Raw genomic sequence first — 115,343 nt, 5'->3', positions numbered from 1 at the left:
AAAATACTTAACACCAGAACATAAACTATAGATACAAAAAAAGAGGTAAAAAACCTCTTCTTTTTTAAACAATATGTATTTAACCAATTAGTTTTTAACGAATTTAGATGTACCTTTACCCTCCTCAGTCTCAATTGTAACTAAATATACACCTTGTGACAAACTCGAAACATCGATAGAATTGTTTGTTAAGTTTCCAGAAGCAACTGTTCTACCATTTAAATCTGAAATTGAAAAATAATTGATCGCATTTCCATTTTTTGGTAAAATATTAAGCACATTATTTGCAGGATTTGGATACACCGCAAAATTTTGATTAAAGAAACTATCAGTACTTAAAGGTCTGTCTACAGAAAAAGTATCTATTCCAATAAGATCAGAATTAGCTCCTGAAGGACCACCATTGGTTACAAAATATCTAAAAGCGAATCTTACAGGTGTTAATCCTGACAAACCTGAAACTGTATACGAATATTGCGTCCATACTTTTGGGTAAACAAAACCACCTAATAAAGACGGATTAACTGTAGCACAAACTGTACTAAAAGAACCCACATCTGAAGAACCTGTAGTAGGAACAACATGCGTTCCAGCTGAACTCATTCTCAACTCTAGTCTATCAGGATAATCAGTAGTTCCATCTGTCCCTTTACGTGTATAAAAAGTAACAACATCACCGTTTTGCACTGTAATAGATGGAGTAATTAACCAATTACTTATAGTTCCTACTCCTGAGGTACTTGTATAATTTACCAAAGCAAATGAATTATTTCCTCCTGCTTGTCCTACCGGAACTGTCGTTGTATTGCCACTACCAAACAACGGATTCGTTAAAGGAGTAGTATAAGCTGCAATTGTCCATGTGGAAGTAGTGGTAGGAGAACTTTGATTTGTAGATTGCCAACCCGCAGAAAGCATTGCCGCAGTAGTTCCATCAAAACCAAAAGAAAACTGATTTTGTGAAATTCCAAAAAATGGAATCAATAAAAAAGTAAGTAATGTTTTTTTCATGTAATTATTTTTTATAGTTTAATTTTTAAAGCTAACACTTAAATCTTTCACTCTAAACAAAATACCGTTCAAACGAAAAAAAAATCGACCAAATTAATATTTTAAAAAAAAATTATAATTCAATTTAAATTTAAATATGATTTCATAACTTTGCCAAAATTTAACAGAGGAAAAATTTGACTGATTGCAACCTCTATAAAAAATGCTAAAGCAGATAAACCCTTCTTTAGCTTTTTCCTGCAATCTCAATTTTTCTTCACTAATATTAATTTAATTAATTATAATATGGCTTATTTATTTACGTCAGAATCTGTAAGTGAAGGACATCCAGACAAAGTAGCTGATCAAATCAGCGATGCCCTAATTGATAACTTTTTAGCATTTGACCCTGAGTCAAAAGTTGCGTGTGAAACTTTAGTAACAACTGGCCAAGTTATTTTGGCAGGTGAAGTAAAATCTTCAACCTATTTAGATGTTCAAAGTATTGCAAGAGATGTAATCAAAAAAATTGGTTACACAAAAAGTGAATACATGTTTGAAGCAAATTCATGTGGTGTATTATCCGCAATTCACGAACAATCTGCAGACATTAACCAAGGAGTTGATAGAGCTAGTAAAGAAGAGCAAGGCGCTGGTGACCAAGGAATGATGTTTGGCTATGCAACAAATGAAACTGAGGAGTTTATGCCATTAGCCTTAAAATTATCGCACCAAATTTTACAAGAATTAGCAGCATTAAGAAGAGAAAATAGCGAAATAACTTATTTACGTCCTGATGCAAAATCACAAGTTACTTTAGAATATTCAGACGATAATAAACCTGTTAGAATTGACGCTATAGTTGTATCAACACAGCACGATGATTTTGCTGATGAGCCAACCATGTTAGCAAAAATCAAAAAAGACATCATTGAAATATTAATTCCGAGAGTAATTGCAAAAAATCCACAATATGCTCATTTATTTAATGAGGCTATTAAATACCACATTAACCCAACAGGTAAATTTGTAATTGGTGGCCCTCATGGAGACACAGGTTTAACAGGTAGAAAAATTATTGTTGACACTTATGGAGGTAAAGGCGCACACGGTGGAGGAGCATTTTCTGGAAAAGATCCATCTAAAGTTGACCGATCTGCGGCATACGCAACAAGACATATTGCTAAAAATTTAGTAGCTGCTGGTGTAGCTGATGAAATTTTAGTTCAAGTTTCTTACGCAATTGGCGTTGCAGAGCCTACATCTATTAACGTTAATACTTATGGAACTGCAAAAGTGAATTTAACGGATGGCGAAATTGGTAAAATTGTTGAAAAAATATTTGACATGAGACCTTATTTCATTGAGCAAAGATTAAAATTAAGAAATCCTATTTACAGTGAAACTGCTGCTTATGGCCACATGGGTCGTAAAAATGAAGTGGTTACTAAAACATTCAAATCTCCAGACGGAAAAGAAAAAACAGTAGAGGTTGAATTATTTACTTGGGAAAAATTAGATTATTTAGATAAAGTAAAAAATGCTTTTAGTTTATAAAAAAGGCGTTGAAATTTAGACAAATTTTCAATCAATTAAACAATAGTGAGCTCGATAAATAATCGGGCTCATTTTATTTTTTTTACATTGATACACAAGTAATTAGTTTTTTTATATATTTGTCCTTCATAACTATAAAAAAACCTACTCCCCCATGTTATCAAGAAAATTATTAAGCTTAATAATTTACATTATACCTATGTTCCTATTTTCACAAATAGGCATAAACACCACCAATCCACAAGCAACACTTGAAATTAAAAGTAGCGATCCAAACAATCCAACTATAACTGATGGATTAATTATACCTAGAATAAACTCACTACCAACAAGCATCCCTACCAACAATCAAAACGGGATGTTAGTGTTTTTGAATCAAAACTACAATACATATAACCGTGGATTTTATTTTTGGGACTCAACTTTATCTAGTTGGATACCCTTAACATCAGGCAAAGACCTTTGGTTTAGCAACGGAAACAGCAATACTAATCCAACTGTAAATTTTCTTGGCACTTTAGACGATAATGATTTAGTGTTCAAAAGAAATAATATTTTTTCAGGAATTATTGGTTCATCGAATACTTCATTTGGGCAAAATTCATTTAAAATAAATTCCATAGGAATTCAAAATTCAAGTTTTGGTGTTAACTCATTAAGTAGTAATTCTTCAGGAAACGCTAATACTTCTATTGGATACAATTCGATGAACTCAAATACTTCTGGTTATCAAAACACAAGTATTGGCGCATTTAGTTTACTAACAAATTCATCAGGATACAATAATGTTTCAATAGGCTATAACACATTAAACAAGAACACCAGCGGATACGCCAATACAGCAGTTGGTGTTTACACACTATACTCGAATACAACAGGAATTTCGAATACAGGCACAGGAGCACAATCATTAATTTCCAATACCACTGGTAACTTGAATACTGCAAATGGCGCATATGTTTTAAGTTCAAATACCACTGGCAGTAAAAATACGGGAAGTGGAGCCAATGCTTTATCAAGCAACACTATTGGAAACGACAATACTGCAGAAGGATACAATTCTTTATATTTTAACAAAACCGGTAATAAGAACACTGCTATTGGATCAAATTCTTTATATTCTAATGACACTGGAAATGAGAATACTTCAATAGGATACAATGCTTTAAATAAAAATGTTTCAGGAAATTCGAACACAAGTGTAGGTGCTTTTAGTTTAGAAAACAATACTACTGGAAGTCAAAATTTAGCGATTGGCTCCTTTGCATTAAACAAAAACACCACAGGATCACACAATACGGCTGTAGGTTCGTATATATTAACAAATAACACTTCTGGCTACAACAATACCGCTCAAGGGTCCAACGCATTAAAAACAAATACTACAGGTTTTAACAATACGGCTCAAGGATATTTTTCCTTATATTCAAATAGCAACGGATATCAAAACACAGCAAATGGATATAACGCTATGTACACCAATACAACAGGACATTCCAACAGCGCATTTGGTAGTGGTTCTTTATACACAAATACAACAGGATTTAAGAATACAGCTATTGGTTTTGAAGCCGCTAAAATTAATATATCAGGTAAATACAACACCGCATTAGGTAACAACTCATTAAACGGAAATGTAAATGGAAATTACAATACAGCAATAGGTTTTCAATCCTTATATGATACTGAATTTACAAACTCTGTTGGATTAGGATATAACGCAACTGTTTTTAACGACAATGAAGTTATTATCGGTAACTTTTTAAACACTAGTATTGGTGGATATACCAACTGGAGTAACTTATCTGATGGAAGATACAAAGAAAACATTTCAGAAGATATAAAAGGATTAGATTTTATTTTAAAATTAAGACCTGTATCTTATGAATTAAACTATTTAAAACTTTTAGAGCTTCATAAAAACATACCCTTTGATTCAGAATTAATTGCAAAAGCTCAAAAGACAAGATTAAGCGGATTTATTGCTCAAGAAGTTGAACAAGCTGCAAATGATGTTCAATTTAATTTTAGTGGTGTTGAAAAACCAAAAAACACTAACGACCATTACAGATTAAAATACGGTGATTTTGTTGTACCAATTGTAAAAGCAATTCAAGAACAACAAACAGAAATTGTTTCACTTAAAAAACAATTAGAAGCTGAAAAAATAAGAAACAACAAATTAGAAGAAAGACTAAAATTAATTGAAGACAAACTAAAGTAATAAAAAAATCCCGATTTAAAAATCGGGATTTTTTTATCTAACTTCTTGATTTAAGATTAAATCAATATATAAATTTATTTTATTTTTTAATTCTTTTCTATGAGAAATAAAATCTAAAAATCCATGATCTAATAAAAATTCAGATGTTTGGAATCCTTCTGGTAAATCTTTACCTGTTGTATCTTTAACAACACGTGGTCCAGCAAAACCGATTAGAGCTCCTGGTTCAGCAATATTAATATCGCCCAACATAGCATAAGATGCTGTTGTACCTCCCGTTGTTGGGTCAGTACATAAAGAGATATAAGGAATTTTCGCTTCTGCTAATTGTGCTAATTTAGCAGATGTTTTAGCTAACTGCATCAATGATTGTGCTGCTTCCATCATACGTGCACCACCAGATTTTGAGATCATTACAAATGGAATATTATGTTTAATAGAATAATCAATTCCTCTTGCAATTTTTTCACCCACTACTGCACCCATAGAACCACCAATAAAAGCAAAATCCATACAAGAAACTACTAAATCTTTACCTTTAGACTTTCCTACTGCTGTTCTTACAGCATCTTTTAATTTTGTTTTATCAGTAACCTCTTTTAAACGGTCACTATATTTTTTAGTATCAATAAAATTCAGTGAATCGACAGAAGTTAGATTAGCATCCAATTCAGTAAATTCGTTATCATCAAACAATATTTGAAAATATTCTTTACTTCCAATTCTTACATGATAATCATCTTCTGGACTTACCCATAAATTTCTTTCTAATTCTTCTGAATCAACAATTTTCCCTGTTGGAGACTTATACCACAAGCCCTTAGGCACGTCTTTCTTTTCGTCTGTTGGAGTTTGAATTCCTTTTTCTTTTCTTTTAAACCAAGCCATAATTTTAATGGATAATGGATGATTGACAATACTTAATTATTAATTGTCAATTATCAATTGTTAATTATAATGTATTTACGTTGTTTAAATCAGCAAAAGCTTGTTCTAAACGTGTATTAAAAGTTACTTCTCCTTTTCTAACCCATACTCTTGGGTCATAATGTTTTTTATTTGGACTATCTGCTCCTTCTGGATTTCCAATCTGAGTTTTTAAATAGTCAATTTTATCAACCATATAATCTCTTACACCTTCAGTAAATGCGAACTGTAGGTCTGTATCGATATTCATTTTAATAACACCATAAGAAATCGCTTCTCTAATCTCTTCTAACGTAGAACCTGAACCACCATGGAAAACAAAATCTACAGGATTAGCTTCTGTGTTAAATTTATTTTGCACATACTCTTGAGAGTTTTTCAAAATAACTGGTGTTAATTTTACATTTCCAGGTTTATAAACTCCATGAACATTTCCAAACGCAGCTGCAATAGTAAATCTAGGACTTACTTTCATTAACTCTTCATAGGCGTAAGCAACTTCTTCAGGTTGTGTATATAATTTTGAGCTATCAACATCTGAATTATCTACTCCATCTTCTTCTCCACCCGTAATTCCTAATTCTATCTCCAACGTCATATCCATTTTACTCATACGTTCAAGATAGTTTTTACACAACTCAATATTTTCATGTAATGGCTCTTCAGACAAATCAATCATATGTGATGAATACAATGGTTTTCCTGTTTCTGCAAAATGTTTTTCAGAAGCATCTAATAAACCATCAATCCATGGTAATAAATTTTTTGCACAATGGTCTGTATGTAAAATTACAGTAGCACCATAAGCTTCTGCTAAAGTATGAATATGTTTAGCACCCGCAATAGCTCCTAAAATAGCTGCTCTTTGATTTTCATTTGACAAACCTTTTCCAGCATTAAATTGAGCACCACCATTTGAGAACTGAATAATTACAGGAGCATTCAATTTTGCTGCCGTTTCTAATACACCATTTATTGTACTTGACCCAGTTACATTTACTGCTGGTAAAGCAAATCCTTTTTCTTTTGCATATTTAAAAATTTCTTGAACTTGGCTTCCAGTTGCCACACCAGGTTTAATATTATGACTCATAATTTATGTTGTTTGTTTTACAAAAGTAACAATTTTATTAATTCTAGAAAGGATAATTAATACCAATATTAAATACGCCTTCGCTTAAACTTACATCTTTAAACCATCTCTGATCCATTTCTTTAGCTGGGTTGTATGTTTTAAATCCAAAATCTGTACGGACTACAAAAAAACCGAAATCATATCGAAACCCAAAACCAGAGCCTAAAGCAATATCTTTAAACGATTGAACACCATTAAATTTTAATTTTTCATCATCTACATTATCATATATATTCCAGATATTACCCGCATCAGCGAATAAAGCTCCATTCAATTTTCCAAAAATATTAAATCGGTATTCTAAATTAGCTGATAATTTAAAATTAGCTTCATTAAAATCATTTAAACTATTACTTGCTCCCGGACCTAAACTGTAAGCCAACCACCCTCTATTATCATTACTACCTCCTGCAAAGTAACTTTTAGAAAAAGGAATTGAATTAGAATTTCCATATGGAATGGCAATTCCACCAAAAGTTCTAAAAGCTAAAGAGCTTTTTCTTCTAATATGTAAATGCTTTATGTATTCTAGTTCAAACTTAAAATATTGTGCATATTCAACACCGAACATAGTTTTATTACCATTATCATTATATTTAGCAGGCAATTGATTAGCTATTAATGCTACAAAATTTCCTGCACTTTCAACTTTAGCTCTAATATTGTAAAACTCTACATCATTAAAATCTTTCTTAGAACTTAAATTAAAACTAAAAGCAGAAGAAAAAATTAAATTATTTTCAATCAATCGCTTTCTTCTTTCTCCAATACTGTTTATTGTTCTATAATCTGAACTACCAACAGGAATTGTATTATACGCTCCATTTACTACATCATTCACAAAACTAACTGCCCCTGGATAGGTTAAATTACCATCATTATCTAAATAATTACTATTTGCACCAAAAGTCTGCGCATAACTATTCAAAACATTATAAGAGTATTTATATACATTAAAATAATTAGCCGTATTTAAATTTCTAATAAACTGAAGATTAAACAAATCAAATCTGTATTTCTTTTCTTTTCCTTTTGTTGTGGTCCAATCATAATAAAAATTACTCACATACGATTCTTTATCCAAACCTATATTTGTTTGTTTAGACATACCCATAGTAATTGATGTAGTTGGAAACATATCCTTTTTTATTACTTTTCGGGTATTGATTGGGAAAAATATCCTAGGGAAAGATAATTTTAAATCGGCACCATATTCTCTTACATTAAAAAACAAATCATTTGGATTTGATAATTTACTTGACGACCCTAAATTTCCACGCATAGAAAAATCTAATATTTCGGCGCCTTTAAATACATTTCTAAAAGTAACACCCATATATCCAGAAATTCCGAAATCTTGAATGTTTGAAGTTGTTACATCAGCTTTTATAACAAATTGACGACGCTTTAATGGTGATAAAATAATATTTGCCGTTAAAGTATTACTGTCGTTATTATTTTCAACATATTGGATTCTTGGGAAATAAAAAACTTTAAAATTAGACAATGCTTTTCCTGTCAACACTTTATTTTTATCACTAAAAACTTCTCCTTCTTCTATAAAAATAGCATCAGCTAACGTTTTTGGTCTGTATTTTAATTTTCCAGAACTGTAGATATGTAAATTTTTATAGGTAGTACTATCAATTACCGATGTTTTATCATTAGTTTGTCGATCCGTAAAAATATTAACACGACCTATTTTATATATTTTAAAAGGTTTGCTAATTAAACTATCGCCTTGTTTGATTTTTTTATTATCAATACGAACAATTAAATTTAATTTTTTCTCTTTTCCAATAGAATCCGCATCGTAATTAATATTTGTTTTTTCAAAATAATACAAGCCATTATCCCTAAATTCTTTGGTAATTCTATTTTTTTCATCATCCTCCATTTGGGCAGTAAAAGGCTTTCCTTTTTCAACTAATGAACTCCCAGAAATTGCTTGGTACATAGAATCCACTACAGGTGTTTGAATTTTTCTAAACACACTATCTATAACATAAACATCGCCTGTTTTTACGAAATAAGAAACCTTTGTTTTTCTTTTACTCAACGTATCTATTTTCGCCTCTACTTTTGCATCATAAAATCCTCTATTATAAAAATACAAATTCAATCTTTTTTTAGAGCGCGTAATTTTTGCAGTATCCATAACAACAGGAGCTTCTCCTACTTTTTTTAAGAATTCGCTATATCCTGAAACCAAAAAGGATTTCCCAAGTCTGTCAACTTGTTTTTTAGAGTAGATTTTTTTCATTCTCTCCATTCTATTTGGTTTCTTTTCTAACCAAACTCGATAGGTTGAATCCGAATTTTTTCTACTTAAGTTATACAACTGCAATCTTAGTTTATATCCAAGCAATTTACTGTTGGGTTTTTGATACAATTGAATTTCTAACTCTTCTAAATTAGATTCCTTATCATTAACTATGATTTTATTTTGATGTAATAAATATTGATTCTTATGCATTTTTCTTACCTCAGAACAAGAGTAAAAAAATAAGCTAATAAGAAAAAATAATACTATTTTTGATGACTGATATTTCAAGCGCATAAAATTTATTCAAAAATACAATTTTTTATGGTTAGCAAAAACCAAATTAAACTTATTACAAGTTTACAACAAAAAAAATACCGAAAAATCCATCAACTTTTCATTGCGGAGGGTAGAAAAGTAATTTCTGAATTAATTCATGCCGATTTTGAATTGGTTTCATTATTTGTTACACAAGAGGGTATTTTTGAAAATAAATGGCCTAGCACACTCATTTCAGAATCAGAATTAAAAAAAATTTCTGCCTTAACAACCCCAAATGACTGTTTGGCTGTTTTTAAAATTAAAGAAATAAAATTTTCATCTGAAGACCAATTAATTCTTGCCTTAGACACTATTAGAGACCCTGGAAATATGGGAACAATAATCCGTTTATGCGATTGGTTTGGAATTCAAAAAATAGTTTGTTCTCCTGAAACGGTTGACATTTACAATCCTAAAGTTGTTCAGGCCACCATGGGTTCTTTGGCCCGAGTAGAAGTCATTTACAAACAATTAGAAGATTTTTTAAGCAGTTCTAAAATCCCTGTTTTTGGAACATTTATGGAAGGTGATTCTATTTATAATTTAGAATTACCTTCACATGGAATTATTGTTATGGGAAATGAAGCGAATGGCATAAGTAAATCTGTAGAAAAACTTATAACACAAAAAATCAGCATACCTCGATTTGGAAATTTACAAGTAACGGAAAGCTTAAACGTTGCAACAGCTACAGCAATTATACTTTCAGAATTTAAAAAGCGTCTATATTAATGGAACGTAAAATTAATAAATACTGCCCTTGTTTTCATAGATTGAATATTTCCTGTCCAAGGACTATTTGGATTATTATCGCGAATTAATTCGTCTCCCATTCCGAAAACACCTCTAATTGATGGAGAAAATTTAAAATATTCCAAATATAAATCGATTCCAAAACCAACTTCATAATTAGTTGTCCATTTTTTCACTCTAAAACGATTTGTATAATTATCGTCTTGTGCATTGGCATTACTACCTAAATTAAGTGTTCTTGAAAAACCGCCAACAATGTATGGTTTGATGTTTCCAGTTCGTAAAGCTGAATATTTTAACAATAGTGGAAAATGTAAATTAGACGCCTTAACTTCCCTCAGACGGTCTACACTATCTTCAATATTTGGATACGTTAAATTTCGTTGAGTGGCATAAAAACCTGGTTCAAATCGTACATCAAAATAATCATTAATTCTTAAATTCCCAACTAATCCAACACTAAAACCAGTATTTGATTTCACCTCAATATCTTTACCTACTGTTAAATAATCAAATTTAAAATCATAACTATTAAAGCCCAAAAAATAACCCCAATGCACTCTTTGTTTATCAAAGTTTTCTTGATTTATTAATGGATTTTTTCCAAACAAACCAAATTGAGCAAAGCTTGTTTGGGTACAAATTAATAGTAGTAAAAGATAGTTAAACTTCATTTTTTATTTTTTTGATGCTTTATATATAGTTGCAACTCCCATAGTCTGTGGTAAGTCTACAACATCTATAAACCCAATTTTTCTCAAAATATTGTTTAAAGCTTCGCCAAAAGGAAAATTTTGTGCAGAAGTAGACAAATATTTGTACGCTTTTTGATCTTTTGAAAACAATTTTCCGATGGTAGGCATAACAAAATTAGTGTAAATAAAATACCCTTGCTTGAACGGAAATTTAGTTGGAACCGATGTTTCTAAAATAATAAACTGTCCATTAGGTTTAAGTACTCTCAAAATTTCAGACAAGCCTTTTTCTAAATTTTCAAAATTACGAACACCATAAGCAACAGTAATGGTATCAAAATAATTGTCTGGATAAGGAATATTCTCCCCATCACCCAAAACCATTTGAATTTTGGACTGTAACTTTTGTGCTTCTATTTTTTTCTTACCAATATCAAGCATTCCTTGTGAAATATCTAGTCCAATAATTTCAGTTGCCGAAGTGGAAGCAAATAAAATTGCCAAATCTCCAGTTCCGGTAGCAATATCTAAAATAGTTGTTGGATTTTGACCTTGAACCATTTTCAAAATTTTCTTTTTCCATTTCGCATCAGTTCCAAAGGAAATGACCTTATTTAATCCATCATAATTTTCAGAAATGGTATCAAACATTTGAGCTACTTGCTCTTTCTTTCCTTTTTCAGAATCTTGATACGGCTTAATTATCTCAGACATAATTTATTTTTTGTAGCACAAAAGTAATTTAAAATTACGAATTGAAGAGTAGATTATTTTTTAATGTACGTTAAAAATGTAAAATCGTAATTGTGTTTTTCATCTTTTGAATGAAACTCTTCAAATACCAATTCCCATTTTTGTGTATTAATTTCAGGGAAAAAAGCATCTGCCTCAACAGTAGTATGTACGCGAGTTAAATCGATTTTATCCACTAAATCAATCGCTTGTTGGTAGATCTGACCGCCACCAATAACAAACACTTCTTCCTCTTTAGGACAAAAAGCTATTGCTTCTTGTAAGCTTGAAACTACGACACATCCTTCAGGAACTTCATAATTAGCTTGGCGTGTAATGATTACATGTGTGCGATTAGGCAGGGGTTTCGGAAAACTTTCAAAGGTTTTTCGTCCCATAATAATATAATGTCCCGAAGTTAAACTTTTAAAACGTTTAAAATCATCGGGTAAATGCCAAACCAATTGGTTGTCTTTCCCTAAAGCATTATTTTCTGCTGCGGCAGCGATTATAGTTAGCATAATATTTACTCAAACGTTACATTTAATCTTAAAGGAAGTTTACATATTGTTTTAACTTCTATTCCATATTTAATTCCAGGTTCCCACTTATTTTGTTTACATAAAAGCTCTTCAATTTTTTTATCAACTTTAGAACCAGCACTTTTTAAAAATTCAACATTTGTTAAGCTACCATCCTCTAAAACTACAAATTTAATTAAGACATCAATGTTTAATTTTTTATTTGAAAATTTATTTATCAGTTGGTCTATAAAATCATTTTTAAATTTTTCCATACCACCAATTGGACTAGCTGGTACTTCATTAGAATTAAAAAACCGAATAACGGTAGGAGACTTATGAAGTTCCCCCTTAACTAAATCTCCATTTTCATAAAAAATAATTGTATATGGATATGTTTCATCAACAGGTTTCATTTCTCCATTATACCTCCCTTCTTTAACAGGCACTCTGTATAATTTATTAGCCTTTAATAATTCAATTTCGCCATTAAAATTAATCACCTTATGATTTCCATCTTTATCCCAAAAATCCTTAATATAAAGTTTCGAAACATTATTTTCAATTTTATTTTCACCAATAACTCTTGGCTTTCCATCTTCATAGAATTCCAAATACTCACCAAAAGCTAAATTATTATTATAGGCTGAAGAAGTTCTTTGTTGTCCATTTTTATAAAATGTTTTTCTATTGCCATCTTTAATCATTGTAACATAATCAGTTACTTGATAAATAGCAAAAGTTTCCCCTGTCTTCCTAACTTCCTCTACATTAAAATTGGTAGAATTTTCTATAGATTTTATTGTTCTTTTAATATAGTAATTCTCAGTGTTACTCACATTAAAAGAAGAGTCTAACATTTCAACTTTTACAATTTCTTGAGAATTTGAAAGTAGAAATTGAATAAAAGCAAATACGAAATAAACTATTTTTTTCATGCTTTAAACTGAAACTTCTCCTTTAATGTGTGGATGCGGATCATAATCAACTAAAGTAAAATCCTCGAATTTAAAATCAAAGATATTTTTCACCTCTGGATTCAAAATCATTTTCGGTAATTTTCTTGGCGCTCTACTTAATTGTAAATTCACCTGCTCAATATGATTGTTATAAATATGCGCATCTCCAAAAGTATGAATGAATTCTCCTGCTTCAAATCCGCAAACTTGCGCTACCATCATAGTAAACAGTGCATAAGAAGCAATATTAAATGGAACACCTAAAAAGATATCGGCACTTCTTTGGTACAATTGACACGATAATTTTCCGTCGGCTACATAAAATTGAAAAAACGCATGACATGGAGGTAGAGCTGCTTTTCCATTGGCAACATTTTCTGCAAAGGAAATGGACGTATCAGGCAACACAGAAGGATTCCAAGCCGAAATTAACATTCTTCGACTGTTAGGATTGGTTTTAAGCGTATCAATTAATTCGGCAATTTGATCAATTTCTTCACTGTTCCAATTGCGCCATTGGTGCCCATAAACCGGACCTAAATCGCCATTCTCATCGGCCCATTCATCCCAAATTTTAACCCCATTTTCTTTTAAATAAGCAATATTAGTTTCCCCTTTTAAAAACCATAATAATTCATGAATGATGGATTTTAAATGCAACTTTTTAGTGGTTACCATTGGAAAACCTTCGCTTAAATCGAATCGCATTTGGTAGCCAAAAACACTAATAGTTCCTGTTCCTGTACGGTCGCCTTTTTGGTTTCCGTACTCTAATACATGTTTTACTAAATCGTGATATTGCTTCATATTTTAAATTTAAATAGTATAGTTCCACTTAAAATCAATACAACTCTAACAAGTTGAGCATTAATGACTAAAAGATTCTACATCTTTTGGATTGTGTTTGTGTTTAAACAAAATGGCAAATGCAATGGCAATAACTAAAGCATAAATGGCAAAAGTTAACCAGATGTTGTGCCAATCTTTCAAGAAAACATCTTTATCAAAAACACCATCTGTAATAGTTATATCTTTAGTGATTTTCTTATACACTTCATTACTCGAATCAGTTTCAAGATGTGTTAAAAGACTTTGCTCTGTATTGAATTTGAAAGTGAAAAATTTATCAATTAAATAACCACTTCCTAAACTTCCAATAATTGCTCCAAAACCATTGGTCATCATCATAAACAAACCTTGTGCAGAAGAACGTATTTTAGAATCGGTAGTAGTTTCTACAAATAAAGAACCAGAAATATTGAAGAAATCAAACGCTAATCCGTATACAATATTAGACACAATTATCATCCACAAACTTCCAATTGGATCTCCGTATGCAAAAAATCCAAAACGAATTACCCATGCCATTAAACTAAAAAGCATTACATTTTTAATACCAAATCTTCTTAAGAAAAATGGAATAGCTAAAATGAAAATCGTTTCTGAAATTTGTGAAATTGATAAAACAATATTGGCAGATTTTACAGCAAATGTTTCGGCGTATTTCGGAATATTTTCAAAATCATGAATATAGGTTTCACCATACATATTGGTTAATTGCAAGGCCGCTCCTAAAAACATACTGAAAACAAAAAACATAGCCATTTTGGATTCTTTAAAGAGTTTGAAAGCATCCAAACCAAAAATCTGTGATAATTTTTTATTTTCACTGGTATCTTTTGTTGGTTCTATTTTAGGTAATGTAAAAGAAAACAAACCTAAAACAAAAGCAAAAAATGAAGCAATATAAAATTGATTACATTCTATAGGCATACCTGTAATTGATGCAATTGTTTTTCCTATTCCAATTCCAAAACTAAATGGAGGATTAACATTACTAAATAAATTTGTACACCACATAGCCACAATAAATCCAATAGTTCCAAATACTCTAATTGGAGGATAATCTTTAATTACATTATAATTGTATTTTTTTAATACGGCATACGACAATGAATTAGACAAAGATAATGTTGGCATGTAGAAAATCATCCCTATAAGCAACACCCAAAAAAAAGTTGAAGGACTATCAATTATTGGTAAAAACAATAAAATGATTGCATATAAAATATGATGAATACCGTATAATTTTTCTAAATTTAAATATTTGTCTGCAATAATACCTGAAATAGGAGGCATGATAATAGAACCTAAACCTAAAGTTGAAAATACAATTCCAAATTCGGCTCCAGACCATTGTTTAAATCCGAAACCATAACTAGCAAGTGTAGTAAGCCAAGCACCCCAAACAAATAATTGTAAAAAACTTACAATCGTCAATTTTAATTTAATATTCATAATTTGAATAGTTTTTTGATTAGTCTTGTTTTTAGTTGTAGTTGCGTGTTTAATTTGACTTAGTAATTAACTTTCTCTTTTGTCTATTTCATCTCTAATTAGAGCTGCTTTTTCATAATCTTCATGTTGTACTGCTTCTTCAAGCAAATCATACAATTCTTGTAATGAATACGCTGCATAGCCACCTGAAGATTTATTATCATCAGAAATTCCAAATGTTTCTGGAGTTGACAGAACATCATCATTTTCAGAATCTTCGGGATTGCCTTCGGATGGATTCATATTTAAATAAATACCGGCTTTATCCAATATATTCTTGTAAGTAAAAATAGGAGCATCAAAACGTAATGCCAATGCAATAGCATCTGAAGTTCGCGCATCAATTATTTCTTCAATTCTATCACGTTCACAAATTATACTTGAAAAAAACACTCCATCCACCAATTTATGTATAATCACTTGTTTTACAACAATATCAAATCGGTCAGCAAAGCTTTTAAATAAGTCGTGGGTCAAAGGTCTAGGAGGTTTGATTTCTTTCTCTAACGCAATAGCAATAGATTGCGCTTCAAAAGCACCAATTACGATGGGCAATTTTCGTTCTCCATCTACTTCGTTAAGAATTAATGCATAAGCACCATTTTGTGTTTGGCTATACGATATACCTTTTATGGTTAATTTAACTAAACTCATGTATCTTAAATCATTTTCAAAAAGTCTACTAATGTAGTAAAATTGATAAAAAAAAGGGCTATCTAAACAAAGATATTTCTACCCTAATTTAGATAGCCCTTTGGAGGGCACAATATATAAAAAATTATGCGTTATTTGCCTTGAATTCTTTTAATTTTTCAATCAATTTAGGAACCACATCAAAAGCATCACCAACGATACCATAATCTGCCACTTTAAAGAATGGCGCCTCTGGATCATTATTAATTACCACTTTAACTTTTGAAGAATTGATACCTGCAATATGTTGAATTGCTCCAGAAATTCCCACTGCAATATATAAGTTTGCTGCAACTGGTTTTCCTGTTTGTCCTACGTGCTCACTATGAGGTCTCCAACCAATATCAGACACCGGTTTTGAACAAGCAGTCGCTGCACCTAAAACCGAAGCTAATTCTTCAATCATACCCCAATTTTCAGGACCTTTCATACCACGTCCTGCAGAAACAACTATTTCCGCATCTGCAATAGTTACTTTACCTGTTGTTTTTTCAGCATTAACCACTTTTACGCCAAAATCCGCATCCGATAAAGCAGGTGCAAAATCCTCTTCAACTAAAGAAGTTGGCGCCTCTACTAATCCGAATGAGTTTTTAGACAATCCCAAAACTTTTACATCAGTAGAAATTTCAGTTACATTAAATGCTTTATTAGAAAAAGCATTTCTTTTTACTTGAAACGGAGCTGTACTTTCTGGTAATGCAACAACATTTGAAGCATAACCCGCATTTAAGTTAACTGCTACTAAAGGCGCAACATATAAACTATCCGTAGTGGAAGCCAAAACAACAACTTTTGCTCCTTCTTTTTCTGCTGCTTGTTTAACAACATCTGCATAAGCTTTAGCAGAAAAATTAGTTAATTGAGAATTAGTTACTTTTAACACTTTAGACACACCATAGTTAGCTAAAGCCGCATTTTCTGTTGCATTTATTGAAACTGCAGTAACTGTAGTCCCTAATGCATCAGCAATTTTTTTTGCGTAAGAAGCGATTTCAAAAGCTGTTTTTTTGAATTTTCCTTCGCTTGATTCTGTATATATTAAAACTGACATATCTTTATTCTTAAATTTTGAATTATAACTTAGATTACTTTAGCTTCGTTGTGTAATAAACTTACTAACTCATCAATATTATCTGCATTTACTAATTTAACTGCAGATTTAGCCGCTGGTTTTTCAAATTTAACCGCTTGAGTTGCAGGCGCATCTCCTGTCGGCTCTACTAAATTCAATGCTTTTGTTCTAGCCGTCATAATTCCTCTCATGTTCGGAATTCTTAAATCTTTTTCTTCAACTAAACCTTTTTTCCCAGCAATAATTAAAGGTAATGCCGCAGTAGAAGTTTCTTTTCCTCCATCAATTTCTCTAACTGCAGTTGCTTCAGATCCGTTGATTTCCAAACCAATACAAGCATTAACGAAATTATAACCTAACAAACCTGCTAACATTCCTGGCACCATTCCTCCATTGTAATCAATAGATTCTGTCCCAGCAATAATTAAATCATAACCCCCTTGTTTTACAACATTTGCTAATTGTTTTGCAACAAATAACCCATCAGTAGGATTGGCATTAATTCTAATCGCTTCATCTGCACCAATTGCTAATGCTTTTCTCAAGGTAGCTTCAGCATCTGCACCACCCACATTCACAACTGTTAATTGAGCTCCTGTTTGCTCTTTTAAGATAACCGCTTTAGTTAAACCAAACTCATCATTCGGATTAATAACATACTGCACACCGTTTGTATCAAACTCAGTATCATTATTAACGAAATTAATTTTTGAAGTAGTATCAGGCACATGGCTGATGCAAACTAATATTTTCATTATTCCTAATTTTATATTGATGCCACGAAATTACAAAAAAATGTTTTAAAAAAACTATGCGTGCATAATAAATATGAAATTTTCAGTAAAAATTATTAAAAATTAAACAAACTGCAATTCCAACCTCTTTTAATACTTGGTATTTGAAAAGTTGATAAAGAAAACGATTAAGTAAAAAAAATATAATTTTATTCAAATTCAAACTTCAACTCATTAAAAATTATTATTTTTGCCTTTCACTAAATATGGAATTAATATAACAATGAGAACAATACAGTTTAGAGAAGCAATCTGCGAAGCTATGAGCGAAGAAATGCGTCGAGATGAAGCAGTATATTTAATGGGAGAAGAAGTTGCCGAATATAATGGTGCTTACAAAGCATCAAAAGGAATGTTAGATGAGTTTGGACCTAAAAGAGTTATAGATACACCAATTGCCGAGTTAGGATTTGCTGGAATTGCAGTAGGTTCTGCTATGAATGGTTGTAGACCTATCGTAGAATTCATGACTTTTAACTTTTCATTAGTTGGAATTGACCAAGTGATCAATAATGCAGCTAAAATGAGACAAATGTCAGCCGGACAATTCCCAATGCCAATGGTATTCCGTGGCCCTACAGCTTCTGCAGGACAATTAGCCGCTACACACTCTCAAGCATTTGAGAATTGGTTTGCCAATACTCCTGGATTAAAAGTTGTTGTACCTTCCACTCCTTACGATGCTAAAGGTTTATTAAAATCAGCTATTCGCGATAACGACCCTGTAATTTTCATGGAATCTGAACAAATGTATGGAGATAAAGGTGAAGTTCCTGAAGGAGAATACACCATTCCATTAGGGGTAGCCGACATTAAACGTGAAGGTTCAGATGTTACTGTTGTTTCTTTTGGAAAAATTATTAAAGAAGCTTTGATTGCCGCTGAAGAATTAGCTAAAGAAGGTATTTCTGTCGAAGTAATTGACTTAAGAACGGTTCGTCCAATGGATTATGACGCCATCATCAATTCCGTTAAAAAAACAAACAGATTAGTAGTTTTAGAAGAAGCATGGCCTTTTGCTTCTGTTGCTTCTGAAATCACGTATATGGTTCAAGAAAGAGCTTTTGATTATTTAGATGCTCCTGTTCAAAGAATCACAACTGCTGACACACCTGCTCCTTACTCACCTACTTTATTAAAAGAATGGTTACCTAACAGCAATGATGTGATTAAAGCTGTTAAAAAAGTAATGTATAAATAATTAGAATTATTTTTTATTATATATTTGAATCCCGATATTTTCGGGATTTTTTATTTAAAACAAGTAATCGTGAAAAAAATATTAGCCTTTTACCTATTTCTATTTAGTGTATATTCATTTGCTCAAACAAAAGTTAGTGGTGTTGTTTTAGATGATAAAAACAAACCCATTTCTTATTCTACTATAGCTTTTAAAAATTCTCCCGAAGGAGTAATGACTGATGAAAATGGAAAATTCTATTTAGAATCAAAGAAAACGTATACAATAGTAGTGGTATCTAATTTGGGGTACAGCACAAAAGAAATTACATTAAGCGGAGAACATAACTACGATTTAAAAATTGTTTTAAATACTGATAAAGAAATTGAAGCTGTTACTGTATATTCAGGAAAAACTTCAAAGAAAAACAACCCTGCATTGGATATTTTAAGAAAAATATGGGAGCGCAAAAAGAAAAATGGTCTACGACAATTCGATCAATACAAATATGATAAATATGAAAAAATAGAATTTGACATCAATTCCATCGACAGTACTTTTATGAAAAATAAAATTTTCAGAAAAATGGAATTTGTTTTTAAACATATTGACACTTCCGATGTAACGGGTAAAAATTTCCTTCCAATATTTATAAACGAAACATTAAGTGAAGTTTATGGCGACAATATAAACAAAAGAACCAAAGAAGTTCTCAAAGCAAATAAATACTCCGGATTTGGCAACGCAAATAACGACGGGGTAAATGCATTTTTAAAAGATTTATACGCTGAGTACGACATTTACAATAATTATTTAAAATTCTTCGACAAAGACTTTGTTAGTCCACTTTCAAGAACAGGAATTCAAGTTTATAATTATGTATTAGCCGACAGTTCTTACATTGATAAAAAATGGTGCTACAAAATTGTTTACTATCCAAGAAGAAAAAATGAATTGACATTTAAAGGTGATTTCTGGGTAAACGATACCACCTTTGCCATAAAAAGTATTAATTTAGAAGCTAGCAGAAGTGCTAATATCAACTGGGTTCGCGACATTTATATTGAACAAGAATTTGACGTATTAAACGATTCTGTATTTCTATTAAAACGTGACCATATGATGACTGATTTTGCTTTAACAAAAAAAGAAAAAGCAAATGGTATGTATGGAAAAAGAACTACATTATTTAAAAATCATAACTTTAATGAAAAGAAAGACGACAAATTTTATCGTGAAGAAGTAAACTATTTTGATAAAGAAGCTTATACAAAAAACAATGAATTTTGGGAAGAAAATCGTTTTGAAAGCTTAAATAGTAATGAAAAAGGCATCTACGATATGCTCGACACATTAAAGACAGTTCCTAAATTTAAACGCATTTACAATTTAGTTTCTATCTTAGGAAGTGGATATATTCAAGTAGGCAAATTTGATATTGGTCCAATTTTTTCAACATTTGGCTATAATGATGTTGAAGGGCAACGCATACGAATTGGAGGCAGAACTTATTTTGGTCCTAACGATTATTGGAGAATTCAAGGCTACACAGCCTATGGATTTAAAGATGATAAATTCAAATATGGTATTTTAGGTAAATACATGTTGAATAAGAAAAATCGATTAATATTATCTGCTGGAAACCGAAGAGATGTAGAACAAATTGGTGTTAGTTTAACCACTTCAAACGATGTATTAGGAAGAAGTTTTGCCTCTTCGTCTTTCTTCTCTAGTGGCACCAACAATAAATTAACACAAGTTAATCTGAGCACAATTGGACTGGAAATAGAACCTGTAAAAAATTTAAACTTCCAAACAACTTTTTCTTACAGAACATTAGAATCAGCCTCAAAAGAATTCAAATTGGATTATTTCACAGACAATACTTTTACAACAACAGCAAGCAAAATAAAACAGTCGGAAATCAATTTTATGATAGACTACACGCCTAAACGAAAAATGGTTGGTTATGGTGTAGATCGAATCGAAGTGGATTTAAATTATCCAAGATTTTTTGTGAATTATTCTCAAGGTTTAAAGGGTGTTTTAGACAGCAATTTTAGTTATTCTAAATTACAATTGTATTACAGGCAACCGCTTTTGATTGGTGGTTTCGGACGTTTATTCTCTACTTTAGAAATTGGCAAAACATTCGGTACAGTTCCTCTTGGATTAATGAATGTAATTCCTGGGAACCAATCGTATTTTATCATTGATAACACTTATAACTTGCTAAATTATTATGACTTTGTTGCCGATCAATATACCTCACTTCATTTAGAACACAATTTCAACGGAAAACTTTTTGCTAGAGTTCCCTTGTTACGTAAATTGAATTGGAGAGAAATCATAGGAATTAAAGCCGTTTACGGTTCTGTTTCAGATGAAAACAAAGCTATAAATGCATCGGGTTTAAATTATATTGCTCCAGTTGATGGCTATCTTGAATACCACGCAGGTATTGGCAATATATTTAAAGTAGCGCGTATTGATTGTGCTTGGAGAGGCAGTTATTTTGATGTTCCAGAAGCTCGTAAATTTACGGTTAGAGTAGGATTTGGGTTTTATTTCTAACATAGATCCCAATTGTATGCTAGAAAACATAAAGCAACTTAGTACTATTGAACCAAAATTTCAAAACATCATCGATGAATTTGGTCTACCCGAAATTAAAACGCGTCCACAAGGTTTTGTGGCATTGGTTCAATTAATTTTAGAGCAACAAGTTTCTATTGCTTCTGCTGAAGCTTGCTTTAGAAAAATTGAAAGTAAAATTCAAAAAGTAGAACCTTTACCACTTTTATCACTTTCAGATGAAGAATTGAAGGCTTGTGGGGTTTCTAGACAAAAAATTAACTATTTAAAGAACTTAGCAGAACAAATAATTCTCCAAACTTTTGATCCATTAAATTTAGAACAACTTTCCGAAAAAGAAGCGTTTCAAGAATTAGTCCAACTAAAGGGTATTGGTAAATGGACTGCCGAAGTTTATTTAATGTTTTGTCTCCAAAAAAAGAACATCTTCCCTATTGGAGATATTGCCATACAAAGAGCCATGACCGATATATTTGATTGCAAAACAACAGACGAAATGTTACTAAAAGCCAATCAATGGGAACCCTATCGAACATTAGCTTCTTACTTATTATGGCATTACTATTTAGGCAAAAGAAATAGATTATAAATTATCTTAAAGATTTTATTCTTTAGCATCTGAAGAAAAAAGCAAATTGTTTTCGCCTACAGGTATCATTTCACTTTTATTTTTAAAAAGATAAACATTAAAGCAGTTATAGTTATGATCTATCGATTGTAGCTTATAACTTTCAATAAATTCATCGTACGTTGGCGCTATAAAAACCGAAAGTTCTTCATGAAATGTGTTTTCAAATTTGAATAGACCTACTTTGTTTTTATTTTTTATAAGCAACAAACCTCTTTTATTAGGCAAAAAAGTAAAAGATTGAAAACCAATAGTAGAAACTAATACATTATTTACTATTGAAAATACAAACCACTTTTCGTTTTTCTTTACTAAAGCATAACGCGAATCAAAACTCTCTTCATCTTTCCTAAATAATTGAATAGCATCAAAAAACATTTCCTTTTTTTGATTTGATGTGTTTACTTGAAAACTGTATTTCCCCTTCTGCTTATTTATTTTAATTTTCTTAACCGATCCATTTTCAGCTTGAAACGAAAAAACTTTATTATCATTTTCTTCTAATTGTATTTCCTCAAAAACCTCAGTATCATTAACATCAACGAGGTGACTGACAACCTCATCGTATTCTTCATTTTTAAATTCTTCAAAAAAATATTTCAAACTTGTTTCTTTTGTTGGTACAACAACCCATTTATTAGAAATCAAATAAATAAATCCATTTTTAATAGCGAAGTACTGTACATCTTTATAATCAGATTTGGGTTTATAGAAATCTAAATAGTCAAATACCGCTATTGAATCATAAGTAGGTTTTATTTTCCATTGTTTTGTTAGTACGCTATAAATACCCCATTTTTGATTTTGTTTAATATGACAAAACCCCTCTCGCATTTGATTAAAATCTTGAATGGAATCTAACCATTGATTTTTTGCCTCATCGATTAATTTATAATGAGAATACGGTTCATTTTTTACGAAAAATTTCAATTCTAATCGATTAAAACTTTCATCTTCCACCTTAATAATATCTGCAAAAGTAACTGGTAACACCAATTCTCCGAGCCAATTTGCAAATCCCATTTTTCCATTTTTATATAAAATAAATTCATGGTACCTGCTGTGAACGGGTTTTTCAAAAATTGAATCATATTCTGGTTTTAAAACTTCTTCACCTTTTTGATTGATAACACCAACTTTCTTGTTTTTAAATACTTTCCATCTAAAATTATAATAAGTAAAACTAACTGAATCATAGACTGGCGTAACTTTAACTTTCCCATTTACATCTGCATACCCCCAAAGCTTTCCTTTTCTATACGGAACAAAATAGTCTTGAGCATAAAAATGTAAACCAGTTAAAAGCAATACTAATGAATACAAGAATTTCATAAAAATAATTAGATGATTACAATACAAATAAACAAGTTTTAATGCAATTAAAAAAGATTTTCTAATCCTTTAAATGAACCTTAAAATTTAAATTCGACCACTATTTTCAAGGATAAAATCATAAAATTATTATCAAATCATTACGAAATAAATAAACTTTGTAAATTTCCTATACATAACATTAAATATCAGTTAGAAATACGTATTTTTGCACCCGCAAAATAAATTAAAAAAATGACAGCAGATAAAGTAAGTACATTCGATGTATTAGTTGAGATCCCAAGAGGAAGCAGAAACAAATATGAATATGATTTCGATTTAAAAAGAATGCGTTTTGATAGAATGTTATTCTCTTCTATGATGTATCCTGCAGATTACGGATTTATTCCAGAAACTTTAGCCTTAGATGGTGACCCATTAGATGTTTTAGTTTTAGTAACAAAACCCACTTTTCCTGGATGTGTAATTGAAGTTAAACCTATTGGTGTATTCCACATGGCAGATGACAAAGGTCCAGATGAAAAAGTAATTTGTGTTCCTGTTTCTGATCCAATTTGGAATAAATTAAATGATTTATCAGATATTAATCCACACTTATTGAAAGAGATTGAACACTTTTTTGAAGTTTACAAAGACTTAGAAAACAAAAAAGTTGATGTTCAAGGTTGGGGAGATGTTAAAGAAGCTCAAGAAATCTTAAAACAATGTGTTGATCGTTTCAATGCTATCGAAAACAAACCAGAAGGTTTATTTAGCATAAAATAAACTTTTCAACAAAATATTTAAAAATGGCAATTATCATTAGGATAATTGCCATTTTTTTTTAAATTTGTTAAAATCAACAACTAAAAACAATAAACTTATGAATGAATTAATGATCTACCTGCCAATAGCATTGGCCGTGTTCGGATTACTATTTATGTTTGTTAAAGCCTCATGGGTAAACAAACAAGATGCTGGAGACGAAAAAATGCAACGTATTTCAAAAAGTATTCAAGAAGGCGCAATGGCTTTCTTAAAAGCAGAGTACAGAATATTAGCCATCTTCGTGGTTATTGCTTCAGTAGCTCTGTTTTTTGTTTCACAATTTTCAGGCGCATCGCATTGGATGATTGTAGTGGCTTTTATCTTTGGAGCTATTTTTTCCGCATTAGCTGGAAACATTGGAATGCGAATTGCAACTCAATCAAATGTAAGAACAACACAAGCCGCAAAAACAAGCTTACCTCAAGCCTTAAAAGTTTCCTTTTCAGGTGGAACAGTAATGGGACTAGGTGTAGCCGGTTTAGCTGTTCTTGGATTAAGTATTTTCTTTTTAGTATTTTTAAATCAATTCATGGGTGATACTACAAAATCATTCTATGATAATATGTCGATGGTATTAGAAACCTTAGCTGGATTCTCTCTTGGTGCCGAATCGATTGCTTTATTTGCTCGTGTTGGAGGTGGAATTTACACCAAGGCAGCAGATGTTGGTGCCGATTTAGTAGGTAAAGTTGAAGCCGGAATTCCAGAAGACGATCCAAGAAACCCAGCAACTATTGCAGATAATGTAGGGGATAATGTTGGAGATGTAGCAGGTATGGGAGCCGATTTATTTGGTTCTTATGTAGCAACAGTACTAGCTTCTATGGTTTTAGGAAATTATATCATTAAAGACATGAGTGAAGCAAATGGCGCTCAATTCACAGATGCTTTTGGAAACATGGGACCAATTCTACTTCCATTAGTTATTGCAGGTGTGGGTATTTTAGCTTCAATCGTAGGAACCTTTTTTGTTAAAATCAAAAACAACGAGGCTAAAGAAGCGGAAGTACAAGGTGCTTTAAATTTAGGAAATTATGTTTCTCTAGCATTAACTGTTATCGCTTGTTGGTTTTTAATCAAACAAATGTTGCCAGAAACCATTAAAATGAATTTTTTCGGTGAAGGCATCAAAGAAATTCCTTCTCGTCATGTGTTTTACGCCACTTTAGTTGGATTAGCTGTAGGTTGGTTAATTTCTGCAATAACAGAATATTTTACTGCATTAGGAAAAAAACCTGTTTTAAATATTGTTCAAAATTCATCAACGGGGGCAGCAACTAATATAATTGCTGGTTTAGCTACAGGTATGAAATCTACTTTTGGCTCTGTTATTTTATTTGCTGCTGCCATTTGGGGTGCCTACGCATTAGCCGGATTTTATGGTGTGGCAATAGCTGCTTCTGCTATGATGGCAACAACAGCTATGCAATTAGCCATTGATGCCTTTGGACCAATTGCAGACAATGCTGGAGGTGTGGCAGAAATGAGCGAATTACCAAAAGAAGTTCGTCAACGTACAGATGTGTTGGACTCTGTAGGGAATACAACTGCTGCAGTTGGAAAAGGTTTTGCCATTGCTTCTGCCGCTTTAACTGCTTTAGCTTTATTTGCAGCGTATGTAACTTTCACAGGTATTGAAGGTATTAATATTTTTAAAGCTGACGTATTAGCCGCTTTATTTATTGGAGGTATGATTCCAGTTGTATTCTCAGCATTGGCTATGCAATCTGTTGGAAAAGCAGCAATGGACATGGTAAACGAAGTACGTCGCCAGTTTAGAGAAATCCCAGGTATTATGGAAGGTACTGGCCAACCTGAATATGGAAAATGTGTGGACATTTCAACTAAAGCTGCTTTACGCGAAATGATGTTACCAGGAGCTATTACCATTATTACACCAATTATATTAGGTTTTCTAATGGGAGCAGAAGCCTTAGGTGGTTATATGGCTGGAGTTTGTGTATCGGGTGTTTTATGGGCCATTTTCCAAAACAACGCAGGTGGTGCTTGGGACAACGCAAAGAAATCTTTTGAAGCCGGAGTAATGATTAATGGGGAAATGACATTTAAAGGTTCTGATGCTCACAAAGCCGCAGTAACTGGAGATACTGTTGGTGATCCATTTAAAGATACTTCTGGACCTTCAATGAATATCTTAATCAAACTTACTTGTTTAGTTGGTTTAGTAATTGCTCCTCTATTAGGCGGACACAGTGCTACAACTTCAAACAATCATTGTAAAACTGAACAATGTGCTACAATGTGTAAAAAAGAAAATTGCACTCCTGCCACTTGTACACACGAATGTTGTGCTGCTGAAACCAATAAAGCTGCTTGTTGCAGTGAAAGTTCAAAAATGGTTGGCAAATGCGACATGAGTAAATGCGCAGCCATGACTAAAGAAGAATGTGCAAAAATGTGTGACTCTTTGGGTTGTTCTGCTGAAGAAAAAGAAATGTGTATGTCACATTATGATAAAGATGGAAAATTTATAGGACATAAAGAAGGTGCAGATTGTTGTGCCAAAAAATAAAACAAAAATTCCAATTAAAAAGTCTCAGTTTTTCTGAGGCTTTTTTTTATTTTCAAATTTCCTTACATTTAGCCAAACAAACACAACACATGAAAAACATTTACTTTTTATTGTTACTTAGTTTTAGTTGGGCAATTGGTCAAAATCATCCAATCATTATTCCACAACCTCAGCATTTAAAAGTCGGAAACTCGTTTTTTACACTTTCAAAAAATACCGAAATTGAAACCAATCAAAAGGACAGTTTTGAAGTGACATATTTACAAAACGCTATTTTTAATCAAACCGGACTATCACTTCAGTCTCAAAAAAAATCAAAAGTATCTTCTAAAATAATTTTAAACCTACGTTTAATTGATACTATTTCTACAAAGATAAAAAGTCGATATGAAATTATTATTAAACACAATCAAATAGAAATAAACGCAAATAGTTCCGAAGGAATTTTTTATGCAATTCAAAGTTTATTACAAATTATTCCAAGCGAAAAAAAACAAACCATTTCTATACCTTGTCTTGAACTTCAAGACGAACCAAAATATAAATGGCGTGGCATGCATTTGGATTGTGCTCGTCATTTCTTCCCCAAAGAATTTATAAAAAAATATATTGATTACTTAGCTACCTATAAATTCAATGTCTTTCATTGGCATTTAACCGACGATCAAGGCTGGCGAATTGAAATAAAAAAATACCCAAAATTAACGAGCATTGGCGCTTGGCGAAATGGCTCCATGATAGGTCATTATAGTGAACAAAAATTCGACAACATTCGCTATGGTGGCTATTACACCCAAGAAGAAATTAAAGAAATAGTTGCATATGCTTCGGCACGACACATTACTATTGTTCCGGAAATTGAAATGCCCGGACATGCCGTTGCCGCTTTAGCAGCTTACCCAGAATATTCATGTACAGGTGGCCCATTTGAAGTTGGAAAGACATGGGGTGTTTTAGACGATGTGTTTTGTCCGAAAGACGAAACCTTTACATTTTTAGAAAACATTTTAACGGAAGTAATAGCACTTTTCCCTTCTGAATACATTCATATTGGTGGTGATGAATGTCCAAAAACACGTTGGAAAGCCTGTCCACATTGCCAAAAAAGAATGAAAACCGAAAATTTAAAAGACGAACATGAATTACAAAGTTATTTCATTCAACGTATTGAAAGATTTGTTAATAGTAAAGGAAGAAAAATTATTGGTTGGGATGAAATTTTGGAAGGAGGTTTAGCTCCAAATGCTGCCGTAATGAGTTGGCGTGGAACGGAAGGCGGAATTGCTGCTGCCAAACAAAAGCATTATGTAGTCATGTCTCCAGGATCTCATTGTTATTTTGATCATTATCAAGGCAATCCTAAAAACGAACCTATTGCGTTTGGCGGCTATACTCCTGTTGAAAAAGTATATTCATTCAATCCAACACCAAAAGAATTGTCACCAGAAGAAGCCAAGTACATCATGGGAGCCCAAGCGAATGTTTGGACCGAATATATTGAAACACCAACCCATGTAGAATACATGATTTTCCCAAGAATGCTTGCGTTATCTGAAGTACTCTGGGGTACATCTAACCCCGAAAAATACACCGAATTTCAAAACAGAATGTTCCAACATTTTGATATTTTGGAAAAGAAAGGAATCAATTTCAGTAAAGCTGTTTTTGAAATTACTTCCAAAGTTAAATCCGCTGAAAATGGAAATGGAGTACTGTTCGAATTACATTCCGCAAAAAACACAAACCTCATTAGATATACAACAGACGGTACCAATCCAAATACCAATTCTTTCCAATATTTACATCCAATTGAAATTAAAAATAGTCAAACTATAAAAGCCGCTTCTTTTGAAAATGAAAAACAAAAAAGTGCTGTTGTGGAACAGGTATTTACTTTAAATAAAGCTACAGGAAAAAAAATAAATTTAGTTGATGCGCCACATGAAAATTACAATGTTGGTGGAACATTCACTTTAATTGATGGAATTTCTGCTAATCGAGGCAAATTAGGAAAAGATTGGCTCGGATTTTCTGGAAAAGACTTAAATGCAACAATCGATTTAGGGAAATCAGAGGTTATCAATAAAGTGACAATTAGTGTTTTAGAAAGCCAAGGCAGTTGGATTTATTATCCAAAAAAAATTGGTATTTTACTATCCGAAGATGGGATAAACTACAGAGGTATTAATATTATTTCTGCGGAAGAAATTAAAAAATCAGGCGGTAAAGTCAACATAACATTGAATGCAGAAAAGGCTCAATTTGTAAAAGTCATTGCTTATAATGCCGGAATAATTACAGAGAGATTACCTGGAGCAGGTTCTAATGCTTGGCTATTTGTGGATGAAATTGGTGTGGAATAAAAAATAAATATATGGCAAATCGTAGAAAATTTATAAAAACAGCAGCTCTTGGTTCTGTAGCTTTTGCACTTAGTTCATTTAAAACTAAAATTGAAGAGGTTACTGTGTCATCATTAAACAAAGTAAAGAAACCAATTGTACTTTCCACTTGGAACTTTGGCCTTCAAGCGAATGAAGCCGCTTGGGAAATTTTAAAAAATAACGGGCGAGCGCTTGATGCTGTAGAAGCAGGAGTAAAAATTCCAGAGGCAGATCCTAATGAAAGAAGTGTTGGTTATGGAGGTAGACCCGATCGTGATGGTCGTGTTACATTAGATGCCTGTATTATGGACGAATATGCCAATATTGGTTCAGTGGCTTGTTTAGAACACATCAAACATCCTATTTCTGTAGCTCGTGCCGTAATGGAAAAAACACCCCATGTGATGTTAGCAGGTGATGGTGCTCTACAATTTGCTTTATCACAAGGATTTAAAAAAGAAAACTTACTGGTTGAAGAATCAGAAAAAGAATGGAAAGAATGGCTAAAAACAAGCCAATACAAACCAATTGTCAACATAGAAAATCATGACACTATAGGTATGATTGCTATGGATGTACATGGAAATTTATCAGGGGCTTGCACCACTAGTGGTATGGCATATAAAATGTATGGAAGAATAGGAGACTCCCCTATTATTGGTGCTGGATTATTTGTAGACAATGAAATCGGGGCAGCAACAGCAACAGGACATGGCGAAGAAGTTATTCGAATTGCAGGATGCCATTTGGTTGTAGAATTAATGCGTCATGGCAGAACACCTCAACAAGCCTGTGAAGAAGCTGTTCAACGCATTATAAAACTTACCAAACTTAGAAATAAAAATTTAAAAGATATTCAAGTTGGTTTTATTGCCTTAAATAAAAAAGGGCAATCCGGTTCGTATTGTGTGCAAGGTGGCTTTAATTATGCCGTACATGATGGTTCTGGAAATCGTCTAATTGATGCACCTTTCTATTTAAAATCATGAAAAAATTAGAAATTGCTTGTTTTACGAATGCCTCTATTCAAATCGCTTTTGAAAATGGTGCAGATAGAATTGAACTTTGTGACCAAATGGAAGTTGGAGGCACAACTCCTTCAATTGAAATGGTGAAATTTGCATCAAAATTCAACATCCCAAAATATATTATGATTCGACCAAGAGGTGGAAATTTTATTTATTCAGATGTAGAGTTTCAAATAATGAAAAAATCTATTCTTGAATTTAAAAATCAGAACATTAACGGATTTGTTTTTGGACTTTTAACCGAAGATTTTCAAGTTGATATTGCTAAAAATAAAGAACTTATACAACTGGCTCATCCCCTACCTTGTACCTTTCACCGTGCTTTTGACCAAGTGATTGAAGTTCAACAAGCACTTGAAGATTGCATTTCTTGTGGTTTTGAAAACATTTTAACTTCAGGCACCAAAAAAACGGCTTTAGAAGGCAAAGAATTCATAAAAGATTTGATTCAACAAGCAAATAACCGAATTATCATTATGCCCGGAGGCGGTGTTCGATCATCTAATATTGAAGAATTAAATTCGTTTGTTAATTCAAATTGGTATCATTCTGCAGCAATTACAGATGGATATGAAATTGCAAATACCGAAGAAATTCAAAATTTAAAACAAAAACTTCATGCGTAAACTAGTTGTATTCCTTCTTCTATTTTCCAGTTCATTGTCGCTTTTTGGGCAAGAAACATATCGTGATTTAAGTACCGAGAATTGGCAATTTCACCAAGAAGGAAAATCAGAAAAATATAAAGCTAACGTGCCTGGAACGGTTCATACTGATTTATTACAAAACAACTTAATTCCCGATCCTTTCCTAGAAGATAATGAAGTAAAACTACAATGGATTGAAAATGAAAATTGGGTTTATGAAACAAATTTCGATATAACCAATAAAGAACTGCAACATCAAACCATACAATTGCAATTTAATGGACTAGATACTTATGCAACAGTTTATTTAAACGAAACATTACTTTTAGACGCTAATAACATGTTTCGCATTTGGAACATCGATGTAAAAAACAAATTAAAAAAAGGAAATAATTCCTTAAAAATAATTTTTTACTCCGCGTCAAGAAAAGGAAAAGATTTAGCGCAACAATTGCCCTACACATTACCCGAAAAAGAACGTGTTTTTGTTAGAAAAGCACAATATCATTTTGGATGGGATTGGGGACCCCGATTGGTAACAGCAGGAATCTACAAGAAAATACAATTACATTTTAGCAATCATGGCTATATAGAAAATTGCCACATTCAACAAAAGAAACTAACAAAAGAACAAGCCCATTTACTATTTAAAACTAAAATTTGGTCAAACAAAAAAGGTAATTTTATAGTTCAAATTGAAAATCACAAAAGAGAAATTCGTTTAGAAAAAGGATTTAACACTCTTGAATTCCCTTACGAAATTGAAGAACCAAAATTATGGTGGTGTAATGGTTTGGGAGAACCACACTTATATCACTTTACCATTCAACTTTATGATAAGAAAAAACTACTTTCAGAAAAAAAAGAAACTATTGGTTTACGAAATATAGAGTGGGTTCAAGAAAAAGATAATTCAGGAAAAAGTTTTTATTTAAAATTAAATGGCATCCCTGTTTTTATGAAAGGTGCTAATTACATTCCTCCACATAGTTTTCTTCCTGAAGTATCAACTGAAAATTATACCAATTTAGTCGTTCAAGCCAAAAATGCCAACATGAATATGCTTCGCGTTTGGGGAGGTGGTGTATATGCCGATGATGCCTTTTATAATGCTTGTGATGCGAACGGAATTTTAGTTTGGCAAGATTTCATGTTTGCTTGTGCCATGTATCCAGGGGACACAGCGTTTTTAAACAATGTCAAAGCTGAAATTACTGATAATATAATACGATTACAAAATCATCCTTCAATTGCTATTTGGTGTGGAAATAATGAAAATGATGAAGGCTGGCACAATTGGGGTTGGCAAAAACAATTCAATTACAGTAAAGAAGAAAAAAACCAAATATGGAAGGATTACGAAAAATTATTTCATGAGTTAATTCCAGCTACATTAAATGAAACTTTAGGCGAAAATCAATATTTCTATTGGCCTTCATCACCTTCAATTGGTTGGGGCAAGAAAGAAAGTTTAACTCAAGGCGATTCCCATTATTGGGGGGTATGGTGGGGCAAAGAACCCTTTGAAATGTACACCCAAAAAGTGGGACGATTCATGAGTGAATATGGTTTTCAAGGTATGCCTCCCCTCTCTACATTTAAAAAATTCACCACCAACTTAAATTGGGAAAACCCAAGCATAAAAGTCCATCAAAAACACCCAACAGGTTACGAAACTATAGATGAATATTTAGTTCGAGATTACAAAAAACCTTCTTCTTTTGAAGAGTATGTTTATGTATCGCAATTGCTTCAAGCGGAGGGAATGAAAACAGCAATTGAAGCACACCGCCGCGCCATGCCCTACTGTATGGGAAGTTTATATTGGCAATTGAATGATTGCTGGCCGGTAACTTCATGGAGTTCTATTGATTTTTATGGCAATTGGAAAGCCTTTCATTATCAAGCGAAACGTAGTTTTGAACGACAATTAATTTCGTTTGAAGAAAAAAATAACATCGTTGACATCTTCGGTATAAATGAAGACTTATCGACTTTTTATGGTCAATTAAAAATAGAACTAATCGACTTTTTTGGACGCGTGTATTGGCAATACGAGACCTCTTCATTCATACACCCCAATTCCAGTAACATTCTAAACAGCATTAATTTAACAACACTTCCTCAATTGAATCCCAATCATATGTTTTTGAAGGTTACTTTAGATAATTCTGGACAAAAAAAAGAAGGAATATATTATTTTGTAAAGCCTAAAGACTTACAATTACACCAACCTGATATTAGGTTTGAATACTTATCCAATCATCAAATTAAAATTACTTCTACTACCTTGATTAAAAACTTATGCCTAGAAGCCGAAGATATATTTTTTGAAGACAATTTCTTTGATGTATTACCCAATGAGCCAAAAATTATTCAAGCATCAAAAGAAATAAAAGATTTGAAATGGTATAGTTTAAATACCGTACAATAAAATCGTTTTTTCTGTCAAGCCGAATTTATTACCGATTCAAAGTGAAAATTTTAATATTCTGAAACAAGTTCAGGATGACAAGTTAAATAAAAAAAGCCTTGATTTCTCAAGGCTTACTATTTTTAAAACAATCCATTAATCTCCGCATCAATCTTTTGGATGATATTCCCTAAATCTTCAGGATTGTTAACATAATCAATATTATCTACATCTATGATAACCAATTTCCCTTTGTCGTACGTTTGAATCCAAGCCTCATAACGTTCGTTCAATCGACTTAAATAATCAATTGAAATGGTGTTTTCATAATCACGCCCACGCATGTGAATTTGTTTCACCAAATTAGGAATTGAACTTCTTAGATAAATTAACAAATCAGGCGGTCCCACTAAATCTTCCATCAGATCAAACAACGATTTATAGTTCGTATAATCACGATTCGTCATTAAACCCATGGCATGAAGATTGGGTGCAAAAATAAATGCATCTTCATAAATGGTACGGTCTTGTATCGTTTTTTTACCCGTTTTACGAATATCTAAAATTTGTCTGAAACGACTGTTTAAGAAATAAATTTGTAGGTTGAAGCTCCAACGCTCCATCGAATGATAAAAATCATCTAAATAAGGGTTATCATCTACATCTTCAAAATGAGCTTCCCATTTAAAATGCTTTGATAATAATTTTGTTAACGTCGTTTTTCCCGCACCAATATTCCCTGCTACAGCTATATGCATTTATTCAAATTTTAATTGATAATTACTAATCAGATTTTCGGTAAAAATAGCTAAAATTCCATCTTTAAAACAAAAATTTTTAATGATTTTTTCCTCTATGTGTAACGCCTTTAATTTCTTCTGATTGTAATCATAAAACCATATTTGATTCTCTTTTAAGAGTAACCATTTATCAGATGAATCAAAAGCTATTTGTTCGAAAGCTGGAACTACACCTAAATTCTTTATTTTTCCAAATTTATCAATACTGTAATAAGTAAAAGTATCATCAATCCAATAAAAGGAATTATAATCGGAGTGCGCATAAATGATTTTATTCTGAATTACATTGGAAATCATACGGTGACTATCGGTATTTAAATTATACAATCCAATCTTTTGGGTAAAATTATCGTAAAACCAAAAATCATTTTGAGAAGCGGGTTTAACAAAATCAAACAAAAGAGTTGTTGATGACACCGATTTAATTTGATTAAACTGTTTATCTAAAACCACAACAGCATTGGTATTTTTATAGAACAAAAACACATTTAAACTATTAAAAACATCTACATTAGTCAACTTACCGCCTAAATTTGATGTAAAGTTAGCACTATGATTTTCACACACTTTAAACACATCATTTTGGATAGAAAAATAAGAACATCCTACTACATCTTTACCCCAAAACACATCATAATTTGAAGGCAAAGCATCTTGGCTTAAAAGTTTAATTTCTTGTGCTTTTAAGAAAATTGGGAATAAGAAAACAAGATATTTTATCATAAGACAAAATTATGAAAAACACTTAAAATTCGTGACAAAATAATTACGCAATATTATCTTACTTTTACACATTATTAAAAAAACAAAAAATGAAAAACACATTATTTTTTCTCGTAGTATTTTTCAATTTTGGTTTCTCTCAAACTATAAAGGGAATAATTACTGATAGTATTTCTGGAAATATTCTAAAATATACAAATTTCAGTTTTAAGAACAGTAATGGAGGAACTACTTCAAATGAAGAAGGACAATTTATCATTAATATTAAAAATAAACTTAATGATACATTAAAAATATCCTATTTAGGTTATAAACCTAAATTTATTCCACTTAATCAATTTAATGAAAACAAAGTATATACATTAAATTCTAAACTTGAAATTTCAAATAATGAAATTGACGAGTTAATTATCTCAGAAAAGAGAAAAAAATATTCAGAACTTTTTAAAATTAAGAGTAAAATTGAAGGCGATATAAGAATTTTTGCATTCCCTGGATGTGAATTTGCTTTACGTTTCTTTAATAAAAGGCAAGAAGTTGGTAGAATAAAATCTGTAAAAATTCATTTCAGAAAAAATCCTAATGCAAATAAATTATCAAAATACAGAGTTAAATTTTACACTATAGACAGTATTTCTCGATTTCCTTCTGAATATTTACTTAAAGAAGATATTATTATTAATCCAAAAAACAAAACTTACATTTTTGAGTTAAACGTAGAGGACAAAAAAATACCTTTTTTAAATGAAGGAATATTTGTTTCAGTAGAATTATTAGATTTGAATAGAGAATTTCAAAAAGGAGATAAATCAGGCCCAGGTTTAAGATTCAGTAAAGGCGAAGGCCAACAACTAACTTTTGAAAATTATTATGGAAAAAAATGGAACAGAAGTAAAATGACATCAAATTTAAATAGCAAAATTTTTAAACCTATAAATATACTTATTGATTTAAATGTTTTATACCTTAAAAAATGATTTCAGTTCAATTAACACAAAAATAACAAATTACCATGTAACCTTTTCATAAAATTGTAGTCTAACAAACAAAACTTAATTACAATCTAATGAAAAAAATAGTTTTACTAATGGTTGGGCTTTCAAGTTTAGCCACATTTGCTCAAAAAGATTTTCAAGGTATGGCAGTTTATGAATCGAAAACTAGCACAGCCGAATTCATGAAAAACATGGATAGTAATAAAGATATTACACCCGAAATGAAAGCCCAAATTGCTGAAAGAATGAAAAAAGCATTTGAAAAAACTTTTATTTTGAATTTTGATAAATCTGCCTCTATTTATAAAGAAGAAGAAAAGTTAGATGCTCCAGGGCAAAATGGCGGCATGCGCATGATGTCTTCTATGATGGGTGGTGGTGGCACCTATTACAAAAACGTAAAAGAGAAAACCTATACCGTTGATAAAGAAATATTTGGAAAAGAATTTTTAATTAAAGATTCCCTACCAAAATACAATTGGGTATTGAGTCAAGAAACCAAAAAAATTGGAGATTACAATTGTTTTAAAGCTACAGCTGTTGTTGCGGCAAGCAAATCTGATTTTAGAAACTTTAGAAGAAAAGAAGCCAAAAAAGAAGAAGGAAAAACTGAAACAAAAGACGAAACAACTTCAGAACAAAAAGAAAAGAAGACCAACTTTTTTGACGAAATAGATTTGCCAAAAGAAATAACTGTTACTGCTTGGTATTGCCCTGAAATTCCAATTAATCAAGGACCAGAAGGATATTGGGGTCTACCTGGTTTAATTATGGAAGTTAATGATGGAAAAACCATTATTTTATGTTCTAAATTGGCAATGAACATAAAAGAAAAAACAGAAATAAAAGCTCCTACAGGTGGTGATAAAGTTACTCAAAAAGAGTTTGACGACATCATTATGAAAAAAATGAAAGAAATGAGTGAAATGGGTGGTGGCCCAGGTGGTGGAAGAGGAATGCAATTTAGAATGGGTAGATAATAAATTTAATTTAATACATAAAGTCGCTTTTAACCGAGCGACTTCTATTTTATAAACAATGAAAAAAATAATTTTACTTTTCGCCTTTTTGGTTACTGGAATTATTCAAGCACAATCTGTAAAAGTTGAAGGAACCTTAAAAGACAATCAGAACAATCCGATTGAAACTGCAAACGTTATGGCAATTAATCAAACGACAAAAGCGATGGATGCCTATAACATTACAAGTGATAAAGGAAAATTCTCTTTAAACTTAAAAGCCAATACAGAATACACTATCAAAGCCGGTTATATTGGTTTTGCTCCTTTTGAAAAAACAATTAAAACGGGCAATCAAAACATGACTTTTGACATTTCTTTACAAGAAAACAATGAAATTGAAGCGGTTGAAATCGTAAAAGAAATGCCGGTTAGAATTAGTGGCGATACCATTATTTACAATTCCGATTCATTTACTAATGGTACTGAGAAAAAATTAGAAGATGTACTTAAAAAATTACCTGGAGTTGAAGTAAACAAAGACGGTGAAATTGAAGTGGAAGGTAAAAAAGTGCAAAAAGTAATGGTAGAAGGCAAAGATTTTTTTGATGGCGATACCAAAATTGCAACTAAAAACATTCCTGCTGATGCACTAGATAAAATTCAGGTGTTACGTAATTACAACGAAGTATCTAATTTAAAAGGCTTAGAAAATAATGAAGAAAACATTGCTTTAAATATCAAATTAAAAGAAGGTAAAAAGAATTTTTGGTTTGGAGATATGATGGCTGGCGCTGGGGTTGGCGAAACAGAAGATCGTTATATTTTAAATCCGAAATTGTTCTATTACAGTCCAAAATACAGTATTAACGCCATTGGAAATCTGAATAACATTGGTGAACTCCCCTTAACCATGCAAGATTATTTTAAATTCACAGGTGGATTTAAAAACATGATGAAAAAAAGTGGCTCAACTATGAACATTACTACTAACGATATTGGTATTACAGGTATGAGAAACAATCGCGCACAAAATATCGATGCCAAATTTGGAGCAGCTAACTTTAGTTATAATCCGTCAAAAGCATGGACCATTAGTGGTTTTGGTATTTATTCTTATAACAAGACGGATTTATTAACACAAAACATTTATAATCGTACAGACCGTGTCGGCAACACAACTGTAAATGTAACTGAAAACAAAACCGATCAAGCTAGACAACGTACCGATTTAGGTTTATTTAAATTAAGTTCGAGTTATGTTCCGAACACGAAAGTACACTTTGATTATGATGCTTTATTGAAAGTTTCGAACCAGTTAGAAAATCAAAGTACAATTTCTAGTTTACAAGGCGATATTTATACCGTTAAAAAGCAAAAACCATTATCTGTAAATCAAAATTTAAATTATTATTATACGTTAAATGAAAAACACGTTTTTGCTTTTGAATTGCAAAACTTATTCCAAGAAGAAGATCCGTTTTACAATGCCAATTTAACCATACAACCTTTTAACTTGTCAGGTTATGATAATTCGCAAACTAGAAATGATGTGAATCAAGATCGTTTGGTTAAAACAAATAAAACCGATGCTAAAATTGATTATTACTATATGGTAACACCAAAAAGTAATATTAATTTCACTTTAGGAAATACCTACTCAAATCAAAGCTTTAATTCTAATATTTTCCAAATTTTGGATAATGGAAACACAAATAATTTAACGGCTGCAGAAAACAATAATAATGTAAAATACAATTTCAATGATGTTTTCTTAGGTGTACATTATAAATTTTTATTAGGTAAATTTACGTTCAATCCTGGAGTGAGCTTCCACCAGTTTAACACAAAAGATGAACAGTTAGGCACTTCAAACAAAATGAGTTTTACTCGAGTGCTTCCTGATTTTTATGCGTTATGGCAAATGAAAAAGTCGCAAACGTTGACCTATACTTACAGTATGACCAATAGTTTTACCGACATTAACAAATTAGCTCAAGGTTACGTGTTCTCTAACTACAACAGTTTATTTAGTGGGAATCGATTTTTAGAAAACTCTTTAGCTCACGAACACTCCTTACGATTCTTTAAATATACCATGTTTAATTTTGAAAACATTTTTGCTAATTTAACTTATACACGTCAGGTGGATGCAGTTACCAATAGAATCTTATTAACAGGCTTAAATCAAGTTACTTCCTCCATTAATATACCGTCAAATTATCCTAAAGAAACAATTTCTTTGTTAAGTGGTTATGGCCGTTCATTTTTAAGATATTTTAAAGGTGATGTTAATGCAAGATTAAATTGGTCAAAAAACAACAACATTCGTGTGAATTTTGACAACTCAGAATATATTCAAACTACTGAGTCGTTTATTCAAACCTATGGTGCTAGTTTTTCAACTAATTTGAAAAATTTACCGAATTTAAGTTTAGAATATGAATACACTATTAATGATTTCCAAAACCAAACTTATTATGTAGATAATCCATCGGTTTTATTAGAATACTTTTTCTTAGATGCTTTTTCATTTACCTCTGAATACAGTTTTTATCATAATAGAAACAAGGAAAAAACAATTAACACCGAATATGATTTCTTAACAGCTTCATTAAGCTACCAGAAAAAAGACAGTAAGTTTGAATATAAAATAAACGCCACCAATTTATTAAATACTAAAACGTTAAACGACAGTAGTTTTAATGCTTTGGGTGGGTCAAGTAATTTCTCCAGTTACTATGTGCAACCAAGATATATTATTTTAAGTCTGAAATACAACTTATAAGCGAACAAAAAGTCCCGATAAATCGGGACTTTTTTATTTTTTTAAGGTAATAAATTGATTGATTTTAGATTGAATTTCTTCGTTTGATAATTGGTAATCATACAAGAGTCCGAAAATCTCAACAGAAGCTAATTTCCCAATAAAATACGGATTTTCATTTTTAATAATATGTTCTAAAGCAGCGTTATTTAAATGCATAATTTCCGCTAAATAACCATTTTTAAAGAACGATTTATCAAATTTAAGTCCGTTTAAACCTTCAATAGGTAAACCATTTTTCTTTTTAGAAACTAAATTCTTTGGTAAATGCTTTTTCGAAATTTCTCTAACTATCCATTTATCTGTAATAAAAGGATGTTTTTTATTATGCAGTTTTGTTGTCCATCTGGTTTTATATTCCAAAGGTAAATTGACTGCAAATTTCACTACCTCTTCATGTAAAAATGGAAAACGCACTTCAATAGAAGAAATCATTCCCATTCGATCATTTCGGTGAAACAACGCATGCAAATGTTTTTGAGCCATTTCAAAAGAATCTACATAATATTTTCTTTCTTTATTCGATATAAAACTATAAACTTCATTCCCGGCTTCGTACAACATTTCACTTTTAAATCCGTTAGCAAAACGAATATTAAAAGCATCCAAGTTTGAATCATTTGATGGAAATAAATAATTATTTAATGCGGGATAAATTTTATATAGCTTTTTAATTAAATCATGAGGAAAAAGTAACGCTTTCTTATAACGTTGCGCCATTAATTTAGAATAACCTAAAAAAAGTTCATCAGAACCTTCACCGCAAATTACCGCTTTTACCTCATGTTGTCTTGCCAAACTTGCCACTCTAGAAATAGGAATTCCGTTTGTAAAATAAACCTTTGGAGCGGCATTATACTCTGTTGCTTGTACCCAATAACTAAGAAAATCTTCTGGTTTAAAATCGGTCTTAAACAAGGGTAATTTTAAATGATTCGCTAGGGCTTTTGTGTCTTCATATTCCGAGTGTTTACCATTAATATCAGCGGTAAACAAACTAAAATCGGAAATTTTCTCTTTTGCAAGCGCAGTAATGATTGACGAGTCGATTCCACCACTCACAAAAGCGCCCATAGGAAAATCACTGACTAACATTTCTTCAACCGACTTAGACATCAAGTTATCAAATTGATCAACAATTTGTTTTTTAGAAAGTTTCTTTAAGTCGTTGTGCAAATGTACATCCACATCATTAGCCAGTCGGTAATAAAAATGTTCCGACAAATTAAGTTGAGTATCTATTTTTACGAACGATCCTGGTTGTATATTTTCTACATGATTAAACAAAGAATAAGTAGTACTTCCTTCGGCCGTACTATTCATTGCCATGATTGTTTTATACGAATCGGGTTTTAAATTTAAAGCCTTTGCTAATGTCCTCGATTCTGATGCAAAAGCAAATTGACTTCCGTTTTTATAAAAATACAAGGGTTTTATACCAAAGCGATCCCGAGCTAGGAACAATTCTTTTTTTGCAATATCGTAAAAGGAGAAGGCAAACATTCCTTGTATATCTTGAAGTGTTTTTTCAATTCCAAAATTTACAAGATAATAAAACAACACTTCGGTATCCGAAGACGATTTAAATTGAACAGAAGATAATACTTGCTTTAACTTTTTAAAATTATAAATTTCACCATTAAAGCAAAGCACGTAATTTTCATTAAAAAAAGGTTGATTAGCATTAGAAGAACCATCGATTAATGCTAATCTATGATGAAAAAAAGTAAAGTCTTCATTCATCCAAGTTCCGGTATAATCTGGACCCCTATGAATTTGTAATTCATTAAAATTTTTAATTAATGAATTACGGTTAAAATGGGTTACAATATTATTGTTAAACCCCGAAATTCCGCACATTTTAGATTAAATAGATTTTTTTGGTTTGCTAAAATAAGTATTTTTTTATTCTAAATAATCATTATTTTAACATTAAATACGGAAAAAATTACATTCCAGTTCTAATAGCTTCAACAGGATCTAATTTTGAAGCTGAAATTGCAGGAATAATACCCGCTATAAGTCCAATTAATATTGCTAATCCAGAGCCTAAAATAATGTTAGCCAAACTTAATACGAATTCAAACTCTAGAACATTTGTCAATATAATTGCAATTATCCATACTAAAAACATTCCAATTAACCCACCAAATAAAGATAAGATGATTGCTTCAAACAAAAACTGGAATAAAATAAATTTATTTTTTGCACCTAATGCTTTTTGAATTCCAATTAAATTGGTCCTTTCCTTTACTGAAACAAACATAATGTTGGCAATCCCAAATCCACCAACTAAAAGCGAGAATCCACTCAAAATCCACCCCACCACATTCATTTGCCCGGTAATATTATCTATAAACTCTGTAAATCCTGATAAAACATTGATAAAAAAGTTATCAATATCATTAGGTTTTAATCCTCTATGACTTCTTAACTTTTGAGTCAACTCCGCTTTAAACTCCTCAACATCAATTCCTTTTTCAGGTTTTATTAAAATTGCCGGAGTAAAAGTTTTATTATTATCGCCGTACATTTTTCTCATAAAATTAACTGGAAAAAAAACAGCAACATCGTTACTATCCCCAAATGTATCTTGACCTTGTTTTTTTAAAACACCTATAACTTTAAAACGCTGCCCATACAGTCTAATTTGTTTACCTAAAGGATCATTATTTTGAAACAATCCTTCTGCAACATCATGTCCTATTACAATTACGGGTACACCAGAATTGGATTCTGATTCATTAAACAACCTTCCTTTTTCAACAGTAAACGGTTCAATATCAAAAAATTCAAAAGTTGATGGCTTAACACGAATTGAAGTTACAATATTATCTTCATATTTAATACTTTCATTTCGCGTAAAAAAATTAAATGAAATTTGGTCAACGTCATTCAGGTTCTTTTTCAAATATTGATATTCTTCATAAGTAACATTAGGAAATTGTTCTCTTTTCCATTGTGGAATATCAGATGGTCCAAAAGAATATTTAAATAAATAAACCGTATTCATATCCATCCCACTTAAACTACCCTCAATATTTTTTTTCATTGAATCAACAGCGGCTAAAACTGCTATGATAGAAAAAATACCAATAGTAACTCCAAGCAGAGACAAAAATGTTCTCAACTTATTATTTCGCAAAGCATTTAATGCAAAGCTTAAACTTTCTCCTAATAATCGAAAATATAGAAACATAACCTTATTACTTATGATATATGTATCAAAAAAACAAAAGTTGTTACATTTTATAAATTCTATTTGAATGTTAAAGATAGTATAATTACTTTTGCAACTTCAAAACAACAACACAATGACACAAACAAAAAAAATCAATGCAGCACTGATTTCTGTATTTGATAAAACTGGTTTAGAACCAATTGTTCAAGCACTTCACAAAAACAATGTAACTATTTATTCTACTGGCGGAACCGAAGATTTTATTAAAAACTTAGGAATCCCTGTAGTAGCAGTTGAAGACGTTACTTCTTACCCATCAATTTTAGGCGGACGAGTAAAAACATTACATCCTAAAATTTTTGGTGGAATATTAAACCGTCAAGACCACGAAGGTGATGTTGCTCAAATGACCGAATTTGATATCCCTCAAATTGATTTAGTTATTGTAGATTTATACCCTTTTGAAAAAACAGTGGCTTCTGGAGCTAATGAAGCAGATATTATAGAAAAAATTGATATTGGTGGAATTTCATTAATTCGTGCAGCAGCAAAAAACTTTAAAGACACTGTAATTGTAGCTTCTGTTGAAGAATACAATACATTTTTAAACTTTTATGAAGATGGAAATGGTACAACTTCGATAGAACAAAGAAGATTACTTGCCACAAAAGCATTTCATGTTTCTTCCAACTATGATACTGCCATTTTCAATTATTTCAACGAAGAAGACACTTACTTAAAAATTAGTGAAGCAAATGGTCAAGTATTACGTTATGGTGAAAATCCTCATCAAAAAGGATTTTTCTTTGGTGAGTTTGACAAAATGTTTACCAAACTTCACGGTAAAGAATTGTCATACAACAATTTATTAGATGTTGATGCCGCTGTAAATTTAATTAATGAATTTAAACATGACGAACCAACGTTTGCTATTTTAAAACACAATAACGCTTGCGGATTAGCTTCAAGACCTACCATGAAAGAAGCCTATTTAGAAGCTTTAGCAGGCGATCCCACATCGGCTTTTGGTGGCGTTTTAATTGCCAATAGCACTATTGATGTTGCAACAGCTGAGGAAATCAATAAATTATTTTGCGAAGTTGTGATTGCGCCTTCTTATGAGAATGATGCTATTGACCTACTAGAAGAAAAGAAAAATAGAATAATTTTAGTATTAAACGATGTTGCATTACCTACTAAACAAGTAAGAACGTGTTTAAACGGAATTCTAGTACAAGACAAAGACAATATTTCTGATTCAAAAGACTTATTAAAAACTGTAACAGCAACAGCTCCTTCAGCAGAAGAAATTGAAGATTTATTATTTGCATCTAAAATTTGTAAACACACTAAATCAAACACTATTGTTTTAGCGAAAAACAAACAATTGTGTGCTTCAGGAACAGGTCAAACCTCTAGAGTAGACGCATTAAAACAAGCTATTGAAAAGGCTAAATCGTTTGAATTCGATTTAACGGGTGCTGTTATGGCAAGTGATGCATTTTTCCCTTTCCCAGATTGTGTAGAAATTGCCAATTTAGCTGGAATTACTGCCGTTATTCAACCAGGAGGTTCAATAAAAGACGAATTGAGTATTAATTATTGCAACAGCAATAATGTAGCAATGGTTTTCACAGGTGTTCGTCATTTCAAACACTAAGAAAAGTTACTAAAAAACATAAATTTTCAAGTGCATTAAAACTTTGTTGTTTTAATGCATTTTTTTATGCAAATAATACCAAATAATTTTCCTATTTTTGCCAGTTGAATAGACTTACATAAATTAACCCTTTATAAAAGCATATATGGGATTTTTTGATTTCATGACCGAGGACATTGCGATAGACCTTGGTACCGCAAATACGTTAATCATTCACAACGATAAAGTTGTTATAGATAGCCCCTCAATTGTAGCTAGAGACAGAATCTCTGGTAAAATCATTGCTGTTGGTAAAGAAGCCAACATGATGCAAGGAAAAACACACGAAAACATTAAAACAATTCGACCGTTAAAAGACGGTGTAATTGCTGATTTTGATGCTTCTGAAAAGATGATCAGCATGTTTATCAAAAGCATACCTGCCTTAAAGAAAAAATTATTTACACCAGCACTTCGTATGGTAATTTGTATTCCATCAGGTATTACAGAAGTGGAAATGCGTGCTGTAAAGGAATCTGCTGAACGTGTAAACGGTAAAGAAGTGTACTTAATTCACGAACCTATGGCTGCAGCAATTGGTATTGGAGTGGACATTATGCAACCTAAAGGAAATATGATTGTGGATATAGGTGGTGGAACTACAGAAATTGCAGTAATTGCATTAGGCGGAATCGTATGTGACAAGTCGGTTAAAATTGCTGGTGATGTATTTACTAATGACATCATCTACTACATGAGAACGGCACACAATTTATTTGTAGGTGAAACGACTGCAGAAAAAATCAAAATCCAAATTGGAGCAGCTACTGAAGATTTAGACACTCCTCCAGACGATATGTCGGTTCAAGGTAGAGACTTACTAACAGGGAAACCAAAACAAGTAGATGTATCTTACAGAGAAATTGCGAAAGCATTAGACAAATCTATTCAACGTATCGAAGATGCTATTATGGAGACTTTATCTCAAACCCCTCCAGAATTAGCAGCAGACATTTACAACACTGGTATTTACCTAGCTGGTGGTGGTTCTATGTTAAGAGGACTTGACAAACGTATTTCATTAAAAACAGATTTACCTGTTTATATTGCTGAAGATCCATTAAGAGCCGTTGTTAGAGGTACTGGTATGGCTTTAAAAAACATCAATAAATACAAAAATATTTTAATTAAATAAAAATTAATTAATGCAGCAAATCATTTATTTTCTAATAAAAAACAGCTATAGATTGCTGTTTTTGCTGCTTCTAGGCATCTCATTAATGCTTACTATACAGTCACACTCTTATCACAGAAGTCAGTACATTCATTCTGCAAATGCAGTTTCCGGGTATACTTATGGTCAAATAAATAGCGTGAAAGAATATTTTGGATTAAGAGCAAAAAATGAAGAATTAGCTAAAGAAAATGCGCGCCTAAAAGAATTATTATTTAATAAGAAAGATACCATCCTTGAAGGAAATGCAACACCTCCAGGCTTTTTGTCTGATTTTAAAGTTATTCAAGCCAAAGTTATTAAAAACTCCTACAGCAAACAGGAGAATTATTTAACTTTAGACAGAGGAAACTTAAAAGGAATTAAAGGTGATATGGGTGTAATAAGCGATCGAGGTGTAATCGGAATTATTGACAAAACCACTAAACATTTTGCTACGGTTATTAGTATATTACACACCAACAATCCTATGAATGGTAAAATAAAAAATTCCAATCATTTTGGCTCATTAACTTGGGATGGAAAAAGCACTGGATATGTGCAATTGATTGATGTACCCAAATTAGCCACACTTAAAAAAGGTGATACGATTGTAACGGGCGGACAATCGTTCATTTTCCCAGAGAATATTCCTGTTGGCAAAATTGACAAAATATTTATAGACAAATCAACCAATAAATTTGTAATCAATGTCCGATTGTTTAACGATATGACAAACTTAGGTTACGTTTACATCATTGAGAACAAGAAAAAAAGAGAAAAAGAAATTTTAGAAGCTGCCACTGAAAAAGATGCAGATAAAAGATAATGAATAGTAATTTTATTTTAAATATTATCCGATTTATTACCTTATTGATTATTCAAATTTTTGTTTTGAATCAAATCAATTTTGGAGGTTGGATTAATCCGTATATTTATATTCTATTTATTATTTTATACCCAATAAATTCTAATAAATTTGGTTTCATAACTGCCAGTTTTTTACTCGGTTTAATTATGGATATTTTTTCGGATAGTGGTGGTGTTCATGCAACGGCCACCTTATTATTAGCTTATGTAAGACCCAGTTTTTTACGTTTTGCATTCGGATTAAGTTATGAATACCAAACCATTAGAATTGCAGAAAAACTTTCAGTTGATCGTTTTACTTTTATAATGATTTCAATTTTATTTCATCATTTAATTCTTTTTACTCTAGAATTATACCGATTTGATCTATTTTTTGAAATTATTACACGAACAATTTTAAGTACCATCTTCACGTTTATTATTTGTATCATTAGCATTTACTTAATCAAGCCAAATAGAAAATGAGAAAGACATTATTACCTACCATCATTATTGTAACATCAGTTATTTTATTGATTCGTCTTTTTTATTTACAGGTTATTGATGAAACACTTAAAATAAAATCTGAAAACAATGCTATTAAAATAAATTATGACTTCCCAGAAAGAGGTTATATTTATGATAGAAACGGAAAATTATTAGTTGCCAACCAACCTTCATATGATATCATGGTGGTTCCTAATGAAGTTAAAAATATTGATACATTAGAATTTTGCAAAATACTTCGAATTAATAAATTAGAATTTCTAAAGAAAATTGAAAAAGCAAAAATTTACAGTCCAAGATTACCTTCTGTATTTTTAGCACAATTAAATAAATTAGAATTTGCTGCATTTCAAGAAAAAGTTAGAAAATACAAAGGCTTTTACATTCAAAAACGTGCCCTAAGAGACTACCAAGTGGATTATGGAGCAAATATTTTTGGATTTATAACTCAAGTTGGAGAAAAAACAATTGAAAAAAATCCTTATTATAAAAGCGGTGATTTAATTGGACGCCAAGGTGTGGAAGAAGCTTATGAAGATATTTTAAGAGGTGTAAAAGGCGTTAGATATATTTTAAAAGACAAACACAATAGAGAAATTGGTTCTTACAAAGAAGGTAAATTTGATACTATTGCAAAACAAGGTAGCGATATTACGCTATCAATAGATGGCGATTTACAAAAATATGGTGAAGAATTAATGATTAATAAAAGAGGTGGTATTGTGGCCTTAGAGCCAAAAACCGGTGAAATTTTAGCTTTAGTAACAGCACCGTCCTACAAACCTTCTTTATTAGTAGGAAGAGAACGTTCAAAAAATTACACCCGATTATACAACGACTCCATTGCCAAACCATTATTCGACAGAGGTTTATTAGCCGAATACCCTCCAGGATCACCATTTAAAATCTTGACTGGACTCGTTGGTTTACAAGAAGAAGTTGTTGACACAGAAACCACATTTACTTGCGGACACGGATTTTCTTACGGTAGAGGCGCTTTTATGAGATGCCACTGTCCTGGTGGAATAATTAAATTACATAACGGTATTTATAAATCGTGTAACACCTACTTTGCTCAAGTATACAAACGTACTATTGAAAAATATAGTAAACCAAAAATTGGTGTAGACCAATGGAACAAACACATGAAAAGTTTTGGACTAGGGCAATTTTTAGGATATGATTTACCTCCAGGTCGAAAAGGTCACATTCCGAGTTCAAAATTTTATGATCATTATTATCCAAATGGCGGTTGGCGTTCTTCAACCATCATTTCAAATTCTATTGGACAAGGAGAAGTTTTAATGACACCTATTCAATTAGCTAACATGATGGCTATTGTTGCCAACAAAGGATATTATTACACGCCTCATGTAATTAAAAAAATAAAAGGACATAAAATAGATTCTAAATACACTACCAAACATATTACAACAGTAGAACCGCGCCATTTTGAACCTGTAATTAACGGACTATTTGATGTGTATAACATGGGTACAGCTGCAGGATTAGGCGTTCAAGGTTTAGAAATATGTGGAAAAACAGGTACCGCAGAAAACTTTACAAAATTAAACGGTAAAAGAGTACAATTGACGGACCATTCTATCTTTGTAGCATTTGCTCCAAGACATAATCCAAAAATTGCAATTGCTGTTTTTGTAGAAAATGGATATTGGGGTAACCGTTGGGCCGGACCTATAGCTACTTTAATGATTGAAAAATATATTAATAAAAAAATAACAAGAACGGATTTAGAAAAAAGAATGTTAGAAGGAAATTTAAATTGGGAATATGCAAAATTATACCCAAAGAAAGATTCTGAATTTATACCTAAATTTACTTTAACAAAACAAGACTCCATCCGATTGAAATTAGTGAAAGCTAAACAAAATAAAACTAAAGACACCGTTAAGAAAGTAAAATGAAAAATCAGAGTTTAAGTAGTTCTATTGATTGGATCACCATTCTTTTATATGCTATCTTAGTAATATTTGGATGGATGACTATTTATTCTGTGACAGTTCCAGTTGACCAAGAATATACATTTGAATTTGGTCAACATTATAGTAAACAATTAATGTTTATTTTAATTGCAATTCCTTTAATTTTCACAATCTTATTTGTAGATTCAAAAATATTTGAACGGTTTTCACTAGTTTTTTATGGTTTAGGACTAGTCTTACTACTTGGTCTTTTTGCATTTGGAGTAACCAAAAAAGGACAAACCAATTGGTACCAATTTGGCGGTTTCGGTTTTCAACCTTCAGAGTTTGTAAAAACAGCTGTTGCATTATTATTATCGAAATATTTAAGTGACGCGCAAGTTAACTTAAGTAAAAATAAGTTTCAATATATAGCCTTTGCTATTATAGGTCTACCAGTATTTTTAATATTACTTCAACCAGATGCCGGTAGCGCCATGATATTTTTATCCTTAATTTTTGTATTATACAGAGAAGGATTGCCATCATGGTATTTATGGACGGGAGCTATTGCTATTGCTACGTTCCTATTAGCATTAATTGTAAAACCCGTTTTTCTAATACTATTTATTTTCATTTTCATGAGTATACATTACGTATTTAATAGAAAAATATCGAGAAATCCTTTAGTATACTTCCTTATATTTTTAACAATATCTGCCTTTGCTTTTTCGGTTAGTTATGTATACGACAATGTCTTAGAACCACATCAAAAAGACAGAATTAATGTTCTCTTAGGAAAAGAAGTTAATCTGAAAGCAGAAGGATATAATTTACATCAATCTATGATTGCTATTGGATCGGGAGGTTTATTTGGTAAAGGCTATCTAGAAGGAACTCAAACCAAAGGAGGATTCGTTCCTGAACAGCACACAGATTACATTTTCACTACAGTTGGCGAAGAATGGGGTTTTGCAGGGAACTTGCTGGTTATGACGTTGTTTGTTTGCTTATTCATCAGAATCATTTATTTAGCTGAACGGCAAAAAACCAAATTTAGTAGAGTTTACGGCTATTGTGTAGCCACTTATTTATTTACCCATTTTTTTGTAAATATCGCCATGCTTATACGTCTATTCCCTACAATTGGGGTACCACTACCCTTTTTCTCCTATGGTGGATCAAGTTTATGGGCGTTTACAATTATGCTTTTTATATTTATTAAATTAGATGCAAATAAAGTAAATGAATGGTAATTAAAAACTCCAATTCTTGTAACTTTTATTAGCCTCCATTTTATTTTCTTTAGCATCTTCTAATTTTGGAAAGAAGTTAATTCCCGTTATATTTTCTATTTCATCTACACTCGTTGTAAATTCGTATAATGGCTGCTTTGAATTTTTATGTGGAACTAAAAAGGCGATCATTTTAGATTGATCTTTTGTCATCAAAACTTTATAGAAATACTTAGGTACAGCAACATGTTCTCTACCTATTACTTCTAAATCATCATTTAAAACTCCACCAGTAACAACATACAAGCCATCATATTTACCAGCCCAATACCGCACTTTTTGTTCTAAACGGTTCCATACGCCAGCATTAAACTCATACGTTTGTGGTGACACATTACTAGTATAAAACGTTTCTTCAAATAATTCCTGATTTTGTTTTCTATCTCCTGCTGGACATAAATGTCCTTTTGTATAACCTGATTTTTTGTAATTTCCCCAATGCGCTGATTCAGTAATCACCAAAGGATCTTGATTAAAAAGTGGTCGCTCAAACTCAGAATATTTCCAATCTCCATCTTCCAATTCATATGCAACCCATTCACTTTGCTCATACTCTTCATTATAAGAAAAAATATATCCTTTATGTTTGTAAACAGCATTAGTAGTTGAACTAGGCAAATAATCAAACACTAGATTATTTTTTGAAGAAGCATAATTTTCCTGATTCTCATTGTTTATGATGTTACTATTTGAAACACTTGTATCATTAACCACCTCTTTACATGAAAAAACACTTTGAATAGCGAATAGTAAAAAGAAACAATAAAGATAATTCGTAAATTTGTTTTTCATATTGGAACACTTTTTGCATTTGCAAGTTATAAATATTAATTAAAACATTAAGTAAACATGAAAACAAAATTGATATTAGCCATAGGTTTATTTGGATTACAGATTGGAATATCACAAGAAGTACTAAAAGACAGTATTAATGGTCAGAATCAACTGAAAGAGAAAACTTTAAACGAAGAACAACAAAAGATATTAAAAGAAAAGGAGAAAGCGGAAAAAGAAAGAGAAAAAGCAATAAAAGAAGCTGAAGAACAAAAAAAGAAAGCGGAAAAAGAATTAAAAAAAATAGAAAAAGAAAGAAAAGAAGCTGAAAAGGAAAGAGATAAAGCAGAAAAAGAAAGAAAAAAATTAAATGATGCCAAAAACAAAGTTGTAAAACTTAAAGAAGACATCATTAAAAATAGAGAAAAAATAGAAAAAGAAAGAGAGAAATTAGATAAAGACAAAAAGAAAGGAAAATTAGCTCCGAATGATGAAATAAAAAGACAAGAAAAGATAGAAAAATTACTAAATAAAGCTACTGAACTTCAAACTAAATTAGAAAAAGCAGAAATTAAATTAGCTAAAATGAATTAAAAAAGGCGCTTAAAAGCGCCTTTTTCATTATTATTTCACTGCTGTGATTTCTTTTGTTTTTTTCTTCTTGTTATTTTTAACAATAACTTTTAAATCTTTAATTGTTAAATCATTTAATACATTTAATGATTCATCAACATAAACATCTTTTACCAAGTCTTCATGCCATCTTTCTCTTTTTTGTTTTAATAAATCATCTGTTTTAAACAATTCTTGTTCATAGGGCAATGAATTAAAAACCAAATTATTTTTATATTCTTGTATCGCTTTAAATTTTTTAGTTTCTTTATCTAAATCAGCTATTTCTTTTTTATAAGCATCATATTTTAAATGAACAATATTATCTTCTTTTCTATCATTAATCCATTTCGCATTTTCTTCTATTAATTTAAATTGTTCATTAGAGGCAATTCTACTTTTGCTTTTTGCAATTTGTGTTTCAAATCCAGAAGTTACAACCGAATATTGTGCAGGATCAATTTTATCCCAAGCCATAGCATTCTTTTCATCTTTTTCACCAGTTTCAATAAAAGCAAATCTGTCTGGAACAACTATATCGCTCTTTACACCTTCTAATTGAGTAGAACCTCCATTAATTCTATAAAACTTTTGTGTTGTTGCTTTTAAGGCACCTAAATCACCAAATTTACTAGTTCTAACAAATTGATTTAAATCAAAAACATTTTGAACCGTACCTTTACCATAAGTCTGTTTACTTCCAATAACAATACCACGTTTATAATCTTGAATTGCGGCTGCAAAAATTTCAGAAGCCGATGCAGAATAATTATTTACCATAACCACTAACGGACCTGTCCATTGTACTTGAGGGTCGTTATCAGGTAAAACTTCAGCTTTTCTACCTGCAGCTTTTACTTGAACAACTGGTCCTTTTTCAATAAACAAACCTGTCATTTTAACCACCGTTTCTAATGAACCTCCTCCATTATCTCTTAAATCCATTATAATTCCTTCTACTTTAGCTTCTTTTAATCTTTCAATTTCTAAAGCAACATCTTTGTAAGCATCGCGTTTTTGTTTGTTTTCAAAAGAAATATAGAACTTTGGCAAATAAATAATACCGAATTTTTTCCCGTCTTTTTCTACAACTGCTGATTTAGCAAATGTTTCTTCCGTTTCCACTTCATCTCTAGTAATTGTAATTACTTTAATTGTTCCATCAACTTTCTTCACCGTTAATTTAACAACAGTACCTTTAGGACCTTTAATTTTTTTGATCACATCATCTAAACGCATTCCAGAAATATCAACAGGCTCGTCATTTCCTTGAGCAACTTTCAAAATTACATCACCTGCTTCCAACTGTTTTCCTCTCCAAGCTGGACCACCACTAATCAATTCTACAATTTCTACAGCATCATTTTTCTTAGAAAGACGCGCACCTATTCCTTCAAATTTTCCACTCATGCTTACATCAAACTTATCTTTATCTTCTGGTGAAAAATAAAAAGTATGAGGGTCATATTGCATTACTATTGCATTCAAATACATAGAAAACCAATCTTCACGAGTCAATTCAGCAATAAATGAATAATTATTATCTAAGTTACTTTTCGTTGATTTTCTAGCTTCTTGTTCTAATTTTTCAAATGGTGTAACAGCATAAGTTGCATCTTTAGATTTTTTTTCTTCTTCTAATTTTTCTTTATCTGTTATGGTAGACAATAAAGTTAGTTTCAAAATTTTAGTCCATCTATTTTTTAAATCTGCTTCATTAGTCGCATAAGGAAGCTTTTCATAATCAACATTTAACGTTTCGTCTACATTAAAATTAAAAGGTTGAGCTAAAAGATTGGTGTAGATTTTTTTAGACTCTTCCATTCTTTTCATTAAACGATTGTAGGTTAAATCAAAAAATGACAAATCCTTATCCTTAATCATATTGTCTATTAACGTTTCATATTTTTGAAACTCATTAATATCAGATTGAGTAAAATACCTTTTTGTTGGATCTATCGACTCAATATAAGCAGCATAAGCTTTTTTTGAAAAGTCATCATTAATTTCAACAGGAGCATAGTGTCCTTTTTCCAACACAAAAGACAGCAATTCCAACAACATTTTGTCTTTATCACCATCTTCAGCTTTTTTAGAAGGCATAAAACTCCATAATACAGCCGATAAAGCTGCTACAATTACTATTACTTTATAATTTCTTTTCATAAACTCTACTATCTTTTCCATTAATATTCTCTAAAACTATGCCAAATAAGACACTTATTTAACTAAAATGTTACATCAAAAACAAAATTAGCATATTACATTCCAATAATAAATAAAAAATAATACTTTAGCAATAAATTTAACATTGCATGAAAAAAGAATACAACATATTAGTTACAAATGACGATGGCATTGCTGCTCCAGGCATAAAGGCTTTAACCGAAGTAATGCAAGAAATAGGAAACATAACTATTGTTGCACCTGATAGTCCGCAAAGTGGAATGGGACATGCCATAACAATAAACAGTACATTAGAACTAAGACATCATCCTGATTTTTTACATACCGATAGTGCTTACAGTTGCAGCGGCACTCCTGTAGATTGTGTTAAAATGGCAGTACATGAAATTATGAAAACACGTCCAGACATTTGTGTTTCTGGAATTAATCACGGTTCTAATTCATCAATAAATGTTATATATTCAGGCACCATGAGTGCTGCAGTTGAAGCAGGTATTGAAGGGATACCCTCTATTGGATTTTCACTATGCGACTATAATTGGGATGCTAATTTTGAGATTATAAAACCTTATGTAAAAAAAATTGCTACAGAAGTTCTTTTGAATGGATTGCCTGAAGGTGTGATTTTAAATGTCAATTTCCCAAAAACAGAAGCAATTAAGGGTATAAAAATTTGCCGTCAAGCAAAAGCCTTTTGGGAAGAAGAATTTGACAAACGAATCAACCCAATGGGAAAGGAATACTATTGGTTAACGGGAAAATTTGTGAATCACGACAAAGGTGAAGATACTGATGAATGGGCTTTAGCAAATGGCTATATTTCAATAGTTCCTATACAATTTGATTTAACAGCCTACCATGCAATACAACATTTAAATTCTTGGAATTTATAATTTACGTACCGAATCTCTTTTTCTTAATTCTGTTTTTATAATTTCGGTTTGATAATTTATTAGTTCCTCAGCATCTATTTCTTGTTCAATACGATTAATAAGCAATTCAGCTGCTTTTTGACCAATTTCGGGTGCGTGTTGAGAAACCGTCGACAAACTTGGCGTCATTCTTTTTGACCATAAACCATCGGCAAAACCAATAATTGAAATATCATCAGGTATTTTAAATCCTTTTTTTAGAGCCAACTTCATACAAGCTACAGACACGTGCTCGTTTAATGCAAAAACACCATCTGGTTGTTCATCTAATAAAGCCTCTATTTTAGAATCAAACTCTTCTTGAGATTGCGCAAGAAGTACAAATTTATCTTCCACCAACAAATTATTTATTTTCATCGCATCAAAAAATCCTTTCGCTCTTAAATCACCAACACTTAAATTATCAATAGTAGATAAAATGGCTATTTTTTTACAACCTGTATTAATTAAATACTGAGTAGCATGCAAACCCGATTCATAATCATCCACAATAACTTTATCACATTTTAATTCATTCGAAATACGATCAAATAAAACAATAGGAGTACCTCCTTTTATTACTTCTTTCAAATGCGTTAAATTATTTTCTTTTTGAGTTTCTTTAGCTAATGCCAATACAAATCCATCAATAGCTCCATTATCAAGCATTTCTAGCATTTGCTTTTCCTTAACCAAAGATTCATTAGATGTACAAGTAATTAAATTATAACCTTTCTTGTTTGCATATTTTTCAATTCCAGAAAAAACCTTTGCAAAAAACGGATTCAAAATATTAGGCAAAATAACACCAATAGTATAGGTACGTTTGCTCTTTAAATTTTTGGCAACACTATTAGGCTTGTAATTACGTAACTGAGCAAACTCTTTAATTTTTCTTTTCGTAGCCTCGCTAATTTCAGGACTGTCACTTAATGCTTTAGACACAGTTGAAGTCGAAACACCGAGTTCTTTGGCTAATTCTTTAAGTGTTGCTTTTGATTTCATATACAAGTAATTAATCATCAAAAATAGAAAATTTAAGTTATAAATAAAGAAAAAAAACCAAGCGATAAAAAGAATAAAATTAATCCTTTAAAAATCAATGAAAAAGAATTTTAAAAATGAGTTTGTAATATTAATAATTAATTGTACTTTTGCACTCCCTTAATTGGGAATGGAATGTTTAATTAAAATTATTAGCAAAGTGAACACATTAAGCTACAAGACAATTTCAGCGAACAAAGCTACTGCAGACAAACAGTGGATTGTTGTTGATGCTGAGGGTCATAACTTAGGACGTTTTGCTTCAAAAGTAGCCATGTTACTTAGAGGTAAATACAAGCCTAATTATACACCTCACGTAGATTGTGGAGATAACGTAATTGTTATCAACGCAGAAAAAATCAACTTAACTGGAAACAAATTAGATGACAAAATTTACATGCGTCATACAGGTTATCCAGGAGGACAAAGAACTTTAACTGCTAGAGTTCAACAACAAAAAAATCCAGCTATCATCGTGGAGAAAGCTGTGAAAGGAATGTTACCTAAAAACAAATTAGGTGCGCAATTATTCCGTAATTTAAATGTTTATGTAGGAACAGAGCACAAACATGCTGCTCAAACTCCTAAAACTGTAAATTTAAACGATCTTAAGTAATGGGTACAATTCACAAAATCGGTAGAAGAAAATGTGCAGTTGCACGTGTTTATGTTACAGAAGGATCTGGAAACATTACAGTTAACAAAAGAGAATTCGCAAACTACTTCCCTACTGCTACATTACAGTACAAAGTATTACAACCGTTAACAATGACGAACAACGAAAACAACTTCGATGTTAAAATCAATGTTTATGGTGGTGGAGCAACTGGTCAAGCAGAAGCTGTAAGAATGGCTATTGCTAGAGCAATGTGTGAAGTTGAAGCAGAAAACAGAAGCATCTTAAAACCAGAAGGATTATTAACAAGAGATCCACGTATGGTTGAGCGTAAAAAATTCGGTCAGAAGAAAGCTCGTAAGAGATTCCAATTCTCTAAACGTTAATATTTATTATTTATTAAAATTGTTGTTATTATCTCTGTCAAAAGAGGTTAGTTTAGCATCTAAATGGTTAAGACCGACACAATCGCTACTTAATCATTGCTAAGTCAACAGAACGTAAACTATTACAAAAATGGCAAACAAAGTAGAAGTTAAAGAATTATTAGAGGCTGGAGTTCACTTCGGACACATGACTCGTAAATGGGATCCAAACATGGCTCCTTACATCTATATGGAGCGTAATGGTATCCACATTATCAATCTATATAAAACTGCAGCTAAAATCGAAGAAGCTAATGAAGCTTTAAAGAAAATCGCTGCTTCAGGTAGAAAAGTATTATTCGTTGCTACAAAAAAACAAGCTAAAGATATCGTTGCTGAAAAAGCAGCTGCTTGTAACATGCCTTACATCACTGAAAGATGGCCAGGTGGTATGTTAACAAACTTCGTTACTATTCGTAAAGCAATCAAAAAGATGGCTTCTATCGATAGAATGAAAAAAGATGGTACTTTCAACACATTATCTAAGAAAGAAAAATTACAAATTGAGCGTTTAAGAGCTAAGTTAGAGAAAAACTTAGGATCTATTGCTGATATGACTAGATTACCAGCTGCTTTATTTGTAGTTGATATTAAAGCTGAACATATCGCTGTTAAAGAAGCTAAAAAATTAAACATTCCAGTGTTTGCAATGGTGGATACAAACTCTGACCCACGTCAAGTTGATTTCGTTATCCCTGCTAATGACGACGCTTCTAAATCAATCGATAAAGTTTTATCTTTAGTATCTTCTTCAATCGTTGAAGGTTTATCTGATAGAAAAGCTGAAAAAGATGAGCAACCAGCAGAAGCACCAGCTGTACAAGCTGAAGCTAACGCTAGCGAAGAATAAAAAATATAGTTAATTCCAAAAGTTAAATTCCAAGTTCCAAACATCTTAACAATTTGTTGTTGATTTGATAAATTTGGAATTTGGGATTTAATGATTGGAATTTCTTTTTTTACAACAACAATTATTAACTTATAAAAATATTACAAATGTCAATTACTGCTGCTGACGTTAATAAATTAAGAGGAATTACAGGTGCCGGAATGATGGACTGTAAAAAAGCTTTAGTTGAAGCTGAAGGAGATTTCGAAAAAGCAATCGAAATCTTAAGAAAAAAAGGTCAAAAAGTGGCTGCTAACCGTTCTGACAGAGAATCTTCTGAAGGTGCTGTTATCGCTGCAGTTAATGCTGACAACACGGTAGGTGTAGTTATTTCATTAAACTGTGAGACTGACTTCGTTGGTAAAAACGAAGGTTTCGTAAAATTAGCTACTGATTTAGCTAATCAAGCATTAAACTATGCTGATAAAGATGCTTTCCTAGCTTCTGACTTTGGTGGAATTACTGTTAATGAGAAATTGATGGAACAAACTGGAGTTATTGGTGAGAAAATTGAAATCGGTTCTTTCGAAAGATTAGAAGGTGCTTTTGTAAATTCATACATCCACGCTGGAAACAGAATCGCTACTTTAGTAGCTTTATCTGCTAAAGTTGACGGTGGTGATGAAGCTGCAAGAAACGTTGCAATGCAAGCTGCTGCAATGGCTCCTATCGCATTAGACGAAAACGGTGTTGATGCATCTATCATCGAGAAAGAAATTGAAATCGCTAAAGATCAATTAAGAGCAGAAGGTAAACCAGAAGCTATGTTAGACAACATCGCTAAAGGTAAAATCGCTCGTTTCTTTAAAGATAATACTTTAGTAAATCAAGATTATATTAAAGAACCTTCAATGAATGTTGCTGCTTATGTTAAATCTGTTGATGCTAACTTAACTGTAACTGGATTTAAAAGAGCTGCTTTAGCATAATCTATAAAAATATACTATTTTTGAAGGCTGTCAATAGACAGCCTTTTTTATTTGCTATGGAAACAAAAAATTCAAAATGGTTAGTTCTTTCCCTACTCGCCTTAGTTTGGGGAAGTTCTTTTATACTAATGAAAAAAGGACTCGAAGGTGGACTTACCCCCTACCAACTCGGCGCTTATAGAATACTTTTTACCTCTTTATTTTTACTACTAATTGGGTGGAAAGAACTTCTTCAAATTTCAAAGAAAAAAATACTACCCATAATTGCTGCAGGCGTATTAGGCAATTTATTACCTGTTTTTCTTTTTGCACTTGCTCAAACTCAAATTAGCAGTTCCATAAGTTCAACACTCAATTCTTTTACCCCTTTAAATACTTTAATTATAGGCAGTATTTTCTTTGGTCTTACATTTACCAAAAAACACGTTTTAGGAATATGCATTGGAATAATTGGTTGTCTTATATTAGTATATGCTGGCGCAACAGGAAATCCGTCTAAAAACTACTGGTATGCCGTTTTAGTAGTCATTGCCACTTGGTGTTATGCAAGTAACATTAATCTAGTAAAAAAATATTTATCAGACGTTACACCTTTTGCCATAACCGTTGGCAATTTCACCTTTTTATTAGTTCCTGCTCTTCTTATTTTATATTTCACAGGCTACTCAATTAAAGAACCACAAATGGCTTCTAGCTTTTTACCAATCAGCTCAATCCATCCACTGATTTATGTCGCTATTTTAGGCATTATCGGCACAGGAATAGCCAATATATATTTTTACAAATTAATTCAAATATCATCACCACTATTTGCCTCTAATGTTACTTATTTAATACCTATTGTAGCGACTATTTGGAGTTTTATTGATCATGAAAAAGTTTCACTCGCACAAATTATTGGAACAGGAATCATATTAATAGGCGTTTACATACCCAATAAAAAATAAAAAGGCTGTCTTTAGACAGCCTTTCATTTGTATCAAAAGATTGGATTATTCAAAATCTTTATCAGTAACTCCCTCGTTAATTTTTACTTCTTGAGTAATAAACTCTAAAGGCATACCTACATTTAATGTCATTTTATAAGGGAACTTGATTCCTTTTACATCAACATAATCGTCAAAATTAATGGTTTGAGAAGATTTTTGACCGTTTCTTTCCACTTCTTTCTCTTCCGCAACTTTTAATCCAGATTTTGTATCATAAAAATATTTAGTCTTACCTGATTTTACCACATACGTTTCAATACCATCTAAAGACTCAATACCTTCTAAAGTTACATCTTTTGCTTTTAACAATTCTAACTCAATAAATGGAACCGCACGTGATCTTGAATCAGCATATTTATCTTTTTCCATTTCTCTTCTTTGACCTTGTTGAATTTCAAATCCAGCTTTATCATTGATTTTCAAACCACCCAATTCCATTCCCATTCCAGAAATAACGAATGATAATTTCTTAGCTGTAGAAACTTTTTGGTTCAACATTAACTCTTGCCCTTGGATAGAACCTTTAGCTACTAACATATAAGTTTTAACACCCACTAAAGCTTTTTCACCACCAATTGCATCAACATATTTTTTAACAACAGTTTGTGCTGTAACTCCAGCTGGAATAGGTTTTTTAACTTCAGGTTTAGAAACCGAATTTCCGTATTTATCAAAATAAGAAATTGGCCATCCTTCTTTCTTAGCTGTTGCTTCTAAATTTGGTAATACATCAGCCGCTTTACCCACGATTACAACTCTTGTGTTGTTAGCTAAGAAATACTTGTTAGCTGCATTTTTAACATCTTCAGCAGTTACCGCATTGATATTTTTGATGTAATTTTCATAAAAATCATCAGGTAACATTTGTGTTTTAATATTCAATGCATAACGAGCAATCGTAGCTGGTTTTTCAATTTGCATTACAAAGTTACCAATGTATTTAGCTTTAGCATTATCTAACTCTTCTTTAGAAACCAACTCCGTTCTTATTCTTTTAATTTCATTAAAAAACTCAACAACAGCACTGTCTGTTACTGCATTTCTTACTGAAGCACTCGATCTAAATTTTCCAACATATTTACCTGAATACAAAGAAGAATAAGCTCCATACGTCCACCCGTGTTTTTCACGTAAGTTTAGGAACAATCTTCCTTCACCACCACCACCTAAGATTTGGTTAGCCATTAATGCAGCAAAATAATCTTTATCCGTCATTTTTAATGAAGACAAATTCACTAATGATATTTCAGATTGAACTGCATTTGGCATATCCACAAAATTAATTTGAGAATATTGTAAATCTTTTGGCGTATTATAAGATAATGCAGGTGGCGCAGCTGCTTTCCAATTATCTCCACCAAACAATTTTTCTACTTTTTTCTTTACTTCTTTAAAAGAAACATCACCTACAATTACTAAATAAGCATTTGCAGGAACAAAATAAGTATTATAATTATTAACCACATCTTGAAGACTCACATTTTTTAGCGTTTCTTCCGTAGTAAATTCACCATTATAATGATTTTTACCATAAACCAATACATTCTCCACTCGTCCAGCTATGGCAGGTACATTTTTTTCATTCGATTTTAAACCTTCAATAATTTTAGCTTTTTCAGCATCAAAATCTTCTTGAGAAAATACAGGATTTAAAACACCATCGGCTAATAATTCTAAAATTCTTGATGAATATCTAGACAATCCATTTGCCGAAGCACCTGAAGCGTAGAAATTCATATCTGCACCTAAAAAATCAATTTCTTCATTGAATTTTTCTTTAGAGATTGATTCCGTTGCATTACCAATCATTGCAGATAACAAATCTGAAACACCTTTTTTATCACCTTCTGCGTAAGGAGAATTATCTAAGGTTAAATTATAAGAAACTCTAGGCAATTTATGGTTTTCTACCACCATAACCTTTAAACCATTTTTAAGAGTAAATGATTCAGGCTTCTTAATGTTAATCACTGGTGCAGGACCAGATTTTGGCATAGGTCTATCTTGTGCTTGCATCGTCATTGTTAAAAATAAACTGGCTGCTACGTATATATACTTTTTCATCTTGATTTAATTATTTTTGAGCTTTTTCTTTAGCTGGTTCATAATTCAATAACAATCTTTGATTCGGATTTAAGTATTTTTTAGCTACTTCTCTAATTTCCTCTCTAGTAATTGAACGGTAAATATCAATTTCTGTATTAATTAAGTTGATATCCCCGTATAATAAATAATACGTTGCTAAATTATCAGCAATACCTTCTACACTAGCATTTGCGCTAACGTAGTTGTTCTCAAATTTATTTTGTAATTTTTGGAAATCTTTCTCAGAAATTAAATCATTTTGAAGTTTAACAATTTCAGCATCAATTTCACTAACTAAATTATCAGTAGTTGTTGCCCCCATTGGTAAACCGTAAATAAAATAAGTTCCATAATCTTCTTGACTATAATTGAAAGCAGAAACTTGTAGCGCCATTTTTTTATCATCTACCAATTTTTTATATAAAACTGATGATTTTCCGTCAGATAAATACGTTGAAATCATATCTAAAATACGCGCATCACGTGTTTTCATTGATGGTGTTCTATACGCTGTAACTACCATAGGAATTTGAATATTAGGGTCTTCCCATTTCGCATTAATTTGTTGCGTAATAGGCGCCTCTTCAAATTTTTGTCTCGTTACAGGAGCACCTTTAGGAATAGCACCAAAATATTTTTTAATCCATTCTTTAGCTTGAGCCGAGTCAAATTGACCTGCCACAACTAATACCGCATTATTTGGCACATAGAATTTTTTATTAAACGCTTGGAATTCTTCTAAAGTAGCTGCATCTAAGTGTTCCATTTCTCCGATAGTTGTCCAACGGTAAGGATGCACTTTAAACATATTTGTTTTAACTGCTTTTAATAAATTACCATAAGGTTGGTTATCTACACGCAATCTTTTTTCTTCTTTTACCACCTCATTTTGCGTATCTACCCCAATTTGGTTAATTACAGGGTGCATTAAACGCTCAGATTCCATCCAAATAGCTAATTCCAAATTATTTGATGGAAAAACTTCATAATAATACGTTCTGTCGTCAGTCGTATTCGCATTATTGTTACCCCCATTAGCTGTAACCAATTTAAACCATTCTCCACGACCAATGTTTTTAGTCCCTTCAAATAATAAATGCTCAAAAAAGTGAGCAAAACCAGTTCTGTTTGGTTGTTCATCCTTTGCACCTACGTGATACATCACTGATGTAACTACTACTGGAGCTGAATTGTCTTGATGTAAAACCACATGAAGACCATTCTCTAAATCGTATTCTTCAAATGCCACTTTTTGTGCATTTGCAGTACTTCCTAGCATAGCCATAGTTCCTAAAGCCATTACAATTTTTTTCATAATAAGTTTGTAGTTAAATATAACATTTCAAAAATAAGTCGAAAAAAAAATGATTTTGTTACAATATGCGAGTAAAATTTCACAGAACTACTCAAAATCAAAAAAATAAAGTAAGTGTATTGCAGGATAAATAAAAAGCAGTATATTTGCACACTTAAAAAATTAATTAAAATCATATTGTTATGTACGCAATCGTAGAGATAGCAGGGCAACAATTCAAAGTAAGCAAAGACCAAAAAGTTTTTGTTCACCGTTTAGCTTCAGAAGAAGGAACTAAAGTTACTTTTGACAAAGTATTATTAGTTGACGATAACGGGAACATCACTTTAGGCGCCCCAGCTGTAGAAGGTGCTTCAGTAGAAGCTAAAGTGTTACAACACTTAAAAGGTGACAAAGTAATTGTTTTCAAAAAGAAAAGAAGAAAAGGTTACAAAAAGAAAAACGGTCACAGACAAGCGTTAACTCAAATTTTAATTGAGGGAATTTCAGCAACAGGAGCTAAGAAAAAAGCAACTAAAAAAGCTGACGTTGAAGTAGCAGAAGGTGCTGAAGAAGCAAAACCGAAAGCAAAAGCAACAAAAACTAAAAAAACTGAAGAATAACAATTAAAAATATTACGTCATGGCTCACAAGAAAGGTGTCGGTAGTTCGAAGAATGGTAGAGAATCAGAATCGAAACGTTTAGGCGTTAAGATTTATGGTGGTCAAGCTGCTATTGCTGGAAACATCATTGTTAGACAAAGAGGTTCAAAGCACAACCCAGGACAAAATGTTTACATGGGTAAAGACCATACTTTACATGCTAAAGTTGATGGAGTTGTTCAATTCCAGAAAAAAGGTGACAACAAATCTTATGTATCTGTTGTTCCATTTGAAGCATAATTAAAGTATACTTTAAAAAATAAAAAATCCTGAAGAAACCTTCAGGATTTTTTTTGCATCATACAAAATTATACTTTCTTAAACTTACTCAAATATTCCTGCGATTGCATTTCTAAAACTGCTTTAGCGTTTTTCTTTTTTAACTCATAAAGTTCTTGATCTTCACGTAAATCGTTATAAACACCGTCATACATTTCGGCGCTGGTTTTCTTTTGTAAATCGCGTTGGTAAGCATTTTGTTCGATGAGGGTTTTATAACTGATTTCGGCATCTTCATATTTAAAATCGTACTCGCTTTTACTCGCTAATAGCTTGGCAATAATCGGCGACGTTTCGATAGCCAAAAACAACAACATAATAAAAAACGAAGGCAAAAAAGGCAATTTATTCAACGCATTAATACGCGCCATTAAACCATCAAACCCATCAATAATCGGTTGAGAATCCGCTACTTTTTTATCTAAGTCGGCTTGCAATATTTTACCCTTTGCTTCTTTTTCGGCAATCGTTTTAGCACTACTCACTTTTAAAGAATCTAATTGCTTTATTGCAGCATCATGAGCCGCACGTTTTTCTTTATAAATAGGCCCTTTACCCATTTTCTTCGTTCCTGCAGAACCTTCAGCTTCAGTTATATACGATTGATACAACGCCGCCACTTCTTTTTCTTTAGCTTTAATTTGATTCTTCAAACTATCAATTGACGCTTGGTTTTTATCAACATCAGTTTTAAAATAATCGGCTACTTGTTTTTTGTTGGCAATAGCCATTTCATTCTTTTCCTTCAACAATACCGTATTAATTTCTTTCTCAAAAATCTTAATTTCTAAGGGTTTTGATATTACAATTGCGATAATCATCGCTAGGACAATTCGCGGAGACGCCTGAATGAATTCGTCCATAAAATTACCTTTCTTACGAATGGTAGAAACAATAAATCGGTCTAAATTGAAAATAAGCGAGCCCCAAACGAAGCCAAAAAATACAGCCATGTATACATTATCAAAAACCGTATATAAGGCATAAGCACTGGCGATAAAAGCCATAACAGCAGTAAAGAAAACAGTAGCTCCAATACCGGCATATTTGTTTTGTTCGCCATCGGAGCAAGTGGCAATAAGATCTTTGTCCGCTCCCGAACAAAGAATAAAAAATCTTTTTAACATGACTATTCGTTTTTAATGAACCAAAAGCCTACACTTCTAGTTAGTTGATTTTTTCCGCTACGCTCCAAACAATTCGGCACGCCTCGGGTGATTTGATGATTACAAATTTGTTGCCAAAAATGAATATTTGTTACATTTTTACAAAAAAATATCTGACAATCAATTCATTAAAAACGAAATAGTTGTGAAATTAATTTAATATTGAGGTAATTCTCTAGTTTCTTTTATCAGCATATCGCCTTCAAAAATATAAATATTCCCATTCTCAGGTATTTCTTTATCGGATTGAATTGCCAACACATCTCGCATAAATAACTTGGTATAAGTTGCTCGTATGTGGTTTTGATAATAATCTGTATTAATCACAAACAACGGACTCTCAAACGAGTTTCTTTGACCCAGTGTATCGTCTAAGTGTGCATATCCATTCATAACCAAAAACAATTGGTATCCGTTTTTCTTAGCATACGTTTCATAATGCATCATAGGCTTACAATAGTCTGACGTACATCCATTTTTAAAGACATAAACAATTGATTTGTCGTGTTTACTTAATTCCGTTCTCAGTTGCTTACCCGATATTTTATAGATATAATCGGGAGACAATGCCTTAAACGACTTAAGTTCTACAATTTTGGCTTTATTCTCTACAGAAACTTTATTAAAATCATCGGAATACCCATTTACTTGAATACTACAAGAAGACACCAATACGATTAAGAAGAAAACGATTTTTTTCATTGTTACGATTTTCAACAAATATAGTTAACTTTTTCTTACAATAAAAAAACCCTCACATTTCTGCAAGGGTTTTGTTAGATTATCAGATACGAATTCGACTTATCGAACAGTATGACTTATTAATATCTGTAGTATTCTGGCTTAAATGGACCTTTTACATCAACACCAATGTATGCTGCTTGTTCCTCGTTTAAAACTTCAAGCTCAACACCTAATTTTCTTAAGTGTAAATCGGCAACTTTTTCATCTAAATGTTTAGGCAACATGTACACTTCATTTTTATAAGCTGAAGCGTTTGTCCATAATTCAATTTGAGCTAACGTTTGGTTAGAGAAAGAGTTACTCATTACGAAAGAAGGGTGACCTGTAGCACAACCTAAGTTTACTAAACGTCCTTCTGCTAAAATAATCACTTCTTTACCGTTAACTGTGTAAATATCTACTTGTGGTTTAACCTCAACTTTAGTAGCACCAAAATTTTGGTTTAACCAAGCCATGTCGATTTCATTGTCGAAGTGACCAATATTACAAACGATAGTTTTATCTTTCATTGCTTCGAAATGACGACCAACAACAATGTCTTTATTTCCTGTTGTAGTAATTACGATATCAGCATTTGCAATTACTGTATCTAATTTTTTCACTTCGTATCCGTCCATAGCCGCTTGTAATGCACAAATAGGATCGATTTCAGTAACTGTAACAATTGAACCTGCTCCACGGAATGAAGCCGCTGTACCTTTACCTACGTCTCCGTAACCACAAACTACTACTCTTTTACCTGCTAACATTACATCAGTTGCACGACGAACAGCATCTACTGCAGATTCTTTACAACCGTATTTGTTATCAAATTTAGATTTAGTAACTGAATCGTTTACGTTAATTGCTGGCATGTATAATGTACCATTTTTCATTCTTTCGTATAAACGGTGAACACCTGTAGTTGTTTCTTCAGATAAACCTTTAATTCCTTCAACTAATTCAGTGTATCTATCAAATACCATGTTAGTTAAATCCCCACCATCATCCAAAATCATGTTTAATGGTTGTCTATCTTCACCAAAGAATAATGTTTGTTCAATACACCAATCAAATTCCTCCTCATTCATACCTTTCCAAGCATAAACTGGGATTCCAGCAGCAGCAATAGCAGCAGCAGCGTGATCTTGAGTAGAGAAAATGTTACAAGAAGACCAAGTAACATCTGCACCTAAAGCTACTAATGTTTCAATTAACACAGCAGTTTGAATGGTCATATGTAAACATCCAGCAATACGCGCTCCTTTTAAAGGCTGGCTTGGACCATACTCTTCACGGATAGCCATTAATCCTGGCATTTCAGCTTCTGCTAATGTAATTTCTTTTCTTCCCCATTCTGCTAAAGAAATATCTTTAACTTTGTATGGTACATACGGAATTGTTTTTGTACTCATTATTTTTACTAATTAATTTTATTAAATTTGAGGGTGCAAATTTACAACTTAAGTTTGTATTTTCTAAATATTAACGTAATTTTTATGATTTGTTCATCATTGTAAATATTTGAAATACAATCATCTAATTTTAAACACTATATAAAAGCGGCATGCCATTTCATAGTTCTATTTCTATAAGTCCAACAATAACAGCTTATTTTTGGAAAAATTCTGAAACACTAGAAGATTTATTCGATCAAGTTTTACTAAAAGACAGCTCAATTAAAAGACTGGAAGGCATGCAATCCATTGAACATAAAAAAGGATTTTTAGGTGTGCGAATGTTGGTGCAACATATTGGCTTCACCGATTTTGATTTGGTTTATGATGCGACAGGGAAACCGCATTTAGAAACGAATAACACCATTACAAGTACTAAAATTAAACACATTTCTATTTCTCATTCCCATGAATTTTCAAGTATTTGTGTAAGTACAGATGAAATTATTGGTGTTGATTTAGAAAAAGTGAAAGAAAAAGTATTGCGTATTGCTCCCCGTTTTATGGATGTGACTCATTTAGAGGATTTATCAATTGAAAAGCAAACCAAAAAAGCTACTGTAATTTGGGGTGTTAAAGAAGCTATTTTTAAGATTAAAAATGAAGTTGGCATTAGTTTTCCAGACCATATCTCGGAAGATTCTTTTACTTTAGAAGACAAATCGGGCTCTGCACATTTACATTTCAACTCGATTCACGAATCTTTTTCATTTCAATTTTATGAAATAGAAAGTTTTATATTTGTGTGCGCAAAGCCAAAATAATGACGATTTATCAAAACATAGTAGCAGCCAAAAAAGAGAATAAAAAACTTTTGGCAATTTTAATTGATCCTGATAAAACAGCAATTGAACAAATTTCTGATTTAGTTATTAAAATTAATCAATCCCCAGCTACACATATTTTTATTGGAGGAAGTATAGTTGAGCAAGTTTCAATAGACGCTTTAATTCGTGAACTAAAAAAAGAATGTCAATTACCCATTCTAATTTTCCCTGGCCATCCTTCTCAAATATCACAAGAAGCAGACGGTTTATTATTTTTAAGTTTATTATCAGGTAGAAATCCGGATTACCTTATTGAACATCATATCAATTCTGTAGAACTTTTAAAAAATAGTGTATTAGAAATTATCCCTACTGGCTACATTTTGATTGAGGGCGGAAAAGAAACGGCCGTTCAACGTGTCAGTCAAACCCTTCCAATTGAAAAAGACAATATTGAATTAGCCTTTAAAACCGCCAAAGCTGGAGAATACCTGGGCAAAAAACTCATTTATTTAGAAGCTGGCAGTGGGGCTGCAACACCTGTACCAACGGATATGATTACTTACATTTCTTCTAATCTAAACATCCCATTAATTGTTGGCGGTGGCATCCGAGATTTAAATACGATTGACACCATTTTTGAAGCCGGCGCTGATTTAGTGGTAATTGGAACTGCTTTTGAAAATGATTCTAATTTTTTCACACCTTTATGTTAGAATTTTTAATTGACCAATACAAAAATGTGCCTCTTTGGAAAATTGCAGCAGAAGCAATAGTATTTGTTTTTGGAATTATCAGTGTGATATACGCCAGAAAAGAAAATGTTTTAGCCTACCCAACTGGATTAGTATGTACTGTAATAACCGTATATCTTTTATACATTGCCCATTATTATGGTGAAGTAATTTTAAACACCTATTATTCTGTAATGAGTATTTATGGATGGTACAAATGGTCGAAAAAAACCAACCAACCCGATTTAAAAATTACGCGCACCAATAAAAAAGAAAAAATTATAGGTTTAGGTATTTTTGCTATAACCGCAATTATCACCTATGGTGTATATGTTTTTTTTGATTACCATCTTGAAATTCCCAATTATATTGATATTTTTACATCTGGATTATTCTTTACTGCTATGTGGTATATGGCGCTAAAGAAAATTGAAAATTGGACCTTATTTATCATAGGCGATGCTATTGCAGTTCCTTTATTCTTACATAGAGGATACGGCATGTTAGCCTTGCAATATGTAATATTTACAATTTTGGCACTATTAGCATATTTAGAATGGAGAAAATATTTAGCGAAGCAGATTTAAAATACATTGTTGAACGAGGGAATTCATTAGATAAAATAATGCAGCAATTGCATTATTTTAAAAATGGTATTCCTAAAATTAATTTATATAAATCAGCTACAATTAATGAGGGTATTTGGAAATTGAACGAAAAAGAACAACAACATTATGTTGACTATTTCGATTCCAATAAAACTAAATTTGTTATTGAAAAATTTGTTCCAGCCTCTGGTGCTGCTACAAGAATGTTTCAGTTTTTAAATGAGTTTTTAAATAATTTTAATCCAGACGAAGATACTATTACGAGCTATATCAATAAATTTAACGATCCTAATTTAAATATTTTTATTGTAGGTATTCGCAATTTCCCTTTTCATCCAGAATTAAAAGAAAAAACGAAACAACTTTTTCCTGAATATAACAAATACACTTCTGATCAAAAGGTGTATGCCATTATAAAAACGCTATTAAGTCCGGAAGGCTTACATTTTGCTTCCAAACCTAAAGGCATATTACCCTTTCATGTTAAGAACGGTGAAATTCACACACCTATTGATGAACATGTAACTGAAAGTGAGTTTTATCAAAAAGAGAATCAAAAATCGAAAATTCACTTTACTGTTTCCAAAGAATTTCAAGCGCATTTTGAATCGATTTTAAGTAAATACAACAATATTGACGCTACTTTTTCCTACCAAGATCAAACCAGCGATACCATTGCTGTTGAGGCAAACAATTTACCTTTCAGACTTGAAAATAATGAATTGTTTTTTAGACCGGGTGGTCATGGTGCGCTAATTGACAATTTAAATCAATTAACTTCAGATGTAATTTTTATAAAAAACATTGATAATGTGGCGCAAAACAACATTAAAACGGGTATTGAAAACAAAAAAATATTAGGTGGAATTTTACTGGAATTACAAACGCAAATTTTTATTTATCTAAGTGAATTACAAAACGAAAATATAACTGAAACTACAATTCATGAAATAAAAGATTTTGTTGAACATCGTTTGTCTATGCCTTTGTTAGACGAATTTAAAATGTTTCAGAAAAATTACCAACGCGAGTATTTAATTAAAGTTTTAAACCGACCTATTCGAGTTTGTGGAATGGTAAAAAATGAAGGTGAACCAGGTGGCGGACCGTTTTGGGTAATTGACAGCAAAGGTCGTCAAACCCTGCAAATAGTCGAATCCTCTCAAGTGGATTTACAAAATGAAAAACAACGAGAAATTTTTAAAAATTCTACTCATTTTAATCCAGTTGATTTAGTTTGTGGCATTAAAGACTTTAGAGGAAATAAATTTGATTTAACCAAATTTGTTGATCCTGATACCGCGTTTATTACAGAAAAAACTAAAAACGGAAAACCAATCAAAGCCTTTGAACTACCCGGATTGTGGAATGGCGCCATGGCTAAATGGATTACTATTTTTGTTGAAGTACCACTCACAACTTTCAATCCTGTAAAAACAGTGAATGACTTATTAAAACCGGCACATCAACCCAATCATGAATAAAGAGGTATTGCTTTCAGAACTTAACTTCAAAGCGGTTAGAAGTAGTGGCGCTGGTGGACAAAACGTAAACAAAGTCGCTTCAAAAATGGTATTGATATTTGATGTGTTTTCAACTTTAGGATTAAATGAAGAAGAAAGAACTCGAGTACAAACGAAGTTAAAAAGTAAAATTTCTCAAGAAAACTTATTGATTTTAACTTGTGACGAGGACCGAAGTCAGTTGAAAAACAAAAAAATTATCACCCAACGTTTTTTTGACTTATTAGAAAAAGCACTACAAGTACCAAAAGTTAGAAAAGCAACTACGGTATCAAAATCAGCCAAAGAAAAACGTTTACAAGAAAAAAAGAAAGCTGGTGAGATTAAAGCTAATAGAAGAAAATTGGATTTTTAGCAACCGTAAGAAATCTATTTAATCAAAAATTGAATTTTGTAATTGAAATTGAATTACTATCTTTGCCCCGTCTCAAAGGGGTGCTTGTTTTACAGGCTGAGATTATACCCATAGAACCTGGGCGGGTAATGCTGCCAAGGAAATGAGAAATTTCTTGACTTGCTGAACTTATCTCAGCATCAAAATTCTCAACAACATTTATTAACTAATTATTTTTTAACCAAGAGTAATTACCCCTTTTATTCGTAAAATTTACGAATGATGCAATCATTATTTAAAAAAAGAGCCAAGAGGCTCGAGTCAAAGAAAAAAGTAGTTACGAAACTATCAACTTTTTACTTTTTACTTTTTACTTGTATCTTATTTTCACAAGAACAACCCAAAGATTCTGTAAAATCAATCGAAGAAGTATTAATTTCTGCGGTTAGAGCAACAGACAAAAATCCAGTTACTTTTACAAATGTTGCTAAAGAAGCTATTGCTCCACGAAATTTAGGACAAGACATTCCTGTTTTATTAAACTTTTTACCCTCAGTCGTAACTTCAACAGACGCAGGGGCTGGTGTAGGCTATACTTCCATGCGTGTAAGAGGAAGTGACGGTTCACGCATTAATGTAACATTAAACGGAATACCTTTTAACGACAGTGAAAGTCAAGGTACCTTTTTTGTGAATCTACCCGATTTTGCTTCGTCTTTAGAAAGCGTACAATTGCAAAGAGGAGTAGGAACTTCAACAAGTGGCGCTGGTGCCTTTGGAGCAAGTTTAAATATGCAAACCAAAACAGCTCAAGAAAAAGCCTATGCAGAAATTGCCAACTCAGTAGGAAGTTTTAACACCAGAAAACACACATTAGCTTTCGGAACTGGAATTCACAACAATTTTGAAATGAATGCTCGTATTTCCAACATTCATTCAGATGGATATATTGACAGGGCTTCAAGCGATCTATTCGGGTACTTTTTTAATGCCAATTATATTACTGAAAAAACAATTGTAAAAGCAATTATTTTTGGTGGAAAAGAAAAAACCTATCAAGCTTGGAATGGTTTAGAAGATGAAGACAAATTACGAAATGACAGAACCTACAACACTGTTGGTCAGTATACGGATGAATTTGGCACTATCAAATTCTACGACAATGAAACGGATAATTACAATCAGAATCACTTCCAATTATTATGGAATCAAAAGTACGGATCAAAATGGCAATCTAACATAGCTTTGCATTACACCATTGGTAAAGGTTATTTTGAACAATTTAGAGAAGATGATTCATTTTCCGATTACAACTTACCGGATTACAATGGAAACTCTACTACCGATTTAGTTCGCAAACGTTGGTTAGACAATGATTTCTTTGGCGCGACTTATTCCTTAAATTATTCAACCAAAAACACCGATATAATACTTGGCGGAGCTGCCAATCGTTATTTAGGCAATCACTTTGGTGAAGTGGTTTGGACACAATATTACATTCCATCACAAAACAGGTATTATAACAATTTTGGAAACAAAGATGATGTGAATTTTTACGGAAAAGCATCCCAACAATTTGGCAAATTAAATGTCTTTGCCGATTTACAATACCGTATGGTTTTTTACAAAGCCAACAGTACAAAATTTGACGAGGTTAACGACACCTTCCGTTTCTTTAATCCGAAAGCTGGAGTTACTTATACTTTAAACAATAACAGCTCTATTTATGGATATTTCGGAATCGCGAATAAAGAACCTAGAAGAGATGATTATGAAAATGGTGCGGCAAAACCAGAACGTTTATTTGATTATGAATTAGGATGGAAATATGTAAAATCAAAAATTAAAGTAAATGTAAATGCATTTTTCATGCATTATCAAAATCAGTTAGTAATGACAGGTGCATTAAACGACGTAGGTTCGCCTGTTTTTGCTAATAGTGGAAAAAGTTACCGAGCAGGTATTGAAATCGAATCCACTATAAAACCTTATAAATGGTTAATCGTAGCACCAAATATCACGTTAAGTCAAAACAAAAACCAAGATTTTTATTTTCAAAGAGATGGTGTTTTAACCAATTTAGGAAATACTAATATTGCCTATTCACCCAATGTAATTATTGGAAACAATATAACATTCTTACCTATTCAAAATTTACAATTAAGTATCTTATCTAAATTTGTAGGAGAACAATATATGGGTAATATCGATTCAAAACGTTCAATATTATCGGATTATTTTGTAAATGATTTGAATATTAATTACGAATGGAAAATAAATAAAGGTGTAAAATCAGTTGTTTTCTCAGGATTAATCAACAACATCTTTAACAGAATGTATGAGTCTAACGGGTATTTCTATACCTATGATGATAATTGGAGTAATCCGCCAGCTATAACAACTATTGAAGGCGCAGGATATTATCCACAAGCGGGCATTAATTTCTTAGCAGGTATTACTATGAAATTTTAGTTTTTTTGCATATTTATTTTAATTAAAAAGGTTAGTTGTGATGACTAACCTTTTTTTCATATTTTATTCAAAACTACTTTGCTAAAATTCAATTTTTAGAGTAGAATAAATTAACGCGCAAATAGATGTTTTATCGCATCAAACTAATACAAATGAGAACTTTTAGAACTATCTTGTTATTTTGCGAAGTTTATTTTAATTATAAACTCTTAAAGTTGTTGCATCAATCATCTGAACACGATACGTTTTCATAGGGTATTGTTTCCCTGATGCCAAACCAGTAAACAAACTGTAATTTGCGTCATCGCATGCACAAACAGCATTAATTCCATTAATCGTCATGGTTGAACAATCCGACAAAGACTGATTTGGACAAGCTGCATCATACGCTAAATAATTCCCGCTTCCCGCATTAAATACAATTACACCTCTAATTCCAGCACCAGCCGTATTAATATATACAGCATTTGATGGGTAAATTAAGGCGTTATATTGAGGTAAATTCATATTAACAGTAATGTCAAATGAATAATTAGGCAAATAAGGATTATTATTACTGTTCCCATTATCTTTATCACAAGAGGAAAACATTAAAATGTAAAATAAAATTATATAAAAATTTTTCATAGTGAATTTTTAAAGCTTTTTAAAAATCAAATTTAATTTTTATATTTGACAAACTAAATAAGTTAACAAAAAAATATAAATAAAATTGTATCTTTGTGAAAAGGAATCCCATCGGTATGGGATTTTTTCTATTTTATAAAACAATGTAGTTATGAGCACAGTATCTTATTATACAGCAGAAGGATTAAAAAAATTAAAAGACGAATTAGATCATTTAAAATCTGTTGAACGTCCAAAAGCATCTCAAGCCATTGCAGAAGCAAGAGATAAAGGAGACTTATCTGAAAATGCAGAGTACGATGCAGCAAAAGAAGCACAAGGATTATTAGAAATGAAAATTTCTAAGATGGAAGAACTAGTTGCAAATGCAAGAATTATTGATGAATCTACCTTAGACTTATCAAAGGCCTTAGTATTATCAACAGTAAAAATTAAAAATCAAGCGAATGGAATGGAACTAAAATACACTTTAGTTGCAGAAAGTGAAGCTGATTTAAAATCGGGTAAAATTTCTGTAACCTCTCCTATTGGAAAAGGTTTACTAGGTAAAAAAGTTGGAGAAATTGCAGAAATTAGTGTTCCAAACGGAAAATTAAATTTTGAAATTTTAGAAATAACACGTGACTAATTTAATGCAATGATTAGTCAATTGGTCAATGTGCCAAAAAATAGACTAATTGAAAATTTTAAAAAAATGAGTTCTATTTTTACAAAAATCATAAACGGAGAAATTCCGTGTTACAAAATAACAGAAACCGAAGATTTTATTGCTTTTTTAGATGTAAATCCAAATGCGAAAGGTCATGCTTTATGTGTACCAAAGCAAGAAATTAATAAAATTTTCGACATGGAAGAAGCGCTTTATCTAGGTTTAATGGCCTTTTCAAGAAAAGTTGCCATTGCTTTAGAAAAGACGGTTCCTTGTAAAAGAATTGGAGTTGCCGTTGTTGGACTTGAAGTCCCACACGTACACGTACATTTAATTCCACTTCAAGACATGGACGATATGCGTTTTCAGCGAAAAACGACTTTATCGCCAGAAGAATTTTCTGCTTTAGCTAATGAAATAGCTTCAAATTTATAATTAAAAAAGCCATAATTTAAATTATGGCTTTTTTTATACAGTTGCTTTCTTGAAACTCATTTGCATAGTAGTTCCTTTTCCAATTTCCGAATGTACTACTCTTATTTTTCCTTTGTGATAATCATTTACAATTCGTTTAGTTAAAGAAAGTCCTAATCCCCATCCTCTTTTTTTCGAAGTATAACCTGGTTCAAAAATCTTTTTAAATTTATTTTTTGGAATTCCACTACCTGTATCAATTATGGTAATATAAACAAGTTTTTCTCCTTCTACAATTTCAATAGACAATTCTCCTTTTCCTTTCATAGCATCGATGGCATTTTTAACTAAATTTTCAATAGTCCAACTATGTAAAGTAGGATTAATGTTCACCAAAATATTTTTTTCAGGAGCTTTAAAATCAAATTTAACCTGTTTTGAACTTCTAGATTGAAGATATTCAAAGGACCTTTTTGTTTCATCAACTATATCTTTAACCTCCAATAAAGGTTCAGAACCAATTTTAGAAAATCGATCAGTAATCGTTTGCAAACGAGTAATATCTTTTTCAATTTCTTCAATGGTAGTTGGGTCAATAGCTTCCATTTTTAACAATTCTAGCCAGCCAATCAAAGAAGACAAAGGTGTACCAATTTGATGCGCCGTTTCTTTTGCCATTCCCGCCCATAACTTATTTTGCGTTGCCATTTTAGTAGCCCGATAAAAATTGTACACAACACCTCCAAACAAAAAAGCAACTAACAATAAAGCAACAGGATAATACTTTAATTGATTCAACATTGGTGAATCGCCATAATATAATAATTGGTATTCTTTATCGGAAAGTTGAACTCTAATTGGTGCATTTTGGTTTTTAATTTTCAACAGAAATTCTTTTAGTTTCAAACTATCTTTAACTATATTTTCTTCAATATTTGCCTGATTTAGAATTGCACCGTTTTTATCAGTTAAAATTAATGGAATGGATTGATTATTAGATAAAATAAATAGTGGAAGATCAATATCCGTATTTTCATTTGCATTCATAATGCTTTTTTGAGCTGTAGCCCATAACTCCATTTTATTTCGTTCTTCGTCTTTAAAAATTTGAAAAAAGATATAAGTATTCCAAAGTATTAAGGAAGCGATTAAAAAAGAAGAAATAATGATTACCCAACGGGTCAAATTTCGCTTATCAGAAAATTGCATGAAATCAAATTTGAGTAAAAATAACGCTAATTTTGCTAAAAGTCAAAAGACAAAAGTCAAAAATTGGTTTAAAATTAAATTTACTTTTTAATTATACAATTGGGCATTATAAATTCATTTAATTTTAAAGTATATTTGCTAAAAAAATAACACACATGTTAAGTATTAATCCGAAAGAACTTGCTCCTGCAAAATTACAAGGGTATTTACAAACAGCTATTGCACCTAGACCTATTGCGTTTGCTAGTACCGTAGACGAAAATGGCAATCCCAATCTATCACCATTTAGTTTTTTTAATGTCTTCAGTAGCAATCCTCCTATTTTAGTTTTTTCTCCTGCTAGAAGAGTTCGAGATAATACGATAAAACACACTTTAATTAACGCCCAAAACACAAAAGAAGTAGTTATAAATGTTGTGAATTATGACATGGCACAACAAATGAGTTTATCGAGCACGGAATATCCAGATGGCGTAAACGAATTTGAAAAAGCAGGATTTACGATGTTAGCTTCAGATGTTGTACAACCATTTAGAGTTGCAGAAAGTCCGGTTCAATTTGAATGTAAAATAAATGAAATAATTGCCTTAGGCGATCAAGGTGGCGCCGGAAACTTAATCATTTGCGAAGTTGTGAAAATCCACATTCGCGAAGAAGTTTTAGGTGAAGACGGCATGATTGACCAACACAAAATCGATGTAGTTTCCAGATTAGGAAGCAATTGGTACAGTAGAGCCAACGCTGGTTTATTTGAAGTGGAAAAACCATTAACAACTTTAGGAATTGGTGTGGATCAAATTCCAGCTTTTATAAAAGAAAGCAACCATTTTAATGGCAATGATTTAGGAAAATTAGGGAATATAGAAAAAATTCCAACTGAAGAAGAAATTGCTATCTTTGTAAAAGAAAATTTTGAAGTCAAAGCTGTTTTAAGTGCTGACGACATAGATAAAAAATTCGAAAAAGCAAAAGAATATTTAGACCAAAATAAAGTATTAAACGCCTGGAAATTATTATTAGCAGAAAAATAAAATTAGAGTATTATGGAAGTAATTGGAAAAATCAAAGTAATTAACCCTACACAAGAGGTTAGTGCCTCATTCAAAAAAAGAGAATTAGTTGTAACTACAGAAGAGCAATATCCTCAACATATTTTAATTGAATTTACTCAAGCAAGAGTAGACGACTTAAACAATTATCAAGTTGGAGAACCAGTAAAAGTTTCAATAAATTTAAGAGGTAGAGAATGGGTAAACCCACAAGGAGAAACTAAATATTTCAATTCTATACAAGGATGGAGAATTGAAAAAATGGCTCCAGCTTCTTCTCAAACAAGTGCTCCTTCAGCTAACATGATGCCTCCAATGCCTGCAGCAGATGCATTTGAACCGGCTACTAATTTCAACGAAGAAGAACACGACGATTTACCTTTCTAAAAGTTAGAAATCAGAATTTAGAAGTCAGAAGTTTTATAATTTCTGACTTTTTCTTTTTCTAAATACTAATTTCTAAATTCTAAATTTAAAGAGATGTATTTTCTATCCAAAGAACTTTACTTTCCTCCTATTTCTGAAACCTCACCTGAAGGGATATTAGCTATTGGAGGCGATTTAAGTCCTGAACGTTTAATATTAGCTTACCAAAACGGAATTTTCCCTTGGTTTAATGATGACGAACCTATACTATGGTGGTGTCCAGAAGAACGCATGGTCTTATTTTTTGAAGACTTAAAAATATCAAAAAGCATGCGAAGTATTATAAATCAAAAAAAATTCAATGTCACTTTTAATACCGCTTTTAAAGAAGTCATTACCAATTGCAAAAAAGCAAATAGAAAAGACCAACAAGGCACATGGATTACAGATGAAATGGTAGCGGCTTATTGTAAATTGAACGAATTAGGTATAGCAAAAAGCGTAGAAGTTTGGCAAAACAATGAATTAGTGGGTGGCTTATACGGCATAGATTTAGGTCATGTTTTTTGTGGCGAAAGCATGTTTTCAAAAGTATCAAATGCTAGTAAAGTTGCTTTTATACATTTAGCCAAACAATTAGAGCATGCAAATTACCAATTATTAGATTGTCAAGTTTATAACGAACACTTAGAAAGTTTAGGTTGCGTGGAAATTGATAGAGAAGATTTTTTAAATATATTGAAAAACATCAATTAATTTAACAATAAATTGTTATTTTTACAATGTTTTTTATTAAATTAATAATATTTTACCCCCCTTTTTTAAACTGCAACCTAACTTCCAAAAATACCAATATGACAGATATAATCGTTTTTTCATTAAGTCTTAGCGGTCTATTATTTTTAATTTTTAATACAATTTTGTTTTTTACGAATAAAGAAATTCGGAAAAAAACTGGAAAAATATTTTTAACTTATTTACTTTCTCTTTGTGTTGTAGAAATAACTTGTCATATTATTGGTTTTTTATCTTACGGAAATAATTTTTTTATATCACACTTCTATTTCTACTTTCAATTATTGTATATCTCACTGCTGTACAGAAAATTAATTTTAAATAATTTAATTAAATCAGTTATTCTAGTTATACTCCTAATACAAACAATTATTTTAGGTGTTTTATACAGTACTGACCCTAATTCTTTTTGGGTATTTAACAATTATGAAATAATTTCAATTTCATTAATTTTGATTACCTATGCACTATATTATATTTTTTCAAATTTATCTACTGAGCATCGATATTTCAACTTTTCAATTGGTTTGATTCTTTATTTTGCTTGTAGTGTTGCTATTTTTTCTGTTGGAAATTTAGAATTAGTGCTATGTAAAGATCCTTATATAGATATTTGGATTTTCAATGTTATTTTCTTTATCATTTTTCAATTTTTTATACTGAAAGAGTATCTATTTTTAAGATCAAAAGACAACTGATTTAAATGAGTGCCTTGGTAAAATCTTTATTGCTTTTTATAGTTATTTTGTTTTTTATAAAACCTGAATTTATTTATGCGTTGAATTCTGACACCTTTTCTTCTACAACTTTAAAAACAATTGTAAAACAAGGAGATTCTATTTTTGAAAACAAAAGCACTATTTCCGATCAAACCATTAGAGAAATTAAGAAAAGTCAGATTTTACTACTTATTATCATTACATTTTTTGTGTGTGGTTTCTTATTCTTAATCTATCACTTAAAAAAAATAAGTATTATTAACCAAAAACTTGAAAACTATTCAAAAGAAAATGAATTCCTTATTAGCGAAACAAATCATAGAGTTAATAATAATTTACAACTCATTTCATTATTAATTTCTGAATCGTTACGAAAAAAACAAAATGAAAATAATAAAAATGACTTGATAAGTCTACAATCTAAAATTGACAGTATTGCTTTGCTTCACAGGCATTTATATAAAGACAAAAATGTAAACAAAATAAATTTGAGCAACTATTTAATTGAAGTAAAAAACAACTTTAATCAAATTGAAACTGAACAACAATTAAAATTAGATTTTCAAATTGATACGATAGAAGTTCATTCGGATAACGCAATGTATCTTGGCTTATTAATTACTGAATTGATAATTAACTCTATGAAATACGCTTTTGAAGAAAATCAAGCAAGAACGATTACTATTAGCATACTAAAAATGCAAAACAAGTTTACCTTTAACTATTCCGATAATGGACAGAAAAACAATTCTAAAGAAATACATCCAGTTTTAGTTGAACAATTGTGTCAGCAAATAGGAGTAAATCCTGTTATTATTATTAATAATGGTTTTCATTTAAATTTTACAAAATCAATAGAAAATGCCTAAAATATTAATTGTGGAAGATCAAGTCCTGATTGCTAATTATATCAAAAACATATTAGCTGATAACGAGATAACCGATGTTGAGCTAGCCTTTACAGTTGAAATTGCAACAGACAAGTTAAAAGTATATACACCTGATATTATTTTACTCGATATTAATCTTCACGGCAAAAATACTGGTGTTTTATGGGCAAAAGAATTTGTTAAAAAAGGTCAGATAATATTTATCACTGGACAAACGGAAAAAGAAACCATGCTGAAAGCATTTGAAGTGAACCCAGTTACTTATTTAACCAAACCAGTTAAGGAATCCGATTTAATTGCAGCTATTGAGTTGGCTAAGATAAAAAATAAAGTAAATTATGTTATTGTTAAAAATGGTTTTGACGAAGTTAAGTTGCATTTTGAAGACATCCTTTTTCTAAAAAGTGATAAAAACTATGTCGATATCCAATTGACAAACAAAACAATAACCGTACGTAACACATTGGATAACTTTTGCAAAGAACTAGACAATGATTTGTTTTTCAGAGTGCATCGTTCTTATGTGGTAAATAAATCTAAAATAACCCAAAAAAAATCATCTTCCATAAAGGTCGACGATTTTGAATTGCCAATTTCAAGAAATTTTACATTTGATTTTTAATTTCGTCCACAAATTTTTGCAAATCATCCCAACAAAATAATTAGTATTTATTTTAAAAATATTTTTGTTTCATAAACTTTAAATATTGATGGTATGAAACAAAAACTTTACTATTTACTATCCTTTTTCTGGATAAGTTATTTTTCTATTGGACAAAATGCAACACACTTAAATTTTGATGGCACAAATGATTTTGTACTTTCTACTAATCAAATTACTACCAATACAGAAAATCAATCGTATCAACTATGGTTTAGAATACCAGCATTACCTGCAAATAATGATCGTTTAATACAAAGAGGTAGTGACTCAACAGGAGGTTGGTCAGTTCAAATGGATGTTACTTCAACTGGTAAATTAAGTGCTGGAATTAGCGCTTCTCCTGATACCTTTATAACAGGAACTACTACATTAAACACAAACACTTGGTATTTAGCTACATTTGTCTTTGAAAACAATAACGCATTACGATTATATTTAAATGGAAATTTAGAAGCATCTATAGCAATAGGAAATAGAGTGTTAAGAAATTCCGATAATAAGTTAAGAGTTGGTTCAGGAAATATTGCAAGTGAATTTTTTAGAGGTGACATTGATGATGTAAGAGTTTGGAATATTGCCTTAACACAAACAGAAATAATGAATAGCATGAATTGTGAATTACAAGGGAATGAAACGGGATTAGCATTATATTATAAATTTAATCAAGGTGTAGATCAAGCAAATAATACAACAATTACAAATTCTTTAGATGCTACTACAAATAATAATAACGGAATTTTAACAAATTTCACATTAAACGGGACAACATCAAATTGGTTAGCAGGGTCTCCAATTTTTACTCCTGGAAACCCTATAGTTTCATCTCCAATTATTTACAATCAAGGGACTACAGCTTCTGTATTGACTGCAACAACAGGTTCAAATGGAACTGGATTAATGTGGTATACAACAGCAACAGGAGGAACAGGCTACACAACGGCTCCTACGCCAAACACAGCAACAGCCGGAACAACTTCATACTGGGTTTCTTCAACAAATGCAAATGGTTGTGAGAGTGCAAGAACTCAAATTGTAGTGAATGTAATTGTGGCTAATAATGAATGTTCTAATGCAATCAACTTAACTGTTGGGGCAAGTTCGTTTAATGATTTCCCTGTAAATGTTAATTTAACAACAGCAACTAATTCTGGTACTCCTACACCAACTTGTGGAAATTTCCAAGGAGGAGACGTATGGTATACAGCTACTATTCCAGCATCAGGCAACATAGTAATTGAAACTAACGGAGCTGGAAATTATGATACAGGTTTAGAAATTTATTCTGGTACTTGTGGCACATTCTCTTTAGTAACTTGTGATGATAATACTGGAAATAATGATTATTCAAAAATAATTTTATTAGGACAAACACCTGGAACGGTTTTATATATTAGAGTTTGGGAAAATTTCTGGGGAAATTCAAATGCACAATTCCAAGTAGCAGCTTATGATTATGTAGTTCCTGCTACCCATTTAAAATTTGATGGAACAAATGATTTTGTACTTTCTACTAATCAAATTACTACCAATACAGAAAATCAATCGTATCAACTATGGTTTAGAATACCAGCATTACCTGCAAATAATGATCGTTTAATACAAAGAGGTAGTGACTCAACAGGAGGTTGGTCAGTTCAAATGGATGTTACTTCAACTGGTAAATTAAGTGCTGGAATTAGCGCTTCTCCTGATACCTTTATAACAGGAACTACTACATTAAACACAAACACTTGGTATTTAGCTACATTTGTCTTTGAAAACAATAACGCATTACGATTATATTTAAATGGAAATTTAGAAGCATCTATAGCAATAGGAAATAGAGTGTTAAGAAATTCCGACAATAAGTTAAGAGTAGGATCAGGAAATATTGCTTCTGAATATTTTAATGGAGAAATTGATGAAGTTCGTGTTTGGAATGCTGCATTAACTTCTACCGACATTTTAAACACAATGAATTGCGAATTACAAGGCATTCAAAATAACTTAAAAATTTATTATAAGTTTAATCAAGGTTTTGATAGTATAAATAACAGTACTGTAACTTCTGCAACTGATAATTCTGGGAACACAAACAATGGAACATTAACTAATTTTACTTTAAATGGAGCTACTTCTAACTGGAAAGCTGGATCTGTTATGACAACTGGTACTACTTGTACAACTTTAGGTAATCCTGATTTTGTAAACAATAGTAGTGAATTAAAAATTTACCCTAATCCATCAAATGGTTATTTTACAATTGAAACTGAAGAGGAATTATCAATTACAGTTTATGACTTAATAGGAAAATTAATTTACACAAATAAAGCTAAAATTGGGATCAATCAAATCGATCTAAATAATTTTGAAAATGGCATTTACATACTGAATCATATTGATAATATTGGAAACAATAATTCAATTAAATTAATAAAAAATTAATGAAATACTTAATTATTAAATATAGACTTGAATTTTTTTTAATGCTATTGTATTTATTATTAGCTGGAATTACAGTATATATTTATTATTTATAAAAAAAGAGGGGCAGTTTTAGACTGCCCTCTTTTTATTTATTTAAGTTCTTAATACCAAACAATATCTAAATCCTATTATTTTTCAATTCTATCCTGAAATTTCACATATAAATCTTCTACTTTTTTTCTCGCCCAAGGTGTTTTTCTTAAAAAAGTCAAACTCGATTTTATAGATGGGTTACTTTTAAAACAATTAATTGGAATTAATTCAGCCAACGTATCAAAACCAAAATAAGCCACAAGTTTTTCGACAATATATTGCAGTGTTTTACCGTGAAGTGGATCCATATCGCTATTAAATTAGAAGTTAGAAAGGTTTTGAGTAAATTTAAAATTTAGAAATCATAAACTGGAAACTGAGGCTATTTTCTGAGACTAAAAACTAACCTCTAGTCCAACAATCTTCCACATGATCATTTATCATTCCTGTTGCTTGCATGTGCGCGTAAACAACTGTTGAACCCACAAATTTAAACCCTCGCTTTTTCAAATCTTTACTCAATTGATCGGAAACTTCAGTTGTAGCGGGAACATCTTTTAATGTTTTAGGGCAATTATCAATTGGTGTTCCATTAACAAAACCCCAAATATAGTTGGAAAAACTACCAAATTCTTTCTGTACTTTTATAAAAGCTTGCGCATTAGTTACAGCAGCTTTAATTTTTAATTTATTACGAATTATTCCAGTATCTTCACATAATACTTGAATTTGCGCATCTGTAAATTGGGCTACTTTATGCACATCAAACTTTTTGAATGCTTTTCTAAAATTTTCTCTCTTCGCTAAAACAGTATACCAACTTAAACCCGCCTGAAACGTTTCTAGAATTAGAAACTCAAAAATAGTAGCATCATCATATACAGGTTTACCCCATTCCTTATCATGATAATTTCGATACAAATCATCTTTTTCACACCAAGCACATCTTGTTTTACTCATTGTTATGAATGTATTTTTCAATTAAATAATGACCTAAATAAATTAAAGGTGTTAGTAATATTGCAATTATCAACTTAAAAGCATAACCTGTAAAAGAAAATTCTACATATTGAGATGTTGTCCAAATACCTGGCAAATAAAAAGCAATTCCTCCTACCACAAAAGAATCTATTAATTGCGAAAGTACAGTTGAACCTGTACTTCGCAACCATAACATTTTATCTCCTGTTTTTTCTTTGAAGTAATTAAAAAAAGTAACATCTAAAAATTGAGCCACCAAAAAAGCTGTAATCGACCCGATAATAATTAAACTACTTTGACCAAAGACTTGATTAAAAGCTTCATTACTAACCGGACTTATTCCTTTTGCTTCAGGAATTTTCATTGCAAAATATAGAATTAGAAAACAATAAGATATCAATCCGGCAGTGATTAAGCTTAAACGTTTTACCCCTTGTTTTCCAAAATATTCATTGATTAAATCGGTCACAATAAACACAATAGGCCAAGGCAAAATCCCCATACTCAACACAAATGGTCCAACTTGTATTAATTTCCCACCTATAAGTTCTGCAGTTACAGCGTTTGTAATAAAAATACCTGCAAGAATTACATAAACAATTTCCTTCTTGGTTCTTAGCATATATTAATATTCTTCGTCATAATATTCATCCTCAGTATAGCCAGTAGTATTGCCTTGTTTTTTTGCAAAATTAACTCTTAGATGATTATCATTTAGCGATTTATCAATTAACATTTTAATATTTTCCTCAATCTCTTTTTCTTCTAAAAAACGTTTAGAATCTAATTTCATAAACGCTTTTAAATTTAGACGTTCTTTATCTTCAATAAACGCAATTCCAGAAATATTTTCCGACTGAGAGGCATAAGAATCTTCCTCGATATTTACATTTTTATAAAAGAAATATACAATCTTTTTATCTTTAAAAATTAACTCTCTTTTTCCTAAAAATACAATGGAATCTTTTTTGTCTTCAACATCTTCATAATAATCAATGGCTGCTTTAACAATTGTATCTTGAGTATATTTATCTAAAATATCAAATTGTTTATTATGATATAACATTTGGAAAGCGCTGTATCTAGTTTTAGGGCTTTCAATTAATTTTAGCGCTTCAGATTTATCTAATTTTTTATTTTTAGCTAGCTCTTTATTTGCAAGTGCAACATTTAAATCATCTATTTTTAAATCTTGTGCTTTTTGAAATAATTGATTTACTTCTTTATCGTTTTTATAAGCATACAAAATTGACAAATAACTATCTAAGTCTTCTATTGGCGCTTCGTCATCATAATCATAGTCGTCTTCATCTTTAGATTCTTGTTTACTTTTCCAACTAAGAAGTCTCTTATACTCAAGTTTAGCATTAGTAACTAACATCTTTTTATAAGATTTAATCTTTTTAGCATGAACTTTTTCTGATTCTAATAAAGTTTTCACAAAATCTACTACTGGTTCATGATATTCTTTTATACTATAATACTCTAATACTTGAGGATAAAGAGTATGTGAATTTTCAATATCATATGTAAACATATTAAACAATCCAGAAATCTCATATTTATTATCAGATATTGGTAAATCATAGTCTAATAATTCACCTATTTTCTTATAAGCTTCTTTTGTTTTTTGAGAAGTTAACGCACGTAAAACAGCAAATTGAATTGATGTATTTACATTTTCTTTTTTATAAGCTTGTTCTAAATACGGAATGATTTCTGAGGATTTTATTGAACCTATTTTTTCGTAAATATCAGCAACTAATTCTTGTTCATCACTTTTAAAATTAAAATTGGCTAATATTTCTTTCAGTTTAGGAAAATCTTCTTTTTCTACAGTTAAGTTATCAAACGATTTAATTGCTGAAATTCGAATACTATCGTGTTCACTATTTAAATCTTCTTCAAAGAATTTTAATTTATTTTCAAAAACAGTTCTTGAAGGTACATTTTCATCTACTTTGAAAGAAGTAAATACTTTTTCAACAAAAGGATCATCGTTTTTATAATTTTTATCAACTAATGTTTTCAACATGTACGTTTCGCCCTTTTTAAGCACAACTTTATATTTTATAGCTTGAGTTGACTTAGGTTTTGTTGCTAAAACTTCATAAACAAAATAATCATTTTTAGCATCTGAAGTTATTTTTTCGTTGATTAATTCTAATTTTTCTTTAGAAACTAATCCTAATGTTTTTTCCCAAGTTGAAGAGGCATAATCAATAGGATCAAATTTATTATCTTTTTTATTATCAACTTCTGTAGTTACATTTGGAACATAATTATTATCAATAGCAGCTGCTTCAACAGCAACGGCAATATCTTCAACGCCATCACCTCCAACAACTTCATCGTATTTTTCTGATTCAAAATCAGTTGCTAAATTTTTTCTCAAATTAGCATATAAAGAATCTATTGCTTTATAACTTTCATAACGATGAGAACCATAATAATTTAATTCAACTAAAGTTTTATTTGGTGAGAAAAACTCATAGGATTTATTTTTTGGCAAGAAATGGTTTTTCTTTTTTTCATCATAATCGTATCTGTTCTTTCTGTCAAATTTAAAATCTAAATATTCGTTTTCTTTTTTAGGAACTTCAACAGTAAAATAGGCCGTTGAATCCTTAAAAACTTTGTATTGAACATTAGTAACATGAGGTTGAATAGAGAAAGAATTAAAAAACTGATCTACTTTATTTTTAGAAGCATTTCTAGCACCAAGCAAATAATATTTATTGCCTTTTAAGACAGATTTCAAATAAATTTGCTGTTCTTCAATTGGGGCTTGCGACACAAATTCATATTTTTTAGCATCGAAATGTGTTTTTGTAGAATCTAAATCATGTTGGTTATAATATTCATAATGCATGCGCTTTAATTCAAATTCTGAATCCTCCAAATTTGAATTATCTAATATCGATTTTTCAACAACAAAATAAGTTGCTTTTTCTTGCTCATCATAAGCATATAATTCCACATCATTTAATTGCTTATTTTCTTTTTTATTTCCAACTACAACATTATAGGAAGGAACTTGAACTTGAAATCCTCCTTTATAAGGCAAAATAGTTTCCCAATCTTGTTTGTAATTTTTAAGCTTGATGTTATTATAAACCTCATCTTCATATTTACGAACATAATCGCCTTCCCCACCCATAATCACAGCAATTATTTCTAATGGAGTAATATAATATCTATAGCGTTGCGCTTTACTTGTTTTAGTTTTACTTTTTATATCATAAACTAAATAATTTTTTTCAGAAAATGTTTTCTTTTCTAAAATTTCACCTGGAATATTTTCAAAAAACAAACTATCTAATGTTTTAGGATTAAAGAATTTATCTTTTTTATTTACATAATCTTTAATCAATAATCGTTTTACATTTATAAAACCTCCATTTGCCAAATCTGGAGATTCCATATTTTCTCCACTTTCAAGTACTAGTGGAAACAAAGGCAACGTAATCATACCATCTGATGATGATTTCACTTGTAAATTAGGTTTAACAAAGAACTCCTCGATCTGTTTTTTTAAATTTTTTCCTTTGTCTGTATATTCACTTATGATTGGTTTAACCGTGTAACCTTTTCTTCTTAAAATTTCAATCATTCCATTTTTACCAGGTAAATGCGCTGCTCCAACTGCACTAAATAAGCTACCCGTTTTCATAATAGAATCCATGCTTTTTGCCATAGTTTCATTTCTATCATACAACATAGCCTTCATGTAGGATTTGGGTGAAGAAAGCACATTTAATGTATCGATTAAATCTAAATCTTTTTCACGATAAGCATCTGTTAAAACATCATTATAAGATCTTTTTTTAAGAATTTTTAATAGTACTTGCTTATTCTTATCTACTTCTTTAACATCCATTTCTGCTTCAGCTTTCATGATATTTAAAGTAGTTTTTTTAACATCTTCAAGTCCTAAGGTTTTTTTTCCATACTTTTTTCCCGTTCTATAGATAAACATATCTAAATAGGTCTCCTCCTGATACTCTTGATTCGCTTCATTTGTTCTTGATAGCAAACTAATTAAATTATAATTGGTACTTCTAAACAAAGGATAAAGATTGTCTTTTTTTACAGGCTGTGCATAAAATCTTGAATAGAAAGGACCATACTGATATATTCCTTGATAAAAACTAAACAAATCATATAATTCAGTCCAAGTATTGGGTTCACTTTCATTAGCAATGAAATCAGAAGCCATTAATTTTTCAAAAAAAGCATCAGACAAATGATACGAAACCTTTTCACTAACGTGCATAGTTCCATACATATATGATTTTTTTGTCAAACCATTACCAGAAATTTCCCAGAATAAGCTTTGGTATTTTTTCTCTTGGGCAAAAGCAGAAAGTGTCAAGAATGACAACAAAAATAAAATTCTTTTCAAAACAATGTTTTTTGGTTATTAAACACCAAATATATGCAAATGAAAAGGATTTTAAATAAGTATAAAAGAAATAATTTTCAGACTATTTCCACTTTAAGGATTCCATGATTTGTTTCATGTCATTTTTTATATAATCTGCCGCAGGTAAAATAGAATCAAAATTTGGTTTTGCATAAAAATACATGCTTCCCACTAAGAAATTTTTTGTACTATCAGTAGCATAAAACTGAGCATTAGTTGCCGCATTACCACCTACTTGATAAAACATTCCATAAACTTTTTTTGAAGGATTCACATAAGGTTGCTCAGCAATATCATTTGCTTTAATCACATGTTCATAGGTTAATTTTTGAGCATCTATTAATAGTTTCTCTAAGTTACTATTAACTTTTTTATAGGTTAAATACACCGTTGCTTTCATTTTAGGATAATGCAATTCCAAACCACAATCAGCGGTTTGTTTTACTTTAACAACTGTATTTTTATCAAATGTAAATGGGCAATCGTTTGCAAACGATTCGTATTTGGCTGGCGGATATTCTAACCTTAATTGTCCTTTTGGTTTTGGTTTAGTATCTTCTCCACAGGAAATAACAGCTACAGATATTAGTAAGAAAAAAATATATATTTTCATTTTAAGCGAATTGATTTATGCAAGCAAATATACTAAAAACATTAGTTATCTAAAAAGAAAGAGAATAGTCACAACTAACGACTATTCTCTTTCTTTATCATATGAATTAAGTACCTAACTTCCTAAATCTTCAAAATTTACATCATTTGAAGGCGGATTAGATGGTGCTTTTGACAATTCAGTATCTTTTTTAGTATTTAAAAAGGTAAATTCAGTTACTTGAATTTCAGTAGTATACTTAGTAGTACCATCTTCTGCTTGCCATTGACGCGATTTAATTCTACCTTCAATGTATATTTTATCACCTTTAGATAAATATTTTTCACATAATTCAGCAGCTTTGTTTCGCACAACAATATTATGCCATTCAGTAGAAGTTATTTTTTCACCAGTAGATTTATTAATGTAAACCTCATTTGTTGCAAGCGGAAATCTTCCTATACAATTTGTTGCATCAAAATAATGCATTTTTACTTCGTCTCCTAAATGTCCTATTAGAATAACTTTGTTTAACGTACCGTTCATGGCTTATACTTTTTATCAAATTTAGTGAAAAATTATCTATAACACAATCTTTTCAATAAATTTATGCAAGACTATTGGAAAGGGCAACTTTTTTACTTCTTCCAAAGGGATTGCAGCTGTATTGATTTCATTTACTTTTAAATGATAAAATTTTATAACTAACTGTTGATGCGAAAGCTTATGCACAACATCAAAATGATTTAAATAACTCAATGATTCAATTTGATAGTTTTCATATTTATTTAAAATCATTGGTTCAATTTCTTCTGGTTTTAATTCAGCATCAACCTCCAACAAATCAAATTGATATAAATTTTTCCAAATGTCTTGCTTTTCTCTTTTAGATACTAGAATATTACCCTTTAAATCTTCAACTATAACATAATATAAAAATCGCTTTTTAACAGCAACTTTCTTCAGTTTAATGGGTAATTCATTTACTTTATTTAATCGTAAAGCCTCGCATTTCTCATTAAAAACACACATTTCACAATTTGGATTTTTAGGTATACATTGCAATGCCCCAAATTCCATAATCGCTTGATTAAAATCAGAGGCAAATTTTACATCCATCAACGCTAAAGCGAAATCGAAAAAATAAGACTTAGAAGTTGTTTTAGAAATATCATATTCAATATTAAAAATTCTAGCTAATACTCTAAAAACATTACCATCTACTACTGCTACAGGTTCATTTGAGGAAAAAGAAGCAATTGCAGCAGCTGTATAAGACCCAACGCCCTTTAATTTTAACAACTCTTTGTAAGCTGTAGGGAAAACCCCTTCATAATTTTCCACTATATATTTAGCGGTGTAGTGCAAATTTCTTGCTCTTGAATAATAACCCAATCCTTGCCAAAGTTTTAAAACTTTTTGTTCTTCAGCAAATGCCAAATCAAAAACCGTTGGAAAATTTTCTACAAAGGCCTGATAATAAGGCAAACCTTGATTCACCCTTGTTTGTTGCAAAATAACTTCCGAAAGCCAAATTTTGTATGGATCAGTTGTTCTTCTCCAAGGCAAATTGCGCTTATTTTGGTTGTACCAATGAATTAAAGTTGTTGAAAATTCCATATAAAAAATTAGAATTACAAAAATAATTCATTTATGTAGTTAAATTTTAATCCATTATGCTTGAATTTATGTTTTTTTAATTTGTATATTTGCACTCTCAAAAAAAAACACATAAATATTAATACGAAGAAAAATGACGAAAGCAGACATCGTAGCGAAAATTTCTGAAAAATTAGGACTTGAAAAAGGAGACGTTCAAGCGACAGTAGAATCATTCATGGAAGAAGTTAAAAATTCTTTAGAAACAGGTGATAACGTATACTTAAGAGGTTTTGGAAGCTTTATCATTAAAACGAGAGCTGAGAAAACTGGAAGAAACATCTCTAAAAATACTACAATTAAAATTCCCGCTCACAACATACCTGCTTTTAAACCAGCTAAAGTATTTGTAGAAAGCGTAAAAGAAAAAACTGAAGTTACAGTATAACATTATTATTAATTAAAAAACTACACATTATGCCAAGTGGTAAAAAAAGAAAAAGACATAAGGTAGCAACGCACAAACGTAAAAAAAGAGCAAGAGCTAACCGTCATAAAAAGAAAAAGTAGTTTAAAACTACTTTTCTTTTTTTAAAAGAAAATCGTTCATTGAAAAGACTACCTGTTTAATCAGTAGTCATCGGGTTTTACTACCTGTAAAAAAATGTTTAATCCATTTGTAATTTTATTTAATAGACAATTGGTCTTATAAAAATCATTTACAAATAAAAATATACTGCATGAACAAAGAATTAATCATTAGATCAAGTTCAGATGCTGTAGATTTTGCCTTATTAAAGGATGGAAAACTAATTGAACTACATCAGGAAAAAGAAAAAATTGATGGCAATACGCAATTTCAAGTTGGGGATATTTTTATCGCTAAAATAAGAAAACCTGTTGCCGGACTAAATGCTGCATTTGTAAATTTAGGTCATGAAAAAGATGCTTTTTTACATTATCACGATTTAGGTCCAAATTTAGCTTCTTTGATGAAGTTCATAAAACTTGTAAGCGCAGGTAAATCAAAAGATTATTCACTCAAAAATTTCCCTTTTGAACCAGAAATTGATAAAAATGGTGCTATTTCAGATATATTAAGCGCCAATCAATCGGTTTTAGTTCAAATTGTTAAAGAACCAATCTCTACCAAAGGACCAAGAATAAGTTCTGAGATTTCTTTAGCGGGAAGATATGTTGTATTAGTTCCTTTTTCCGACAGAGTTTCTATATCGCAAAAAATTAACGATAAAGAAGAAAAAGATCGCTTAAAAAAATTAGTACAAACAATCAAGCCAAAGGGATTTGGAGTTATTGTAAGAACAGTAGCTGAAGGCAAAAAAGTAGCAGAAATTGAAAAAGATTTAGAAAACTTGCTCGACCGTTGGTCTGGCATGTGCAAAAGATTACAAACTGCACATCACCCTTCAAAAGTACTTGGAGAATTGACAAAAGCTTCTTCTATATTAAGAGATGTTTTTAACGATACTTTTACTAGCATTCAAGTAGATGATGAAGATTTGTTTTTACAAACGAAGGAGTATTTGCAAGAGATAGCTCCGGATAAAGTGTCTATCGTAAAACACTATCAGTCAAAAGAACTGCCTCTTTTTGAGAAATATCATATTGAAAGACAAATTAAAACTTCTTTTGGAAAAACAGTATCCATGAGCAAAGGAGCTTATTTGATTATTGAACACACAGAAGCATTACACGTTATAGATGTAAACTCTGGAAATCGTTCAAACAAAGCCTTAAGCCAAGAAGATACTGCTCTCGAAGTAAATTTAATTGCTGCAGCAGAAATTGCTCGCCAATTACGTTTAAGAGACATGGGAGGAATTATTGTAGTGGATTTTATTGATATGCAAAATCCAGACAACAGAAAAGTCTTATATGATTTCTTAAGAGAAGAAATGAGTGACGACAAGGCCAAACACAAAATCTTGCCTCCTAGTAAATTTGGATTAGTACAAATTACTAGACAAAGAGTTAGACCTGAAGTTTTAATTAATACCAAGGAAGAAAATCCTACAGAAAATGGAGAAATTGATGCTCCAATATTAATTATAGACAAAATTGCATCTAACCTAGAAAGCATTATTAAAGACCATAAAAAGGTTGTTTTAAACGCACACCCTTTTGTGGCAGCATACCTTACTAAAGGTTTTCCATCATTACGTTCAAAATGGTTTTTTGAACATAAAAAATGGGTGAAAATCATACCACGTGACGCTTACACGTATCTTGAATATCATTTCTTTGATGAAAATGGAAATGAAATTTTATAATAAATTAAACCGTCTCGTTGTTTAACGAGACGGTTTTTTATTCATTTTCTATAACTACTTTTCGCCTTATTTCAACACCACCTTTATCTACAACTGTAATTACATGAACTCCCGTTTTTGCATTCAACGACATTTCATGAAAAGTCTTAGTGGACCCTAAATATTTTTCATCCACATACCAAAAAAGTTCTTCACTCGGATTAGAATGTGCCACTTTTAAAACAACCGGCTGAATTTTCCCCATGAAATCCTTTGTCAAAATAATTTTAGTATGAGCTTTGGGATAAATAAAATCCATATATTTTTCAGCTTGACTTCCTGCACAACCCTCTTTAAAAGGAGGCAACACCATATAATCTGCATTTTTATTTTTATAATACCATTCCATAACCGGCGGTAAAATAAACCAGGATTGCGACACCATATCATTCACATTTTCACATTCGCTAGTTACTCTAAATTGTTTGGTTTTATCCAAATGCACCAACTTGTGATACGGACATGGTTTGGTTTTCTTTGCCGTTTTTGGTATCCACATTTTTTTAGATATACAATATTCCGAAGCAATATGACCGGATTGATCACACACTTCTACCTCATCTAAATCTTTATACGGTTTTTCAAACCAAGTCGATTTAGGTAATAATCGGAATACATCAAACAAAACAGGAGAAGCTGAATCTACTCCCGTTAACATAGGTCTTCCCTCACCTGTAGCATTCCCAACCCACACACTTACCACATAATCTTTCGTTACACCAATAGCCCAAGCATCTCTACTCCCAAAACTAGTTCCGGTTTTCCAGGCAATTTCTAAGGAAGAATCATAAAAGCGCCAAGCTTCATCTGCTTCCGGACGATTCACTTCTTTCATAGCATTAAACGTTTGCCAAATGGCTCCTGCCCCAAAAATTGATTTTTGACTCACTTCAGCACCAAAATCCACTTTTGCATTTACTAAATAATTCAATTGAGCCATTTCGTTTTTTCTGTAGTTTCCTTGATGCTCACAGAAATAAGTATTAGTTCTCGACATATAAGCATACGCTTTAGACAAATCCCACAAATTAGATTCAGCCCCGCCTAAAATCAAAGACAATCCATAATTTGATGGCGCACGATTAATGTTACGCAATTTCAACTTTTGCAATTGCTCATAAAACTTATTCACGGAATAATCTTGCAGCATCAAAACAGAAGGAATATTCAATGAACGCGCCAATGCTCTACTCGCAGGTACAGCTCCATCATAGGTCAAATTAAAATTTTGAGGAGCGTACCCTGAAATCTGTGTTGGCACATCTGCAATTAAAGTTTCAGGTAAAATTTCACCTTCATTCAACATAGAGGCATACAGATAGGGTTTTAAAATACTACCCGTACTTCTTGGTGCTTCAATAATATCTACATCTTTTTGGTGTGCTTTATCAGTTGGTGTATTCCCCACATAAGCCACAACATTATTTGTTTTTACATCCACTACCAAAACTGCCATATTGAATACTTGATTCTGTTTGTAATTTTGGTAATACTGATTTACAATTTCATTGGTTCGCTCTTGAAGATTCAATTGAATTGTAGTTTGGACTTTCTCTCCAGGGTGTTCTTTAGCCGCCTTTTCAACTAAATGAGGAGCAATTTTTGGCAATTCAAAAGGTTTTTGCGGCAAAATTTCTTTTAACGACAATTCAAAAGTTTCTTGATCAAGAACTTTATCTTCATATAATTTTTTCAACAAACGATTTCGTTTCAACAATAATTTTTGTTGATTTTTACCCGGATAAATCAGACTTGGCGCATTGGGTAAAACCGCTAAAGTTGCCGTTTCTGCCCATGACAATTGATGTGGTTTTAGACCAAAATATTTCCATGAAGCCATTTCAATTCCCACCACGTTACTTCCATAAGGTGCGTGCGACGCGTATAATTGCAAAATTTTATCTTTAGAATGACGAAATTCCAATCGAGTAGCTAAAATCATTTCAAATAACTTTTCAAAATAACTTCGCTTCTTATTTTTTCGATGCAAACGAATAACTTGTTGGGTTAAGGTACTTCCTCCCCTTACTACTCTACCGGCTTGTCTGTTTTGTTGGTAGGCATGAAAAATTGAGATGGGATTAAACCCAAAATGATAATAAAAATGCTGGTCTTCAAAAGCAACTATACATTTTTTAAATTTCTCTGGAATAGTATCGTTTTCAGGAAAACGCCATTGCCCGTCTGCAGCAATCTTTGCTCCTAACAATTGTCCGTCGGCACTTTCTACTACAGTTGAATATGGTTCTTCAAACAAAGTAAAAGGCAACGAAAAATAATATAGAATCAGTATAATAGAGAAAACAATTGATTTCTTTTTATTGTTTTTGATTTTAGCTAAGATCGACTGATAGAATGTGATGAATTTATTTTTCATTTTTAAGAATTAATTAACCGACAGCAATAACTGCCGGTTAAAAAATTAATTTATTTCACAATTTGTAGCCATTGACCTTTTGTTCGCACAACGTAATTATTATCATACATCGCTTCACATTGAACCCCTGGCAAATAATATTGACCTAAATAGGTTGCATTTAACAACACCTTAAATGTTCTTGACTCCCCTCTTCGTAATGAGAAATAGAATTGTGTTCGATCATCACGAATATCAATATTATCAGCTACATTATTGCCATAATTACCAAATGCCGTATGACGAGAATTCATAATTTCAAATCCAGATGGCACCAATTGAGTTAAAGCTAAATTTGACATGGATTCTGTTCCTTTATTGGTAATGGTTATTTCAGCAACAACTTCTGTCCCTTGTTTCACTTGTTGTAAGCCTAACGCAACTCCCCCTTTAGTTTTATACTGCACTGTTGCATTTAAGTTTCGTTGCATCACTTTTTCTTGTCCCACAGGTAAAACCCCCGAATTTGTAACTCGTACATAAATAGCCGCTTTTCCATTATTTTTGACCAAAGTAGCATTTTTACCCGTTTTCACTTCTAATTTTCTATCTGTAAACGATTTAGTTGTTGAAATCACATTATTTTTACCTCCAAAAGTATAAGCCACCTGTATGCCATTTCCTTTGTTTTTAATTGCAAATTTTGACATCGCATACAAGGCATAAGCTGTTGATTGCGTGCTCATATATTTAGAAGACGATAAATCTTTAGCTACTTTATTGGCTTGAACAAAAGCTTCTTTCGTTTTATCTACTAAAACATAAGTTTCTAACAACATTGCTCTGTTTCGTTCTTCAGAACCATAATAATAACCATATAAATTTTTATCTAATTGTGCTGATGTTCCATTAACAATTGAAAGTGCTATTTTCTTTTGTCCGATTAAAGCATAAGCAGTTGCTAATCTAAATTTTGATTCATTAGAAATTCCCACCGTTTCACGCAAACGGTTCATAGAAGCCATATCGGCCTGACCCGCTAAAGCCAATGTATACAAACGATACGCCTGTGCAAAATCATTATTCAGAGTGGATTCATAACGCCATCTTTTAGCAATATTTTGCTGATAAGCAATCCATTTTTGTTTGAATCCATGAGGCAATGCATAACCTTTTTTCTCAGCTTCCATCATAAAATGTCCGGCATAAGAAGTTCCCCAATCATCCGCATAATTTGTACCTTGCCAATACGACAAGGAACCATTACCTAACTGAAAATTACTTAATTTTTGAATTGCTGTATTAACATTATTTTGAATTTGCGTTCTTCTATTTGCATCAATATCCACAACATCATTCAAATACAATTGAGGAAAGACAGCAGATGTCGTTTGTTCTACACAACCGTGTGGGTATTGAATCAAATAATTCAATCTTCCGTTGAAATTCACCGTTGGGAAAGCAGAAATTTCTAATCGAGCGCTATTTGAACTAGCAACACCAAAGGTATTCCAATGTAAAGATTTTGAACTGTTTGCCGGAATTACCACATCAATAAAATCGTGCGATGATGGGTTTGGATTTACCACATCTACTTCCACTTTGTAATTTGTTTTCTCTTTCCCTGAAGTTGCTATCAATTCCAAGTTTGCAATTCCAGAATAATCAGCAACCGCCACATCAAAAAACACTACTTTTTCATCTGGATTAGCAAAAGAAATCTGTTGGATTGCTTTACCAACAACTTTTACTCCATTTGAAGATTTTAATTGCACAGTTACATTTTTTATATGTTTTTCCATAGCAAATACAGTAACCGGAATGGTTATACGTTCTCTTGGTGATATTTTTCTTGGGAATGAAACCAATGCCATTAAAGGTTTCTTTACTAAAGTTGTTTTTTCTGCACTTCCATAGGCCGATTCTTTTGCATTGGCCGCCACCACCATAGTACGAACAGAACCAATATAATTTGGCAACACTACAGCATGACTTTTGGTTTCTCCTTTTTTTAGTTTAAAAGGCCCTACATAATATACAACGGGTTTAAAACGATTCGCTTTTTTTGTTTTACCCGCTCCTAAATCTTGATCCCCACCAATACTAAATATTTGATTGATTTTACCTCCATAGGCCCCAATAACCTCATCATAAATGTCCCATGTTTTCACTCCCAACGCTTGTTTCGCATAAAATTTATCCCAAGCATTTGGTGTTCTAAATCGAGTTAAATCCAGCAAACCATCGTCAACAATTGCCAGTGTATACGTCATTTCTTTACCTGATTTTTCACTCACCTTTATTACCGTTTTTTGTTCAGGTTTTAAAGTATTTGGCATTGTTATTTCAGGTTGTAACACCGTATTTTTATCCACAACTTCGATAGGCAAAATCCCATACATTCTTATTGGTGCATCATTTTTAGTAGACGCATGTGGTTTCAATAAAGAAATATGCACATAAACATTGGGTGCCATTTCCTTCGTTATTGGAATTTCAACTTTAGTTTCTCCTTTTTTGGTGTTTGCCCATAAGGTTTGTACCACTTTAGAACCATTTTCAATAGATAATAAGGCTCTCCCTCCTTCACTTGATGGGAATGAGATCATTGCTTTTTCACCCACATTATATTTCGTTTTATCAGAGGCAAAAAGCAACATATTTGCTGAAGAAGGATCACCCCCTTTTGATCTACCCGACCAAACCGGCCAATCAATAATTGAAGTAATACTTGTTGCATGTCCTCCATTCGAATCGATTGCACGAATTAAATACCTACCCCAATCGCCTTCTGGAATTCGGAAAGCTAAATTAGCCTTACCATTTGCATTCGTATTTACAATATATCTTCTATAAGGCATCGTAACCTCAGAAGAATTATAGCTAGACAAATCACTATCCGAAGCATTCCACCACCAACGCCATTCGATTTTATAAACACGTATTTCTAAATTGGAAACCGGCTTTGGTTTTCCATTTGCATCTACAGAAGCAATTTCAAAAGTATTTACTTTATCGGTTTCTAACATTCCATACTTATTGGGCTTTGGCGCTTTAATTCCGATATAGGTATTATAGGTTGATAACGTTGCCGTAGCTACATCAGTACTAAAATCGCCCCCAGGCTCAAAAGCTTTCGTTTGCAATACAACTTTTAATTTCCCTGGTGCTTGAGTTCCAACTCTTGGCACAATTGAAACTTTTATGTTACCCAAATCGTCTACTCTACCTGAAAACACATTTACTTGTTCGGTACTAAAACTTCTAGCATCATCATCAAAATCATAATCGTTCCAACCATTAAAAGTAGTTACTTGTTGCATGTATTTCGCTTGCATTTCCACTTTCAAGTTTTTAGCTACCGCTCCATGCAACCAAGCTACCTGTACTGGAGCCGCATTCGATTTATTGGCAAAAAGCGTTACGTTTGAAAACCCGTTTTTAATTTTCAATCGATTCGGTTTAATGGTTTCAATTTTAAGACTTTTATAAAAATGTACCCCTCCAACGGAAACTTTAGCTTCCCAATTACCAGTTGGATCAGAAGATTTAGTTGGTACTACAAAACTATAATGATTTAAATCGTTATACTGTTGCACCATTTGATAGCGTATTTTCCCTTGAGGATCCGCCACACGTAATCGAATTGGATGTGTTTTTTCTAGTTTACTTTCAGTATCATTTAACATGAAAGACAAATACAGATTATCGCCCGGACGCCACACCCCTCTTTCACCATAAATAAACCCTTTCATTCCTTTTTGCAGCTCTTCACCACTCACCTCAAAATTACTGATAGACAACGAACGACCTTCATCTAATTTCACGTACGTTGTATTATTATCTTTGGTAACAATGGCAAAATAGGCGTACTTTTTAATATCCGCCGTAGCTATACCCTCTTCATTCGTAATTGCTTCACCAATTTTATTTTGTTGAAAAGTATAAAATTCTACTTTAGCGTCTTCAACTGGTTCAGTATTCACAATATTATTTACCGCAACAACATAACTTCCATTATTGCCTCTTTTAGCAATTACCCCTAAATCTGATGCAATAACATTCGTTGCGATTTTAATATCATAGTAAAATGAATTAGAACATGGATCTTCTCTTTCTTCCCAATTATAGTATTCATAATCATATTCGTTATAATAATCATATTGAGAACGCACCTCTTCTTCAGTATCTTCGTTTTCAATTTCTTCCTCTGATGCCGAAGAAGAACACTTGTAAAGAGAATATTTTCTTTTAAATGAAAGTTCTACCCTATAAATTGCTCCAGGATCTGATTTTATAATTTTTGACAAATCAATTGCATAAGCATTCCATTTACCATAATTAATTAAATTATTGGTTTTCAAAACCACTTTTTGCTTGGCTATAGGAGCTGCAACTGATCTTAAATTTTCATCACCATTTAACTCATTATCTTGTAAAAATTGTAGAATGTTATTTTTATAAATTTGATATACTTTAATGTCAACCGCATTTAAATTCACGGCTTCAAAGTTCAATTTTAAATTACTAGAACTCGGCATGATTGTTCCACTTTTTATGAATCGAACACCAGGTTTTGTTTGTTCAAAAGTTACTTTTTGAGTAAAATTTTCTTTCATTTTATACCCATCTTCACTTTGAATCCCTTGAAAAACTTCCAGTTGTAGTTCGCCTTTCAAACTTTGTTCAAAATATACTTTTAACAAATTACCTGCCGTTGCAAATTTCAAATTTCCAGCACCCTCCACTTGGACTAAACCATCAAAATCTTGTTCTCTTGAGAGTGGGTCAGAAAAATTAACAACTAAGACTTGACTGTCCTCTTGTTGTACTTCTGCTGCCACAATTTTAAAATTATTTTTCCCTGGAATAACATAATCCATTGACCCTTTTTGGTCAATTCCTTGATCATTTCCATCCCAACTTATTTCAATTTCTGAATCTTCTACTTTTCGTTGAATACTATCAATTACAAAATTGAAAATATTAGTAGCTTTTGAAGACTTTAAAACTTTTACTTTTAGGTCAGAATCTTTTTGTTTGGCCTTAATTACTTTAGAAATATTATCTAAATCCACGTCGTCACTACAAACAATCGTACCATTTAAATACTGATATTCTTTAGAATAAGATTGTAAATCCGTGGGATTAATTGTAAAATCTTGTTTTTTTGTTTTAATAGTAAAATTAAAATCATCCAATTCTTTTGGGGTATCTTTTAATTCCGACAAATGAAACGTAATTTGATACTCGGTATTTTGTTTTAATTTTTTTTCAGGAATAAAGGCAATTGTATTATTGGACAACGCCACTACTTTACCGTCAACACTTGGACTTATTGTAAATAAATCTTCATCTAATTCTTGATTCGTTTTCCAATTTTGATTTTCAAAGGCAAGCACAACTCGAATATCGCTTTTGGCCGAGACCAGTCCAGAACTAAAGTTGAGAATATACTTTTTAAAAAGTTCGAACTTAGAATTAAAGTCTTCTGCTTTTTTGGTGCACGATACCATTACAACTAACACAACGATTAATTGTAACCAACGTTTTGCTTTCATGTGAGGTTAGGGAAATTAAATTATTAAATAAGATTTTTACTTATAAAGAGACTATCAAAACTAATGCCAAATTTTAACGTTTTTTAAGAAAAAAATTCTTTATTAAAACGGCACATTCATTTTCTAGAACACCCAATTTTACTTCCGTTTTTGGATGCAATTGCGTTCCTAATGTTCGGTATCCCCTTTTAGCGTCTGAAGCCCCAAAAACGATTCTAGAAATCTGACTCCAATACAAGGCTCCTGCACACATTTGACAAGGTTCTAGTGTAACATATAACGTACAATCCTTTAAATATTTCCCACCTAAAAAGTTAGCAGCACTAGTAATCGCTTGCATTTCGGCATGAGCTGTTACATCATTAAGCAATTCTGTTAAATTATGACTTCGTGCAATAACCTGATTGTTTACTACCACAACAGCACCAACAGGAATTTCATCTCTTTCAAAAGCCATTTCTGCTTCTTGCAGCGCTTTTTTCATAAAATATTCATCTGTAAAAATATTTTCCAAAGTTCTTTCGTTTAGTTATCTATCAAAATTAACAAACAATATTGTATTTTTGCCTTTGAAATGAATAATTTACTCGCACATATTCAAAACCCTACTGATTTAAGGAAATTATCTAAAAATCAGCTACCTCAATTGGCTCAAGAATTACGTGAGTTTATTATTGATATTGTTTCCCAAAAAGAAGGGCATTTGGGTGCTAGTCTTGGCGTAATTGAACTCACCATTGCCTTGCATTATATTTTTGACACCCCAAAGGATTTATTAGTTTGGGATGTTGGACATCAAGCCTATCCACATAAAATTTTAACTGAAAGAAAAGACGTTTTCTACAAGTATAGAGAAAAAGAAGGCATTTCTGGTTTTCCAAAAAGAAGTGAAAGCATTTACGACACATTTGGTGTGGGACATTCTTCAACATCTATATCAGCTGCATTGGGTATGGCATTAGCCTCTCACTTACATGGAGAAAAAGAGAAACATCATATTGCCGTAATTGGCGATGCTTCGATTGCCAGCGGAATGGCTTTTGAAGGTTTAAATCATGCTGGTGTAACCAAAGCCAATTTACTAGTAATACTAAACGACAATGCCATGGGGATTGACCCCAGTGTTGGCGCTTTAAAAGACTATTTAACCTCGGTAAAAGAAGGAAAAAATCCGAAAATTAACAACATCATAAAATCGTTAAATTTTGATTATTCAGGTCCAATCGACGGACATGATTTAGAAAAATTAACCACGGAATTAGAACGATTAAAAAAAATAAAGGGGCCAAAATTTTTACATATTATCACCACCAAAGGTAAAGGATTATCTTTTGCTGAAGAAGATCAATTAACCTATCATGCTCCAGGAAAATTTGACAAACTAACGGGAAAATTAATCCGACCAGAAAATGAAAATCCGGCACCTAAATTTCAAGATGTTTTTGGACACACATTAGTAGAATTAGCGCAGCAAAATGATAAAATTGTTGGGATAACACCAGCCATGCCCTCTGGAAGTTCCTTAAAATACATGATGGAGCAATTTCCAGATAGAGCATTTGATGTAGGAATAGCCGAGCAACACGCTGTAACTTTAGCTGCTGGTATGGCAACACAAGGACTAACTGTTTTTTGCAACATCTATTCTACTTTTATGCAACGGGCTTACGACCAAGTAATTCATGATGTTGCTATTCAAAATTTACCTGTTATTTTTTGTTTAGACAGAGCAGGATTTGTAGGTGAAGACGGTGCTACACATCATGGTCTATTTGACCTCGCTTACATGAGTTGTATTCCAAACATGATGGTTTATGCCCCGATGAATGAAATAGATTTACGCAATATTTTATACACTTCTTCGTTAGGCCTAGAAAACCCCATTTCTATTCGATATCCAAGAGGAAAAGGACACAATCCAGATTGGAGAAAACCATTTGAAAAAATTGAGATTGGAAAAATTAAAAAAATAAAAGAGGGCAAAACAATAGCTGTTTTATCAACTGGAACTATTGGTCATACAGTTCAATTAGCCATTGAAAATTCAAACAACAAGAATAGTATTGCACATTATCATGTAGGATGGGTTAAACCATTAGATGAAAAAAAGTTAAACACCATATTCAATACCTACACAACCATAATCACCATAGAAGAAGGAACGTTAATTGGCGGATTTGGCTCAATTATTGATACCTTTGCAACCAAAAATAATTTTAAGAACAAAATAATGAATTACGGTGTTCCTGATGTTTTTATTGAACACGGTACTGTTCAAGAATTATTTGAAGAAGTAAAATTAGACGAAAAAAATTTAACCCTAATATTCAATACATTATCATGATTAAAAAAGTAGTTTATGCAATTATTTTTCTAATTACAAGTTATTCATTAGAAGCACAAGTTATTAAAACAGAACTTCCCGACACCATTTCGAATTGGGAAAAAGTAAACAAAGTAGGTTTAGATTTTACACAAATCACATTTGTTAATTGGTCAGCTGGGGGAAATAATTCTATTTCTGGGTTAGCTAAAGGACAATTTATTAGAAATTATAAATATGAGAATTTTAAATGGTCAAATGAATTATTAATGCGTTATGGCGTTAATAAACAAGAAGGTCAAGATTTAAGAAAAACGGATGATGCTGTTCAATTAAACTCAACAATGGGATATAGAACAGATACTATTTCCAATTGGTTTCATGGAGGTAAATTCACTTTTCAATCACAATTTGCCAATGGATATAATTACCCAAACGTCAATAAAGCCATTTCTAAACCTTTTGCTCCAGCCTATATTTTCCTTGGGATTGGTTCCGAATATTCTAGAAAAGATTTAGGTTTTAATCTTTATCTTTCACCTTTAACTATGAAAATGACAATGGTCTTAGACAGAAGGTTAGCCAACGAAGGAGCTTTTGGAGTTGACAAAGCCGTTTATGATGCTGTTACTGGAGAAATCATTACCAATGGTAAAAAAACAAGAACAGAACTTGGTGCTTTAATTACAGGTCAATTTAAAAAAGAAGTTTTTAAGAACATTATTTATGATACAAGAGCAACATTGTACACTGATTATTTAAAAGATTTTGGAAACATTGACGTAGACTGGCAGAATTATTTAGAAATGACAGTTAACAAATATGTAAAAGCCAATTTAGGCATACATATGATCTATGACAACGACATCAAAACTAAAGAAGAAGTTGATGGTGTTCAAGTTATTAAAGGTCCAAAACTACAATTAAAACAAATTATAGCTATAGGATTAAGTTACAGTTTCTAATTAAAGGAAATCGACACAACATATCCTTCAAAAGTACGCACATTAAAAACAGTTCCGTCTTCAAAAATTAAATACTGGCCTTTAATTCCGGTTATTTTCCCAGAAAATTTTGAAGTAGTAGACAAATTTAAACTTGTTACTTTTGAAGGGTATTTTTTTACGGGATAATTTAGCTCATATAACTCATCCGAATTTAAGAAATAAGGCATAACTTCTTCAGGAAGCCATTGTTTCAATTTTATTTTTTCAGCAAATAAATCGGCATGAGAGATATCGTTTTTTAGCATTTTTTGCCAATTTGTTTTATCAGAAAAATGATTTTTTAAAGCCACTTCAGCTACACCAGCTAAATACCTATTCGGAACTTCTAAAACAGGTAACGCTTGCACAGCACCTTGATCAATCCATCTTGTTGGCACTTGAGTTTTTCTTGTAACACCAACCTTTACTTCAGAAGACAATGCTAAATATACTATATGTGGCTGCAATTGCACTCGCTTTTCATATTCTAAATCCCTGTCTTCTTCATCTAAATGTGCTTTACTTAGTTCAGGTCGCATAATCCAATCGGCTGCAGCCGGACTACTCATAAAGCAATCATAACAAAATCCTTGTCTAAATATCTTTTTTGCTTTTTTACAATTTAAACATTGATAACCTTTGTGAATAATTTCTATCTCTCTATCTATTAATTGATTAACATTTAAAAAGTTATTTTCAAAAATTAAATAATACTGAATAGGTTTATCATTTTCAGTTTCCATTTTTGTTAAAGTACCTTCAAATGTTGTCATAGCAATTGTAATTGATTGAAATTTTATTATTTTTGGTAAAGATAAAAAGAAGGTTTCACTTATGCCATTACCAATAATAAATTCTATCGCCTCATGGATTTTAAAAAAGAGAATTCATCAAATTGAATTATTTTTAAAATACCCTCATGAAGTTCAGGAGGAATTATTATTTAATCTTTTAAAACAAGCAGAGCAAACCGTTGTAGGAAAGAAGTATGATTTTTCAAGTATAAAAAACTACAGCACTTTTAATGAACGAATTCCAATAGCTACTTATGAAGAATTAGAACCGTTCATTGAACAAACCCGTCAAGGTGCGCAAAATGTATTTTGGAATTCTAATATTAAGTATTTTGCAAAATCAAGCGGAACCACAAATGCAAAGAGCAAATTTATACCCGTTAGTAACGAAGCTTTAGAAAACAATCATTACAAAGCCAGTAAAGATTTGTTAGCATTATATTTACACAACAATGAAGATTCTCAATTATTTGTTGGAAAAAGCCTTCGATTAGGTGGAAGTAAACAATTATATGAAAACAACAACACCTTTTTTGGCGATTTATCTGCTATATTGATTGACAACATGCCAATTTGGGCAGAATTCAGCTCAACACCAAGTAATAAAGTATCGTTGATGAGCGATTGGGAGACTAAACTTCCTGCAATAATCAAAGAAAGTATTCAAGAAAATGTAACCAGTTTAGCGGGCGTACCTAGTTGGATGATGGTTTTATTAAACCATGCGCTTGAACAAACTGGAAAAAATAATTTACTTGAAATTTGGCCGAATGTTGAAGTCTATTTTCATGGAGGAGTAAGTTTTGACCCTTATAAAGAACAATATAAAAAACTATTTCCAAAAGACAATTTCAAATATTATGAAATTTACAATGCCTCTGAAGGTTTTTTTGCACTTCAGGACTTAAATAATTCAAATGAACTTTTATTAATGTTAGATTATGGAATATTTTATGAATTTATCCCAATGGACACATTTGGTAAAATAAATCAAAAAATTATTCCTTTAAGTGAAGTTGAGTTACATAAAAACTATGCATTGGTTATTACTACTAATTCAGGGTTATGGAGGTATTTGATTGGCGACACGATTCGTTTCACCTCACTTAACCCCTATAGAATTAGAGTTACAGGTAGAACAAAACATCACATTAATGTTTTTGGTGAAGAATTAATGGTAGAAAACACTGATGTAGCAATAGCCAAAACTTGTGCTGAATTAAATTGTGAAGTTGTAGATTATACCGTTGCCCCTGTATTTATGAGCGAAAAAACAAAAGGTGCTCACGAATGGATAATTGAATTCAAGAAAAAACCAGAAGACATTCATTTATTTAGTAAAATTCTCGATTTGAAATTACAAGAATTAAACTCAGATTATGAGGCAAAACGCTACAATAACATGACGTTAAACTCATTAATTGTAAATGTAGCAAGAGAAAATTTATTTTACGATTGGTTAAAAGCAAACGATAAACTTGGCGGACAACACAAAGTACCAAGACTTTCGAATGAGAGAAAATACTTAGAAGAATTATTAACACTTTGACCTTTGTATTATTTTAAAATCTTAAATTTTTCTTCAAACAAAACCTTATTACACTAAGATATGCACAAAAAACAAGTGCATAATTACTCATATATTGAATAATATTCAAAAATCAACTGCCGTTTATCGAAAATATAAGTAGCTTAACGATTAAAGTTTGTTTACTACTAAAATCCCAACATATTTGCATAAAATTTAAAAAATGCATTAAAAAATATATTTTTTTTAAATATTTGCTGTTTTTTAATTGTTAAAATTAATAGATTTACACCCCAAAAAAAACCAAAAGAAACCCAACAAAAAGATGAAAAAAAAATTTTTATTTTTGAGTATCACTGCTTTATTAAGTTTATATGTAACTGCTCAAGAACCTAAGCGTTCTGAAAAAATGGATTCTATTAATGAAATCATCAATAAAAACACAAAAGGTGTACGATTCACTTTAAACACAGTAAATGTAAACTCCGAATTATCTGAAATAGGAACTTCTTTTTTTAAGAATAAATTCATAATACTATCCAATAAAAAAAGAAGACATTACGAAACAACTATGAATGAGGAGACAAAAACTCCTAACAACAATTTATATTGTGTAAACGTAGATAGTACAGGAAACTTATCATTTCCACTATTGTTTTCTTCTGCAATTGATTCCAAAGACAACGAAGGAACTATTGCCTTTTCTCCTGATGAAAATTCAGTGTTTTTCACCCAAACATCTAAAGACAAACCAAATGTATATAAATTATACAAAGCCACCTTGGATGTAAACTCTGAAAAATATTGGACGAATATAACTGAATTAAAACTTATGGATGATCAATATTCAATTGAAACTCCATTTGTATCAAATGATGGTAAAAAATTATTTTTCTCGTCAAATATTCCAGGTGGATACGGCGGATTTGATTTGTATGAAGTTGCCATATTAGAAAATGGCGATTTAGGAACACCAATGAATTTAGGTTCAAAAATCAACACTAAAGAAGACGAGAAATTCCCTTTTGTATCTGATGATAACAAATATTTATTTTTCTCTTCTAAAGGACACACTAATTTAGGCGGATATGATGTATTTAGATCTTCAATTTCAGAAGATGGATACCAAACTGCTTTTAATTTAGGAAATACGTTAAATTCAAGAAAAGATGAAGTAGCATTTGTAGTAGTTAATGACAGTAAAGGCTATGTATCATCAGACAAAACCGCTACTGATGGAAATTTTGATATTTTTAGATACAATCTAAAGATGGCCCCTAATACTGTTTCTAAATTATTAACTGTAGAAAAAACATCGGGCATTCCATTACCAAACACTAAAGTTACTATTAAAAATGAATTTGGTAAAGTATTAGCCGATGGAAAAACAGATGCAAATGGTAATATTTCTGTAATTTACAATCCATTGACCATCTATAATGTTGAAGTTGAAAAAGAAGGTTATGAACCTTTCACAAAACAAATGATCTCTGGAGACTTTTTCAACGACAGTAAGATTGAGTTAAATCAGAAAAAAGCAATTGTTACAACTACTGAAATTAAAATTGAACCTATTTATTTTGATTTTAATAAAGCAACAATCAAAGCTGAATCAACACTTTCTTTAAATAAAATTGTTGATGTCTTAAATGCAAATAAAGAAATGAGTATTTCAATTTTTGCTCATACAGACAACAAAGGTTCAGACGAATACAACAAGACATTATCTGAAAAAAGAGCTAAATCAACTTATGATTATTTAGTTAAAAAAGGAATCAATAAAAATCGTTTAAAATTTATTGGTATGGGAGAAACGCAGCCGCTAGTGAATTGTACAACTTGTACAGCTGAAGAAGACCAATTAAATAGAAGAACGGAGTTTAAAATAAACAAACCGTAATCAAAATAAAAAAAATCACAACAAAAAAATGACAACAAAAAAAATTATTTTAGCAGTAGCCCTTTTATCATTATTAAGCTCTTGTTCTAGAGGATGGAGTTGCAAAGCAAGATACGTTCAAGCTAAAAAAGTAACGACTAAAGAAGTTAAAAATGCATAAAAAAAGACCGGAATTTTTCCGGTCTTTTTTTTTATCATACATAGGCAAACATTAAGAAGCCACTTGTAATTTTTGTAATAAATTTTTATCTAATGTTTTAGAAGCAAAATCTTTAGTTACATTCAACTCTTTTTCACTTGAACTTGGCAATTCAAACATAGCATCTGTTAAAATAGCTTCACACAACGAACGTAATCCTCTGGCACCTAATTTATACTCTAACGCTTTTTCAACTATAAAATCTAATGCATCATTCTCAATAGAAAAATCAACACCGTCCATTTCAAATAATTTTTGATATTGCTTTATTAAAGCATTCTTTGGCTCTGTTAAAATAGCTCTCAAAGTTGTGGCGTCTAATGGATCCATATGCGAAAGAACAGGCATTCTACCAATAATTTCTGGAATTAACCCAAACTCTTTTACATCTTTAGGAATAATATACTGAAGTAAATTTTCTTTATCGATCAATTCAGAAGCTAAAGCAGAACTAAATCCAATAGCTTGTCTATTTAAACGTTTTGAAATAATACGCTCAATTCCATCAAAAGCACCACCAGCAATAAACAAAATATTTTGAGTATTTACCTCAACAAACTTTTGATCAGGATGCTTTCTACCTCCTTTTGGCGGAACATTTACAACCGAACCTTCCAATAGCTTCAATAATGCTTGTTGCACACCTTCTCCAGATACATCTCTAGTAATTGATGGATTATCACTCTTACGGGCAATTTTATCAATCTCATCAATAAATACAATTCCTCTTTCCGCTTTAGCTACATCGTAATCGGCAGCTTGTAACAAACGAGTTAAAATACTTTCCACATCTTCACCTACATAACCTGCTTCAGTTAAAATAGTAGCATCAACAATTGCTAGCGGAACATTCAACATTTTAGCAATAGTTTTAGCAACTAATGTTTTCCCAGTACCTGTTTGACCTACAACTAAAATATTACTCTTTTCAATTTCAACCTCATCATTTTTAACCGTCTGCATTAATCTTTTATAATGATTGTAAACAGCCACACTAAGCACTTTTTTGGTTTGCTCCTGACCGATTACATATTCATCTAAAAAAGCTTTAATTTCTTTTGGTTTTCGAAGCACTAAATCATTAAAAGCTTCTGCCCCCATTGATTCCTTCAATTCTTCCACTACAATTCCATGCGCTTGCTCAATACAACGATCACAGATGTGTGAATTAATTCCAGCAATTAACAAATTAGTTTCTGGCTTTTTTCTTCCACAAAACGAACATTCTAATATTTCTTTTGCCATTTTTATTTGTTATAATGAAACTTTCAGTCATAACTCTTGTACTTGCGCCATGACTGAAAATTAAATTAAGTTTATCTAATTAATACTTCATCAATCATTCCGTACTCTTTTGCCTCAGAAGCAATCATCCAATAATCTCTATCACTATCGTGAGTTACTTTCTCCATAGTTTGACCAGAATGTTTCGAAATAATTTCATACAATTCAGTCTTTAATTTCAAAATCTCTCTTGTAGTAATCTCTATATCAGATGCTTGTCCTTGAGCCCCACCTAATGGCTGATGAATCATGACTCTACTATGTGGCAATGCACTTCTTTTGCCATCTGCTCCAGCACATAATAATACTGCTCCCATTGAAGCAGCCATTCCAGTACAAATAGTTGCTACATCAGGTTTAATAAATTGCATAGTATCATAAATTCCCAAACCAGCATAAACACCACCACCTGGCGAATTAATATAAATTTGTATATCTTTTGCTGCATCAACACTAGCCAAAAACAACAACTGCGCTTGAACAATATTAGCTATTTGATCATCAATACCTGTTCCCAAGAAAATAATTCTATCCATCATTAATCTTGAAAAAACATCCAACTGTGATACATTCAATTGACGCTCTTCCATAATATATGGCGTCATACCAATAGGCTGTCCAATTGGGGTAATTTTGCTAACGATTTTATCATAATAAATACTATTAACACCATGGTGTTTTGTAGCATACTTTTTAAATTCTTTTCCGAAATTCATAACACTATAAACGTTTATTAATACAAGTTAAATAAAAAGCGTCAAACCTAAAAGATTTGACGCTCAAATATACTAAAAAAACCTATTAGTTTTCTCCATACATAGCTTTGATGAAATCTTGATAGTTTACTTCTTTAGATTTAGCTTTAACTTTATCTCTAAATAAACTAATCATTTTTTGACTCATCACTTGATCTGAAATTCTCTTAATTTCATCTTGATTTGATAAAACTCTTGCTACAATTCCATCTACTTCTTCGTCAGATGGGTTCAATTGACCAAATTGAGCCATTTGAGATTTAATTAAACCAGCAGTAAAATCTTTTAATTCTTCAAATTTAATTTGTAAATCATTTTCTGTGATTACTTTATTTTCGATTAATTGATAACGTAATCCTTTTTCAGATTTAGCGAATTCTTCTTCCGCTTGTTCTGCTGTTAATGGATTTTCACCAACTGTTTGAATCCATCTTTTTAAGAATTCTGCAGGTAAATCGAATTTAGTTGATTCAATTAAGAAATCAGTAACATCATTTAAGAATTTTTGATCTGCTTGTTGAGCAAATTGTGCTTCGGCATCTTCTTTTATTTTAGCTTTTAAATCTTCAACAGATTTAACAACTCCTTCGCCAAACAATTTGTCAAACAATTCTTGATTTAATTCTGCTTTTTCAACAGCATCAATACCTTCAATTGTAAAATTAACTTCAATATCTAAACCATGAACATCGTCATGAGCAACTCTTAAATAATCCATTAATTTATGATCATCATCAAATAATCCTTTTGTTTTAAAAGTTACAACATCACCAATTTTTTTACCGATTAATGCTTTGGCAGCTTTTTTATCTTTAAAAATATCTCCTGTAACAACAGTAGTGTTATTGATTCCTTTTTCTTCGTTAGTAAATGTTCCTTTTACTTCATTACCTTCAGCAACTACATCTTGAGGAATTAATTTACCATATTGTTTTTGAATTCTTTCAACTTGTTCGTTTAATAAAGCTTCATCTGCAATGATTTTGTATTCTACTACATTATTTTTTGCAGCTAAATCAACTTTAAAATCAGGAGCTAAACCTAATTCAAATTCAAAAGTCAATTGTTCAGCATCCCAAGAAAAATCTTCAGTCATTTTTGGTAACGGATTACCTAAAATATCTAATTTTTCTTCAACTAAATAATTGTTTAATGAATCTTGTAAAAGTTTGTTAACTTCATCAGCCATTACTGCTTTTTCATATTGCTTTTTAATTAAGCTCATAGGAACAGCACCTTTTCTAAATCCAGGAATTGAAGCATTTTTTCTGTAATCCGCTAATACTTTTTCTACTTTTTCAGTATAATCTTCTTTAGTGATTGCAACTTTTACAATTGCATTTAACGCATCTACCTGCTCTCTTGTAATATTCATTTTATCTTATTTTTTGTACTATGAAATTTGGGTTGCAAAATTATGCATTTTTTACAACCCAAACAAGTTTTTAATATATTGAATTTCAATCTAATAAATTTTAGACTTAATCAACAAAAATTTTATTTAAAACAGACTGACTAATAGACAAGATTATACTGAATAAAAATGCAGTAAAGAAACTTGGCACTTTAAAACCATCAACAAAATAATCTGTTGTTAAAACCATCAGTGTATTAATAACTAATAAAAACAATCCTAGTGTAAAAAAAGTCACTGGAATTGTTAAAACAACTAAAACTGGTTTAATGAATGTATTCAATAACGACAACACTACAGCGGTTACAATAGCTGAAGTAAAATCTTGAACTTGAATACCTAAAAAATGAGAAATAACAATAATTAATATTGTTGAAATTAATAATTTAATTAAAAAACCCTTCATTACTTTAAATTTTAGGATGTAAATATAAACAAAAAAGGCGCCTTAAAAGGCGCCTTAACTTTTTTTATTATTCTTAGTTTGAAGGAACAATATTAATTCCAGGATAATAAGAAGCATTTTTCAACGGTAAGTTTGCTTTAAAATCACGGTTGATTACTTTAATAATCTCATTAGCAATAACAGCATATCCTCTTGCATTAGGATGCACCCCATCTAATGAAAACAACACCGCCCCTTCCGTTGCAGATCCACTAAAGTAGTTTGCTGTATATAGAGAACCATTTTCAGATCTAATTCCAGAAACTAACTGATTCATTACCGCATTCATATCGGCAACCGCAATAATAGTTTTTCCAGCAGCCGTATTTTTAGCATTAGCAATTGAAATAATAGCATTGTTATAAGCTGTTGTAGCAGCAGCAACTTTTGCTTTTTCTGAAGCAGTTAATACCCATTTATTTGCCATTGGTTGTGTTAAACCTTGAATATTAAATGGAGAAGGATTTGCAGATGTAGTACCTATAACTGAAGAAGCTGGTAAAACAACTAAATCAGCCGAAGTAGTTTGTCTAGCTCTACCGTATAATGCCCCTAAAGTCGCAGCATTAGAAACTAACAATGGATTTCCAGAACCTGTTGCAAATGCAGAAATTTGAGCACTTAAATCAGTTAATTCTACATCATTAATTAATATAGGATTAGGCATTCCATCCGTTAAATTTAACGGAGAAACTCTTCCATTTGTAGCTACAGCTAAAAACTGATACAACTGAGTCAATAAGCCAACTTGTGGATTTGCATTGATAGTTGCATCTGGGATTGGTGCATATGGAACTGTTGTAAAATAAGGAATAGAAGTTACACTTGGAATTGTACAAACCACACCTTTAGCTCCATTTGTAGTTAAAGTGTTAATAATTGTTGAATACACATTTGCAAACACACCACTATTAGTAATATCATTACTTCCATAAGTTGTTACATCTGTATTTCCCGTACTATTGTGATCAGCTGCAGCTGAAGTTCCATTACTAGCAGCACCACCGTTTGTTGCATAAGCTAACACATCATTTGAACCAATCCAATTGGTAAAGAACGTTGGACTTTTAGACATAGCATCACCTAAAACAGTTGCTGTTGGAGTTGTAGCGTGTCTCACAAAATAAGGATTTGCTTGACCTAAAGCTACACCTGCTAAGTTTCCATACCCAGGCGCTAATAAATGGAATGATTTTGCACCAGGCACACCCATATTATTATATGCTTTAGCTTGTAAATTAGACACCTCAATAGTTGATGTCCCTGCAATATTTTCAGGACGCCCTTGAGAAGCATCAATAACTAGACGCGTATTTCCAATTGGATTACCACCCAACATTAATCCTCCTAAATTATTCACATCGTCTGCGTAAGAAGGCTGCGTAAATTCACCACCTCCTACTAATGCAAATTGTTGTGATAACAAATGAGGGTAAGAATTTTCTTGACTACCTCTAGAAACCGTACCATCCATATAACCTGCTGTTAATGAATTACCAACAGCAACATACGTTGAGAAATTAGCTTCTCCAGAAGAATAATTTGCATCTACTGCATTGTCAAATTCTGGCTCACAGCTTGCAAAACCAATTGCTAAAGCTGATAATAAAATATATTTATTTTTCATTTTTGTCCGTTTAAAATTAGAATCCATAAGTTATACCAATACCTGGAGAAAACACTGATGATTTGTACGTACCACCGAATGAAGTATATCCTGAAGTAGTTGTTGGATCATCATAATAATCATAAGAATTGTCTGTTTGGTCAAAGTGTAAGTATAAGAACGAAACATCAATTCCTAATTTATCATTAACTTGATAAGTTAAACCACCTGTATAACCATTAGAATCGTTTCTTGGTGTTTCTGGTGCAAAGTAGCCATCTTGAACTGGGCTTTCATCGAAATACCAACCTCCTCTAACTGTAAATTTATTTGATGCTTTGTATTGCGCTCCTAAACGATAAGTATTCGAATTTTTATAATTTCTTAAATTTTCAGAGAAAACTGGCGTAGAATTTTGATTGCGAATTGTAATATCTAAAGCTTTGTAAACACTCCATTTTGTATGGTT

96 protein-coding genes and 1 riboswitch (1 of these 97 cut by a window edge) are annotated in these 115,343 nt (G+C 31.4%); of the genes, 51 read left to right on the top strand and 45 right to left on the bottom strand.

All coding sequences use genetic code 11. The features are described from left to right. Positions 1 to 87 precede the first annotated feature (87 nt). Positions 88 to 1,011: a T9SS-dependent choice-of-anchor J family protein gene (locus tag KQS_RS13935; protein WP_014387619.1), complete on the bottom strand. Its 924-nt coding sequence runs from the start codon at positions 1,009 to 1,011 to the stop codon at positions 88 to 90. 285 nt (positions 1,012 to 1,296) lie between these two features. Between KQS_RS13935 and metK the strand changes: the two genes are divergently transcribed. Next, a complete protein-coding gene (gene metK / locus KQS_RS02400; RefSeq protein ID WP_014387618.1) occupies positions 1,297 to 2,547 on the top strand; it encodes a methionine adenosyltransferase in 1,251 nt (416 codons plus the stop codon). A gap of 154 nt (positions 2,548 to 2,701) precedes the next feature. After that, the gene (locus tag KQS_RS02395; protein WP_041251962.1) at positions 2,702 to 4,771 is read left to right on the top strand and encodes a tail fiber domain-containing protein; all 2,070 of its coding nucleotides are present in this window, start codon (positions 2,702 to 2,704) and stop codon (positions 4,769 to 4,771) included. A 33-nt stretch (positions 4,772 to 4,804) separates the two neighbouring features. On the opposite strand, the gene accD is transcribed toward KQS_RS02395, so the two are convergent. The 3 genes from accD to tamL form a co-directional block, all read right to left on the bottom strand. Continuing rightward, the gene (gene accD, locus KQS_RS02390; RefSeq protein WP_014387616.1) at positions 4,805 to 5,659 is read right to left on the bottom strand and encodes an acetyl-CoA carboxylase, carboxyltransferase subunit beta; all 855 of its coding nucleotides are present in this window, start codon (positions 5,657 to 5,659) and stop codon (positions 4,805 to 4,807) included. 64 nt (positions 5,660 to 5,723) lie between these two features. Continuing rightward, complete coding sequence (gene fbaA / locus KQS_RS02385) at positions 5,724 to 6,791, bottom strand: class II fructose-bisphosphate aldolase (RefSeq protein WP_014387615.1); 1,068 nt, start codon at positions 6,789 to 6,791, stop codon at positions 5,724 to 5,726. A gap of 43 nt (positions 6,792 to 6,834) precedes the next feature. After that, positions 6,835 to 9,393 carry a translocation and assembly module lipoprotein TamL gene (tamL, locus tag KQS_RS02380; RefSeq protein ID WP_449404061.1) on the bottom strand — a complete coding sequence of 853 codons (2,559 nt, stop codon included), beginning with the start codon at positions 9,391 to 9,393 and terminating at the stop codon, positions 6,835 to 6,837. 27 nt (positions 9,394 to 9,420) lie between these two features. Here tamL and KQS_RS02375 point away from each other — a divergent pair, with 27 nt between their 5' ends. Further along, on the top strand, positions 9,421 to 10,149 hold the full coding sequence (locus tag KQS_RS02375; RefSeq protein WP_014387613.1) for a TrmH family RNA methyltransferase: 729 nt from the start codon (positions 9,421 to 9,423) through the stop codon (positions 10,147 to 10,149). Here the strand turns inward: KQS_RS02375 and porT are convergent. The 9 genes from porT to KQS_RS02330 form a co-directional block, all read right to left on the bottom strand. After that, a complete protein-coding gene (porT, locus tag KQS_RS02370) occupies positions 10,146 to 10,844 on the bottom strand; it encodes a type IX secretion/gliding motility protein PorT/SprT (protein ID WP_014387612.1) in 699 nt (232 codons plus the stop codon). The genes KQS_RS02375 and porT overlap by 4 nt on opposite strands. Before the next feature lie 3 nt (positions 10,845 to 10,847). Beyond that, positions 10,848 to 11,579 (bottom strand): bifunctional demethylmenaquinone methyltransferase/2-methoxy-6-polyprenyl-1,4-benzoquinol methylase UbiE, encoded by a 732-nt coding sequence (ubiE, locus tag KQS_RS02365; RefSeq protein ID WP_014387611.1) that lies wholly within the window; start codon positions 11,577 to 11,579, stop codon positions 10,848 to 10,850. A 53-nt stretch (positions 11,580 to 11,632) separates the two neighbouring features. Continuing rightward, positions 11,633 to 12,118, bottom strand: a complete 486-nt coding sequence (locus KQS_RS02360; protein ID WP_014387610.1) for a dihydrofolate reductase — start codon at positions 12,116 to 12,118, stop codon at positions 11,633 to 11,635. 5 nt (positions 12,119 to 12,123) lie between these two features. Then, a complete protein-coding gene (locus tag KQS_RS13930) occupies positions 12,124 to 13,056 on the bottom strand; it encodes an energy transducer TonB (RefSeq protein WP_014387609.1) in 933 nt (310 codons plus the stop codon). Positions 13,057 to 13,059: 3 nt separating this feature from the next. Then, positions 13,060 to 13,884, bottom strand: coding sequence for a thymidylate synthase (locus KQS_RS02350; RefSeq protein ID WP_014387608.1), 825 nt, complete (start codon positions 13,882 to 13,884; stop codon positions 13,060 to 13,062). A 60-nt stretch (positions 13,885 to 13,944) separates the two neighbouring features. Continuing rightward, positions 13,945 to 15,375: an MFS transporter gene (locus KQS_RS02345; RefSeq protein ID WP_014387607.1), complete on the bottom strand. Its 1,431-nt coding sequence runs from the start codon at positions 15,373 to 15,375 to the stop codon at positions 13,945 to 13,947. Positions 15,376 to 15,441: 66 nt separating this feature from the next. Continuing rightward, on the bottom strand, positions 15,442 to 16,068 hold the full coding sequence (locus KQS_RS02340) for a bifunctional nuclease family protein (protein WP_014387606.1): 627 nt from the start codon (positions 16,066 to 16,068) through the stop codon (positions 15,442 to 15,444). Between the two features lie 124 nt (positions 16,069 to 16,192). Further along, positions 16,193 to 17,161 (bottom strand): electron transfer flavoprotein subunit alpha/FixB family protein, encoded by a 969-nt coding sequence (locus KQS_RS02335; RefSeq protein WP_014387605.1) that lies wholly within the window; start codon positions 17,159 to 17,161, stop codon positions 16,193 to 16,195. Between the two features lie 29 nt (positions 17,162 to 17,190). Beyond that, a complete protein-coding gene (locus tag KQS_RS02330) occupies positions 17,191 to 17,937 on the bottom strand; it encodes an electron transfer flavoprotein subunit beta/FixA family protein (RefSeq protein WP_014387604.1) in 747 nt (248 codons plus the stop codon). 262 nt (positions 17,938 to 18,199) lie between these two features. Here KQS_RS02330 and KQS_RS02325 point away from each other — a divergent pair, with 262 nt between their 5' ends. The 3 genes from KQS_RS02325 to KQS_RS02315 all read left to right on the top strand — a co-directional run bounded on the left by KQS_RS02325 (position 18,200) and on the right by KQS_RS02315 (position 22,340). Continuing rightward, positions 18,200 to 19,177 (top strand): pyruvate dehydrogenase complex E1 component subunit beta, encoded by a 978-nt coding sequence (locus KQS_RS02325; RefSeq protein WP_014387603.1) that lies wholly within the window; start codon positions 18,200 to 18,202, stop codon positions 19,175 to 19,177. A 69-nt stretch (positions 19,178 to 19,246) separates the two neighbouring features. Next, complete coding sequence (locus tag KQS_RS02320; RefSeq protein WP_014387602.1) at positions 19,247 to 21,730, top strand: DUF5686 family protein; 2,484 nt, start codon at positions 19,247 to 19,249, stop codon at positions 21,728 to 21,730. A 16-nt stretch (positions 21,731 to 21,746) separates the two neighbouring features. Further along, positions 21,747 to 22,340, top strand: coding sequence for a DNA-3-methyladenine glycosylase family protein (locus KQS_RS02315; protein WP_014387601.1), 594 nt, complete (start codon positions 21,747 to 21,749; stop codon positions 22,338 to 22,340). A gap of 15 nt (positions 22,341 to 22,355) precedes the next feature. Here the strand turns inward: KQS_RS02315 and KQS_RS02310 are convergent, their stop codons facing one another. Further along, positions 22,356 to 23,711, bottom strand: coding sequence for a WG repeat-containing protein (locus KQS_RS02310; RefSeq protein ID WP_014387600.1), 1,356 nt, complete (start codon positions 23,709 to 23,711; stop codon positions 22,356 to 22,358). Between the two features lie 234 nt (positions 23,712 to 23,945). Here KQS_RS02310 and KQS_RS02305 point away from each other — a divergent pair, with 234 nt between their 5' ends. The 6 genes from KQS_RS02305 to KQS_RS02280 all read left to right on the top strand — a co-directional run bounded on the left by KQS_RS02305 (position 23,946) and on the right by KQS_RS02280 (position 33,544). Continuing rightward, a complete protein-coding gene (locus tag KQS_RS02305) occupies positions 23,946 to 24,476 on the top strand; it encodes an inorganic diphosphatase (protein ID WP_014387599.1) in 531 nt (176 codons plus the stop codon). 97 nt (positions 24,477 to 24,573) lie between these two features. Further along, positions 24,574 to 27,051 (top strand): sodium-translocating pyrophosphatase, encoded by a 2,478-nt coding sequence (locus KQS_RS02300; RefSeq protein ID WP_014387598.1) that lies wholly within the window; start codon positions 24,574 to 24,576, stop codon positions 27,049 to 27,051. An 89-nt stretch (positions 27,052 to 27,140) separates the two neighbouring features. Continuing rightward, complete coding sequence (locus KQS_RS02295) at positions 27,141 to 29,414, top strand: glycoside hydrolase family 20 protein (protein ID WP_014387597.1); 2,274 nt, start codon at positions 27,141 to 27,143, stop codon at positions 29,412 to 29,414. A gap of 11 nt (positions 29,415 to 29,425) precedes the next feature. Further along, positions 29,426 to 30,424: an isoaspartyl peptidase/L-asparaginase family protein gene (locus KQS_RS02290; protein WP_014387596.1), complete on the top strand. Its 999-nt coding sequence runs from the start codon at positions 29,426 to 29,428 to the stop codon at positions 30,422 to 30,424. Beyond that, the gene (locus tag KQS_RS02285; RefSeq protein WP_014387595.1) at positions 30,421 to 31,089 is read left to right on the top strand and encodes a copper homeostasis protein CutC; all 669 of its coding nucleotides are present in this window, start codon (positions 30,421 to 30,423) and stop codon (positions 31,087 to 31,089) included. The genes KQS_RS02290 and KQS_RS02285 overlap by 4 nt, the downstream gene beginning before the upstream one ends. Continuing rightward, the gene (locus KQS_RS02280; protein ID WP_014387594.1) at positions 31,082 to 33,544 is read left to right on the top strand and encodes a beta-mannosidase; all 2,463 of its coding nucleotides are present in this window, start codon (positions 31,082 to 31,084) and stop codon (positions 33,542 to 33,544) included. The genes KQS_RS02285 and KQS_RS02280 overlap by 8 nt, the downstream gene beginning before the upstream one ends. A 122-nt stretch (positions 33,545 to 33,666) precedes the next feature. Here the strand turns inward: KQS_RS02280 and KQS_RS02275 are convergent, their stop codons facing one another. Continuing rightward, the gene (locus KQS_RS02275; protein ID WP_014387593.1) at positions 33,667 to 34,281 is read right to left on the bottom strand and encodes a deoxynucleoside kinase; all 615 of its coding nucleotides are present in this window, start codon (positions 34,279 to 34,281) and stop codon (positions 33,667 to 33,669) included. Further along, positions 34,282 to 35,046, bottom strand: coding sequence for a ferritin family protein (locus KQS_RS02270; RefSeq protein WP_014387592.1), 765 nt, complete (start codon positions 35,044 to 35,046; stop codon positions 34,282 to 34,284). Positions 35,047 to 35,135: 89 nt separating this feature from the next. Here KQS_RS02270 and KQS_RS02265 point away from each other — a divergent pair, with 89 nt between their 5' ends. The 3 genes from KQS_RS02265 to KQS_RS02255 all read left to right on the top strand — a co-directional run bounded on the left by KQS_RS02265 (position 35,136) and on the right by KQS_RS02255 (position 39,788). Next, on the top strand, positions 35,136 to 36,023 hold the full coding sequence (locus tag KQS_RS02265) for a carboxypeptidase-like regulatory domain-containing protein (RefSeq protein WP_014387591.1): 888 nt from the start codon (positions 35,136 to 35,138) through the stop codon (positions 36,021 to 36,023). Positions 36,024 to 36,112: 89 nt separating this feature from the next. Beyond that, on the top strand, positions 36,113 to 37,021 hold the full coding sequence (locus KQS_RS02260; protein WP_014387590.1) for a GLPGLI family protein: 909 nt from the start codon (positions 36,113 to 36,115) through the stop codon (positions 37,019 to 37,021). Positions 37,022 to 37,079: 58 nt separating this feature from the next. Next, positions 37,080 to 39,788 (top strand): TonB-dependent receptor, encoded by a 2,709-nt coding sequence (locus KQS_RS02255; RefSeq protein WP_014387589.1) that lies wholly within the window; start codon positions 37,080 to 37,082, stop codon positions 39,786 to 39,788. A gap of 33 nt (positions 39,789 to 39,821) precedes the next feature. Here KQS_RS02255 and asnB read toward each other — a convergent pair whose 3' ends face one another. Both asnB and KQS_RS02245 read right to left on the bottom strand, forming a co-directional pair. Then, positions 39,822 to 41,687: an asparagine synthase (glutamine-hydrolyzing) gene (gene asnB, locus KQS_RS02250; RefSeq protein WP_014387588.1), complete on the bottom strand. Its 1,866-nt coding sequence runs from the start codon at positions 41,685 to 41,687 to the stop codon at positions 39,822 to 39,824. Positions 41,688 to 41,775: 88 nt separating this feature from the next. Beyond that, entirely contained in the window at positions 41,776 to 43,026 is a 1,251-nt protein-coding gene (locus KQS_RS02245; RefSeq protein WP_014387587.1) for an ABC transporter permease, read from the bottom strand. Positions 43,027 to 43,141: 115 nt separating this feature from the next. On the opposite strand from KQS_RS02245, the gene purH reads away from it, so the two are divergent. The 6 genes from purH (at position 43,142) to rodA (ending at position 50,394) form a co-directional block, all read left to right on the top strand. After that, entirely contained in the window at positions 43,142 to 44,668 is a 1,527-nt protein-coding gene (gene purH, locus KQS_RS02240) for a bifunctional phosphoribosylaminoimidazolecarboxamide formyltransferase/IMP cyclohydrolase (protein ID WP_014387586.1), read from the top strand. Positions 44,669 to 44,813: 145 nt separating this feature from the next. Next, complete coding sequence (locus tag KQS_RS02235; RefSeq protein WP_014387585.1) at positions 44,814 to 45,842, top strand: rod shape-determining protein; 1,029 nt, start codon at positions 44,814 to 44,816, stop codon at positions 45,840 to 45,842. 10 nt (positions 45,843 to 45,852) lie between these two features. Beyond that, positions 45,853 to 46,689 (top strand): rod shape-determining protein MreC, encoded by an 837-nt coding sequence (gene mreC / locus KQS_RS02230; protein WP_041251961.1) that lies wholly within the window; start codon positions 45,853 to 45,855, stop codon positions 46,687 to 46,689. Then, positions 46,689 to 47,195, top strand: coding sequence for a hypothetical protein (locus KQS_RS02225; protein ID WP_014387583.1), 507 nt, complete (start codon positions 46,689 to 46,691; stop codon positions 47,193 to 47,195). The genes mreC and KQS_RS02225 overlap by 1 nt, the downstream gene beginning before the upstream one ends. Then, positions 47,192 to 49,141, top strand: coding sequence for a penicillin-binding protein 2 (gene mrdA, locus KQS_RS02220; RefSeq protein ID WP_014387582.1), 1,950 nt, complete (start codon positions 47,192 to 47,194; stop codon positions 49,139 to 49,141). Before KQS_RS02225 ends, mrdA begins: the two co-directional genes overlap by 4 nt. Next, complete coding sequence (gene rodA / locus KQS_RS02215; protein WP_014387581.1) at positions 49,138 to 50,394, top strand: rod shape-determining protein RodA; 1,257 nt, start codon at positions 49,138 to 49,140, stop codon at positions 50,392 to 50,394. The genes mrdA and rodA overlap by 4 nt, the downstream gene beginning before the upstream one ends. Here the strand turns inward: rodA and KQS_RS02210 are convergent, their stop codons facing one another. Next, positions 50,395 to 51,225 (bottom strand): DNA/RNA non-specific endonuclease, encoded by an 831-nt coding sequence (locus KQS_RS02210; RefSeq protein ID WP_014387580.1) that lies wholly within the window; start codon positions 51,223 to 51,225, stop codon positions 50,395 to 50,397. A gap of 57 nt (positions 51,226 to 51,282) precedes the next feature. Between KQS_RS02210 and KQS_RS14300 the strand changes: the two genes are divergently transcribed. Beyond that, the gene (locus tag KQS_RS14300) at positions 51,283 to 51,801 is read left to right on the top strand and encodes a hypothetical protein (RefSeq protein ID WP_014387579.1); all 519 of its coding nucleotides are present in this window, start codon (positions 51,283 to 51,285) and stop codon (positions 51,799 to 51,801) included. Between the two features lie 30 nt (positions 51,802 to 51,831). Here KQS_RS14300 and KQS_RS02200 read toward each other — a convergent pair whose 3' ends face one another. Next, positions 51,832 to 54,006, bottom strand: a complete 2,175-nt coding sequence (locus KQS_RS02200; RefSeq protein WP_041251960.1) for a carboxy terminal-processing peptidase — start codon at positions 54,004 to 54,006, stop codon at positions 51,832 to 51,834. 128 nt (positions 54,007 to 54,134) lie between these two features. On the opposite strand from KQS_RS02200, the gene surE reads away from it, so the two are divergent. Next, a complete protein-coding gene (gene surE, locus KQS_RS02195) occupies positions 54,135 to 54,899 on the top strand; it encodes a 5'/3'-nucleotidase SurE (RefSeq protein ID WP_014387577.1) in 765 nt (254 codons plus the stop codon). On the opposite strand, the gene KQS_RS02190 is transcribed toward surE, so the two are convergent. Further along, complete coding sequence (locus tag KQS_RS02190; RefSeq protein ID WP_014387576.1) at positions 54,894 to 55,922, bottom strand: LacI family DNA-binding transcriptional regulator; 1,029 nt, start codon at positions 55,920 to 55,922, stop codon at positions 54,894 to 54,896. The genes surE and KQS_RS02190 overlap by 6 nt on opposite strands. A gap of 199 nt (positions 55,923 to 56,121) precedes the next feature. Here KQS_RS02190 and rplM point away from each other — a divergent pair, with 199 nt between their 5' ends. The 5 genes from rplM to KQS_RS02165 all read left to right on the top strand — a co-directional run bounded on the left by rplM (position 56,122) and on the right by KQS_RS02165 (position 59,767). Further along, complete coding sequence (gene rplM / locus KQS_RS02185; RefSeq protein ID WP_041252173.1) at positions 56,122 to 56,577, top strand: 50S ribosomal protein L13; 456 nt, start codon at positions 56,122 to 56,124, stop codon at positions 56,575 to 56,577. Next, complete coding sequence (gene rpsI / locus KQS_RS02180) at positions 56,577 to 56,963, top strand: 30S ribosomal protein S9 (protein WP_014387574.1); 387 nt, start codon at positions 56,577 to 56,579, stop codon at positions 56,961 to 56,963. The genes rplM and rpsI overlap by 1 nt, the downstream gene beginning before the upstream one ends. A 130-nt stretch (positions 56,964 to 57,093) precedes the next feature. Further along, positions 57,094 to 57,852, top strand: coding sequence for a 30S ribosomal protein S2 (rpsB, locus tag KQS_RS02175; RefSeq protein ID WP_014387573.1), 759 nt, complete (start codon positions 57,094 to 57,096; stop codon positions 57,850 to 57,852). Between the two features lie 146 nt (positions 57,853 to 57,998). Then, the gene (gene tsf / locus KQS_RS02170) at positions 57,999 to 58,820 is read left to right on the top strand and encodes a translation elongation factor Ts (RefSeq protein ID WP_014387572.1); all 822 of its coding nucleotides are present in this window, start codon (positions 57,999 to 58,001) and stop codon (positions 58,818 to 58,820) included. A 56-nt stretch (positions 58,821 to 58,876) separates the two neighbouring features. Continuing rightward, positions 58,877 to 59,767, top strand: a complete 891-nt coding sequence (locus tag KQS_RS02165) for a DMT family transporter (protein ID WP_041251959.1) — start codon at positions 58,877 to 58,879, stop codon at positions 59,765 to 59,767. A gap of 45 nt (positions 59,768 to 59,812) precedes the next feature. Here KQS_RS02165 and KQS_RS02160 read toward each other — a convergent pair whose 3' ends face one another. Continuing rightward, positions 59,813 to 61,873 carry an insulinase family protein gene (locus KQS_RS02160; RefSeq protein ID WP_014387570.1) on the bottom strand — a complete coding sequence of 687 codons (2,061 nt, stop codon included), beginning with the start codon at positions 61,871 to 61,873 and terminating at the stop codon, positions 59,813 to 59,815. Positions 61,874 to 61,883: 10 nt separating this feature from the next. After that, positions 61,884 to 63,209: a M16 family metallopeptidase gene (locus tag KQS_RS02155; protein ID WP_014387569.1), complete on the bottom strand. Its 1,326-nt coding sequence runs from the start codon at positions 63,207 to 63,209 to the stop codon at positions 61,884 to 61,886. 182 nt (positions 63,210 to 63,391) lie between these two features. Between KQS_RS02155 and rplU the strand changes: the two genes are divergently transcribed. After that, positions 63,392 to 63,811: a 50S ribosomal protein L21 gene (gene rplU, locus KQS_RS02150; protein WP_014387568.1), complete on the top strand. Its 420-nt coding sequence runs from the start codon at positions 63,392 to 63,394 to the stop codon at positions 63,809 to 63,811. A 19-nt stretch (positions 63,812 to 63,830) separates the two neighbouring features. Then, a complete protein-coding gene (gene rpmA, locus KQS_RS02145; RefSeq protein ID WP_014387567.1) occupies positions 63,831 to 64,091 on the top strand; it encodes a 50S ribosomal protein L27 in 261 nt (86 codons plus the stop codon). A 68-nt stretch (positions 64,092 to 64,159) separates the two neighbouring features. Here rpmA and KQS_RS02140 read toward each other — a convergent pair whose 3' ends face one another. From KQS_RS02140 to ahcY, 3 genes are all read right to left on the bottom strand, one after another. Beyond that, positions 64,160 to 65,257 carry a DUF4407 domain-containing protein gene (locus tag KQS_RS02140; protein ID WP_014387566.1) on the bottom strand — a complete coding sequence of 366 codons (1,098 nt, stop codon included), beginning with the start codon at positions 65,255 to 65,257 and terminating at the stop codon, positions 64,160 to 64,162. Positions 65,258 to 65,452: 195 nt separating this feature from the next. Continuing rightward, positions 65,453 to 65,998: a hypothetical protein gene (locus KQS_RS02135; protein WP_014387565.1), complete on the bottom strand. Its 546-nt coding sequence runs from the start codon at positions 65,996 to 65,998 to the stop codon at positions 65,453 to 65,455. Between the two features lie 119 nt (positions 65,999 to 66,117). Next, on the bottom strand, positions 66,118 to 67,434 hold the full coding sequence (gene ahcY / locus KQS_RS02130; protein WP_014387564.1) for an adenosylhomocysteinase: 1,317 nt from the start codon (positions 67,432 to 67,434) through the stop codon (positions 66,118 to 66,120). 152 nt (positions 67,435 to 67,586) lie between these two features. Between ahcY and KQS_RS02125 the strand changes: the two genes are divergently transcribed. From KQS_RS02125 to KQS_RS02100, 6 genes are all read left to right on the top strand, one after another. Continuing rightward, positions 67,587 to 68,240, top strand: a complete 654-nt coding sequence (locus tag KQS_RS02125) for a 4'-phosphopantetheinyl transferase family protein (protein WP_014387563.1) — start codon at positions 67,587 to 67,589, stop codon at positions 68,238 to 68,240. After that, positions 68,237 to 68,959, top strand: a complete 723-nt coding sequence (locus KQS_RS02120) for a geranylgeranylglyceryl/heptaprenylglyceryl phosphate synthase (protein WP_157868440.1) — start codon at positions 68,237 to 68,239, stop codon at positions 68,957 to 68,959. The genes KQS_RS02125 and KQS_RS02120 overlap by 4 nt, the downstream gene beginning before the upstream one ends. Beyond that, the gene (gene pnuC, locus KQS_RS02115; RefSeq protein ID WP_014387561.1) at positions 68,953 to 69,564 is read left to right on the top strand and encodes a nicotinamide riboside transporter PnuC; all 612 of its coding nucleotides are present in this window, start codon (positions 68,953 to 68,955) and stop codon (positions 69,562 to 69,564) included. Before KQS_RS02120 ends, pnuC begins: the two co-directional genes overlap by 7 nt. Continuing rightward, the gene (locus tag KQS_RS02110; RefSeq protein ID WP_041251958.1) at positions 69,534 to 71,069 is read left to right on the top strand and encodes a DUF4301 family protein; all 1,536 of its coding nucleotides are present in this window, start codon (positions 69,534 to 69,536) and stop codon (positions 71,067 to 71,069) included. The genes pnuC and KQS_RS02110 overlap by 31 nt, the downstream gene beginning before the upstream one ends. After that, positions 71,062 to 71,463 carry an alternative ribosome rescue aminoacyl-tRNA hydrolase ArfB gene (gene arfB, locus KQS_RS02105; RefSeq protein ID WP_014387559.1) on the top strand — a complete coding sequence of 134 codons (402 nt, stop codon included), beginning with the start codon at positions 71,062 to 71,064 and terminating at the stop codon, positions 71,461 to 71,463. Before KQS_RS02110 ends, arfB begins: the two co-directional genes overlap by 8 nt. 66 nt (positions 71,464 to 71,529) lie before the next feature. Further along, positions 71,530 to 71,622: riboswitch (TPP riboswitch) on the top strand. A 102-nt stretch (positions 71,623 to 71,724) separates the two neighbouring features. After that, positions 71,725 to 73,914, top strand: coding sequence for a TonB-dependent receptor (locus tag KQS_RS02100; RefSeq protein ID WP_014387558.1), 2,190 nt, complete (start codon positions 71,725 to 71,727; stop codon positions 73,912 to 73,914). 195 nt (positions 73,915 to 74,109) lie between these two features. Here the strand turns inward: KQS_RS02100 and KQS_RS02095 are convergent, their stop codons facing one another. Then, on the bottom strand, positions 74,110 to 74,541 hold the full coding sequence (locus KQS_RS02095; RefSeq protein WP_014387557.1) for a Rieske (2Fe-2S) protein: 432 nt from the start codon (positions 74,539 to 74,541) through the stop codon (positions 74,110 to 74,112). 151 nt (positions 74,542 to 74,692) lie between these two features. On the opposite strand from KQS_RS02095, the gene greA reads away from it, so the two are divergent. Both greA and KQS_RS02085 read left to right on the top strand, forming a co-directional pair. Next, positions 74,693 to 75,169 (top strand): transcription elongation factor GreA, encoded by a 477-nt coding sequence (greA, locus tag KQS_RS02090; RefSeq protein WP_014387556.1) that lies wholly within the window; start codon positions 74,693 to 74,695, stop codon positions 75,167 to 75,169. 66 nt (positions 75,170 to 75,235) lie between these two features. Then, a complete protein-coding gene (locus KQS_RS02085; protein WP_041252172.1) occupies positions 75,236 to 75,625 on the top strand; it encodes an HIT family protein in 390 nt (129 codons plus the stop codon). Between the two features lie 33 nt (positions 75,626 to 75,658). Here the strand turns inward: KQS_RS02085 and KQS_RS02080 are convergent, their stop codons facing one another. Then, positions 75,659 to 76,813 (bottom strand): sensor histidine kinase, encoded by a 1,155-nt coding sequence (locus KQS_RS02080; RefSeq protein WP_014387554.1) that lies wholly within the window; start codon positions 76,811 to 76,813, stop codon positions 75,659 to 75,661. Between the two features lie 155 nt (positions 76,814 to 76,968). Here KQS_RS02080 and KQS_RS02075 point away from each other — a divergent pair, with 155 nt between their 5' ends. From KQS_RS02075 to KQS_RS02045, 6 genes are all read left to right on the top strand, one after another. After that, positions 76,969 to 77,844 (top strand): flavin reductase family protein, encoded by an 876-nt coding sequence (locus KQS_RS02075; protein WP_014387553.1) that lies wholly within the window; start codon positions 76,969 to 76,971, stop codon positions 77,842 to 77,844. A 12-nt stretch (positions 77,845 to 77,856) separates the two neighbouring features. Beyond that, positions 77,857 to 78,249, top strand: a complete 393-nt coding sequence (locus tag KQS_RS02070) for a DUF3127 domain-containing protein (RefSeq protein ID WP_014387552.1) — start codon at positions 77,857 to 77,859, stop codon at positions 78,247 to 78,249. A gap of 93 nt (positions 78,250 to 78,342) precedes the next feature. After that, complete coding sequence (gene aat / locus KQS_RS02065; RefSeq protein WP_014387551.1) at positions 78,343 to 78,984, top strand: leucyl/phenylalanyl-tRNA--protein transferase; 642 nt, start codon at positions 78,343 to 78,345, stop codon at positions 78,982 to 78,984. A gap of 742 nt (positions 78,985 to 79,726) precedes the next feature. Further along, positions 79,727 to 80,611, top strand: a complete 885-nt coding sequence (locus KQS_RS02055; RefSeq protein ID WP_014387549.1) for a sensor histidine kinase — start codon at positions 79,727 to 79,729, stop codon at positions 80,609 to 80,611. After that, positions 80,604 to 81,254, top strand: a complete 651-nt coding sequence (locus KQS_RS02050; protein WP_014387548.1) for a LytR/AlgR family response regulator transcription factor — start codon at positions 80,604 to 80,606, stop codon at positions 81,252 to 81,254. The genes KQS_RS02055 and KQS_RS02050 overlap by 8 nt, the downstream gene beginning before the upstream one ends. A gap of 93 nt (positions 81,255 to 81,347) precedes the next feature. Further along, positions 81,348 to 83,720 (top strand): LamG-like jellyroll fold domain-containing protein, encoded by a 2,373-nt coding sequence (locus tag KQS_RS02045; RefSeq protein ID WP_014387547.1) that lies wholly within the window; start codon positions 81,348 to 81,350, stop codon positions 83,718 to 83,720. Between the two features lie 170 nt (positions 83,721 to 83,890). On the opposite strand, the gene KQS_RS02040 is transcribed toward KQS_RS02045, so the two are convergent. The 7 genes from KQS_RS02040 to mutY all read right to left on the bottom strand — a co-directional run bounded on the left by KQS_RS02040 (position 83,891) and on the right by mutY (position 91,414). Beyond that, the gene (locus tag KQS_RS02040) at positions 83,891 to 84,103 is read right to left on the bottom strand and encodes a VF530 family protein (RefSeq protein WP_014387546.1); all 213 of its coding nucleotides are present in this window, start codon (positions 84,101 to 84,103) and stop codon (positions 83,891 to 83,893) included. Positions 84,104 to 84,197: 94 nt separating this feature from the next. Continuing rightward, the gene (locus tag KQS_RS02035; RefSeq protein ID WP_014387545.1) at positions 84,198 to 84,755 is read right to left on the bottom strand and encodes a DNA-3-methyladenine glycosylase I; all 558 of its coding nucleotides are present in this window, start codon (positions 84,753 to 84,755) and stop codon (positions 84,198 to 84,200) included. Then, complete coding sequence (locus KQS_RS02030; RefSeq protein ID WP_014387544.1) at positions 84,748 to 85,398, bottom strand: queuosine precursor transporter; 651 nt, start codon at positions 85,396 to 85,398, stop codon at positions 84,748 to 84,750. The genes KQS_RS02035 and KQS_RS02030 overlap by 8 nt, the downstream gene beginning before the upstream one ends. A gap of 3 nt (positions 85,399 to 85,401) precedes the next feature. Continuing rightward, positions 85,402 to 89,181: a TraB/GumN family protein gene (locus tag KQS_RS02025; protein ID WP_014387543.1), complete on the bottom strand. Its 3,780-nt coding sequence runs from the start codon at positions 89,179 to 89,181 to the stop codon at positions 85,402 to 85,404. An 82-nt stretch (positions 89,182 to 89,263) separates the two neighbouring features. After that, the gene (gene gldD, locus KQS_RS02020) at positions 89,264 to 89,815 is read right to left on the bottom strand and encodes a gliding motility lipoprotein GldD (RefSeq protein WP_014387542.1); all 552 of its coding nucleotides are present in this window, start codon (positions 89,813 to 89,815) and stop codon (positions 89,264 to 89,266) included. 114 nt (positions 89,816 to 89,929) lie between these two features. Further along, entirely contained in the window at positions 89,930 to 90,340 is a 411-nt protein-coding gene (locus tag KQS_RS02015) for a single-stranded DNA-binding protein (protein WP_014387541.1), read from the bottom strand. A gap of 36 nt (positions 90,341 to 90,376) precedes the next feature. Further along, on the bottom strand, positions 90,377 to 91,414 hold the full coding sequence (mutY, locus tag KQS_RS02010) for an A/G-specific adenine glycosylase (protein ID WP_014387540.1): 1,038 nt from the start codon (positions 91,412 to 91,414) through the stop codon (positions 90,377 to 90,379). A 133-nt stretch (positions 91,415 to 91,547) separates the two neighbouring features. Between mutY and KQS_RS02005 the strand changes: the two genes are divergently transcribed. Both KQS_RS02005 and KQS_RS02000 read left to right on the top strand, forming a co-directional pair. Next, a complete protein-coding gene (locus KQS_RS02005) occupies positions 91,548 to 91,841 on the top strand; it encodes an HU family DNA-binding protein (RefSeq protein ID WP_014387539.1) in 294 nt (97 codons plus the stop codon). Between the two features lie 292 nt (positions 91,842 to 92,133). Beyond that, on the top strand, positions 92,134 to 93,684 hold the full coding sequence (locus KQS_RS02000; protein WP_014387538.1) for an Rne/Rng family ribonuclease: 1,551 nt from the start codon (positions 92,134 to 92,136) through the stop codon (positions 93,682 to 93,684). Positions 93,685 to 93,721: 37 nt separating this feature from the next. Here the strand turns inward: KQS_RS02000 and pbpC are convergent, their stop codons facing one another. The 3 genes from pbpC to KQS_RS01985 form a co-directional block, all read right to left on the bottom strand. After that, positions 93,722 to 96,100, bottom strand: a complete 2,379-nt coding sequence (pbpC, locus tag KQS_RS01995; RefSeq protein ID WP_014387537.1) for a penicillin-binding protein 1C — start codon at positions 96,098 to 96,100, stop codon at positions 93,722 to 93,724. Between the two features lie 50 nt (positions 96,101 to 96,150). Beyond that, positions 96,151 to 101,640 carry an MG2 domain-containing protein gene (locus KQS_RS01990; protein WP_014387536.1) on the bottom strand — a complete coding sequence of 1,830 codons (5,490 nt, stop codon included), beginning with the start codon at positions 101,638 to 101,640 and terminating at the stop codon, positions 96,151 to 96,153. Positions 101,641 to 101,713: 73 nt separating this feature from the next. Further along, positions 101,714 to 102,154 carry a nucleoside deaminase gene (locus KQS_RS01985; protein WP_014387535.1) on the bottom strand — a complete coding sequence of 147 codons (441 nt, stop codon included), beginning with the start codon at positions 102,152 to 102,154 and terminating at the stop codon, positions 101,714 to 101,716. 60 nt (positions 102,155 to 102,214) lie between these two features. On the opposite strand from KQS_RS01985, the gene KQS_RS01980 reads away from it, so the two are divergent. Together KQS_RS01980 and KQS_RS01975 are read left to right on the top strand one after the other, a co-directional pair. After that, positions 102,215 to 103,984 (top strand): 1-deoxy-D-xylulose-5-phosphate synthase, encoded by a 1,770-nt coding sequence (locus KQS_RS01980; RefSeq protein WP_014387534.1) that lies wholly within the window; start codon positions 102,215 to 102,217, stop codon positions 103,982 to 103,984. Continuing rightward, the gene (locus KQS_RS01975; protein WP_014387533.1) at positions 103,981 to 104,928 is read left to right on the top strand and encodes a DUF3078 domain-containing protein; all 948 of its coding nucleotides are present in this window, start codon (positions 103,981 to 103,983) and stop codon (positions 104,926 to 104,928) included. The genes KQS_RS01980 and KQS_RS01975 overlap by 4 nt, the downstream gene beginning before the upstream one ends. Here the strand turns inward: KQS_RS01975 and KQS_RS01970 are convergent. Next, positions 104,925 to 105,722: a DUF2797 domain-containing protein gene (locus tag KQS_RS01970; RefSeq protein WP_014387532.1), complete on the bottom strand. Its 798-nt coding sequence runs from the start codon at positions 105,720 to 105,722 to the stop codon at positions 104,925 to 104,927. The two genes, KQS_RS01975 and KQS_RS01970, sit on opposite strands and share 4 nt — an antisense overlap. Before the next feature lie 61 nt (positions 105,723 to 105,783). Here KQS_RS01970 and KQS_RS01965 point away from each other — a divergent pair, with 61 nt between their 5' ends. The 3 genes from KQS_RS01965 (at position 105,784) to KQS_RS14650 (ending at position 109,331) form a co-directional block, all read left to right on the top strand. Next, entirely contained in the window at positions 105,784 to 107,292 is a 1,509-nt protein-coding gene (locus KQS_RS01965; protein ID WP_014387531.1) for a GH3 auxin-responsive promoter family protein, read from the top strand. Between the two features lie 304 nt (positions 107,293 to 107,596). Beyond that, the gene (locus KQS_RS01960; protein ID WP_014387530.1) at positions 107,597 to 109,171 is read left to right on the top strand and encodes an OmpA family protein; all 1,575 of its coding nucleotides are present in this window, start codon (positions 107,597 to 107,599) and stop codon (positions 109,169 to 109,171) included. 28 nt (positions 109,172 to 109,199) lie between these two features. Continuing rightward, positions 109,200 to 109,331 carry a hypothetical protein gene (locus KQS_RS14650; RefSeq protein WP_262487926.1) on the top strand — a complete coding sequence of 44 codons (132 nt, stop codon included), beginning with the start codon at positions 109,200 to 109,202 and terminating at the stop codon, positions 109,329 to 109,331. A gap of 51 nt (positions 109,332 to 109,382) precedes the next feature. Here KQS_RS14650 and clpX read toward each other — a convergent pair whose 3' ends face one another. From clpX to KQS_RS01930, 6 genes are all read right to left on the bottom strand, one after another. Beyond that, the gene (gene clpX / locus KQS_RS01955; RefSeq protein WP_014387529.1) at positions 109,383 to 110,615 is read right to left on the bottom strand and encodes an ATP-dependent Clp protease ATP-binding subunit ClpX; all 1,233 of its coding nucleotides are present in this window, start codon (positions 110,613 to 110,615) and stop codon (positions 109,383 to 109,385) included. A 71-nt stretch (positions 110,616 to 110,686) separates the two neighbouring features. Beyond that, entirely contained in the window at positions 110,687 to 111,370 is a 684-nt protein-coding gene (gene clpP / locus KQS_RS01950) for an ATP-dependent Clp endopeptidase proteolytic subunit ClpP (RefSeq protein WP_014387528.1), read from the bottom strand. An 85-nt stretch (positions 111,371 to 111,455) separates the two neighbouring features. After that, complete coding sequence (gene tig, locus KQS_RS01945) at positions 111,456 to 112,784, bottom strand: trigger factor (RefSeq protein WP_014387527.1); 1,329 nt, start codon at positions 112,782 to 112,784, stop codon at positions 111,456 to 111,458. Positions 112,785 to 112,890: 106 nt separating this feature from the next. Continuing rightward, a complete protein-coding gene (locus KQS_RS01940; protein WP_014387526.1) occupies positions 112,891 to 113,229 on the bottom strand; it encodes a phage holin family protein in 339 nt (112 codons plus the stop codon). Positions 113,230 to 113,302: 73 nt separating this feature from the next. Continuing rightward, on the bottom strand, positions 113,303 to 114,895 hold the full coding sequence (locus KQS_RS01935) for an SGNH/GDSL hydrolase family protein (RefSeq protein WP_014387525.1): 1,593 nt from the start codon (positions 114,893 to 114,895) through the stop codon (positions 113,303 to 113,305). 16 nt (positions 114,896 to 114,911) lie between these two features. Further along, positions 114,912 to 115,343, bottom strand: partial view of an OmpP1/FadL family transporter gene (locus tag KQS_RS01930; protein WP_014387524.1) — the end only. Its footprint extends 825 nt past the window's final position; 432 of the gene's 1,257 nt are visible here — the last part of the coding sequence; its start codon lies beyond the right edge, outside the window; the stop codon is at positions 114,912 to 114,914.

This window comes from Flavobacterium indicum GPTSA100-9 = DSM 17447 (assembly GCF_000455605.1).
Classification (GTDB): domain Bacteria; phylum Bacteroidota; class Bacteroidia; order Flavobacteriales; family Flavobacteriaceae; genus Flavobacterium; species Flavobacterium indicum.
Note: the sequence above shows the minus strand (reverse complement) of the source record. Positions and strands in the feature narration are given on the sequence as shown.

What these genes read in the sequence shown, in the direction of transcription:
- KQS_RS02360 (WP_014387610.1), bottom strand. Translation starts at nt 12,118, where the DNA reads ATGCTAACTATAATCGCTGCCGCAGCAGAAAATAATGCTTTAGGGAAA.
- KQS_RS02210 (WP_014387580.1), bottom strand. Translation starts at nt 51,225, where the DNA reads ATGAAAAACAAATTTACGAATTATCTTTATTGTTTCTTTTTACTATTC.
- KQS_RS02155 (WP_014387569.1), bottom strand. Translation starts at nt 63,209, where the DNA reads ATGAAAAAAATTGTAATGGCTTTAGGAACTATGGCTATGCTAGGAAGT.
- KQS_RS02295 (WP_014387597.1), top strand. Translation starts at nt 27,141, where the DNA reads ATGAAAAACATTTACTTTTTATTGTTACTTAGTTTTAGTTGGGCAATT.
- KQS_RS13935 (WP_014387619.1), bottom strand. Translation starts at nt 1,011, where the DNA reads ATGAAAAAAACATTACTTACTTTTTTATTGATTCCATTTTTTGGAATT.
- rpsI (WP_014387574.1), top strand. Translation starts at nt 56,577, where the DNA reads ATGGGTACAATTCACAAAATCGGTAGAAGAAAATGTGCAGTTGCACGT.
- KQS_RS02300 (WP_014387598.1), top strand. Translation starts at nt 24,574, where the DNA reads ATGAATGAATTAATGATCTACCTGCCAATAGCATTGGCCGTGTTCGGA.
- tamL (WP_449404061.1), bottom strand. Translation starts at nt 9,393, where the DNA reads ATGCGCTTGAAATATCAGTCATCAAAAATAGTATTATTTTTTCTTATT.
- KQS_RS02330 (WP_014387604.1), bottom strand. Translation starts at nt 17,937, where the DNA reads ATGAAAATATTAGTTTGCATCAGCCATGTGCCTGATACTACTTCAAAA.
- KQS_RS02280 (WP_014387594.1), top strand. Translation starts at nt 31,082, where the DNA reads ATGCGTAAACTAGTTGTATTCCTTCTTCTATTTTCCAGTTCATTGTCG.
- porT (WP_014387612.1), bottom strand. Translation starts at nt 10,844, where the DNA reads ATGAAGTTTAACTATCTTTTACTACTATTAATTTGTACCCAAACAAGC.
- KQS_RS01940 (WP_014387526.1), bottom strand. Translation starts at nt 113,229, where the DNA reads ATGAAGGGTTTTTTAATTAAATTATTAATTTCAACAATATTAATTATT.
- KQS_RS02190 (WP_014387576.1), bottom strand. Translation starts at nt 55,922, where the DNA reads ATGAAATCAAAAGCAACACTTAAAGAATTAGCCAAAGAACTCGGTGTT.
- KQS_RS02005 (WP_014387539.1), top strand. Translation starts at nt 91,548, where the DNA reads ATGACGAAAGCAGACATCGTAGCGAAAATTTCTGAAAAATTAGGACTT.
- rplU (WP_014387568.1), top strand. Translation starts at nt 63,392, where the DNA reads ATGTACGCAATCGTAGAGATAGCAGGGCAACAATTCAAAGTAAGCAAA.
- KQS_RS01935 (WP_014387525.1), bottom strand. Translation starts at nt 114,895, where the DNA reads ATGAAAAATAAATATATTTTATTATCAGCTTTAGCAATTGGTTTTGCA.
- KQS_RS02030 (WP_014387544.1), bottom strand. Translation starts at nt 85,398, where the DNA reads ATGCTAAGAACCAAGAAGGAAATTGTTTATGTAATTCTTGCAGGTATT.
- metK (WP_014387618.1), top strand. Translation starts at nt 1,297, where the DNA reads ATGGCTTATTTATTTACGTCAGAATCTGTAAGTGAAGGACATCCAGAC.
- fbaA (WP_014387615.1), bottom strand. Translation starts at nt 6,791, where the DNA reads ATGAGTCATAATATTAAACCTGGTGTGGCAACTGGAAGCCAAGTTCAA.
- KQS_RS02315 (WP_014387601.1), top strand. Translation starts at nt 21,747, where the DNA reads ATGCTAGAAAACATAAAGCAACTTAGTACTATTGAACCAAAATTTCAA.
- KQS_RS02045 (WP_014387547.1), top strand. Translation starts at nt 81,348, where the DNA reads ATGAAACAAAAACTTTACTATTTACTATCCTTTTTCTGGATAAGTTAT.
- KQS_RS01965 (WP_014387531.1), top strand. Translation starts at nt 105,784, where the DNA reads ATGCCATTACCAATAATAAATTCTATCGCCTCATGGATTTTAAAAAAG.
- surE (WP_014387577.1), top strand. Translation starts at nt 54,135, where the DNA reads ATGAAAAAAGAATACAACATATTAGTTACAAATGACGATGGCATTGCT.
- clpX (WP_014387529.1), bottom strand. Translation starts at nt 110,615, where the DNA reads ATGGCAAAAGAAATATTAGAATGTTCGTTTTGTGGAAGAAAAAAGCCA.
- KQS_RS14300 (WP_014387579.1), top strand. Translation starts at nt 51,283, where the DNA reads ATGAAAACAAAATTGATATTAGCCATAGGTTTATTTGGATTACAGATT.
- KQS_RS02110 (WP_041251958.1), top strand. Translation starts at nt 69,534, where the DNA reads ATGGAGAAAATATTTAGCGAAGCAGATTTAAAATACATTGTTGAACGA.
- KQS_RS02040 (WP_014387546.1), bottom strand. Translation starts at nt 84,103, where the DNA reads ATGGATCCACTTCACGGTAAAACACTGCAATATATTGTCGAAAAACTT.
- KQS_RS02245 (WP_014387587.1), bottom strand. Translation starts at nt 43,026, where the DNA reads ATGTTTCTATATTTTCGATTATTAGGAGAAAGTTTAAGCTTTGCATTA.
- KQS_RS02050 (WP_014387548.1), top strand. Translation starts at nt 80,604, where the DNA reads ATGCCTAAAATATTAATTGTGGAAGATCAAGTCCTGATTGCTAATTAT.
- gldD (WP_014387542.1), bottom strand. Translation starts at nt 89,815, where the DNA reads ATGAAAATATATATTTTTTTCTTACTAATATCTGTAGCTGTTATTTCC.
- KQS_RS02255 (WP_014387589.1), top strand. Translation starts at nt 37,080, where the DNA reads ATGAAAAAAATAATTTTACTTTTCGCCTTTTTGGTTACTGGAATTATT.
- KQS_RS02395 (WP_041251962.1), top strand. Translation starts at nt 2,702, where the DNA reads ATGTTATCAAGAAAATTATTAAGCTTAATAATTTACATTATACCTATG.
- KQS_RS02055 (WP_014387549.1), top strand. Translation starts at nt 79,727, where the DNA reads ATGAGTGCCTTGGTAAAATCTTTATTGCTTTTTATAGTTATTTTGTTT.
- KQS_RS02140 (WP_014387566.1), bottom strand. Translation starts at nt 65,257, where the DNA reads ATGTTAAAAAGATTTTTTATTCTTTGTTCGGGAGCGGACAAAGATCTT.
- greA (WP_014387556.1), top strand. Translation starts at nt 74,693, where the DNA reads ATGAGCACAGTATCTTATTATACAGCAGAAGGATTAAAAAAATTAAAA.
- KQS_RS01980 (WP_014387534.1), top strand. Translation starts at nt 102,215, where the DNA reads ATGAATAATTTACTCGCACATATTCAAAACCCTACTGATTTAAGGAAA.
- KQS_RS02375 (WP_014387613.1), top strand. Translation starts at nt 9,421, where the DNA reads ATGGTTAGCAAAAACCAAATTAAACTTATTACAAGTTTACAACAAAAA.
- KQS_RS01990 (WP_014387536.1), bottom strand. Translation starts at nt 101,640, where the DNA reads ATGAAAGCAAAACGTTGGTTACAATTAATCGTTGTGTTAGTTGTAATG.
- KQS_RS02325 (WP_014387603.1), top strand. Translation starts at nt 18,200, where the DNA reads ATGAGAACAATACAGTTTAGAGAAGCAATCTGCGAAGCTATGAGCGAA.
- KQS_RS01960 (WP_014387530.1), top strand. Translation starts at nt 107,597, where the DNA reads ATGAAAAAAAAATTTTTATTTTTGAGTATCACTGCTTTATTAAGTTTA.
- KQS_RS02015 (WP_014387541.1), bottom strand. Translation starts at nt 90,340, where the DNA reads ATGAACGGTACGTTAAACAAAGTTATTCTAATAGGACATTTAGGAGAC.
- pnuC (WP_014387561.1), top strand. Translation starts at nt 68,953, where the DNA reads ATGTTAGAATTTTTAATTGACCAATACAAAAATGTGCCTCTTTGGAAA.
- tsf (WP_014387572.1), top strand. Translation starts at nt 57,999, where the DNA reads ATGTCAATTACTGCTGCTGACGTTAATAAATTAAGAGGAATTACAGGT.
- asnB (WP_014387588.1), bottom strand. Translation starts at nt 41,687, where the DNA reads ATGTGCGGAATTTCGGGGTTTAACAATAATATTGTAACCCATTTTAAC.
- KQS_RS02265 (WP_014387591.1), top strand. Translation starts at nt 35,136, where the DNA reads ATGAAAAACACATTATTTTTTCTCGTAGTATTTTTCAATTTTGGTTTC.
- KQS_RS14650 (WP_262487926.1), top strand. Translation starts at nt 109,200, where the DNA reads ATGACAACAAAAAAAATTATTTTAGCAGTAGCCCTTTTATCATTATTA.
- accD (WP_014387616.1), bottom strand. Translation starts at nt 5,659, where the DNA reads ATGGCTTGGTTTAAAAGAAAAGAAAAAGGAATTCAAACTCCAACAGAC.
- KQS_RS02260 (WP_014387590.1), top strand. Translation starts at nt 36,113, where the DNA reads ATGAAAAAAATAGTTTTACTAATGGTTGGGCTTTCAAGTTTAGCCACA.
- KQS_RS02070 (WP_014387552.1), top strand. Translation starts at nt 77,857, where the DNA reads ATGGAAGTAATTGGAAAAATCAAAGTAATTAACCCTACACAAGAGGTT.
- aat (WP_014387551.1), top strand. Translation starts at nt 78,343, where the DNA reads ATGTATTTTCTATCCAAAGAACTTTACTTTCCTCCTATTTCTGAAACC.
- mutY (WP_014387540.1), bottom strand. Translation starts at nt 91,414, where the DNA reads ATGGAATTTTCAACAACTTTAATTCATTGGTACAACCAAAATAAGCGC.
- KQS_RS02275 (WP_014387593.1), bottom strand. Translation starts at nt 34,281, where the DNA reads ATGCATATAGCTGTAGCAGGGAATATTGGTGCGGGAAAAACGACGTTA.
- KQS_RS02080 (WP_014387554.1), bottom strand. Translation starts at nt 76,813, where the DNA reads ATGCAATTTTCTGATAAGCGAAATTTGACCCGTTGGGTAATCATTATT.
- KQS_RS02345 (WP_014387607.1), bottom strand. Translation starts at nt 15,375, where the DNA reads ATGAATATTAAATTAAAATTGACGATTGTAAGTTTTTTACAATTATTT.
- KQS_RS02000 (WP_014387538.1), top strand. Translation starts at nt 92,134, where the DNA reads ATGAACAAAGAATTAATCATTAGATCAAGTTCAGATGCTGTAGATTTT.
- ubiE (WP_014387611.1), bottom strand. Translation starts at nt 11,579, where the DNA reads ATGTCTGAGATAATTAAGCCGTATCAAGATTCTGAAAAAGGAAAGAAA.
- KQS_RS02235 (WP_014387585.1), top strand. Translation starts at nt 44,814, where the DNA reads ATGGGATTTTTTGATTTCATGACCGAGGACATTGCGATAGACCTTGGT.
- KQS_RS02225 (WP_014387583.1), top strand. Translation starts at nt 46,689, where the DNA reads ATGAATAGTAATTTTATTTTAAATATTATCCGATTTATTACCTTATTG.
- KQS_RS02310 (WP_014387600.1), bottom strand. Translation starts at nt 23,711, where the DNA reads ATGAAATTCTTGTATTCATTAGTATTGCTTTTAACTGGTTTACATTTT.
- KQS_RS01970 (WP_014387532.1), bottom strand. Translation starts at nt 105,722, where the DNA reads ATGACAACATTTGAAGGTACTTTAACAAAAATGGAAACTGAAAATGAT.
- tig (WP_014387527.1), bottom strand. Translation starts at nt 112,784, where the DNA reads ATGAATATTACAAGAGAGCAGGTAGATGCGTTAAATGCAATTGTAAAA.
- rpsB (WP_014387573.1), top strand. Translation starts at nt 57,094, where the DNA reads ATGGCAAACAAAGTAGAAGTTAAAGAATTATTAGAGGCTGGAGTTCAC.
- KQS_RS02125 (WP_014387563.1), top strand. Translation starts at nt 67,587, where the DNA reads ATGCCATTTCATAGTTCTATTTCTATAAGTCCAACAATAACAGCTTAT.
- KQS_RS02100 (WP_014387558.1), top strand. Translation starts at nt 71,725, where the DNA reads ATGCAATCATTATTTAAAAAAAGAGCCAAGAGGCTCGAGTCAAAGAAA.
- rodA (WP_014387581.1), top strand. Translation starts at nt 49,138, where the DNA reads ATGAAAAATCAGAGTTTAAGTAGTTCTATTGATTGGATCACCATTCTT.
- clpP (WP_014387528.1), bottom strand. Translation starts at nt 111,370, where the DNA reads ATGAATTTCGGAAAAGAATTTAAAAAGTATGCTACAAAACACCATGGT.
- purH (WP_014387586.1), top strand. Translation starts at nt 43,142, where the DNA reads ATGACACAAACAAAAAAAATCAATGCAGCACTGATTTCTGTATTTGAT.
- KQS_RS02095 (WP_014387557.1), bottom strand. Translation starts at nt 74,541, where the DNA reads ATGAAAAATTTTTATATAATTTTATTTTACATTTTAATGTTTTCCTCT.
- KQS_RS13930 (WP_014387609.1), bottom strand. Translation starts at nt 13,056, where the DNA reads ATGAAAAAAATAGTTTATTTCGTATTTGCTTTTATTCAATTTCTACTT.
- KQS_RS02085 (WP_041252172.1), top strand. Translation starts at nt 75,236, where the DNA reads ATGAGTTCTATTTTTACAAAAATCATAAACGGAGAAATTCCGTGTTAC.
- KQS_RS02340 (WP_014387606.1), bottom strand. Translation starts at nt 16,068, where the DNA reads ATGAGTTTAGTTAAATTAACCATAAAAGGTATATCGTATAGCCAAACA.
- KQS_RS02135 (WP_014387565.1), bottom strand. Translation starts at nt 65,998, where the DNA reads ATGAAAAAAATCGTTTTCTTCTTAATCGTATTGGTGTCTTCTTGTAGT.
- KQS_RS02165 (WP_041251959.1), top strand. Translation starts at nt 58,877, where the DNA reads ATGGAAACAAAAAATTCAAAATGGTTAGTTCTTTCCCTACTCGCCTTA.
- mreC (WP_041251961.1), top strand. Translation starts at nt 45,853, where the DNA reads ATGCAGCAAATCATTTATTTTCTAATAAAAAACAGCTATAGATTGCTG.
- KQS_RS02350 (WP_014387608.1), bottom strand. Translation starts at nt 13,884, where the DNA reads ATGAAGCAATATCACGATTTAGTAAAACATGTATTAGAGTACGGAAAC.
- mrdA (WP_014387582.1), top strand. Translation starts at nt 47,192, where the DNA reads ATGAGAAAGACATTATTACCTACCATCATTATTGTAACATCAGTTATT.
- rpmA (WP_014387567.1), top strand. Translation starts at nt 63,831, where the DNA reads ATGGCTCACAAGAAAGGTGTCGGTAGTTCGAAGAATGGTAGAGAATCA.
- KQS_RS02285 (WP_014387595.1), top strand. Translation starts at nt 30,421, where the DNA reads ATGAAAAAATTAGAAATTGCTTGTTTTACGAATGCCTCTATTCAAATC.
- KQS_RS01975 (WP_014387533.1), top strand. Translation starts at nt 103,981, where the DNA reads ATGATTAAAAAAGTAGTTTATGCAATTATTTTTCTAATTACAAGTTAT.
- KQS_RS02075 (WP_014387553.1), top strand. Translation starts at nt 76,969, where the DNA reads ATGTTAAGTATTAATCCGAAAGAACTTGCTCCTGCAAAATTACAAGGG.
- ahcY (WP_014387564.1), bottom strand. Translation starts at nt 67,434, where the DNA reads ATGAGTACAAAAACAATTCCGTATGTACCATACAAAGTTAAAGATATT.
- KQS_RS02290 (WP_014387596.1), top strand. Translation starts at nt 29,426, where the DNA reads ATGGCAAATCGTAGAAAATTTATAAAAACAGCAGCTCTTGGTTCTGTA.
- KQS_RS02160 (WP_014387570.1), bottom strand. Translation starts at nt 61,873, where the DNA reads ATGAAAAAGTATATATACGTAGCAGCCAGTTTATTTTTAACAATGACG.
- KQS_RS02335 (WP_014387605.1), bottom strand. Translation starts at nt 17,161, where the DNA reads ATGTCAGTTTTAATATATACAGAATCAAGCGAAGGAAAATTCAAAAAA.
- KQS_RS02270 (WP_014387592.1), bottom strand. Translation starts at nt 35,046, where the DNA reads ATGATAAAATATCTTGTTTTCTTATTCCCAATTTTCTTAAAAGCACAA.
- pbpC (WP_014387537.1), bottom strand. Translation starts at nt 96,100, where the DNA reads ATGAAAAATAAATTCATCACATTCTATCAGTCGATCTTAGCTAAAATC.
- KQS_RS02305 (WP_014387599.1), top strand. Translation starts at nt 23,946, where the DNA reads ATGACAGCAGATAAAGTAAGTACATTCGATGTATTAGTTGAGATCCCA.
- KQS_RS02200 (WP_041251960.1), bottom strand. Translation starts at nt 54,006, where the DNA reads ATGGAAAAGATAGTAGAGTTTATGAAAAGAAATTATAAAGTAATAGTA.
- KQS_RS02035 (WP_014387545.1), bottom strand. Translation starts at nt 84,755, where the DNA reads ATGAGTAAAACAAGATGTGCTTGGTGTGAAAAAGATGATTTGTATCGA.
- arfB (WP_014387559.1), top strand. Translation starts at nt 71,062, where the DNA reads ATGAATAAAGAGGTATTGCTTTCAGAACTTAACTTCAAAGCGGTTAGA.